General features: G+C 71.4%; 99 protein-coding genes and 2 pseudogenes (2 of these 101 only partly in view). 53 read left to right on the plus strand and 48 right to left on the minus strand.

Annotated features, from left to right (window positions below; translation table 11 throughout):
- Positions 1–372, minus strand: partial view of a Gfo/Idh/MocA family protein gene (locus tag CW359_RS09725; RefSeq protein ID WP_232838325.1) — the 5' portion only. 714 nt of this gene lie to the left of the window's left edge; the window shows 372 of its 1,086 coding nt (coding positions 1–372); it begins with the start codon at positions 370–372; its stop codon lies off the left edge, out of view.
- 50 nt (positions 373–422) lie between these two features.
- On the minus strand, positions 423–1,859 hold the full coding sequence (locus CW359_RS09730; RefSeq protein ID WP_105969415.1) for a sugar transferase: 1,437 nt from the start codon (positions 1,857–1,859) through the stop codon (positions 423–425).
- 290 nt (positions 1,860–2,149) lie between these two features.
- On the opposite strand from CW359_RS09730, the gene CW359_RS09735 reads away from it, so the two are divergent.
- The 3 genes from CW359_RS09735 to CW359_RS09745 are packed head-to-tail and all read left to right on the plus strand — an operon-like array spanning position 2,150 to position 5,429.
- The gene (locus CW359_RS09735; RefSeq protein ID WP_105969416.1) at positions 2,150–2,998 is read left to right on the plus strand and encodes a glycosyltransferase family 2 protein; all 849 of its coding nucleotides are present in this window, start codon (positions 2,150–2,152) and stop codon (positions 2,996–2,998) included.
- Positions 2,999–3,024: 26 nt separating this feature from the next.
- Positions 3,025–4,410, plus strand: a complete 1,386-nt coding sequence (locus tag CW359_RS09740) for an MFS transporter (RefSeq protein WP_105969417.1) — start codon at positions 3,025–3,027, stop codon at positions 4,408–4,410.
- The gene (locus CW359_RS09745) at positions 4,407–5,429 is read left to right on the plus strand and encodes a TolB family protein (RefSeq protein ID WP_105969418.1); all 1,023 of its coding nucleotides are present in this window, start codon (positions 4,407–4,409) and stop codon (positions 5,427–5,429) included. The genes CW359_RS09740 and CW359_RS09745 overlap by 4 nt, the downstream gene beginning before the upstream one ends.
- A 16-nt stretch (positions 5,430–5,445) precedes the next feature.
- Here CW359_RS09745 and CW359_RS09750 read toward each other — a convergent pair whose 3' ends face one another.
- The 14 genes from CW359_RS09750 to CW359_RS09815 all read right to left on the minus strand — a co-directional run bounded on the left by CW359_RS09750 (position 5,446) and on the right by CW359_RS09815 (position 21,452).
- Positions 5,446–6,708, minus strand: coding sequence for an SGNH/GDSL hydrolase family protein (locus CW359_RS09750; protein WP_105969419.1), 1,263 nt, complete (start codon positions 6,706–6,708; stop codon positions 5,446–5,448).
- 3 nt (positions 6,709–6,711) lie between these two features.
- A complete protein-coding gene (locus tag CW359_RS09755) occupies positions 6,712–9,132 on the minus strand; it encodes a glycosyl hydrolase family 95 catalytic domain-containing protein (RefSeq protein WP_105969420.1) in 2,421 nt (806 codons plus the stop codon).
- A gap of 73 nt (positions 9,133–9,205) precedes the next feature.
- A complete protein-coding gene (locus CW359_RS09760; RefSeq protein ID WP_105969421.1) occupies positions 9,206–11,017 on the minus strand; it encodes an alpha-galactosidase D in 1,812 nt (603 codons plus the stop codon).
- A 72-nt stretch (positions 11,018–11,089) separates the two neighbouring features.
- Positions 11,090–12,301: an ROK family transcriptional regulator gene (locus CW359_RS09765; RefSeq protein ID WP_105969422.1), complete on the minus strand. Its 1,212-nt coding sequence runs from the start codon at positions 12,299–12,301 to the stop codon at positions 11,090–11,092.
- A gap of 94 nt (positions 12,302–12,395) precedes the next feature.
- Positions 12,396–12,896, minus strand: a complete 501-nt coding sequence (locus tag CW359_RS09770) for a flavin reductase family protein (RefSeq protein WP_105969423.1) — start codon at positions 12,894–12,896, stop codon at positions 12,396–12,398.
- The gene (locus CW359_RS09775) at positions 12,893–13,393 is read right to left on the minus strand and encodes an NAD(P)H-dependent oxidoreductase (RefSeq protein WP_105969424.1); all 501 of its coding nucleotides are present in this window, start codon (positions 13,391–13,393) and stop codon (positions 12,893–12,895) included. Before CW359_RS09775 ends, CW359_RS09770 begins: the two co-directional genes overlap by 4 nt.
- Positions 13,393–14,808 carry an MFS transporter gene (locus CW359_RS09780; protein ID WP_105969425.1) on the minus strand — a complete coding sequence of 472 codons (1,416 nt, stop codon included), beginning with the start codon at positions 14,806–14,808 and terminating at the stop codon, positions 13,393–13,395. The genes CW359_RS09775 and CW359_RS09780 overlap by 1 nt, the downstream gene beginning before the upstream one ends.
- A 1-nt stretch (position 14,809) precedes the next feature.
- Positions 14,810–16,144 carry an NtaA/DmoA family FMN-dependent monooxygenase gene (locus CW359_RS09785; RefSeq protein WP_105969426.1) on the minus strand — a complete coding sequence of 445 codons (1,335 nt, stop codon included), beginning with the start codon at positions 16,142–16,144 and terminating at the stop codon, positions 14,810–14,812.
- A complete protein-coding gene (locus CW359_RS09790) occupies positions 16,141–16,806 on the minus strand; it encodes a cysteine hydrolase family protein (protein ID WP_105969427.1) in 666 nt (221 codons plus the stop codon). Before CW359_RS09790 ends, CW359_RS09785 begins: the two co-directional genes overlap by 4 nt.
- The gene (locus CW359_RS09795; protein ID WP_105969428.1) at positions 16,806–17,867 is read right to left on the minus strand and encodes an LLM class flavin-dependent oxidoreductase; all 1,062 of its coding nucleotides are present in this window, start codon (positions 17,865–17,867) and stop codon (positions 16,806–16,808) included. Before CW359_RS09795 ends, CW359_RS09790 begins: the two co-directional genes overlap by 1 nt.
- A gap of 37 nt (positions 17,868–17,904) precedes the next feature.
- The gene (locus tag CW359_RS09800; RefSeq protein WP_105969429.1) at positions 17,905–19,029 is read right to left on the minus strand and encodes an ABC transporter substrate-binding protein; all 1,125 of its coding nucleotides are present in this window, start codon (positions 19,027–19,029) and stop codon (positions 17,905–17,907) included.
- 125 nt (positions 19,030–19,154) lie between these two features.
- Positions 19,155–20,009, minus strand: coding sequence for an ABC transporter permease (locus tag CW359_RS09805; protein WP_105969596.1), 855 nt, complete (start codon positions 20,007–20,009; stop codon positions 19,155–19,157).
- A 32-nt stretch (positions 20,010–20,041) separates the two neighbouring features.
- Positions 20,042–20,866, minus strand: a complete 825-nt coding sequence (locus CW359_RS09810) for an ABC transporter ATP-binding protein (protein WP_232838326.1) — start codon at positions 20,864–20,866, stop codon at positions 20,042–20,044.
- Between the two features lie 160 nt (positions 20,867–21,026).
- Positions 21,027–21,452 (minus strand): hypothetical protein, encoded by a 426-nt coding sequence (locus CW359_RS09815; RefSeq protein WP_105969431.1) that lies wholly within the window; start codon positions 21,450–21,452, stop codon positions 21,027–21,029.
- Between the two features lie 176 nt (positions 21,453–21,628).
- Here CW359_RS09815 and CW359_RS09820 point away from each other — a divergent pair, with 176 nt between their 5' ends.
- From CW359_RS09820 to solA, 12 genes are all read left to right on the plus strand, one after another.
- Positions 21,629–22,429, plus strand: a complete 801-nt coding sequence (locus CW359_RS09820) for an N-acyl homoserine lactonase family protein (protein WP_105969432.1) — start codon at positions 21,629–21,631, stop codon at positions 22,427–22,429.
- Between the two features lie 105 nt (positions 22,430–22,534).
- A complete protein-coding gene (locus tag CW359_RS09825) occupies positions 22,535–24,193 on the plus strand; it encodes an ABC transporter substrate-binding protein (RefSeq protein WP_105969433.1) in 1,659 nt (552 codons plus the stop codon).
- Complete coding sequence (locus tag CW359_RS09830; RefSeq protein ID WP_232838327.1) at positions 24,186–25,064, plus strand: ABC transporter permease; 879 nt, start codon at positions 24,186–24,188, stop codon at positions 25,062–25,064. The genes CW359_RS09825 and CW359_RS09830 overlap by 8 nt, the downstream gene beginning before the upstream one ends.
- Positions 25,061–26,143, plus strand: coding sequence for an ABC transporter permease (locus CW359_RS09835; RefSeq protein WP_232838328.1), 1,083 nt, complete (start codon positions 25,061–25,063; stop codon positions 26,141–26,143). Before CW359_RS09830 ends, CW359_RS09835 begins: the two co-directional genes overlap by 4 nt.
- A gap of 5 nt (positions 26,144–26,148) precedes the next feature.
- Positions 26,149–26,838 (plus strand): alpha/beta hydrolase, encoded by a 690-nt coding sequence (locus CW359_RS09840; protein ID WP_105969435.1) that lies wholly within the window; start codon positions 26,149–26,151, stop codon positions 26,836–26,838.
- Positions 26,835–27,881, plus strand: a complete 1,047-nt coding sequence (locus tag CW359_RS09845; protein WP_105969436.1) for an ABC transporter ATP-binding protein — start codon at positions 26,835–26,837, stop codon at positions 27,879–27,881. Before CW359_RS09840 ends, CW359_RS09845 begins: the two co-directional genes overlap by 4 nt.
- Complete coding sequence (locus CW359_RS09850; RefSeq protein ID WP_232838329.1) at positions 27,878–28,933, plus strand: ABC transporter ATP-binding protein; 1,056 nt, start codon at positions 27,878–27,880, stop codon at positions 28,931–28,933. The genes CW359_RS09845 and CW359_RS09850 overlap by 4 nt, the downstream gene beginning before the upstream one ends.
- Positions 28,930–29,694 (plus strand): amidohydrolase family protein, encoded by a 765-nt coding sequence (locus CW359_RS09855; protein ID WP_105969437.1) that lies wholly within the window; start codon positions 28,930–28,932, stop codon positions 29,692–29,694. The genes CW359_RS09850 and CW359_RS09855 overlap by 4 nt, the downstream gene beginning before the upstream one ends.
- The gene (locus CW359_RS09860) at positions 29,691–30,149 is read left to right on the plus strand and encodes a cytidine/deoxycytidylate deaminase family protein (protein WP_105969438.1); all 459 of its coding nucleotides are present in this window, start codon (positions 29,691–29,693) and stop codon (positions 30,147–30,149) included. Before CW359_RS09855 ends, CW359_RS09860 begins: the two co-directional genes overlap by 4 nt.
- Positions 30,150–30,199: 50 nt before the next feature.
- The gene (locus tag CW359_RS09865; protein WP_105969439.1) at positions 30,200–31,048 is read left to right on the plus strand and encodes a creatininase family protein; all 849 of its coding nucleotides are present in this window, start codon (positions 30,200–30,202) and stop codon (positions 31,046–31,048) included.
- A gap of 68 nt (positions 31,049–31,116) precedes the next feature.
- Positions 31,117–32,574 carry an aldehyde dehydrogenase family protein gene (locus CW359_RS09870; protein WP_232838330.1) on the plus strand — a complete coding sequence of 486 codons (1,458 nt, stop codon included), beginning with the start codon at positions 31,117–31,119 and terminating at the stop codon, positions 32,572–32,574.
- The gene (gene solA, locus CW359_RS09875; RefSeq protein WP_105969441.1) at positions 32,571–35,102 is read left to right on the plus strand and encodes an N-methyl-L-tryptophan oxidase; all 2,532 of its coding nucleotides are present in this window, start codon (positions 32,571–32,573) and stop codon (positions 35,100–35,102) included. Before CW359_RS09870 ends, solA begins: the two co-directional genes overlap by 4 nt.
- 65 nt (positions 35,103–35,167) lie before the next feature.
- On the opposite strand, the gene CW359_RS09880 is transcribed toward solA, so the two are convergent.
- The gene (locus CW359_RS09880; RefSeq protein ID WP_105969442.1) at positions 35,168–35,857 is read right to left on the minus strand and encodes a GntR family transcriptional regulator; all 690 of its coding nucleotides are present in this window, start codon (positions 35,855–35,857) and stop codon (positions 35,168–35,170) included.
- 136 nt (positions 35,858–35,993) lie between these two features.
- On the opposite strand from CW359_RS09880, the gene CW359_RS09885 reads away from it, so the two are divergent.
- The 8 genes from CW359_RS09885 to CW359_RS09920 all read left to right on the plus strand — a co-directional run bounded on the left by CW359_RS09885 (position 35,994) and on the right by CW359_RS09920 (position 45,859).
- Entirely contained in the window at positions 35,994–36,653 is a 660-nt protein-coding gene (locus tag CW359_RS09885) for a cyclase family protein (protein WP_232838331.1), read from the plus strand.
- On the plus strand, positions 36,650–38,278 hold the full coding sequence (locus CW359_RS09890; RefSeq protein ID WP_232838332.1) for a gamma-glutamyltransferase family protein: 1,629 nt from the start codon (positions 36,650–36,652) through the stop codon (positions 38,276–38,278). Before CW359_RS09885 ends, CW359_RS09890 begins: the two co-directional genes overlap by 4 nt.
- Positions 38,275–40,224 (plus strand): primary-amine oxidase, encoded by a 1,950-nt coding sequence (locus tag CW359_RS09895; protein WP_105969443.1) that lies wholly within the window; start codon positions 38,275–38,277, stop codon positions 40,222–40,224. The genes CW359_RS09890 and CW359_RS09895 overlap by 4 nt, the downstream gene beginning before the upstream one ends.
- 29 nt (positions 40,225–40,253) lie before the next feature.
- Positions 40,254–41,606, plus strand: coding sequence for an aromatic ring-hydroxylating dioxygenase subunit alpha (locus tag CW359_RS09900; protein ID WP_105969444.1), 1,353 nt, complete (start codon positions 40,254–40,256; stop codon positions 41,604–41,606).
- A 5-nt stretch (positions 41,607–41,611) separates the two neighbouring features.
- Entirely contained in the window at positions 41,612–43,048 is a 1,437-nt protein-coding gene (locus tag CW359_RS09905) for a glutamine synthetase family protein (RefSeq protein ID WP_105969445.1), read from the plus strand.
- Positions 43,038–43,991, plus strand: coding sequence for a PDR/VanB family oxidoreductase (locus CW359_RS09910; RefSeq protein WP_105969446.1), 954 nt, complete (start codon positions 43,038–43,040; stop codon positions 43,989–43,991). The genes CW359_RS09905 and CW359_RS09910 overlap by 11 nt, the downstream gene beginning before the upstream one ends.
- 150 nt (positions 43,992–44,141) lie before the next feature.
- Complete coding sequence (locus CW359_RS09915) at positions 44,142–45,362, plus strand: hypothetical protein (protein ID WP_105969447.1); 1,221 nt, start codon at positions 44,142–44,144, stop codon at positions 45,360–45,362.
- Positions 45,359–45,859, plus strand: a complete 501-nt coding sequence (locus tag CW359_RS09920) for a hypothetical protein (protein ID WP_105969448.1) — start codon at positions 45,359–45,361, stop codon at positions 45,857–45,859. The genes CW359_RS09915 and CW359_RS09920 overlap by 4 nt, the downstream gene beginning before the upstream one ends.
- 72 nt (positions 45,860–45,931) lie before the next feature.
- Here CW359_RS09920 and CW359_RS09925 read toward each other — a convergent pair whose 3' ends face one another.
- On the minus strand, positions 45,932–48,046 hold the full coding sequence (locus tag CW359_RS09925) for a tetratricopeptide repeat protein (RefSeq protein ID WP_107503109.1): 2,115 nt from the start codon (positions 48,044–48,046) through the stop codon (positions 45,932–45,934).
- Between the two features lie 234 nt (positions 48,047–48,280).
- On the opposite strand from CW359_RS09925, the gene CW359_RS09930 reads away from it, so the two are divergent.
- A complete protein-coding gene (locus tag CW359_RS09930) occupies positions 48,281–51,502 on the plus strand; it encodes an AfsR/SARP family transcriptional regulator (protein ID WP_198655161.1) in 3,222 nt (1,073 codons plus the stop codon).
- A 429-nt stretch (positions 51,503–51,931) separates the two neighbouring features.
- On the opposite strand, the gene CW359_RS09935 is transcribed toward CW359_RS09930, so the two are convergent.
- Positions 51,932–52,354 (minus strand): YjbQ family protein, encoded by a 423-nt coding sequence (locus CW359_RS09935; RefSeq protein ID WP_105969449.1) that lies wholly within the window; start codon positions 52,352–52,354, stop codon positions 51,932–51,934.
- A gap of 149 nt (positions 52,355–52,503) precedes the next feature.
- On the opposite strand from CW359_RS09935, the gene CW359_RS47545 reads away from it, so the two are divergent.
- The 6 genes from CW359_RS47545 (at position 52,504) to CW359_RS09960 (ending at position 57,758) form a co-directional block, all read left to right on the plus strand.
- A complete protein-coding gene (locus tag CW359_RS47545) occupies positions 52,504–52,572 on the plus strand; it encodes a putative leader peptide (RefSeq protein WP_351286961.1) in 69 nt (22 codons plus the stop codon).
- A 139-nt stretch (positions 52,573–52,711) separates the two neighbouring features.
- Positions 52,712–53,620, plus strand: coding sequence for an ABC transporter permease (locus CW359_RS09940; RefSeq protein WP_105969450.1), 909 nt, complete (start codon positions 52,712–52,714; stop codon positions 53,618–53,620).
- A complete protein-coding gene (locus CW359_RS09945; RefSeq protein ID WP_105969451.1) occupies positions 53,593–54,330 on the plus strand; it encodes an ABC transporter ATP-binding protein in 738 nt (245 codons plus the stop codon). The genes CW359_RS09940 and CW359_RS09945 overlap by 28 nt, the downstream gene beginning before the upstream one ends.
- 61 nt (positions 54,331–54,391) lie before the next feature.
- A complete protein-coding gene (locus tag CW359_RS09950) occupies positions 54,392–55,429 on the plus strand; it encodes an ABC transporter substrate-binding protein (RefSeq protein WP_105969452.1) in 1,038 nt (345 codons plus the stop codon).
- A gap of 7 nt (positions 55,430–55,436) precedes the next feature.
- The gene (locus CW359_RS09955; protein ID WP_105969453.1) at positions 55,437–56,597 is read left to right on the plus strand and encodes an LLM class flavin-dependent oxidoreductase; all 1,161 of its coding nucleotides are present in this window, start codon (positions 55,437–55,439) and stop codon (positions 56,595–56,597) included.
- 60 nt (positions 56,598–56,657) lie between these two features.
- Complete coding sequence (locus tag CW359_RS09960) at positions 56,658–57,758, plus strand: NAD(P)-binding domain-containing protein (RefSeq protein ID WP_198655162.1); 1,101 nt, start codon at positions 56,658–56,660, stop codon at positions 57,756–57,758.
- Between the two features lie 30 nt (positions 57,759–57,788).
- On the opposite strand, the gene mltG is transcribed toward CW359_RS09960, so the two are convergent.
- Together mltG and CW359_RS09970 are read right to left on the minus strand one after the other, a co-directional pair.
- Entirely contained in the window at positions 57,789–58,664 is an 876-nt protein-coding gene (gene mltG, locus CW359_RS09965; protein ID WP_105969455.1) for an endolytic transglycosylase MltG, read from the minus strand.
- 65 nt (positions 58,665–58,729) lie between these two features.
- Positions 58,730–60,541 (minus strand): ABC transporter ATP-binding protein, encoded by a 1,812-nt coding sequence (locus CW359_RS09970; RefSeq protein ID WP_105969456.1) that lies wholly within the window; start codon positions 60,539–60,541, stop codon positions 58,730–58,732.
- A gap of 94 nt (positions 60,542–60,635) precedes the next feature.
- On the opposite strand from CW359_RS09970, the gene CW359_RS09975 reads away from it, so the two are divergent.
- The gene (locus tag CW359_RS09975; protein WP_105969457.1) at positions 60,636–61,106 is read left to right on the plus strand and encodes a MarR family winged helix-turn-helix transcriptional regulator; all 471 of its coding nucleotides are present in this window, start codon (positions 60,636–60,638) and stop codon (positions 61,104–61,106) included.
- Between the two features lie 86 nt (positions 61,107–61,192).
- On the opposite strand, the gene CW359_RS09980 is transcribed toward CW359_RS09975, so the two are convergent.
- A complete protein-coding gene (locus tag CW359_RS09980) occupies positions 61,193–62,578 on the minus strand; it encodes a cation:dicarboxylate symporter family transporter (RefSeq protein ID WP_105969602.1) in 1,386 nt (461 codons plus the stop codon).
- A gap of 141 nt (positions 62,579–62,719) precedes the next feature.
- A complete protein-coding gene (locus CW359_RS09985) occupies positions 62,720–64,351 on the minus strand; it encodes a peptide-N4-asparagine amidase (protein WP_105969458.1) in 1,632 nt (543 codons plus the stop codon).
- A 231-nt stretch (positions 64,352–64,582) separates the two neighbouring features.
- Here CW359_RS09985 and CW359_RS09990 point away from each other — a divergent pair, with 231 nt between their 5' ends.
- The 4 genes from CW359_RS09990 (at position 64,583) to CW359_RS10005 (ending at position 69,102) form a co-directional block, all read left to right on the plus strand.
- Positions 64,583–66,370, plus strand: coding sequence for an ABC transporter transmembrane domain-containing protein (locus CW359_RS09990; protein WP_105969459.1), 1,788 nt, complete (start codon positions 64,583–64,585; stop codon positions 66,368–66,370).
- Positions 66,367–68,148 carry an ABC transporter ATP-binding protein gene (locus CW359_RS09995; RefSeq protein WP_105969460.1) on the plus strand — a complete coding sequence of 594 codons (1,782 nt, stop codon included), beginning with the start codon at positions 66,367–66,369 and terminating at the stop codon, positions 68,146–68,148. The genes CW359_RS09990 and CW359_RS09995 overlap by 4 nt, the downstream gene beginning before the upstream one ends.
- Before the next feature lie 141 nt (positions 68,149–68,289).
- Entirely contained in the window at positions 68,290–68,760 is a 471-nt protein-coding gene (locus tag CW359_RS10000; RefSeq protein WP_105969603.1) for a DUF5709 domain-containing protein, read from the plus strand.
- Between the two features lie 84 nt (positions 68,761–68,844).
- Complete coding sequence (locus CW359_RS10005; protein ID WP_105969461.1) at positions 68,845–69,102, plus strand: type B 50S ribosomal protein L31; 258 nt, start codon at positions 68,845–68,847, stop codon at positions 69,100–69,102.
- A 32-nt stretch (positions 69,103–69,134) separates the two neighbouring features.
- On the opposite strand, the gene CW359_RS10010 is transcribed toward CW359_RS10005, so the two are convergent.
- Positions 69,135–69,929, minus strand: coding sequence for a metal-dependent hydrolase (locus CW359_RS10010; RefSeq protein ID WP_105969462.1), 795 nt, complete (start codon positions 69,927–69,929; stop codon positions 69,135–69,137).
- Positions 69,930–70,074: 145 nt separating this feature from the next.
- Here CW359_RS10010 and CW359_RS10015 point away from each other — a divergent pair, with 145 nt between their 5' ends.
- Positions 70,075–72,588, plus strand: coding sequence for a DEAD/DEAH box helicase (locus CW359_RS10015; protein ID WP_105969463.1), 2,514 nt, complete (start codon positions 70,075–70,077; stop codon positions 72,586–72,588).
- A gap of 19 nt (positions 72,589–72,607) precedes the next feature.
- The gene (locus tag CW359_RS10020; RefSeq protein WP_105969464.1) at positions 72,608–73,477 is read left to right on the plus strand and encodes an acyl-CoA thioesterase; all 870 of its coding nucleotides are present in this window, start codon (positions 72,608–72,610) and stop codon (positions 73,475–73,477) included.
- Positions 73,478–73,492: 15 nt separating this feature from the next.
- Here CW359_RS10020 and CW359_RS10025 read toward each other — a convergent pair whose 3' ends face one another.
- Both CW359_RS10025 and CW359_RS10030 read right to left on the minus strand, forming a co-directional pair.
- Positions 73,493–74,503 carry a DUF6397 family protein gene (locus CW359_RS10025; RefSeq protein ID WP_105969465.1) on the minus strand — a complete coding sequence of 337 codons (1,011 nt, stop codon included), beginning with the start codon at positions 74,501–74,503 and terminating at the stop codon, positions 73,493–73,495.
- A 127-nt stretch (positions 74,504–74,630) separates the two neighbouring features.
- Positions 74,631–75,044: a roadblock/LC7 domain-containing protein gene (locus CW359_RS10030; RefSeq protein WP_105969604.1), complete on the minus strand. Its 414-nt coding sequence runs from the start codon at positions 75,042–75,044 to the stop codon at positions 74,631–74,633.
- A gap of 95 nt (positions 75,045–75,139) precedes the next feature.
- Here CW359_RS10030 and CW359_RS10035 point away from each other — a divergent pair, with 95 nt between their 5' ends.
- Positions 75,140–75,568, plus strand: a complete 429-nt coding sequence (locus tag CW359_RS10035; RefSeq protein ID WP_105969466.1) for a PPOX class F420-dependent oxidoreductase — start codon at positions 75,140–75,142, stop codon at positions 75,566–75,568.
- Positions 75,569–75,603: 35 nt separating this feature from the next.
- Here CW359_RS10035 and CW359_RS10040 read toward each other — a convergent pair whose 3' ends face one another.
- The 5 genes from CW359_RS10040 to CW359_RS10060 form a co-directional block, all read right to left on the minus strand.
- Positions 75,604–76,209, minus strand: coding sequence for a GTP-binding protein (locus CW359_RS10040; RefSeq protein ID WP_105969467.1), 606 nt, complete (start codon positions 76,207–76,209; stop codon positions 75,604–75,606).
- A 177-nt stretch (positions 76,210–76,386) separates the two neighbouring features.
- Positions 76,387–76,800, minus strand: a complete 414-nt coding sequence (locus CW359_RS10045; RefSeq protein WP_105969468.1) for a DUF742 domain-containing protein — start codon at positions 76,798–76,800, stop codon at positions 76,387–76,389.
- A gap of 22 nt (positions 76,801–76,822) precedes the next feature.
- Positions 76,823–77,260 carry a roadblock/LC7 domain-containing protein gene (locus CW359_RS10050; RefSeq protein WP_105969469.1) on the minus strand — a complete coding sequence of 146 codons (438 nt, stop codon included), beginning with the start codon at positions 77,258–77,260 and terminating at the stop codon, positions 76,823–76,825.
- Entirely contained in the window at positions 77,257–79,785 is a 2,529-nt protein-coding gene (locus CW359_RS10055) for a sensor histidine kinase (RefSeq protein ID WP_105969470.1), read from the minus strand. Before CW359_RS10055 ends, CW359_RS10050 begins: the two co-directional genes overlap by 4 nt.
- Positions 79,786–79,833: 48 nt before the next feature.
- A complete protein-coding gene (locus CW359_RS10060; RefSeq protein WP_105969471.1) occupies positions 79,834–80,610 on the minus strand; it encodes an MHYT domain-containing protein in 777 nt (258 codons plus the stop codon).
- Positions 80,611–80,762: 152 nt separating this feature from the next.
- Here CW359_RS10060 and CW359_RS10065 point away from each other — a divergent pair, with 152 nt between their 5' ends.
- The 3 genes from CW359_RS10065 to CW359_RS10075 all read left to right on the plus strand — a co-directional run bounded on the left by CW359_RS10065 (position 80,763) and on the right by CW359_RS10075 (position 82,842).
- Positions 80,763–81,443 carry a class I SAM-dependent methyltransferase gene (locus CW359_RS10065; protein WP_232838333.1) on the plus strand — a complete coding sequence of 227 codons (681 nt, stop codon included), beginning with the start codon at positions 80,763–80,765 and terminating at the stop codon, positions 81,441–81,443.
- 51 nt (positions 81,444–81,494) lie between these two features.
- Positions 81,495–81,791 (plus strand): hypothetical protein, encoded by a 297-nt coding sequence (locus CW359_RS10070; protein ID WP_105969472.1) that lies wholly within the window; start codon positions 81,495–81,497, stop codon positions 81,789–81,791.
- A gap of 136 nt (positions 81,792–81,927) precedes the next feature.
- Entirely contained in the window at positions 81,928–82,842 is a 915-nt protein-coding gene (locus tag CW359_RS10075; protein WP_105969473.1) for a flagellar biosynthesis protein FlhF, read from the plus strand.
- Positions 82,843–82,944: 102 nt separating this feature from the next.
- On the opposite strand, the gene CW359_RS10080 is transcribed toward CW359_RS10075, so the two are convergent.
- Positions 82,945–83,127, minus strand: coding sequence for a hypothetical protein (locus CW359_RS10080; RefSeq protein WP_105969474.1), 183 nt, complete (start codon positions 83,125–83,127; stop codon positions 82,945–82,947).
- A 302-nt stretch (positions 83,128–83,429) separates the two neighbouring features.
- Between CW359_RS10080 and CW359_RS10085 the strand changes: the two genes are divergently transcribed.
- Both CW359_RS10085 and CW359_RS10090 read left to right on the plus strand, forming a co-directional pair.
- The gene (locus CW359_RS10085) at positions 83,430–86,294 is read left to right on the plus strand and encodes a DEAD/DEAH box helicase (protein ID WP_105969475.1); all 2,865 of its coding nucleotides are present in this window, start codon (positions 83,430–83,432) and stop codon (positions 86,292–86,294) included.
- Positions 86,291–87,619: an SWIM zinc finger family protein gene (locus CW359_RS10090; RefSeq protein ID WP_232838334.1), complete on the plus strand. Its 1,329-nt coding sequence runs from the start codon at positions 86,291–86,293 to the stop codon at positions 87,617–87,619. Before CW359_RS10085 ends, CW359_RS10090 begins: the two co-directional genes overlap by 4 nt.
- 60 nt (positions 87,620–87,679) lie before the next feature.
- Here CW359_RS10090 and CW359_RS10095 read toward each other — a convergent pair whose 3' ends face one another.
- Both CW359_RS10095 and xylA read right to left on the minus strand, forming a co-directional pair.
- On the minus strand, positions 87,680–88,393 hold the full coding sequence (locus tag CW359_RS10095) for a hypothetical protein (RefSeq protein ID WP_232838335.1): 714 nt from the start codon (positions 88,391–88,393) through the stop codon (positions 87,680–87,682).
- 410 nt (positions 88,394–88,803) lie between these two features.
- Positions 88,804–89,970, minus strand: coding sequence for a xylose isomerase (xylA, locus tag CW359_RS10100; protein ID WP_105969477.1), 1,167 nt, complete (start codon positions 89,968–89,970; stop codon positions 88,804–88,806).
- Positions 89,971–90,171: 201 nt separating this feature from the next.
- Here xylA and xylB point away from each other — a divergent pair, with 201 nt between their 5' ends.
- The 6 genes from xylB to exaC all read left to right on the plus strand — a co-directional run bounded on the left by xylB (position 90,172) and on the right by exaC (position 98,256).
- Positions 90,172–91,617, plus strand: a complete 1,446-nt coding sequence (gene xylB / locus CW359_RS10105; RefSeq protein ID WP_105969478.1) for a xylulokinase — start codon at positions 90,172–90,174, stop codon at positions 91,615–91,617.
- 64 nt (positions 91,618–91,681) lie between these two features.
- Entirely contained in the window at positions 91,682–92,890 is a 1,209-nt protein-coding gene (locus CW359_RS10110) for an ROK family transcriptional regulator (RefSeq protein ID WP_105969479.1), read from the plus strand.
- A 277-nt stretch (positions 92,891–93,167) separates the two neighbouring features.
- Positions 93,168–94,181: an acetamidase/formamidase family protein gene (locus tag CW359_RS10115; RefSeq protein ID WP_105969480.1), complete on the plus strand. Its 1,014-nt coding sequence runs from the start codon at positions 93,168–93,170 to the stop codon at positions 94,179–94,181.
- Between the two features lie 109 nt (positions 94,182–94,290).
- Positions 94,291–94,899 (plus strand): N-acetylmuramoyl-L-alanine amidase, encoded by a 609-nt coding sequence (locus CW359_RS10120; RefSeq protein WP_105969481.1) that lies wholly within the window; start codon positions 94,291–94,293, stop codon positions 94,897–94,899.
- A gap of 70 nt (positions 94,900–94,969) precedes the next feature.
- Positions 94,970–96,292, plus strand: a complete 1,323-nt coding sequence (locus CW359_RS10125) for a GAF domain-containing protein (RefSeq protein ID WP_105969482.1) — start codon at positions 94,970–94,972, stop codon at positions 96,290–96,292.
- Positions 96,293–96,732: 440 nt separating this feature from the next.
- On the plus strand, positions 96,733–98,256 hold the full coding sequence (gene exaC / locus CW359_RS10130) for an acetaldehyde dehydrogenase ExaC (protein ID WP_105969483.1): 1,524 nt from the start codon (positions 96,733–96,735) through the stop codon (positions 98,254–98,256).
- Positions 98,257–98,293: 37 nt separating this feature from the next.
- On the opposite strand, the gene CW359_RS10135 is transcribed toward exaC, so the two are convergent.
- Complete coding sequence (locus CW359_RS10135; protein WP_105969484.1) at positions 98,294–98,605, minus strand: hypothetical protein; 312 nt, start codon at positions 98,603–98,605, stop codon at positions 98,294–98,296.
- A gap of 118 nt (positions 98,606–98,723) precedes the next feature.
- On the opposite strand from CW359_RS10135, the pseudogene CW359_RS10140 reads away from it, so the two are divergent.
- Positions 98,724–98,966: pseudogene (locus CW359_RS10140) on the plus strand (TetR/AcrR family transcriptional regulator); the annotation flags it as partial.
- A gap of 81 nt (positions 98,967–99,047) precedes the next feature.
- Here CW359_RS10140 and CW359_RS10145 read toward each other — a convergent pair.
- The 7 genes and pseudogenes from CW359_RS10145 to CW359_RS10175 all read right to left on the minus strand — a co-directional run bounded on the left by CW359_RS10145 (position 99,048) and on the right by CW359_RS10175 (position 103,651).
- Positions 99,048–99,482 carry a cupin domain-containing protein gene (locus CW359_RS10145; RefSeq protein ID WP_105969485.1) on the minus strand — a complete coding sequence of 145 codons (435 nt, stop codon included), beginning with the start codon at positions 99,480–99,482 and terminating at the stop codon, positions 99,048–99,050.
- A 20-nt stretch (positions 99,483–99,502) separates the two neighbouring features.
- Positions 99,503–99,805, minus strand: a complete 303-nt coding sequence (locus CW359_RS10150) for a putative quinol monooxygenase (protein WP_105969486.1) — start codon at positions 99,803–99,805, stop codon at positions 99,503–99,505.
- Positions 99,802–100,875: an Ldh family oxidoreductase gene (locus CW359_RS10155; RefSeq protein ID WP_105969487.1), complete on the minus strand. Its 1,074-nt coding sequence runs from the start codon at positions 100,873–100,875 to the stop codon at positions 99,802–99,804. Before CW359_RS10155 ends, CW359_RS10150 begins: the two co-directional genes overlap by 4 nt.
- A gap of 149 nt (positions 100,876–101,024) precedes the next feature.
- Positions 101,025–101,750, minus strand: a complete 726-nt coding sequence (locus CW359_RS10160; RefSeq protein WP_105969488.1) for a GntR family transcriptional regulator — start codon at positions 101,748–101,750, stop codon at positions 101,025–101,027.
- 156 nt (positions 101,751–101,906) lie between these two features.
- Positions 101,907–102,017: pseudogene (locus CW359_RS46370) on the minus strand (VOC family protein); the annotation flags it as partial.
- Positions 102,018–102,150: 133 nt separating this feature from the next.
- Positions 102,151–103,074 carry an RNA polymerase sigma-70 factor gene (locus CW359_RS10170; RefSeq protein WP_105969489.1) on the minus strand — a complete coding sequence of 308 codons (924 nt, stop codon included), beginning with the start codon at positions 103,072–103,074 and terminating at the stop codon, positions 102,151–102,153.
- A 103-nt stretch (positions 103,075–103,177) separates the two neighbouring features.
- A complete protein-coding gene (locus CW359_RS10175) occupies positions 103,178–103,651 on the minus strand; it encodes a carboxymuconolactone decarboxylase family protein (protein ID WP_105969490.1) in 474 nt (157 codons plus the stop codon).
- 302 nt (positions 103,652–103,953) lie between these two features.
- Here CW359_RS10175 and CW359_RS10180 point away from each other — a divergent pair, with 302 nt between their 5' ends.
- The gene (locus CW359_RS10180; RefSeq protein WP_232838336.1) at positions 103,954–105,273 is read left to right on the plus strand and encodes a sialidase family protein; all 1,320 of its coding nucleotides are present in this window, start codon (positions 103,954–103,956) and stop codon (positions 105,271–105,273) included.
- A 59-nt stretch (positions 105,274–105,332) separates the two neighbouring features.
- Here CW359_RS10180 and CW359_RS10185 read toward each other — a convergent pair whose 3' ends face one another.
- The 6 genes from CW359_RS10185 to CW359_RS10210 form a co-directional block, all read right to left on the minus strand.
- Positions 105,333–106,013 carry a response regulator transcription factor gene (locus CW359_RS10185; protein WP_105969491.1) on the minus strand — a complete coding sequence of 227 codons (681 nt, stop codon included), beginning with the start codon at positions 106,011–106,013 and terminating at the stop codon, positions 105,333–105,335.
- Entirely contained in the window at positions 106,010–107,233 is a 1,224-nt protein-coding gene (locus CW359_RS10190) for a sensor histidine kinase (protein WP_105969492.1), read from the minus strand. The genes CW359_RS10185 and CW359_RS10190 overlap by 4 nt, the downstream gene beginning before the upstream one ends.
- A 62-nt stretch (positions 107,234–107,295) precedes the next feature.
- Positions 107,296–109,560, minus strand: a complete 2,265-nt coding sequence (locus tag CW359_RS10195; RefSeq protein ID WP_232838337.1) for an MMPL family transporter — start codon at positions 109,558–109,560, stop codon at positions 107,296–107,298.
- Positions 109,561–109,716: 156 nt separating this feature from the next.
- Positions 109,717–110,733 carry a TAXI family TRAP transporter solute-binding subunit gene (locus CW359_RS10200; protein ID WP_105969493.1) on the minus strand — a complete coding sequence of 339 codons (1,017 nt, stop codon included), beginning with the start codon at positions 110,731–110,733 and terminating at the stop codon, positions 109,717–109,719.
- Positions 110,734–110,893: 160 nt separating this feature from the next.
- Positions 110,894–112,333 (minus strand): sensor histidine kinase, encoded by a 1,440-nt coding sequence (locus tag CW359_RS10205; protein ID WP_105969494.1) that lies wholly within the window; start codon positions 112,331–112,333, stop codon positions 110,894–110,896.
- A gap of 10 nt (positions 112,334–112,343) precedes the next feature.
- Complete coding sequence (locus CW359_RS10210; protein WP_105969607.1) at positions 112,344–113,018, minus strand: response regulator transcription factor; 675 nt, start codon at positions 113,016–113,018, stop codon at positions 112,344–112,346.
- Positions 113,019–113,186: 168 nt separating this feature from the next.
- Between CW359_RS10210 and CW359_RS10215 the strand changes: the two genes are divergently transcribed.
- Complete coding sequence (locus CW359_RS10215; protein ID WP_105969495.1) at positions 113,187–114,212, plus strand: amidohydrolase family protein; 1,026 nt, start codon at positions 113,187–113,189, stop codon at positions 114,210–114,212.
- 5 nt (positions 114,213–114,217) lie between these two features.
- Positions 114,218–114,854 carry the 5' portion of an amidohydrolase family protein gene (locus CW359_RS10220; protein ID WP_105969608.1) on the plus strand. The gene runs 284 nt beyond the window's last position, so the window shows 637 of its 921 coding nt (coding positions 1–637); its start codon is at positions 114,218–114,220; its stop codon lies beyond the right edge, outside the window.

The raw sequence follows: 114,854 nt of genomic DNA on the forward strand, positions 1-114,854 counted from the left end.
GGTGACCAGGCGCAGTCCGTCGGCGTAGGTCGCCGCGAGGGGCTTCTCCACGAGGACGTGCTTTCCGGCGCGCAGGGCGGCGAGCGCGATGTCGAGGTGCGTACCGGCGGGCGTGGCCACGGCGATGGCGTCGACGGTGGGGTCGGCGAGGACGGCCGCGTAGTCCGCGGTGGCCTGGACCGTCGAGTAGCCGCCGAGGACGCGCTGGGCGCGGTCCACGTCGAGGTCGCACAGCCAGCGCAGCCGGAACCGGTCGCTGGCCTGGAAGTTGCGGACAAGGTTGGGGCCCCAGTAGCCCGCCCCGACGACCGCGACCCCCAGCGGCTCCGTACCCGACGGCTTCGTGCCCGACGGCCCCGTACCCTGCGTCACTTGATTCTTCTTCCGTCGGTCCGGGTGGTCCAGTTGGTCAGGTCGGTCCATCAGTAGGCCCCCGTTCCGCGCACCACCGCGGATCCGGTGCGCGCCAGGATCGTCAGGTCGAGACCCAGCGACCAGTTGTCGACGTATCCGAGGTCGAGCCGGACCGCCTCGTCCCAGGGCAGGTCGGAGCGTCCGCTGACCTGCCAGAGCCCGGTGAGACCGGGCTTGACCAACAGCCGGCGCTTGACCTCCGGGGTGTACTCCTCGACCTCCTCGGGCAGCGGGGGCCGGGGGCCGACGAGCGACATGTGGCCCTTGACCACGTTGAGCAGCTGCGGCAGTTCGTCGAGCGAGCTGCGCCGCAGGAAGGAGCCGAAGCGGGTGATCCGCGGGTCCTCCTTCACCTTGAACAGCAGCCCGTCGCTGTTCTCGTTGAGGTGCTCCAGCTCGGCCCGCAGGTTCTCCGAGTCGGGCCGCATGGTGCGGAACTTCAGCATGGTGAAGTGGTCGCCGTAGCGGCCCACGCGCTGCTGCCGGAACAGGGTCGGTCCGGAGCTGTCCAGCCGCACGATCAGGGCGATCGCCATCATCGGCAGCGCGAGGAACGCGAGGAGCAGGGCCGCGAGGGAGCGGTCCAGGAGTTCCTTGGGCAGCCGTGCGGCCGGGGCGAGGTTCGGTGCCTGGATACGTACGAGCGGGACCCCGTTGGTGGGCCGGATCGCGAGCCGTGAGGCGGTCACGTCGGTCAGTACGGGGGCGAGCAGGAACTCGACGCCCTGTACGGCGGCCGTCCAGGACATCCGGCGCAGCACGGAGGCGTCGCTCTCGGGGACCGGGAGGGCGACGACGGTTCCGATGCCCAGGGCCCGGACGACGTTCTCCATGTCGCCGACGCCACCGAGGACGGGGAGCCCCAGCTTGCGGATCTCGGAACGGTTGCGCGGATCGCTCAGGCAGACACCCGCGATGTCCAGCTCCTGTTCACCGCCGCGGCGCAGTACGGCGACCAGTTCCTGGATGCCGTGCGACGGTCCGACCAGCAGCGTCGTGCTCTGGTCGCGGCCCCGGGCCCATCTTCGGTGCAGGCGGCGACGGAGCGCGTAGCGGCCCGGTACGGCGAGCGCGGCGACCGGAATTGTGGCCATGAGCATGTCATGGAGGAGTCCCGGGTCGTGCGCGACCAAGTAGTACCCGGCGGCCAGCGCCGGCAGCGCCACGGCCCCGCGGAGCACCCGTCGGTACTCCTCGGCGCCCACGCCCAGGGCTTTGCGGTCGTAGGAACGATGGACGAGCATGGTCACGATCCACGTCGGGGGCAGCACCAGGGCCACCGCCCAGCGGTCGAAGGCCGCGTGGATCAGGAAGGCCGCGAGAACGGCCGCCAGGCCGTCGGTGACCAACAGGGAGAACCGATACTTCTGCTCCCAATGTCTTCGGCGTGCCGCCGGATTCCGGCGTTCCACAACGAGTTGCTCAGGCGTGACCTCAATGGTCATGCTCCCCCCACCACATGCGCGGCTACCCCCCGACCGAAGTGCCCATCACGCAGCGGCACTGGAAAGCGAGGGAGCGTGACAGCGGTTCCCCAACCGCCTCATGCCCCCCAGCATGCTTGTACTGCAAATGCTCAAAACAATGCACAAAGCCGTACCGTGACACGCAGTCAAGGACAAGTTCCCCACCCAAACCGGTCCGGCGGCACTCAATCTAGACCACGGGACGCAGTCACGGGAACGGTTGAACGAAACACACATCGCATTAGTGACACTGGCGGCATACTGCCCACGTGACGAGCATCGTGATCCCGGCCCACAACGAGGCCCAAGTCATCGGACGACTCCTGGATTCGCTGCTGGCCGACTCCACCGAGGACGAGACCGACGTCGTTGTCGTGTGCAACGGCTGCACGGACGACACGGCACGGATCGCGGCCACGCGGGGCCCACGCGTACGGGTGGTCGAAATACCGACCCCCTCCAAGCATGCGGCCCTACGGGCGGGCGACGACCACGCACGCGGCTTCCCCCGGGTCTACGTGGACGCCGACGTGGTGATCTCGGGCGCCGACATACGGGCATTGATCGAACCCCTGAACGACGACACCTCGGATGTCCTCGCCACCGCACCGGAGCGAGAGATTCCACTGCAGGGGTGCTCGTGGCGGGTGCGCGCCTACTACCGGGTCTGGCAACGTTTGCCTGCCGTTTGCGAAGGGTTGTTCGGGCGGGGCGTGATCGCCGTGTCCAAAACCGGTCATAACCGAATCGCCGCGCTGCCTCCGCTGATGGCGGACGACCTGGCCGCGTCCCTGGCGTTCGCCCCGGGTGAGCGGCTCGTGGTCGGCGGGGCGAGTGTCGTGGTGCATCCGCCGCGCACCTGGTCCGACCTGATGAAACGGCGCATCCGGGCCGCTGTCTCCACGGCCCAGGTCGAGCAGCACCAGGGCCCGGAGGACGCCTCGGCCCGCACGAGCGTCGCGGACCTGAAAAGCATGCTCCGCCGGGAGCCGCGGCTCGTGACCAGTGTCGTAGTCTTCCTCGCGGCGGCGGTCGCCGCCCGGCGGGGGGCCAGGAAGGCCGTCCGCGCACAGGACTTCGGGACCTGGCTGCGGGACGAGAGCAGCCGGCAGAACTGATCGCACCGCACCTGGAGTTCTCGATCATGTATCTCACCGACCGCTCCGCACCCGCAGCGCAGACGGACACCGAACCGGCCCGAAGACGCGGCGCGGGGCGCAGGGTCGCCCCGGTGGTGTTCGTCCTGGGGACGGTCAGCCTGATAACCGACATCTCCTCGGAGATGGTCACCGCGGTCCTGCCGCTCTACCTCGTCACCACCCTCGGCTTCACCCCGCTGGCGTTCGGCACCCTCGACGGCGTCTACAACGGCGTCAGCGCGCTGGTCCAGCTCACCGGCGGTCATCTCGCCGACCGAGTGCGCAACCACAAGCTCATGGCCGGGCTCGGCTACGCCCTTTCCGCCGCGTGCAAACCTTTGCTTCTGCTAGCCGGAAGCATCGCCACACTCGGTACGGTCCTCGCCCTGGACCGCACCGGGAAGGGCCTGCGCACCGCCCCGCGCGACGCGATGATCTCCCTCTCCACCCCGGCCGAGAAGCAGGGCCGCGCCTTCGGTGTGCACCGGGCGATGGACACCACCGGCGCCATGCTCGGCCCCCTGGCCGCCTTCCTCATCCTGAGCGTGGCGGTCGACGGCTACGACGCCGTGTTCGGGGTCAGCGCGTGCGTCGCCGTGCTCGGCGTGCTCGTACTCGTCCTGTTCGTCCCCAGCCGCCGGCAACAGGCCGAGCAGGCACGCGAGACACACGCGGAAACGGGTGCGGAAGCAAGCAAGGAAACAAGTGCCGAGGCAAATGGCGAAGTGGACGCCGAGGCGGGTACGGCCGCCGGTCGGCCGCCGGTGCGGGTGCGGGACGCGCTGGCTCTGCTGCGGCTTCCGCGCCTGCGGGCGCTGGCGGGCTGTGCCGCGCTGCTCGGGCTGACCACGGTCAGCGACGCGTTCGTCTATCTGCTGCTGCAACGGCGCGCGGGCATCGCCGACGCGTGGTTCCCGCTGCTGCCGCTGGGCACCGCCGTCGTGTTCCTGCTGCTTGCCGTGCCCGTCGGCGCGCTGGCCGACCGGATCGGGCGCCGGACGGTGTTCCTCACCGGACACCTGGGGCTGCTGATCGCCTACGCCCTCCTCCTCTGGGCCCCGGACACGCCCGCCCTGCCCTTCCTCGTCCTCGCCCTGCACGGCATGTTCTACGCGGCCACCGACGGCGTGCTCCCGGCCGCGCTGGCCGACATCGTGCCCGAGCAGCTGCGCGCGACCGGTCTCGCCATCGTCGGCACCAGCCAGGCGCTGGCCCGCTTCTGCTGCTCACTGTCCTTCGGCGCCGCCTGGACGCTGTGGGGCGACAGCGCGGCCCTGGCCGGATCGGCGGTCGGGCTGCTGTGCTGCGCGGCCGTCGCGGCCTTCGTACTGCGGCCGAGGGACCCGATCACCACCACAGTCACAGAACCAGAACCACAGGGATCCAGATGACATCGCTGCGCCGCCGCCTGCTCATACTCGTCACGGGCGTGCTGCTCCTCGCGGGCCTGGGAACCGGCGTCGTCCTGCACGCCGCCGACCGCGCGGAGCAGGCCAACAAGCCGCAGAAGGGCGGCCCCGCGGTCAGCTCGGGCCGGCTGACCCTCGACCAGAAGAGCCGGCTGACCTTCGTCAACTCGGCCGCCGGACCGCACCGCACAGCGGTCGCCTCGGTCCCCTCGGCCGACCCGGGCGCCGGCCGGACCGCCTCGGACCTGAAGTGCGTACGCTTCTACGCCGCGGCCGGCACCGGCGTCTGCCTCCAGTCCGTCCCCGGCGTCCTCAAGCAGAGCAACCGCGCCCTCCTCCTGGACGCCGACCTGCGCACGGTGCACACCTACGCGCTCGCGGGCACCCCCAGCCGGGCCCGGGTCTCCCCCAGTGGCCGCTTCGCCGCCTGGACGGTCTTCGTCTCCGGGGAGTCCTACGCGTCGGCCTTCTTCTCGACCCGCACGTCGATCCTGGACACCCGGACGATGAAGCTGATCCCCAGCCTGGAGACGTTCGCGATCACCCTGGACGGCAAGTCGTACCGCGCCTCGGACGTCAACTTCTGGGGCGTCACCTTCGCCGCCGACGACGACACCTTCTACGCCACCCTCAACACCGCCAACAAGACCTACCTGGTGAAGGGTTCGATCTCCCGCCGCTCGGTCACCACGATCATCGAGAACGTGGAGTGCCCGTCCCTCTCCCCCGACGGCACCCGCGTCGCCTTCAAGAAGCGGGTCCTGTCCCGGACGGCCCTCTGGCACGAGTACGTACTCGACCTGAAGACCCTCAAGGAGACGGCCCTCGCGGAACGCCACAGCGTCGACGACCAGGCCACCTGGCTGGACGACGACACCATCGCGTACGCCCTCCCGACCGACGGCAAGGTGGGCAGCAGCGACCTGTGGAGCGTGCCGGCGAACGGGACGGGCAGCCCCCGCCTGCTGATCGCGGGGGCTTCGTCACCGGCTCCGCTGTAGCCGTCCGTCGGGTTGTTCAGCGGGCGGTGCGCTCGCAGTCGAGGTCGTTGATCGGCACCGCGTCTGCCATCGCCTGCATCCCGGTGTCGTTGGGGTGCAGGTGGTCGCCGTTGTCGAAGAACGGCAGGATGCGTTCGTGGTCGTAGGGGCTGCGCAGCACGCGGTCGAAGTCCACGACGGCGTCGAACTCGCCGCCGGTACGAATGAATTCGTTGACCTCCTGCCGTACGGCCTCGGCGGGCGCGTCCCACTCGTACCAGCCCTTGAAGGGCCCGACCGTCGCCCCGACGACACACAGCCCGGCCGTGTGCGCACGGTCGATGATCCGGCGGTAGCCGTCGATCAACTCCCGTGCGGTGACACCGGTGTGGGCCTTGATGTCGTTGACGCCCTCGAAGAGGAGGACCGTTCGGACGCCGGGGTGGGAAAGCACGTCCCGGTGCAGCCTGTTGAGGGCACTCTGCCCGGCTCCGTCGGCGAGGACCTTGTTGCCTGAGATCCCTTCGTTCGCCACGCCCTTGAGGCGGGTGCCGGAGTCGGCCTGGAGACGGCGGGCCAGATAGTCGGGCCAGCGCCGGTTCTTGTCGGTGGTGGACTGCCAGCCGTCGGTGATGGAGTCGCCCAGGGCGACGACCGCGCCGACGGCCGGGTCCGTCCGTACGGTGACGGCGTCCAGGTACGGCCAGGAGCCGGTGGTTCCGGTCCAGTTGGCCAGGCCCTCCTCCGCCGTGTGGTCGCCGGTGCTGGTGTACGACGTCTGCATGGCCATGGCGTGCCCGGTGGCGGGACCGCCGCCCTCGGCCACATACAGGCTGACTACCAGTGCGGTCGCGGCGGGCACCCGTCCGGGCAGCGGATCGCTGAGCACGGTCTCTCCGGCGGGTACGGTCACGGATCGCGCGCCGCCGAACGTCAGTTGCCGGTTGCTGCCCCGGACCAGGGCGGCACCCTGCTGCTGGACGCCCGCGAACGCCTGGCCGAAGGTGAGGGGCCGGTCGCCGAAGGCGTTGGAGAGGCGGACGCGGAGGTGGGTGCCGCCGGCGCTGGTCCGTACGACGAGGCGGTAACCGCGATCCGGTGCCGCGTCGCCGATACGGTCGGCGCTCGCGCCCCAGGTGACGATCTCGTGCGTGGTCGTGGTCGCGGCGACGTTCTTGTGCGTGGTCGTGCCGGGGGCCGCTGTCGCGGAAGCGGTCAGCGACTGCGCGACGACGGCCAACGTGACGGCTGGCAGGGCGAGTCGGCGAAGTACCCGTCGGATTCCCCTGTGTTGGCGCATCGCTCACCGCCCCAGATCGCGCAGGGTCACGGACCGGCCGGGCGCCAGGGTCACCGTCCGGGACCGCTCCCCGTACGCCACCGTGGTCGCCGTACGACCGCCGACGCTCGTCACCGTGACCTCGGTGGGCCTGCCGTCCTGCCACCGGAGATCGACGGTGAAGCCGCCGCGTACGCCCACTCCGCTGATCGATCCGGAAGCGGCCCAGGCGTCGGGCAGCGCGGGCAGCAGCTCGACGTGGCCCGGGCGGGAGTACACGAGCATCTCGATCATCGCGGCGGGCGTACCGAAGTTGCCGTCGATCTGGAAGATGCCCCGGCCTTGTTCGACCTGGTAGATGTCGAACAGGTTGGGCGCGGTGCCGTTGGCGCCGCCGGTGGAGGGTCGCAGGTTGTTCACGACGAGGCGGTAGGCGTTGTCGGGGTTCTTGAGGCGGGCCCAGCACAGAGCGCGCCAGGCGTTGGCCCAGCCGAAGCTGTCCATGCCGCGTGCGGTGAGCAGGGCGGTCGCGCCCTCGACGATCGCCTCGGGGGTGGAGCCGTCGGGGCGGATGCGGTCGCCGGGGAACAGCTGGACGAGCGGCGAGAGATGCCGGTGGGTGGTCTCCCCGAGGTTGTCGGGTGACATCCACTCCTCCAGCCAGCCGGTCTTCGCACTCACCCCCGGCAGATGGAGCCGCCGTTGGAGATCGGCGACGGTCCGGGCGTACGCACGGTCCCTGCCCAACACCTCGCACGCCGTGCGGTAGTTGGCGAACAGGGACCGGACCAGCTCCTGGGCGTAGGTGATGCCCTTCGCGTCGAGCGGCCCGTGCTCGGGCGACCAGTCGCTGTCGGCGACGAGAACTTCGCGCCGCTCACCCGTGACGGGGTCGGTGACCGTCGTCGTGAGCAGCCGGGCCTCCCAGAACTCGCAAGCTCCCTTGAGCATCGGGTGGATGCGGGCGAGATGGGCACGGTCCTGGGTGAACTCGTAGAGGGAGTTGCACAGCCAGGCGTTGCCCGCCGGGTGCCACCACCAGCCCATGCCGCCGTGGACGTTGGTGGAGATGGCGACGGTCCAACCCGCCAGTTTCCCGGTGGAGTTGCGGTAGCGGTTGCGGGGGTCGTCGAAGTGGGCGCGGGTGAGTTCGGTCCAGGAGGGCAGCTGGGCCAGGCAGTAGTCGGTGAAGGCGTCGAAGCAGTCGGAGAGGGCGGCGCGGTCGGCGAGCCAGTAGTTCATCTGGAGGTTGATGTCGGTGTGGTAATCCCCCATCCAGTCCGGGTCGTTGCCGTCGAGCCACAGCCCCTGGAGGTTCAGCGGCAGACTCCCGCGCGACCCGGCGATCATGAGGTAGCGCCCGAACTGAAGGTAGGCCGCTTCGAGTTCGGGATCCGGTGTGTCGTCGGTGAACCGGGCGCGGACCCGCTCCCAGGTGTCCATGCCGCGCTGGAGCGGGGTGGAGGTACCGAGCGTGACGTCCATGCGCTCGAACAGCCCACGGTGGTCGGCGACATGGGTGTGCAGGAGGGTGGTCGCGGAGTGTCCGGCGGCGTCGAGGACTTTCGTGCGGGCGAGTCTGCGCGGGTCGAGCGAGGGGGCACGGTAGCCGGTGGCGGGGTCGGGCGCGTAGTCGGTGCCGCCCGTGACGATCACCGTCAGGGTCGCGCAGTTCCGGAAGGCGATCCGCGCCCCGTCGACGGCGACGGTCCCGCCGCTGCCGTACGCCGTGACTGCGGCCCCGTACCGCAGCCGGTTCGCGAACTCCCCGCCGAAGGAGGCGTGTTGGCCGCCCGTACGGGTGCCGGTGGTGGTCTCGCCGTGGGTGCCGTCCAGGCTGACGGCGCCGGTGTAGTGGCCGCCGCCGTCCTGGGTGAAGTGCAGGACGAGGACGTCGTCGGGGGCGCTGGCGAAGATCTGGCGGCGGTAGGTCACTCCGGAGCGGACGTAGGAGGCGGTGACCAGGCCCTGGCGGAGGTCGAGGGCGCGGCGGTAGCCGGAAACGGTCGAGAGGTCGTGGTCGGGGAGGTCGACGGTCAGTTCGGCCAGGAGGGTGAAGGACCCGAAGTTCTCGCGGGAGTAGGGGAATTGGCCGTCGGCGTCGAGGGTGGAGTTGAGGGTTCCCGTCCACATGGTGGCGTCGGTGAGGAAGAGCCGCTCCCGGCCGGGGTCGTTGCCCACGAGCGCGCCGAGGCGGCCGTTGCCGACCGGGAGGCCCTGGGTGATCATCGAGCGGTCGTCGGCGGGGGCCTGCCACCACAGTCGGGTGCCGGCGCTCTCGGCTGCGGTCAGCAGCGGGGAGCCGACAGGTCGTCGGGGCGCGGCGGAGGCGGTGAAGGCGGGCAGTCCGCCGAGGGCGGCCAGGGCTCCGCCGGCGGCGGCGACGGAGAGGAAACCCCGTCTGCTGGCGGCGAGTTCGGGCGAATCGGGGCGTGCGGTGTCCATGGACGCGCTCCAGAGAAGGTCGGCCGTCAGGAGTAGCCATCAGGAGTTGCCGTAACGAGTTGCCTTCAGGAGTTCAGGCCAGGTTCGGTACGTCGATCCGGTCGATGTCCGGGGCGTAGCCGTCGCCGCTGTCGAAGGTGACGGTGTTGGTGCCCGCCTTCAGATCGAGCGGCACGCTGACCGTCTCGACGGTTCCCCAGTCGCCCGTGGAAGGGAACTTGTGGCCGACGGCCCCGCCGCCGTTGGCGGAGACCCGCACGGACCGCGCGTCACCGCTGACGTAGGCGATGTCGACGACGTACCGTCCGGCCTTCGCGACCTTGACGCCGTTCACGGTGAGCTTGCCGCCGAGGTAGAGGTTGCCGACCTTCCGGGCTCCGGAGCAGGCACCGCAGTCGGCCACCGAGGCGTTGCCGACAAGGGTGTTGGCCGGCGCCTCGGCCTCGTAGGCGGTCCTGGTCAGGACCGGGCCACCTTGCGGCGTGACGGTGAACAGCCGTGAGCCGTGGGCGGGCAGCGCCTGCGCGATCCTGTCCCGGTAGGCGCCGAGGTTCTCGCGGTTCCAGAGGTCGCGGACCTTCGCCTTGCCGGTGAAGCCGAGGACGGACCAGTCGGCGGTGACGGACGCGGGTGCCTCGCCGAGGTTGAACAGGGCGACGGTGAAGCTGCCGTCGGGGTTCCTGGCCGCCCAGACCTGCTGGTCGTCGGAGGGGGTGACGGGCCGGGCGGGCGGGGTGGCGCCCTGGTTGACCGCGATGACCTCCCTGTTGGTGAGCAGGGAGAGCCCGTAGGGGTCGAGGCGGGTCAGGTCGTCGCCGGTGTAGAGGGGGGTCTTGGCGATGGCCCAGAGGGTGGCGTAGCTCTGCCGTTCGGCTTTGGTGAGGCCGTCCATCTCGCCGTTGCCGACGTTGAGGGAGTCCAGGTCGTTCCAGCCGCCGGGGCCCACGTGCCGGGTCCAGGCCGGGGTGTCGTCCCAGCGGTCCTCGACCGAGTTCTCCCAGGTGACGAGGGTGTTGCAGTAGCACTCGACGTCGGTGTCGATGCGCCAGCCGTTGGAGTACCGCTGCCAGTCGGCGGCGTGGCCGATGTCGAGGGACCAGGACAGTTCGAGGTGGATCGGGCGTCCGGCGGCGGCGATCGCCCGCTGCCAGGCGGCGACGTCGGCGACGTTGTCGTAGTTCTCCCCGCTCTTGAAGGAGCCGGGTCCGACACCGTCGAGCTTGAGGAAGTCGTAGCCCCAGTCGGCGAACAACTGGGCTTGTGAGTCGATGTACTTCTGGGCGCAGGGCCGCGAGAAGTCAATCTTGTACGCGCTGTCCCACCCGTTGGTGGTGCGCAGGTCGCCGTAGACGATGTCGGCGGTCGTGCAGCCGTCACCGTTCCAGACGGGCACCCCTCCCCCGCCGTACGCCTCCTTCTCCAGCCCGACGGGCAGGTAGATCCCGGCCTTGAGCCCCTTGGCGTGCAGGTCGTCGGCGACGGCCTTCATCCCGCGCGGGAAGCGCCCGGGGTCGGCGGCCTGTCTGCCGTAGGCGTCGAAGCGGGGCTTCCAGTCCAGGTCCCGCCACCAGCCGGCGTCGATGTTGACGTACTCGTAGCCGTACGGCTTGAGCTTGGCGGCAAGGGCGTCGGCCTGCTTGAGGACGTTCTTCTCGGTGAGATAGCTGTAGTCGCCGTCGGGGTTGAGCCCCGGGTACTTGGAGGACTGCATGCTCCAACTCGTCCAGCCCATGTACGGCTTGGCGGCGAGCGGCGCCGAAACGCCCTGCACGGCCGGGGAGTCGGTAGCCGTGGCGGCCGGGGTGAGGGCGGCGAGGCCCGCGGTGAGGGCGAGGACGAGCAGAGTACTGGCGGTGCGGCGGGCGGGGTGGGGGGACAACCGCATGGGAACTGCCTCCGGATCACTGAACGTTGGCCGTTATGGCGTGCGCATGACATTCCAGAAGTGCGGCCGGGCTCACCCCCGCCCGTCGCGGGAGTCCGCCCGGATGAAGGACTGGATGGCGGTGGCCGCCGCCCCACGCGCCCACTCCTCGAAAGGCAGCGGACACGTCGTGACGTCGCAGCGGGCGGCGGCACCGAAGGCGGACGCGGCGAAGGCGCCCTTGATCTCGGCGGCGAACAGGTCGTAGGCGGCGAGGCCTTCACCGGAGATGATCACCCTCTCCGGGCCGAGCAGGTTGACCACGGCCCCGATGGCCCGCCCGATGACGGCACCCGCACGGGCGTACACCGCCCGGGCTCCGGGGTCGCCGCGGTGGGCGAGTTCCAGGGCCTGGGCCGCGTCCGCCACGTCGATCCCGGTCTCGGCCCGGACGTCGCGCACGATCGCCGACTCCGAGGCGACGGCCTCCACACAGCCCCGGTTGCCGCAGTGGCACCGGGGACCGGCCGGGTCGAAGGAGAGATGCCCGATCTCACCGGCCACGCCGTGCGCCCCGGAGACCACCCGGCCGCCCACGACGAGCCCGCACCCGATCCCGGCGCCCACGGTCACCAGCGCGAAGTCGGCCAGCCCCACCCCGGCGCCGAACCACTGCTCGGCGACGGTGAGCGCCCGGACGTCGTTGTCGACGGTGACCGGCAGCCCGACGGTCATGGCGGCGAGGTTCGCGAGCGGCACGTCCCGCCACTCCAGGAAGGGCGAGTACCGCACCAGCCCCTCCGCCCGGTCCACATCACCGGAGACGGCGATCCCCACGCCCTTCACCGGCGCCCCCAACTCCTCGGCCTCGGCGAGCAGTTCGAGGACGAGACCGGAGAGGGTGGCGAGCACGCCCTCGGCCCGCCGGTCACCGAGCGGAACACGCCGGGCGACCCTGATACGGCAGCACAGATCCGCCAGTACGGCGATGATCTCGTCGCCGGTCACCTTGACCCCGAGGAACAGCGCACGCCCACCGTCGACCCGCACGAGGTTGGCGGGCCGGCCGAGCGCCCGCCGGTGCTCGTCGTCGGCGTCCTCCAGCAGATACCCCAGCTCGATCAGCGGCCGAACGGCCTTGGTCACGGCGGCCGGTGACAGGGCGGCCCGCCGGGCGATCTCGGCGCGGGTGAGGGGGCCGTGGGAGAGGACGATGGTGAAGATCTGGGCGGCGGCGGGGGTGTGGGCGGGAAACGCCTCGGCGGGCCGGGACGCCTCGGAGGGGGTGAGCGGGGGCGGACGCATGGCCGGGAACTTAGGCCGCATTCTTTTCTGTTGTCAATAAAAGAAGCACGATTCCTGTGAACTCGCTGTCCCCTCAACGGGAGTTGGAGTGCCGTCAGCCGGTCAGCGTCTTGAGCCGCCGGTGGTGCCAGACGACCGGGCTGCGGTCGTCGTCGGCCCGCATGGCGAGCACCCGCAGCACGATGATGTCGTGGTCGCCCGCCGGATAGGTGTGCTCGATCGCGCACTCCAGCCAGATCGGCGCCCCCTCCAGGAAGATCGCGCCGGACGCCGCCTCCTGGGTGCCGAGGCCGGCGAAGCGGTCCTCCTTGCTCCGGGAGGCCAGTTGGCGGGTCTTGGCGCTGTGCTCCTCGCCCAGCACGGAGACTCCGAGCGTCTCGGCGCCGGCCAGCAACGGCCAGGTGGTGGAGGTGTGTTGGACGGCGAGGGAGACCATGGGCGGCTGGTAGGAGACGCCGACGGTGAACGACGAGACGATCATGACGGTCGGCTCGCCGTCGACCCGGGCGGCGACGGCGGCGACCCCCGATGGGAACCCGCCGAACGCCTCACGCACCTCTTCGGGGTCCGAGGTGAACCCTTCGAGCGTGGTCATCGTGCCGCCCCCGCCTTCGCCGCGTCGAGCACGGTCCGGCCCCAGCGGCCGGTCCAGCGGACCAGTGAGTCGTCCGTCGTGTAGGTGGAGTCGAGCTGGTAGAGGCCCTGGGCGGGGCAGATCGCGCCGAGTTCCACCAGGACGGGTTTGAGGGTGAGTTCGGGGGCGAGCGCGTGTGCGGGTCCCGCGCCGAGCATCAGGGGCAGCGCCACCTGGCCCGCGAGTCCGGTGTCCGTGGGGAACCGGTCGAGGAACAGTTTGAGCAGCCCGGTGTAGGTGCCCTTGTACGTGGGCGACGCGGCGATGACCACATCGGCGGCGCGTACTCGCTCCACGGCCGCGCTGACCTCGGGGTCGTCCCAGGCGAGCAACCCCGCCCCCAGCTCGGTGACTTCGAGGACCGCGCAGTCCAACCCGAGGGCGGCGGCGAGGCGTTCGGCGGCATCGCGGGTGCGCGAGGCGGCCTTGGGGTTTCCGACGACGGCTATGGCCTTCATCAGGCGACTCCTGTGGGTAGTTCGGACGCGGCGGTCGTCGCCGTGTCCGGTGCGGGTGGTGCCCCCTTGGGCGGGTCGACGCGCAGCAGCAGGGCGGAGAGCAGGCTGAGCAGCCCGACGGCGGCGAGCGAGCAGAGGGCGGCGGCATAGCCGTACGCGGTCAGGAGCACGGCGCAGACAGCGCTGCCCAGTACGGCGCCGAGTTGCTTCATGGCGTTGAAGGCGCCCGAGGCCGCGCCCACCTCGTCCGGGGCGACGGTGGTCACCGCCGCGATGGACAGGGGCGACCAGACGAACGCGTTGGCGACCCCGTACAACGCGAAGGCCGAGGTCAGGGCGGCGACCGGGGCATCGGCGGCGACGAGCGCGGCGGACGCACCGACGGACAGGACCAGCGCGCACGCGCCGACGACCGCGACGGCACGGGTTCCGACGCCGTTGTTGAGCCGGGCCGAGACGGGAGCGCCGAGCACGCACACCAGGCCCATCGGGATCAGGGTGAGCGCCGCCTCGCCGGGAGACAGCCCGCGCTCCCGCTGGAGGTACAGCATCACCGGGATCATGGCGGACCCGGAGCAGAAGGCCGCTGCGGCTGCGCCCCAGGTCGCGGTGACGAAACCCCGGGTGCGGAGAAGAGAGACCGGCACCAGGGCGCGGGCCCCGTGGCCGCGTTGCAGCCAGACGACGGCGGCGACGGTCAGCGCTCCCGCGCCGGCCAGCAGCCAGCGCGGCACCCCCCACACGTCCGCGCCGGTCGCGTCGGTGCCCTGGACGCCGAGGACGAGTGCTGCGGCTCCGGCCGCGTTGGCGCAGATCGCCCAGACCGGGATGGCCGCCGCCTGGCGCGGCAGGGCGGGCACGAACACCGTCACGGCGGCCATCGCGGCGACGCCGACGGGGACGTTCACCCAGAACACCGCGGGCCAGCCGCCGACGGCGACGAGGAACCCGCCGACCAGCGGCCCGGCGGCCACGGCGGCCCCGCCGACCGCGCCCCAGACGCCGAGGGCGACGGCCAGGCGCGGCGGCCGGAACAGGGCCTTGATGAGGGTGAGGCACTGCGGGGTCATCAGCGCGGCGCCGACGCCCTGCGCGACCCGCCACACGATGAGCGCCTCGATGCTCGTGGCGAGGGCGCACAGCAGCGACCCGGCGGTGAAGACGGCCAGTCCGACGAGATGGACGCGCCGATGCCCGTAACGGTCGCCCAACCGCCCCGCGATGACCAGGGGAACGGCGTAGGCGATGAGATAACCGCTGTTGACCCACATCGCGCGGGCCTCGCCGGTGTGCAGCCCGTCGATCAGCGCGGGCAGGGCGACCGAGGTGACGGTGCTGTCGAGCAGCAGCATGAAGAAGCCCGTGCACAGGCTGGCGAGGGCGAGCCAGTCCCGTCGCTCGCTCCCTGCGGTCATGTCACACCGCCAGGTTCTCGCGCAACGTGGCACCGGCGACAGGGGCGGCGAGGGCACCTCGGCGGCGCAGTTCCGGCAGGAGCAGCTCGCTGATGTCGGCGAGACCGGAGGGCATGGCGAGCGGGCTGGAGAGCATGTAGCCGCCGCGCGACCCGGTCGCCGCGAAGTTCTCCTGCAGCGCGTCGGCGACCGACTCGGCGTCCCCGACGATGCTGTGGTCGAGCCCGGTCGCCCGGCCCCTGCCGTGGTCGAAGAACTCGTCGCGGCTCATCGTCGACTCCTCCCCGAACTCCGCGACGAGCGAACCGACTAGCCCGGCGGGGGACGCGTTGGCCGCGAGGAGTTCGTCGCGCAGCTCACCCAGCCGGAAGGACTCCGGGAGCGTGGAGAGGTCGTAACCCATGTTGTGCGAGAGGTGGATGGCGACGGTCTCCTCGTTCCAGAAGGCGTGCACCTCGTCGCGGCGCGCCCGTGCCTCGGCGGCCGTGCGGCCGACGATGACCTGGGTGGCCCAGAGGATGCCCGTGTCGGCCGGGTCCCGTCGCTCGGCGAGGAGTGCCTCGTCGAGGAGTCGGCGATGCCGCTGCTGGGAGGCGAGGTTGCCGCCGAAGCCGAAGATCAGGTCGGCGAAACGGGCCGAAGCGGCAATGCCACGGGGCGAGTTGCCTGCCTGGACGATGAGCGGATGGATCTGCGGACCCGGTACGGAGGCGAGCGGCCCCTTCACGTCGAAGAAGCGGCCCTTGTGGTCGATCGGGTGCACCTTGGCCGGATCGGCGAACCGGCCCGTCTCCCGGTCGCGCACGATCGCGTCGGGTGCCACGGAGTCCCACAGCGCACGGCAGACCTCGACGAACTCCTCCATGCGCTCGTAGCGCAGATCGTGGTCCATCAGCTCGCCGAAGCCGTAGTTCGCCGCGTCCGCGCCCCTGGTCGAGGCGACCACGTTGAACGCGATGCGCCCGCCGGTGACATGGTCGAGGGAGTTCAGCAGCCGGGCGACGTAGAACGGGTGCATGAAGGTCGACGAGTACGTCAGCCCGAAGCCGATCCGTTCCGTCACCGTGGCCATCGCCGCGATGACGGGTGCCATGTCGTGGCGCGGCCACTGGATGCCCCACTCCACGGCAGGCTCGATTCCGCCGCGCCAGGTGCTGGGGATGCCGCTGCCGTCGCCGAAGAACAGCAGGCCCACACCGGCGCGTTCGGCCGTCCGCGCCAGTTCCATGAACATGCGTACGTCGGGGAAGTCCAGCCCCACCCAGGAGCCCGGGCGGGCCCAGGCTCCCTCGGTGTGGGTGAAGGAGAGGTCGAAACCTATGTGCATGCCGCTCATCGCGAGTTCCTCTCCCACAGCGCGGTGACCTCGTCGGCGTCGGCGAGCACGGCGACGTTCAGCGCGAGTTGCTGAAGTGCCGCCGCGTTGACGTCGAGGTCGTAGGCGGCCGTGGCGTCGCCGGGCACCACGACCGGCCAGTCCAGCTGTACGGCGTCCTGGGCGGTGGCGTACACACAGCACTCGCTGGTCAGCCCCACCACGGTCAGCCAGCCGCAGCCGGCGGCGCGCAGCCGGGCGTCGAGATCGGTGCCGAGGAACCCGCTGTAGCCCCTCTTCACGACGCGCTCCTCACCCTCGGCGGGCCGCATCCGGAACCACTCGGCGCCGTCCGTACCGACGCGGCAGGGCTCGTCGGGGCTCATGGGGGCGTCGTAGTCGCCACCGCGCAGCCAGTTGCTCGCCCGCCAGGGCCGGGCCGGATCACTCCCCAACTCCACCCAGATTACGGGTACTTGGGCGGCGCGGGCGGCGTCCACGAGGTGTCCGATGCGGGTGACGGCCCGGTCGAGAGCGGTCAGGGCGGAGTCCGTGAGGCCGTAATCCGTCAGCCGGTCCGGATCGGCGAAGTCGCGCTGTACGTCGACCACGAGCAGGGCGGGCGCGCTGCCGGGGCGGGAGAGGTGGGCGAGCTGTCGGGCCCGCAGGTCGGTGCCGGGCATCAGGCCGTCACCCCGTCGCGGGCGCGCAGTTCGGGCAGTACGGTCTTGCCGAACAGCACCATGTCCTCGTCGTACTCGGGGAAGATCAGCATCAGCCCGTCGAGGTCGGCCTCGCGCACGATGTACTCGATGTGGTCGGTGACCGTGCGCGCCGATCCGGCGACGTACGGGGTCTGGAACGCGGCCTCGCCGTCCGCCCCGTCGGCCCAGGCACGGGCCTGCTCCTCGGGAATCCCCCAGGCCCGCCGCATGTGGACCAGCGCCTCCCGGTCCAGGCCCGCGCCCCACTCCCGCACCTTCTGAGCCGCGAGTTCGTCGGTGTCGTCCTGTACGACGGTGAGCATCGAGTAGGTCTTGCAGACCCGCCCGGCCGCCCGCGCCCGCTCGTGGACGTCGGTCGACAGTTCGCGCATCTCGTCCAGGCTCTCGGCGGCCAGGAACGCGCCGTCGGCGTACTTGGCCTGGAAGCGGCGGGCGTCCTCGGAGCGGCCGGCGCTGATGACGGTGGGGCGGACCTGGGGGCGCGGCCGGGACTCGCAGTCGACGAGGTCGAAGTACGGGGTGCGCAGGGTGACGGAGTCCTCGGTCCACAGGCGGGTGACCGCCTCCGTCCAGAGTTCCGTCATCCGGTAGCGGTCGGCGTGGGTGAGCTTCGGGTCCCACTCGCCGAACTGCTCGAACTCCTCCGCGTAGGAGCCGTTGACGATGTTCAGTCCGGCCCGGCCGCCGGAGATGTCCTGGAGGGTGGCGAACATCTTCGCGGCGACGGCCGGGTTGTGGACGTTGGCGTGCAGGGTCGCCCAGATCTTGACCCGGCTGGTCGCCTCGGCGATCGCCGCCATCATCGTCATCGACTCCAGGGAGCGCCCCCAGTGGTCGGTACTGCCACCGAAGCCGCGCCACTTCGCCATCGACATGACGAAGTCGAGGCCGATGTTCTCGGCGTGCACCGCGGCACGCCGGTTCCAGGCGTAGTTCGCCTCGGGGTGGGGCGCGGTCGTGGACAGCATCCAGCCGCCGTTCCCGATGGGGAGGAAGATTCCGTACTCTTTCGTGGGCACGTTGCGGGCCTTTCGTGGGCGGTGCGGGGGAAGACGGTCACGGGGCGGGCCAGACCAGCTTGTCCCCGTCGTGGACGTTCTTGACGAAGGACCCGTCGAACCACTTCTCGGCGCCGGCGGGAGTCACCGCACCCGTCACGATGTCGAACTGGCGCAGCATCTCCACGATCCCCTTGACGTTGGCGGTGTCGATGCCGCCACGCGGCTGCCCGGGCGTCGGGCTGCTCTTCACGATCTGGGTCTCGGTGTTCCAGATGGTGGTGTTCAGCTTCTTGTCGTACGTCGGCCCGGACAGGTCGGCCGCGTAGCCGACGCACTCGGCGGTCTTGGTGGCGTCGGCCGTGCAGTAGTCGTAGGCGTGCAGCGCGGCGCGCAGGATGTCCTCGACGGCGTGCGGGTGCTTCGCGGCGAACGCCGGGTTGACGGCCATCGCGCCGAGCGAGCCGGGGACCCCGAAGTCGGACGGCTGCCACACGGTGACCGGCTTGCCGGCCGCCTTGAGCTGGTTGGGCTCGTTGGAGACGAACCCGGTGAGCGCGGCGAGGCCGCCCTGTCGGCGGGGCAGTACGGAAGGGTCGTAACCCTGCTTGACGAGCTTCAGCGAGTCGTACTTCACCCCGGCCTTGACCAGCATCGCCCGGACGGTGGCGGGCATGTAGCCCTTGTGGCCGACGACCTTGCCGTCGAGCTGGGGCAGCTCGGTGATGTCCTTGTTGGTCATCAGGATGTCCAGGCCGGAGTTCGAGTACGAGGAGATGCCGGTGATGTCGATCCCGTTGGCGCGGGCCTGGATCACGTCCTGCTCGGAGACGGGGCTGACCGTCGCCTGGCCGCTGGCGAGGAGTTTGGTGCTCTGCGCGGTGTCGCCGGTGCCGGGCTTGAGGGTGACGTCGAGGCAGAGGTCCTTGAAGTAGCCGAGCTTGGCGGCGGCGATGTATTCGAGGATCGATACGGACGACTGGTACTGGTAACCGGACAGGTACGTGATCTTTCCGGCGGCCTTGTTCTCGGCGCAGCGGCCGGCGGAGATCGCGGAACCCTGGGTGCCCTTCGAGGAGCCGCTGTCGGAGCCGGAGTCGGAACCGCATCCCGCGACTCCGGCTGTCATGGCGAGGGCGGCGGCACAGGCGAGGGAGGCTCTGATGCTGAGGCGGGAAGGCATGGGTGACTCCAGACTGGCGGTGGCCGCCGGGCGAGGGTGTGGTGGGACTCGGCTGTGGGCGTCAGCCGTATGTGTGTGCGGTGAGCCGTAGGTACGGTGAGCAGTGGGCGCGGTGAGCGGGCCGGTCAGTCGTGCGCGCTGTCGTGCCAGTGCAGGACGCGGCGTTCGACCAGCGTCACGGCGAGCAGGAGCAGTACGCCCATGACCGCCAGGACGGCGATCGAGGCGTACACGACCGGTAGTTGGTTCATCGAGGACGCCACGCTGATCGCGGTGCCCAGGCCGCGCGCCGACCCTGCGGCGGACATCTCGGCCACCACCGCGCCGACGATGGACAGCGGGAAGACGATCCGCAGCGCCGCAAAGAGATAGGGCAGCGCGTTGGGGACGCGGACGTGCCAGAGCAGTTCCGCGCGGCTCGCGTCGATCGTCCGGTACACCTGGAGTACCTGCTGCGGGACGGAGCGCAGTCCGGCCGAGACGTTGATGAAGATCGGGAAGAAGCAGATCAGCGCCGCGATGACCAGCTTGGGCGTCGGGCCGAAGCCGAAGGCGACGACGAGCGCGGGCGCGATGGCCACCAGCGGGGTCACGTTGAGTACGACCGCGATCGGCATGACGGCCCGCCGCAGCGGCGGGAGTTCGCTGGTCAGGACGGCGAGGACGAACGCGGCGGCGAAGCCCGTCGCCAGACCGGCCGTCGCCTCCCCGAGGGTGACCATGGCGTTTCCGGTGTAGTAGCCGAGGTCGGAGCTGAGCGAGTGGCCGATGTCGGACAACGGCGGCAGCAGATACGGCAGTTTCTCCGCGCCCCAGTGCCACAGCAGCGCGAGCACGGCCACCATCAGCACGAACGGCGCCCATATGGCGGGCCGGACCCATGCGATACGGGACCGGGGGTGGCGGAGGCTGTAGCGGGACGGTTCCACGGGCGGTCGGCCGACGGTGGCGTGCTCCGTGCGAGCGTCGACCACAGTCATCTCACTCACCTCGCCGACCTCCCTCACCCCGCTCACGCCGCTTCCCGGTGCCACGCGCTGTGCAGGCGGTCGCGGACCAGGTCCTCGTACTCGTGGAAGCGGCGTTCCGCGAAGAGCCGGTCGTTGCGTGGCCGGGGGAGGTCGATCTCGATCGTGTCGACGATCCGGCCGGGCCTCGGGGCCATCACGACCACGGTGTCGGACAGCCGTACGGCCTCGGACACGGAGTGGGTGACGAACAGCACGGTCGTCTTCAACTCGTCCCAGAGGTCGAGGAGTTGGTCCTGGAGGCTCTCGCGGGTGAACTCGTCCAGCGCCGAGAAGGGCTCGTCCATGACGAGTACGTCGGGTCGCAGGCCGAAGGCCCGGACGATCGCGGCCCGCTGCCGCATTCCGCCGGACAGCTCGGCGGGAAGCTTGTCCATGGCCTCCCCGAGGCCCGCCTTGACGAGGAGTTGGCGCATGTCGGGCGCGTTCGTCGTCCGCTCGCCGGAGCCGGTGATCCGCTCGCGCCGGCGGGCCGCCCGCTTGTTGATCCGGTGCGGCAGGGTGACGTTCTTCAGCACCGACAGCCAGGGCAGCAGGGCCGGGCTCTGCGGTACCAGCCCGATCATCTTCGCCGCGCAGGCCCGGGCCGGTGGAACGCCGTGCAACCGGATCTCGCCGTGGTCCGGTTCCTCAAGGCCGGCGGCGATCCTGAGCAGGGTCGACTTGCCGCAGCCGCTGGGCCCGATGAGGCTCACGAAGCGGCCTGCGGGCACGGTCAGTCCGACGTCGTCGAGGGCGATCGTCGCCGAGGGCCCGAACCCGTAGGTCCGGTGCACCGACCGCAGTTCGAGGGCTGGCGTACCAGTCACCTTCACGCTCCCATCCATGTTGCGAGCACGAAGGCCCGGTCCTGGAAGTCGGAGAGCGTGCGTGGCGAGTGCGAGAACTGCCACGCGGAAATCCGCTTAGGTGTTCCCGACGTTAGAAGCCCTGTGTTTCGTCAGGAGCCACCACTCTGTTTCGCTCAGGTCACACCGCGCCGAGCGGTCTGACGACCCCGTCGCCGCCGAACACATGGACTTCGATGCCCAGATCGGCGGCGGCGCGCGCCACCCAGCCGCCGAGGGCCTGCACGATGACCTCGGTGACGAGGAGCACGGTCCGCTCGGTGGTCGGCAGCGAGGCGCGCAGCCAGAGCAGCTTGAACATGTCCGCCATGACCTTGTTGCGGAAGGCGGGCTTGTAGGCGCCCTGGTTGCCGACGAGCTGGACGAGCACCCGCCCGTCCACGTCGATCCCCTCGACCTCGACCCGGCTGCCGTCGGGCAGCATGAGCGGCTTCGGGCGCAGCACGATGCCGAGCCGGGCTTCGAGGGCGAGCAGCATCCGGCGCTCGATGGACCCGTCGGTGAACCGGCTCCACTCGGTGGGGGCGTCAATAACTGTCAGAGGCACGTACAGAAGCTTAGGAAAGGTCCGTTTCGCTGGTGTTTCACGCGCCACAGGTTGCCTCCGTCACCTTGTTTACTTCACCGCAACCCATCATTGGATCCAAATATCTATGGTGTGGATCCTTGAAAGCAGTCTTGATGGGTCGCCTTGCAGGCTGACGGAAAGGCCGGGACCGGAGCATGACACGACACGGTGTACGGCGGATCGTGCCGCTGCTGCTCGGCTGGGAGGAACTCCCCAAGTCGGTCTCGGTGTACGGCGCCCCGTACGAGGAGCGGCTGCGCGAGCCCGTACCGGCGGTGCTGCTGGAGTGCGACGGCGGCTGGCTGCTGCTCGACACCGGCTTCAACACGGCCCTGATCCGGGACCCCGCGCTGCGCCGCCGCTTCTACGGCTCCCCCAACTACCGTCCGATCCTGCCGGGCCCCGGCGAGCCGCTGGAGGAGGCCCTGGACGCGGCCGGTATCCCGATGGACGCGATCCACGCGGTGGCGGTCAGCCATCTGCACGCCGATCACGCGGGCGGGCTGAAGCACTTCGCGGGGCGGGTGCCGGTGCACGTGCAACGGGCCGAGCTGGCCTACGGGTTGTCGGGGCGGCCGGAGGTGGAGCGCAACGCGATCTTCCGGGTCGACTTCGACGATCCCCGTATCGACTGGCGGCAGGCCGACGGCGACGTGGAGATCGCCCCCGGTGTGACGGCCGTACTGACCGCCGGGCACACCCCCGGACACCAGAGTTTCGTGGTCGACCTCGCGGACGGCGGCGGGCTGGTGTTCGCCTTCGACGCCGCCGACCTCACCGAGAACATCGAGCACGAGCGGCCGATCGGTGCCTCCATCGGGGTCGATCCGGAGCAGACGCTGGAACCGATCCGCCGGCTCAAGCGGATCGCCGCCGAACGCGGCTACGAACTCGTCCCCGGCCATGACCCCGTGGTCTGGCCGGAGTTGATGCGGCGCCGGTTCACACGGCTTTAACTCCCGGGACACGAGGAGGATTTCGTGACCCCCGAAGCTCATATTGGATCCAATCCAGCACACATTAGATCCAGTTTCCGAGGATCGGTGCCCAAGGAGGCCCACATGCCGGACCGTTCACATGGATCGCTCTCGCCCGGTTCCACCACGCCGGAGGTCTCGCGTCGCACCATGCTCAGGGGTGCCGGACTCCTCGGCGTGGGAGTCGGGTTCGGGCTCCCCGCCCTGCTGAGCGCCTGCGGTGCGGCGGCCGACGACGCGGAGGGCAGCGGGAAAGGCGGCGGCACGCTGACGCTCGCCATCGACGCCACGAGCGCCGTCAACGACCCGGCCTTCTACACCTCGTTGGGCGACTGGATGGCAGTCGACTGCATCTGTCGCGGGCTGACCTTCATCTCCTTCGAGACCAACGAGCCCACGCCCGACCTGGCCAAGAGCTGGAAGATCTCCGACGACCAGCTGACGTACACCTTCGCCCTGCGCGAGGGCGTCAAGTTCCACGACGGCACCACGCTGACCTCGGCCGACGTACTGGCCAGCCTCGGGCGGCAGTTCGACGAGAACGACAAGACGCTTCCCAAGGGCGGAACCCGGCCGCTGGCGAGCCTGGGCACCAACGTCGCCTCGCTGACCGCCGAGGACGACCTCACCGTGAAGATGGTCCTCAAGCAGGCCGACCGGACGGTGCTCGGCCGGCTGTCCGACATCGGCGGCCGGATCATCTCCAAGGCCGCCCTGGAGAAGTACGGCGCCGACATCGGCAAGCATCTCGTCGGCACCGGCCCCTTCGCCTTCTCCTCCGCCACCTCCGGTCAGGCGATCACCCTGGAGGCCTTCGACGGCTTCCGGCTCGGCAGACCGCCCATCGACCGCCTGGTGCTGCGCCAGGTCCAGGACCCGTCGGCCATCGTCAGCTCGCTGCTCAGCGGCGATGTGTCGGCGACCCAGTTCACCCCGTACTCGGCCGCCGACCAGCTGCGCGGCGACGACTCGGTCACCGTCTACGACACCCCGCACAGCGCCGACGCGATCATGATGATCGACGCCCGCCGCATCCCCGAGATCAAGGTGCGCAAGGCGATCAACCTCGCCGTCGACCGCAAGGCCATCCTCAGCCAGGCCTTCTTCGGCATGGGCAGCGAGCCGAAGGGCTACACGATCCCGCCCGCCCAGAACGGCTACGACACCGCCCTCGCCGACCTGAGCACACAGAACGTCGCCCAGGCGAAGCGGCTCGTCACCGAGGCCGGTGCCGGGGGCCGCACGATCCGGATCATGGCGGCCAGCGACTCCTGGCATCCGAAGGCCGCCCAGATCATCGCCCAGAACCTCACCGACGTCGGGTTCAAGGTCGAGACCACCTCCGTCGACCCGGCCACCTACTTCGGCCGTCTCCTCGACCCGGACGACAAATTCCACGACCTGATGATCTGGGAACGCAACACCTACGTCCCCGACGCCAACGACATGGTCGGCGCCATGGCCAGCCCCACCGGCATCTACGGATCGGCCATCACCGGCATGGACACCCTCGACGGCGTCGACTCCCTCGCCGACGACCTGTTCGCCGCCAAGAACCTCCCGGACGGCAAGCAGCGCACCGCCGCCTACACGAAGATCCAGCGGCGCTGGGCGGAGGAGTACATGGTCCTGTCGATGCTGGCCTGCTTCACCAACCTCGTCGTCAGCGGCTCGAAGGTGAAGGACATGAACACCAGCGCCCTCTCCAACCACCGGTGTTACATGGAGAAAGCGAGTGTCTGACGCGGCCGTGGCCACCGTTGTGCGCAGGCCGTCCGTCGTGGCCGCCCTGCGCAGACGTCGCCTTGCCCGGACCTGGCCGGCCGTCCTGTCCTGGCTGGTCCTGGCCGCCGTACTCCTCGTGGCCGCCGTCGGCCCGCTCCTCGTCCAGGCCGACCCGCTGCGCCAAACCCCGTCCGCACTCCTGCCGTTCGGCTCCCCGGGCCATCCGCTCGGCACCGACGACCTGGGCCGCGACGAGCTGGCCCGACTGGTGCACGGCGCGCGCCCACTGCTGCTCGTCTCCTTCGCGGCGACGGCGCTGGCCGCCCTGGCGGGCACGGCGATCGGGCTCGTCGCCGGGTACGCGGGCGGTGTGGTCGAACAGGCCCTGATGCGCCTGGTGGACCTCGCCCTCGCCTTCCCCTCGATCCTTCTCGTCATCCTGCTGGTGGCGGCGGCCGGACCGGGCACGGTGAGCCTGATCGTCGGCATCGGCGTCTCGCTGGCGCCCGGGCTGGCCCGGCTGGCAAGGGCGTTGACGGCCCGCGAGGCCGCCCGCGACTACGTCGTCGCCTGCCGCCTCGGCGGCACAAGCACCCCGCGCATCCTCGTACGGGAGCTGCTGCCGAACATCGCGGGCCCGATGCTCGCCCAGGTCGTCATGACACTGTCGATCGCGGCGGGCTTCGCCGCCGGCCTGTCGTACATCGGCCTGGGCATCCAACCTCCGCAGCCCGACTGGGGATACATGGTCCAGGCGGGACAGGAGTTCCTGTACTCCGCGCCCCGACTGGTCGTCCTCCCCGCCACGCTCACCCTGCTGTTCGTCGTCGCCTGCAACTTCGTGGGCGACGACCTGCGCGACGCCCTCGATCCCCGGGGGACGGCATGAGCGCGTCCACGCCTTCCCTCGCCCTTCGCACGCACCTGCCCAAATGGGCTTCCGGGACAGCCTTGTTGGTCGTACGACGGCTGGCGGCCATCCCCGTCGTCCTGTTCGCGTTGGCCACCCTCGTGTTCCTCGCGATCCGCCTGCTGCCCGGCTCGCCCGCGACCTCGCTCTCGGCGGGCCGGGGCGACATGTCCGCGGTCGAGGTGTCGGCGAACGAGGAGCGAGTCACCAAGGCTCTCGGCCTCGACGAGCCGCTGCTCACTCAATACGGCCACTTCCTCGACGACTTGGTGCATCTGCGCCTGGGCACTTCCTTCTTCGGGTCCAACAGCGTCCTCGGCCTGCTCGGAGACGCCCTCCCGGCGACGATCGAGCTGACCCTGGCCGCGATGACGATCGCGGTCGTCCTCGGTGTCGTCACCGGGGTGATCGCCGCGCTGCGCAGGGGAAGTTGGGTCGACACCTCGACTCGGGTCGTGGCCACGGTGAGCTTCTCGCTGCCCTGGTTCGCGCTCGGGGTGCTCGGCATCGTCGTGTTCGGCGTGTGGCTGCGCTGGCTGCCGGTCCTGGGCCGTATGCCCAGCTCGCTCGACTACAACCCGACGACCAACTTCGTCCTCCTGGACGCGATCCTCCAGAACCGCCCCGAGCTGGTGTGGCCCTGGTTCCAGCATCTGATCCTGCCCGCCGTGACGCTGGCCCTGTCGATGGCCGGTTTCATCACCCGCATCGTGCGCGCGTCCGTCCTGGAGGTGCTCGGCGACGACTTCGTGCGCACGGCCCGGATGAAGGGCCTCGGCGAGGGCGCGGTCGTCCGCCGCCATGTGCTGCGCAACGCCTGGCTGCCCATCGTGACGGTCCTGGGGCTCCAGTTCGGTTCGCTGCTGGGCGGTTCGGTGATCACCGAGACGGTCTTCTCGTACGCCGGTGTCGGCCGCCTCCTCGTCCAGGGCGTCCTGCAACGCGACTACCCCGTCGTGCAGGGCGCCGCCCTCGCCATCGCCCTCCTCTTCACCCTCGTCAACCACGCGGTGGACCTGCTCTACACGGTCCTCGATCCCCGCATACGGAAAGGATGAGCCGCATGGACATCGTGCTGGTCCACGGCGCCGGCGGACGGCCCACGACCTGGTCGGCGGTGGAGCCCCTGCTCACCGCACTCGGCCACCGGCTGTTCACCGTCACCAATCCGATGACCTCGCTGGGGGACGACGTCGCCCACACCTCCGCCGTGCTGTCGGAGACCTGGGGTCCCGTGCTGCTCGTCGGGCACTCCTACGGCGGCGCGGTCATCAGCAACGTCGGCCGCGATCCACGGGTCAAGGGCCTGGTGTACATCTGCGCGTTCGGCCCGGACGAGGGCGAGACCGTCAACGAGATCGTCGAGCGGTACGAGGACGCCGAGATCTCCAAGTACATGCGGCGCGGCCCGAACGGCGAGTGGAAGTCCGAGACGAGCCCCGAGTTCTGGGCCGAGATCGGCCCCGACCTCTCCCCCGAACAGCGGGTCATCGTCGAGGCGGAGGGCCGCAAGGCGGAGAACCTCATCTTCACGCAGCCGACCGGCGTCCCCGCCTGGCGGACCCTGCCCAGCTGGTACATGGTCGCCGACGACGACCGCACCCTGCGCCCCGAGATCCAGCGGGACATGGCCGAGCGGATGAAGGCGACGGTCGAGCACGTGCCCGGCAGCCACTACACAACTCTCGTGTGGCCGCAGCGAGTTGCCGACCTGATCCACACGGCCGCACTGGCAGTCGGCACCGCCTCATGACGGCCGCGCTCGAACACCCCCCGGTCCAGGCCGTGTCGGAGCCCGTACTCGAAATCCGTGACCTGCGTGTGCAGTTCGACGTCCCGGCCGGGCGGCTCCCTGCGGTGGACGGCGTCGACCTGACCCTCCGGCAGGGTGAAGTCCTGGCCCTGGTGGGCGAGTCGGGGTCCGGCAAGTCCGCCCTGTCGATGAGCCTGGTCGGCCTCAACCGCGGCCCGCGCACCCACATCACCGGCGAGGTGTCCTTCGGCGGCCGTGACCTGGTCGCCGCCTCGGAACGTGAACTGCGCGCGGTCCGGGGCAAGGAGATCGCGGTCGTCTTCCAGGACGCCCTGGCCGCGCTCAACCCGCTGCACCGCGCGGGCGCCCAGGTCTCCGAGATGATCCGCGCCCACCGAGACGTGCCACGCGCTCAGGCGAGGGACCGCGCTGTGGAGCTGCTGGGTGAGGTCGGGATCGCGAGCCCGGACCGCGCGGCCCGCTCCTACCCGCACCAGCTCTCCGGTGGTATGCGGCAGCGCGTGATGATCGCCATGGGCCTCGCGAACGACCCGGCCGTGCTGATCGCCGACGAGCCGACGACCGCGCTGGACGTCACCATCCAGGCCCAGGTCCTGGCGGTCCTCAAGCGGGTGCAGCGCGACCATGGCACCTCGGTGCTGCTGATCACCCACGACCTGGGTGTGGTGTCCGAGGTCGCCCACCGGGTGGCCGTCATGTACGCGGGCCGGATCGTGGAGCAGGGCCTGCGGGACGAGGTGCTGTTCAACCCGCAACACCCTTACACCATGGGCTTGTTGGGCTCCGTTCCGCCGATCGACGGTCCGGTGCTACGACGGCTGCCCGCGATCTCCGGGAGCCCGCTGACCGGGGTGGAGCGGCCGTCCGGCTGCGCCTTCGCACCCCGGTGCCCGTTCGTGCACGACGCCTGTGCCGAGCGGCCGGAGCTGCGACGGCGGCATGGTGGGGACGGGCATGTGGATGCCTGCGTACTGCCCGGCGCCGAGCGCACCGAGGCCCGTACCAAGGGGGGCACCGAATGAGCGCCCCGCTCGTCTCGGCCCGCCGACTGCGGGTCGAGTATCCGGGGCGGGCCGGGGGCAGGGTCAGGGCGCTGCGGGACGTCGACCTCGACATCCTCCAGGGCGAGACGCTCGGTCTGGTCGGTGAGTCGGGGTGCGGCAAGTCGACGCTCGGGCGGGCGCTGCTGCGGGTGATCGAGCCCTCGGCGGGCCGGATCGAGTTCGCCGGCGCCGACCTCACCCGGCTGCGGGGGCGTCAACTGCGGCGCACCCGGGCCGAGTTGCAGATGGTCTTCCAGGACCCGTTCGGTTCGCTCAACCCGCGCCGCCGGGTCGCCGACATCGTCGCCGAGCCACTGCTGCGGGCGCGCGGCACCACCCGTACCGAGGCAGCGCGGACGGTGGCCGAACTCCTCGACCTGGTCGGGCTGGGCGCGGAGGCCGGGGCGCGCAGACCGCACGAGTTCTCCGGCGGCCAGCGTCAACGTATCGGCATCGCGAGGGCGTTGGCCTCCTCGCCGCAGTTCGTGGTGGCCGACGAGGCGGTGTCGGCGCTGGACGTGTCGATCCAGGCACAGGTGCTGAACCTGCTGTCGGACCTGGTACGCGACCGGGGTCTGACGATGCTGTTCATCTCGCACGACCTGGGCGTCGTACGGCACATCGCCGACCGGATCGCCGTCATGTACCTGGGCCAGATCATCGAGATCGCCTCCCGGGACGCCTTCTTCACCGGCCCCGCGCACCCCTACAGCCGGGCCCTGCTGTCCTCCGTACCGGCGCTGCGGCGGCCCGGCGGTGATCCGGCGCGCGAACGGGAGGTGCTGGAGGGCGAGTTGCCCGACCCGGCGAATCCTCCGGAGGGGTGTCTGTTCCGGACGCGGTGCCCCAAAGCCACGGCTGAGTGCCGTACGCGGATGCCCGAGCTGCGGGAGGTCGCGCCGGGGAGAAGCGTCCGGTGTCATCTGCCCCTGGTCTCCGGCGGCTTCGAAGCAGAGGGCTCCAGCGACGCCGGCAACTCCAGCGACTGCGGCGGCTCGGCGAGCCCAGCGATTAAGGACGTGACGCTTTGATCATCGACGCCTACAACACCACGCAGGACGTCCGGGGCCGCTCGGACTACCTCACCGGCGCGCGCAAGGGCCAGGCCCCGCCGCCGTACACGCCCTTCGATCCCCGGCGCATCCTCGACCGGATGGACGCCGCCGGGGTGGACATGGCGATGGTGTGCTCGCTGGCCCAGCGCATCGAGAACGACTTCATCGCCTCCCTGGTCGCCGCGCACCCCGACCGCTTCTTCGGCTTCGGGCAGGTGCTGCCGCAGGCCGACGACGCGATCGAGGAGATCGACCGGATGGCCGACGCGGGTCTGGTCGGGCTGAAGCTGCATCCGAGCCTGCACGGTTACCACGTGGCCGACCACGGTCTGCTGGACCCGGTGTTCGAGGCGTGCGCGCGGCGCGGGCTGATGGTGATCATCAACGCGCTCGACGACGCGTTCTGCGCGCCCTTCGCGATCGAGGAGATCGCCCGCGATCACCCCCAAGTGGCCACGATCATCGCCCACATGGGCGCCGTCTGGAACGTGCCGGAGGCCATCATCGTGGCCGAGCGGCAGCCGCACGTGTACCTGGAGACCTCCGCGACCCTGCTGAGCGACGTCCGGCGGGCGTACGCACGTCTGGGCCCGGAGAAGATCCTGATGGGCAGCGAGTGGCCCGGTTCCGACTTCGACCTGGAACGGATGAAGATCGCGAAGGCGATCGAGGACGAGAAGGACCGGGCGCTCGTCGAGGGCGGGAACATGGCCCGGCTGCTGGGTCTGCCGGCATGAGCGCGACCGGTGTCGCCCTCGTCTCCGTTCCGCCCTCGATGGGTGTCGAGGACGCCGAACTCCTCTCCACCGCACAGGAGTTGCTGGCGCGGGTGTGGCAGCACGGGCGGCATGAAGTGGCGACCGCGCTGCGGACGGCGGACGGTCGTATCCATACCGGCGTGCACATGGAGGGTTCCTGTCGGCGCAGTTCGGTATGCGCCGAGGGCATCGCCATGGGGACCGCGCGGGGCGCGCTGCCGGGCGGGGCTCCGCTGGGCATCACGGCCGTGGTGTCGGTGCAGATCAAACCGGCGGGCCGGTTCCGGATCATCGCGCCGTGCGGGGTGTGCCGGGAGCTGATCAGCGACTACTGCCCGGACGCCACCGTGTGGGTCACGACGGTCGACGGGGACGAGCCCGTCCCGCTGCGCGCGCTGGACCTGCTGCCCGAGAAGAGCCGACGCCAGTGGTGAGCGACACGACCGCGACGACCTTGACGGCCCCGACGACCTTGAGGAATGACATGTCTACCTTCATCACCGGTCCGTCCGGACGAACCGTCCCCACGGAGCTGGACGTCCCGGACCTCGCCGGCCAACTCGGCGGCACCGGCGCCCCCGTCCTCTGGGAGGAGCTGACCTGGCCGGAGGCCGGGACCGCGGCCACCGCGCAGGACGCCGTCATCATCCCCGTGGGCGCCACCGAGCAGCACGGCCCGCACCTCCCCCTCGCCGTGGACACCCGGATCTGCGAGGCCGTCGCCCTCGGGGTGTCCGCCCTGACGGGGGTCCCCGTCCTGCCGCCGCTCAGCTTCGGAGTGTCCGCGTCCCACGGCGACTTCGCCGGGACGGTGGCCCTGCGCCCCGAGACCATGATCGCCGTCATCGAGGACGTCATCGACTCGCTGTACGCCTCCGGAGTACGGCAGTTCGTCCTGCTGAACGGGCACATCTGGAACAACGGGGCCCTCGACGTCTCGGCCGAGAAACTGAGGGTCCGTCACCGGGACGCGCGGGTGCGGGCGTTGGGGTACGTGACGATGTACCCCGGGCCGGAAGTCGACGGGCACGTCACCTACGGCCGGGCGCTGATGCACGCCAACTTCTTCGAGACCTCGGTCATGTTGCATCTGGCCCCGGAGCTGGTGCGGATGGACCGGGCGACCTCCCATGTCGACGTCGACTCCTTCTGGGACTACCGCATGGACCAGGTCAGCGAGACCGGCGTATGGGGCAGGGACGTGGCCGACGCCGACGCCAAGCACGGGGCCGCCGAGTTCGACCGCTGCGTCCTGACCACCGCACGGGCCGTGTCGGCGGCGGTGGGTGAGCCGTGGCCCGACCCGACCCATCGGCCCGGCGGACGTACGTGAGCCGCAGGTGACTCCGGCCTGGCCCGTACGTGCCCCTGCGTGACCCCTTGCCCCAGAAGGAGCACACCTTGGACCCCAGCACCACCCTCCCCCACCTGCCGGACTGCGAACCCATGCTCATCGGCGGCGACTGGACCACGGGGACCTCGCCGCAGCGGATCCCGGTGCTCGACCCCGCCACCCGCGAGCAGCTCACCACCATCGCCCAGGCGGGCCCGGACGAGGTGTCCGCAGCAGTCGCCGCGGCGTCCGCCGCACACCGCGACCGGCGCTGGCGCGGCCTGCCGCCCCGGCAGCGCCGTGACGTACTTCTGCGCCTCGCTGACCTGGTGGAGCGGGACGCCGAGCAGCTGGCGGTCCTGGACACGCTGGACAACGGCAAGGCCATCGAGCGTGCCCGTGGCGACGTGGACCTCGGTCTGCAGGCCATCCGGCACTTCGCGGGCGCCCCGGCCCGGCTGACCGGAACCGTGCACGCGGCCGGGCCCGACCGGCACGTCTACAGCGTGCGCGAACCGGTCGGTGTGGTCGCCGCCGTACTGCCGTGGAACTTCCCCTTCATGATCGCCGCCTGGAAGATCGCCCCGGCGCTGGCGGCAGGCTGCACGATCGTGGTCAAACCGGCCGAGCAGACCCCGCTGACCGCGCTACGGCTGGCCGCGCTCTGTCTGGAGGCGGGCGTCCCCGAGGGGGTCGTCAACGTGGTGACGGGCGACGGTCGTACGGGGGCGGAGCTGGTCGCCCACCCGGATGTCGCCAAGGTGTCCTTCACCGGGTCCACCGAGGTCGGGCGGCTGATCATGGCCGCCGCCGCGCCGACGGTGAAGCGGCTCACCCTGGAACTCGGCGGCAAGTCGCCCAACATCGTCTTCGCGGACGCCGACCTGGAGGCCGCCGTACCGGCCGCCGTGCGTGCGGTGTTCGGGCACTCCGGGCAGATGTGCACCGCCGGGAGCCGACTTCTGGTCGAGCGGACAGTCGTCAAGGAGTTCCTCGACCTGCTGGTGCCCGCCGTGGAGGCCCTGCGGATCGGTCCGGGCCTGGACGGCGGTGTCAACATCGGTCCCCTGGTCTCGCAGGAGCAGTTCGACCGCGTCACGGCCTATGTCGAGCTGGGCCGGTCCGAGGGCGCCGAGGTGGCCGTGGGCGGCGAACCACTGCCCGGTCCCGGCTGGTTCGTCCGGCCGACCGTGTTCACAGGGGTCTCGCCCGAGATGCGGATCGCCCGCGAGGAGATCTTCGGGCCGGTCGCCGCGATCATCCCGTTCGACACGGAGGACGAGGCGATCGCCCTGGCCAACGACAGCGAGTACGGGCTCGCCGCCGGGGTGTGGACGAGCAGCCTGGCCCGCGCCCACCGCACCGCCGCCGCGCTGGAGGCGGGCACCGTGTGGGTCAACACCTACAACGAGTTCGACCCCGCCGTGGCCTTCGGCGGGATGAAGCAGTCCGGCCTCGGCAGGGACCTCGGCGACGCCGCCGTCGACGGGTTCACCGAGCTCAAGAGCATCACGATCGCCCTGTGAGCGCCCCCGTGACGACCGGCACCACGGCCGCGCCCGCGTCCCCGACCACCCGTACACCGGACGTCGCCGCCGAACGCGCCCGGACCCCCGGCTGCGCCACCGGCCACCACTTCAACGCGGCCGGCGCGGCCCTCCTGGCCGACGCCACCGTCGACGCGGTCATCGACCACCTCCGCGCCGAGAGCCTGTCCGGCGGCTACGAGGCCGCCAAGCACGCGGCCCCCGCCCTGGACGCCGTCTACGCACGCACCGCCCGCCTCCTCGGCGTCGGCCCGGACGAGGTGGCCCTCGTCGAGAGCGCGACGGCGGGCTGGCAGCGCGCGGTGTCGGCACTGCGACTGCGCCCCGGCGACCGCGTCCTCGCCGCCCGCTCCAGCTACGTCAGCTGCGCCCTGCACCTGTTGGCGGCCGAGCGCGACCTCGGCGTCCGGGTGGAGCTGCTGCCCAACGCCCCTGATGGAGCGGTGGACTTGGCGGCGCTGGAGGCGGCACTGCGCGCGAGTCCCACAGCGCTGGTCACGGCGGCCCAGGTGCCGACCTCCTCGGGCCTGGTCGAACCCGCCGCCGAAATCGGCGCGTTGGCGAGGGCCCATGGCGTGCCCTTCCTCCTCGACGCCACGCAGTCGCTCGGCCAACTGCCCGTCGACATGGGCGCCATCGGCTGCGACCTCCTCATCGGAACCGGCCGCAAGTTCCTGCGCGCCCCGCGCGGCACCGGCCTGCTCGCGGTCCGCCGCCCGCTCCTCGAACGACTCGCCCCCGAGGCCCCCGACGTCCGGGGTGCGCTCTGGACCGCCGAGCGCAGCTGGGAACTGGTGCCGGACGCCAAGAGGTTCGAGCTGTGGGAGGCCGCGCACGCCCTGCGCCTCGGCCTGGGCGCCGCCCTGGCCGCCCTCGACTCCCTGGGCGTGGACATGGTCGCCGGTCACCTGGCGAGACTCGCCGCAGGCCTGCGGGAGCGCCTCGCGGAACTGCCCGGCGTACACATCACCGACCCCCCGGCCGCCGGCGGCGCCATCGTCACCTTCGTGCTCGACGGCCTGGACGCCTCCGACGTACAGCGCGAACTCGCCGAACGCCGGGTGCACTTGATCGCGGTACCGGCCGGACACGGGCGCTGGGACATGGATCCCCGGGGACTGACCAAGGTGGTCCGGGCCTCGGTGCACGTCTACAACGACCAGTCGGACCTGGACGCGCTGGTGGAGGCGGTGCGGGAGATCGTGCGGGCGCACGGGACCGACGTACGGGCTGCCGGGCGGAGGACAGTTTCCGAGGCGCCGACGCCGAAGGCGGACGTACGGGACGGACCAAGGGCGGTTACGGAGATGCCGACGCCCCATGTCGCCACCTCGCCCGCACCCCGCGTGACGCCCCATGTCAGCGCCTCGCCCGCACCCCGTGCGACGCCCCGTCCGACCTCCCGCTGCCACGACGCGATCGTCGTCGGTCTCGGTGTCCACGGCAGCGCCGCCCTGCACCGGCTGGCCGCACGCGGACTCGACGTCCTGGGCCTGGAGCAGTACGCGTCGGTCCACGAGCTGGGCTCCTCGCACGGTGCGACCCGGATGATCCGGCGCGCGTATCCCCACCCCGACTGGGACGGCCTGGTGGACACCGCGTACCGGGCCTGGGCGGAGCTGGAGGAGGCCTCGAAGATCCAACTCCTCGACATCACCGGGGGTTTGTACGCGGCGCCGCTGGACCGGCCCGATCCGCTACGCGGCCCCGGCTGTCGACAGGTGGACCCCGAGGAGGCGGCGCGGATCTTCCCGGGGCTGCGACTGCCCGCCGGATTCGGCGCGGTGCACGACCCGGGGGCCGGGATCATCGACGCGCGGGAGACGCTACGGGCCCAACTCGCCCTGGCCGAACGGTCGGGCGCGAGGGTGCTGGACCGTACGCCGGTCCTCGACTGGCAGCCGGACGGCGACGAGGTCGTCGTACGCACCGCCGACAACCGCGAACTGCGCACGCGCCGCCTGGTGCTGTGCACGGGCCCGTGGACGGCGACCCAAGTACCTTCCCTGGCTCAGCATCTGACGGTCACTCGGATCGTGAACGCCTACTTCGCGGCCGACCCCGAGGGCCCGCTGGGCAGGTCCGGTCTGGGCAGCTTCTCGGTGGATCTGCCGCAGGGCCTGCTGTACGGGTTCCCGGCGGCCGACGGTCGCGGCCTGAAGGCGGGGCTGGACAGCGGCCCGGCCTGGGATCCCGACGCACCCCGTCCCCCGGCGAGCGCGGACGAACTCGCCCTGCTCGCCGAGGCGGTGGCGCAGGTGCTGCCCGGGGCCGGACCGGTGACCGAGAGTCTGACGTGCCTGTACACGATGACGGCGGACCGTCGCTTCATCGTCGGCGAAGTACCGGGCGTGCCGCAGGTGTTGGTGGCGTCGGCCTGCTCGGGGCACGGGTTCAAGTTCGGCCCGGCGATCGGTGAGGCGCTGGCCGATCTGGTGTGCGGGACGGCCCGCCCGGACCTTGAATTCCTCTCCCCGGCACGGCTGTTGACGGGTAGGGACCGATGACGAACCCCACGACGGTCACCGCAGCAGAGTCACCCGTCCCACTCACCCCACCCGCCTCAGCCGCCTCAGCCGTGGAAAACGGTCTGGGAACGGCGCTCGTACCAGGCCGTCAGATGCTCGCCCGAGCTGATGACGTGGTCGCGCATGGCGTCGTCGGCGCGGTCGGGGTCGCGGGCGGTCAGGGCTTCGATGATCGCCTCGTGCTGGCGGATGTTCTCCAGCCGGTGGCGTTCGTCGCCGGCGAGGGCGAGCGAGGAGACGTTGCGCGGGAAGCTCTCGTTTATGCGGTCGATCATCCGGCTCAGCCAGGGGTTGTCGGCCGCCACGCAGACCACGGTGTGGAAGCAGTCGTTGGCGGCGGTGGTGGCGGGGCTGCCCCCGGCCTCGCGCTCGGCGGCCTCGTGCAGGACCGCGTTGTGCTCGCGGAGTTCGGCGAGTTGGCGCTCGGTGATGCGGGTGGCGGCACGCCGGGCGGCCAGGCCCTCCAGTTCGGCGCGCACCTCGTACGCCTGGCGCACCTCCCAGGGCGCGGGCACCCGGACGACCGCGCCGCGATGGGGCTGCATCTCGATCAGGCCGCCGTTCTGCAGCTGACGCAGCGCCTCGCGCACGGGAGTGCGGCTGACCCCGAACTCGGCGGCCAGGGCCGCCTGGCGCAGCGGTTTGCCGATCGCCAGTTCGCCGTTCATGATCCGCGCGCGGATGCGGGCCGCGATGTCGTCGACGAGGGGGCCCTCGTCTGTGTGGGGCGTCATCGGAGTCGGTCAAGCCCTTCTCGGGGTCGGTCGGAGGTGCGCGGTGGTGGAGCAGTTTCCCATGCACCCGAGGGCATCCACAGCCATCACTTATTGGATCCACTTCCATGATATCCGCATCCAATAGGAGCACAGCATGAACATGATCCTGGATTTCGCCAAGGCCATCGATGTGTCCGTCCCGATCCACCCCGGAATGCTGCACTGGGGCCGCCGTCCCGAGCTGGAGATCGTGGAGTCCCGCACCGCCGGTGACCCGTCCAACGTGAGCCGCTGGCGCATCGGTGCCCACACCGGCACCCACATCGACGCGCCCGCCCACTTCATCGACGGCGGAAAGACCGTCGACCAGCTCGACCTGTCCGCGCTCAACGGCACCGCGAGGGTCCTCGACCTGACCCATGTGAAGGAGCAGATCACCGCCGCCGACCTGGACGCGGCCGGGCTCGGCGACGAGGAACGAGTACTGCTGCGCACCAGCAACTCGGAGGGCGTACTGCGCAGCCCCTGGAAGGCAAGGGAGTGGGTCGGCCTGGCCCCCGACGGCGCTGAGCGCCTCATAGAAGCCGGGGTGCGCACGGCGGGCATCGACTACCTGAGCATCGAGGCCGTCGCCTACACCACCCACTGGGAGACCCATCAACTCCTGTGCGCCGCCGACGTGTTGATCCTCGAAGTGGTCGACCTGCTGCACACCCCGCCGGGCGTCTACGACATGCTCTCGCTCCCCCTGCCCTTGCAGGGCGCCGAGGCCGCCCCCTCCCGGACGGTGCTCCTGCCGAGGGACGACGCGTGAGCACCGGCTCCCGGCTGATCCTCGCCGCACCGCACCCGGCGGCGCTCGCTGCCGCCGGCCGAGCGGCCGAGCGCGGCGGCAACGCGGTGGACACGGCGCTGGCCGCAGCCGCCGCCCTGACTGTCGTCTACCCCCACCAGTGTTCCCTGGGCGGCGACTTGATCGCCCTCGTCCACTCCCCCGACGGCACCGTGCACGCGATCGTGTCGGCCGGGGCAGCCGCGCAGAACGTGGACGTCGAGGCGCTTCGGGCGGCGGACGGACGGATGCCCGCGCAGGGGCCGCAGACCGTGACCGTACCCGGCGTGGTGGCCGGCTGGGCGGCCCTCGCCGAGTCCTACGGCACCCCGGGCGCCCTCGCCTCCGCCCTGCGGGACGCGGCCGACCTGGCGGAGAACGGCGCCACGGTCTCGCCGGGCCTGGCCCGCGCCGTGACCGAACGCGCCGAACAGATAGCAGCAGACCCCGGCCTCACGACCCTGCTGACCGCCCCCGACGGGTCCCCCCTCACCGAGGGCGCCCCACTCCCCCAGCCACAACTGGCCGCTGTACTAAGCGACTTGGCCGACGATCCATGGTCCTTCTACCGGGGCGAGGTGGCCGAGGCCCTCGCGGAGGGCCTACGCCGGGCTGGCAGCCCCCTGACGGCCGCCGACCTGGCGGCGCACCGACCGGAGACAGTCGAGCCGTTGACGCTGGACACGGCCGGGACGCGCTGGTGGGCGGCACCTCCACCGAGCCAGGGGGCAACGCTGCTGGCGGTGCTGGGAACTGGTGAACTCCGGTGCGATGAAGCGCCCCGAAAGGGGCGCGGGGAACTGCGCGCCCAGCCCCCACCGCCCCGCAGCCAACAACGCACCCACGCAGCCGCACACTTGGCCCAACTCTCCCAAGATGCCTCGGCAGCCCGCGACCGCCTCCTGGGCGACCCACGCGGTACCCAACTGGACCTGGACGGACTACTACACCCCGCCCCACTCGCCGGAGCCGACCCCCCGAAACCCCCCTCCCGCCCGTCCGGCGACACCGTAGCCATCACGGCAGTGGACGCCTCCGGCCTGGCGATCTCCCTCATCCAGAGCGTCTACCAGACCTTCGGCTCCGGCATCTGCGACCCCACTACCGGCATCGTCCTGCACAACCGAGGCTCGGCCTTCAGCCTGGACCCCGGCCACCCCGCACTCATCGGCCCCGGCCTACGCCCCCCGCACACCCTGTGCCCGATACTCGGCCGCTCCGCCGACCTCCTCCTCGCCGCCGGGTGCCAGGGCGGCCGGGCCCAGCCGCAGATCCTCGCCCAGACCGTGCCCGCCCTGATGGACCCGGACGCCGATCCGGCCACCATCCTGGACCGCCCGCGCTGGGTGGTCGGCGCCCGCGACATCGGCCACGAGACCCAGACCCTGCTGGCCGAGCCCGGGTCGGTCCCCACCGCCACGACCACCCTCCCGTCCGGCCTGCCGGTCGTCGTCACCCCCGGCCGCACCGACCTGGCCGGCCACACCCAGGCCGTACGACTGACCGCCGACGGCCGCCTCGACGGCGCCGCCGATCCACGCGCCGACGGCGGCACCGTGCTGTGCGGCGGCCCGGCCATCCCCGTCCCGGAAGGACACCCCGCATGAGCACCCTCGCCCCCGAACCCGTACCGGCGACCGACGCACCACACCCGCTGGACCCACTGACGGTCACCGAACTCACCGCCGCCGTAACGGTGTTGAAGGCGGACACCCGGGTCACCGAGGACGCGCGCTTCTGGGGCGTGGCCCTGGACGAGGACCACGCCCGCCACGCCGCCCCCGGCGAGCCGAGACGAGCCCGCGCGGTCGTGATCTGCCCCTCCGCACACCTCGCCTACGAGGTCGCCCTGGAACTCGGCGACAAGCCCCAGACCACCGCCTGGCGGGAGTTGGACGTACGCAGCCCGGGCTGCTCCTCCGAGGAGGCCCGCCAGGCCGCCGCCATGTGCCGGGCCGACCCCCGCTTCAAGGAGGCCCTCGCCCTGCGCGGCATCCACGACGTGTCGCTGGTCATGGTCGACCCGGAGTCGATCGGCGGCTTCGAACCGCCCGAGTACCCGGGTCGCAGGCTGACCTGGGGCAGCGTCTGGCACCGCACGTCCGAGGACGACAACGGCTACGCACGCCCGGTGCAGGGCGTCGTACCGATCATCGACATGGAGTCGATGGAGATCCTGCACATCGAGGACCACGGGATCGTCCCCCTGTCGGAGGAGTCGGGCGTGTTCAGCGCGGGCGTCGTGCCGGAGCGAACGGGCCTCAAACCACTGGAAGTTGTCCAGCCGGACGGCCCCAGCTTCACCGTCACCGGGCAACGGCTCGACTGGCAGGGCTGGTCGGTCCGGGTCGGCTTCAGCCACCGCGAGGGCCTGGTGCTGCACGACCTGACCTTCGACGCGGCCGGGAAGGGCCCGCGCCAGGTGATCCGCCGTGCGGCGGTGAACGAGATGTACGTCCCCTACTTCGACACCGCCTCCACCCAGTACCGCAAGAACTTCTTCGACTGGGGCGAGTACGGCGCGGGCCCGCTCACCAACTCCCTTGCCCTGGGCTGCGACTGCCTCGGCGTGATCCAGTACTTCGACGCGGCGGTGCTCGGCGGCGACGGCGTCCCCCGGCTCATCCCCAACGCCGTCTGTGTGCACGAGGAGGACGACGGCATCCTCTGGAAGCACCACGACGGCCGCACCGGCCGCACCGAGGTCCGCCGCTCCCGCCGGCTGATCATCTCGGCGTTCGCCACGGTCGCCAACTACGACTACGGCTTCTACTGGTCGCTGTACCAGGACGGTTCGGTGATGCTGGAGATCAAGATGACCGGCATCCTCTCCGCGACCGGTGTCACGGAGGACGAGGAGACCCCGTACGCGCGCCGGGTCGCCCCGAACGTCGCGGTCACCAACCACCAGCACTTCTTCGCCGTACGCCTGGACATGGCGGTGGACGGCACCGCCAACCGTCTGGTCGAGGTGACGGCGGAGCCGGAGACGGACCCGGACCTCAACCCGTACGGCAACGCGGCCCGCACCGTCCTGCGTCCGATCCTCAGCGAGGCGGAGGGCGCCCGGAGCACGGACCCCTCGCGCGCGCTGCACTGGCGGGTGGAGAGCACCGAGGCCCGCAACCGGATGGGCGAACCGACCGCGTACCGCGTGCACTTGGAGAACACGGCGGTGCTCCCGGTGCGCGAGGACAGTGTGTGTGCCCGCCGAGCCCCGTTCGTGGGGCGGCAGTTGTGGGCGACGGCCTACGACCCGGACCGACGTTTCGTCGCCGGCGAGTATCCCAACCAGGCCGAGCCGGGAGCCGACGGTGTGCACAAGTGGCAGGAGGAGAACCGCTCGTTGGACGGCACCGACCTGGTGCTGTGGGCCACGATCGGCTCCCACCACTTCCCGCGCCCCGAGGAGTGGCCGGTGATGCCGGTGGCCAAGGCCCGGCTACGACTGGAACCGGACGGCTTCTTCGACCGGAACCCGGCCCTGGACGTGCCCGCGCCGGTCTCCTGCCACACACCGAGCCCCTCGGCCCCGGACCACTGCTGCGGCTGACCGCGCCCCCTCCGTCAGAAAGGCGTCCCATGCGTGAGGAAGAGAACCGACGGCTCACCCGAACCGGCCCGGGCACCCCGGCCGGCGAGTGGATGCGCCGCTACTGGCAGCCCATCGCCCTGAGCGAGGAACTCGACGGCGCACGGCCCCTGGTGGCGCCGAAGGTGATGGGCCAGGACCTCGTCCTGTTCCGGGGCGACGACGGCGGACTCGGCCTGGTCGACCGCGGCTGTCCGCACCGTGGCGCCGACCTGGCGCTCGGCCGACTGGAGGACGGCGGCCTGCGCTGCTGCTTCCACGGCTGGCTGTTCGGCCGCGACGGCACCTGCCTGGACACGCCCGCCGAGCCCGCCGACAGCCCGCTCAAATCCCGGGTACGCCTGGGCAGTTACCCGGTCCGCGAGATCAACGGCATCGTCTGGGGCTACCTCGGCCCCGGCGACCCGCCCGAACTCCCCGCCCTGGACTGCTTCCAGGCACCCGCCGACCACGCCTTCGCCTGGAAGGGCCTGTTGGAGTGCAACTGGCTCCAGGCCCTGGAGGTCGGCATCGACCCCGCCCACGCCTCCTACCTCCACCGCTTCTTCCAGGACGAGGACCCCGAGGACAGCTACGGCAAACAGTTCCGGGCCGCCTCCCGGGGCACCGACCTGCCGATGACGAAGATCCTGCGCGAGTACGGCCGCCCCGACATCGACGCCGTACGCACCCCGTACGGCATCCGCATCACCGCCCTGCGCACCCTGGACGGCACCGACACCCAGGGCAACCCGATGGACGGCAGCCGCACGCATGTCCGCGTCACGCACCAGGTGTTCCCGCACGCCTTCCACATCCCGCTCGACGCGGAGACGGCGATCACGCAGTGGCACGTGCCGATCGACGACAACTCCTCCTACTGGTATGCCTTGTTCACCAGCGTCGGCGCCCCGGTGGACGCGGCGGAGATGCGTCGGCAACGGGTGGGCGCGGTAACCCTGCCCGACTACCGCCCGCGCTTCGGCCGTACGAACAACTACGGCTACGACCCGGCAGAGCAGAGGACGACGACGTACACCGGTCTCGGGACCGACATCAACGTGCACGACCAGTGGGCGGTGGAGGGGCAGGGTGCCGTCCAGGACCGTACGCGCGAGCATCTGGGCCGCTCGGACAAGGCGATCGTGATGTACCGGCGGATGCTCGGCGAGGCCGTCTCCGCAGTGGAGCGCGGGGAGAACCCCCCGCTGGTACTGCCGCCCGAGGAGGCCGCGCGGATCCAGGGTCCGGTCACGCTGGACGGCATCGGCCCCACCGAGGGCTGGCAGGAGCACTGGGCTGCCGCCACCGCCAAGCAGCGCGCCGACAGCAGCTGGGCGCGGCCCGTCGGAACGGACGGCTGAGCGGAGTGGGATTCATCGAGCGCCACGGCCTGTGGAACCCCGAACAGGCCGCCGCCGCCCAGGAGATACCCGAGCGCGCCGAGAGCGGCGGCATGAAGGTCGTACGCCTGGTCTTCGCTGACCAGCACGGCCTGCTGCGCGGCAAGACCGTCACCGTAGGGGAGCTGCCGAACGTCCTGCGCGAGGGCACCGGCATCGCCTCGTCACTGCTCGCGAAGGACACCTCGGGACGGACGGTCTTCCCCCTCTTCACCAAGGAGACGCCGCTCGGACTGCCCGAACTCCGGGGCGCCGCCGACATGGTGATGGTCCCCGACCCGCTCACCTTCCGGATGCTGCCCTGGTCGCCGGGCACGGGCTGGCTGCTGTGCGACCTGCGCTTCACCACGGGAACACCGGTGCCGTTGTGCACGCGCGGACTGCTGCGCTCGGTGCTGGAACAGACGGGCGGCCTGACCTACCGCACGGGCCTGGAGGTGGAGTTCCACCTCTTCCGGCTCACCGATCCGCGCCTGGGCACCGGCGATCTGGGTCAGCCGGGTGCCGCTCCCGAGGTGGGCATGCTCAACCACGGCTACCAGTACCTCAGCGAGCTGCGCTACGACGAACTGGACCCGATCCTCGACGTCCTGCGCTCGAACATCGAGCAGCTCGGGCTGCCGCTGCGCAGCCTGGAGGTCGAATTCGGGCCCAGCCAGGTCGAGTTGACCCTCCAGCCCGCCGACGGCCTCGGCACGGCCGACGCGATGGTGCTGCTGCGCGGCGCCGTCAAACAGGTCGCCGCCCGCCACGGCCACCACGCCACCTTCATGTGCCGCCCCCACCTGCCCGGAGTGTTCTCCAGCGGCTGGCATCTGCACCAGAGCGTGCTGCGGGACGGCGTCGGCGTCTTCGCGCCCGAGGGAGCAGAGGGTGACGAAGTCCGGCCACCTCTGTCGCCGTACGGCACCGCCTTTCTCGGCGGGCTGCTGCGGCACGCACGAGCTACTAGTGCGTTCTCCACGCCGACTCTCAACGGTTTCAAGCGTTTCCGCTCGCTGTCGCTCGCCCCCGACCGCGCGGTGTGGGGACGCGACAACCGAGGGGCGATGGTGCGGGTGCTGGGTGACGGCCCGTCATCGACCAGGCTGGAGAACCGAATCGGTGAACCGGCGGCCAATCCCTACCTCTACCTGGCCTCCCAACTGGCCGCCGGGCTGGACGGAGTTGCGGGCGGTCTCGACCCCGGCCCGGCGGCGGACGAGCCGTACGCCACCCGCGCCGAGCCACTGCCGCGCTCACTCGGCGAGGCGCTGACCGCCCTGGAAGCGGACGAGGGTCTGGCGGCCCGCCTGGGCAAGGACTTCGTGTCCTACTACGCCGGGATCAAGCGCGCGGAGATCGCCCGCTTCGAGCAGGAGGTCACCGACTGGGAACAACGGGAGTACTTCCGTGTCTTCTGACCCCTCGCCGCGTACGGAACGTCTACTGGTCAGGCAGGCCCGCTGGGTCGCCCACGAGGTACTGGAACTCCGGCTGACCCGATCCGACGGCGGCGAACTGCCCCCGTGGGAACCGGGAGCCCACATCGAACTCACCCTGCCCTCGGGACTGCGACGCCCCTACTCCCTCTGCGGGAACCCGGCAGACACCCGCGCATGGACGATCGCCGTGCACCGGGTACCCGACGGACGCGGCGGCTCACGCGAGATCCACGAAACCGCGCTGGTGGGAAGGGAGTTGGAGGTAGCAGGCCCGGTCAACCGCTTCCCCCTGCTCCCCGCCGAGGGCTACCTCCTGCTGGCCGGCGGCATCGGCATCACCCCTCTCCTCCCGATGGCCCGCGAACTCACCATGCGCGGCCTGCCCTGGCGCCTCCTCCTGGGCGCCCGCGACCGCTCCCGCCTCGCGTACGCCGACGACCTCGTCGAACTGGGCGGAGACCGCGTACTGCTCGTACCGCAGGACGAGTCGGGCCTCCCGGACCTGGCCGCCGAGATCGCCGCCGCTCCGCCCGGTCACGCGGTCTACGCCTGCGGACCGACACCGATGCTCGACGCGGTGACGTCCCTGTGCCCCACGGCGTACACGGAGCGTTTCGCCCCGGGCGACGGCAACACACAAGTCGCAGGCGCGGAGGGCGAGTTCGACGTCGTACTGAGTCGCTCCGGACTGCGTGCGACCGTGCCCGCCGGCCGTTCCGTACTGGACGTCGTGCGGGAGCTGCTGCCGACCGTGCCGTACTCCTGCGAGGAGGGCTACTGCGGCAGCTGCGAGACACCGGTCACGGCCGGGGTGCCGGACCACCGCGACACGGTGATCGACCCGTCCGAACGCGCCACCGCCACCACGATGATGATCTGCGTGAGCCGCTCCGCGTCGGCGGTGCTGGAGCTGGACCTCTAGGCCGGGACCGGCACGTCGGACGAGGGATCTCGACCTGCCTCAGGAGCCCGCAAGGTTTCCGCAAGGCCGACGCAAGCCTTCCGCCCGTCGCCCAGGGCAGGACGCCCGTACGAGGGCCTGTCCGGGCCCGTACGGACAACGGGGGACGCCATGTCGGCGTTGAGCACGAGCACGGATCCATCGGTCGCCGGACGCGAGTGGCTGACCCTGGTCGAACGCAAGACGGTACTGGTCGTCGTCCACACCCTGGCCTACGGAAAGCGGCTGCTCGGCGTTCTGCCGCTGCTGGAGGCCGACTTCAGGATCCAGGTGGTGTTCACCGCGCCGCCGCACGTCTTCGGCGACGAAGTCCCGGCCTTTCTGCGGACCTTGGGGGGAGCGGTGCTGCCGTGGGACGAGGCGATCCGCATGACGTTCGACCTCGCGCTGGCGGCGGGACCCCGGGGCGTGGAGAAGATCTCCGCGCCGCTGCTGACGCTGCCGCACGGGGCCGGTTACCTGAAGCGGGTGAGCACGGGGTCGGCGGGTGTGGCCGGGCTGCGCAGACAGGACCTCGCGCCGGGCGGCAGACTGCCCGCCGCCGTGGTCGTGCCCCATCACGCGGAACTGGCCGTCCTGGCCCGGCACTGCCCGGAGGCGGTGCCCTTCACCCATGTGGTCGGCGATCCCGTGCACGACCGGATCGTGGCGAGCCGCCCCCTGCGTACCGTGTACCGCAGGGCGCTGGGTCTCGCCGACGAGGAGCGACTGGTGGTCGTCGCCTCGACGTGGGGAGCGCGCTCGTCGTTCGGGCGATTAGAGGGGTTGCTGCCCCGGCTCATGGCCGAACTGCCCGCCGGGCGCTTCCGTTCGGCGATCCTCGTGCATCCCAACGTGTGGTCGGGACACGGCTCGTGGCAGGTGCGGGCCTGGCTGGCGAGCTGCACCCGCGCGGGCATCGCGGTCCTGGCACCCGAGGCGGACTGGCGTCCCGTGCTCCTCGCCGCCGACCACATCATCGGCGACCACGGCTCCGTCACGCTGTACGGAACCCTCACCAACGCGCCCATCCTGCTGGCCAGTTCACCGCACCAGGAGATCAACGCCTGCTCCCCCGCCGCCGCCCTCGCCCTGACCGCGCCCGCCCTCTCCCCCGCACATCCGCTGGTCGCCCAACTCGACTACGCCTCCGCCGAGTACCGGCCCGAGGAGTACGCGGCCATCGCCGCGCGCATCACCTCCGAGCCCGGGCGGTTCAACCGGAACATGCGCCGACTGATGTACCGGCTGCTGGGGTTGGGGCAACCTGCGCACGCGCCGGAGACCCTCCCGCTGCCGGTACCGCCCGCCCTGGACACCTGGGCGCACGGGCGACGGGAGATCCCGGCATGAGACGCCTCGTCACGGTCTCGGTCACGGCACGCCGACCCGCACCTCCCCCGGCCCCGTGCCCCGACCCGCCCCGCGCGCTGCTCCTCCGAGGCATCTCGGCCGGGCGTGTCCACGAGTTCACCGTCTGGGCGGGCGGCGCGGACAGCACCCGGGCGACCGGCGCCGACGAGCACCTCGCGGCCGACGCCGACACCTGCCGGGAGCACCGCTGGCTGAGCTGCTCCGACGTCCTGTACGCGAGCCGTGCACGGCCCTCGCCGGCCGCGCTGCGCTGGCTGACGGACGTCACAGCCGCGTACCCGGGCTGTCGGCTCGCGGCGGCGCCCTTGGCCGAAGGCGGCTGGGCCATACTCGACGGCACGGGACGAAGCCCGGTTCTGCTGGCCCCCCGGGTTCCCCCGGACCAGCCACTGCTGGCGTCCTGTCTGCACGCCTGGCTGGTGACGGGACACGAGGTACGGGACCTCCGGGACATCCACATGCCGCGCGGGGAATGAGGCTTCGCACCGCCCTGGCATACGAGGTCCTCGCGCGCGTCGCCTGCCAGCGCGGCCGACGCGCGCCGGCCGTCAGCGCAGGCGACGCGCGTCGGCCGGGCTCGTCACCTCGTACAGGGCGAGGGCCCGGGCGCGAAGTTCGTCGGCCATCGCGTCGTCGCCGCGCTCCCGGGCGCTGTCGCCGAGCATCTCCAGGGTCCGCGCCTGCCAGTGGGCGGCGCCCGAAGCGGTGAACGTCGCCAGGGCCTCGCGCATCTCTGCCGCGCCCCGGGGGTGGTCTCCGGCCCGGGCGTGGGCCCGGCCCAGGAAGGCGAGGGCCCGGGCCGCGTCGTGCGGGTCGGACACGGCCAGGAGGCCCTCTCGCGCGAGGGTGAAACTGGTGACGGCCCGGTCGAGGTCCTGCTCGGCGAGTGCGATCTCGCCGAGCAGGATCCTCGCGAGAGCGACCCCGCGTGGGTATCCGCACTCCGCCCAGGTCTCCACCGCGCGGTCGAGGTCGGCCACGGCCTCGGCCGGCCGTTCCTGCGTGAAGTAGCAGCCGCCGAGGCCCAGCAGCGCCTGCCCCTCGTCGCGCCGGTCGCCCGCCTCACGAGCCGCCCGGAGGGAAGCCGAGTACCACTGCACGGCCTCCGCGGTTCGGTGCGCCGCGCCCAGGCCGATGGCCCCGGAGTTGAGCATCTGCCGTTCGGCTTCGCGGTGTCCGTCGCTCCGGGCGGCGTCCAGCCCGATCCGGTGCGCCTCGATCCACAGGTCGTGGTGGCGCAGACGCAGGAACAACGGCCACATCGCGTCGACGAGTTGCCAGGCCGTGGCGTACCAGCCGCGCTCGGCGGCCAGGCGCAGCACGGCCATCAGATGGAGGCGCCGGGCGTCCAGCCAGCCCAGGGCGGCTGCGTCGTCGGCGAAGGGGGCGGGCAGCTCGGTCGGGTGCGCGTAGGTGCGGGGCAGTGTCAACTGGATGGGGGTGATGAGCCGTTGGGCCTCGGTGGCGGTCGTCAGGTACCAGTCGGCGACCCGGCGCGGGATCCGCTCACGGTCCGCGACCGTCTCCGTCGCCGTGGCACGGTCGTGGGCATGCACTCGTACCAGATCGTGGAAGCGGTAGGTGTCCGGGCCGATGTCCTCCAGCACGTTGGCCTCGACGAGTTCGTCCAGCCGTCGCTGCGCCCAGGCCGGCGACTGCGCGCAGGCCGCGGCTGCCGTGCGTACGTCGAAGGTGGGCACCGGCAGGAGGCCCAGGGCCCGGTACAGCTGGGCGGGCTGCGGACCGAGTACCGCGTACGACGCGTCCAGGGCGTTGCGCACCGTCTCTTCTCCCTCGACTTCCAGTACGGCGAGGCGGCCCTCGTCCGGGGTGAGTGCCTCGGCCAGCGCGGCGACCGGCTGCCCCGGGCGGGCGGCGAGCCGCGCGGAGGCGAGACACACCGCGAGCGGCAGACCCGCGCAGAGGGCGACGACCTCACGGACCGCCTGGAGTTCACCGGCCACGCGGTCCGCACCGGCGCCGCGGATGAACAACTCCGCCCCGGCGGCGGCGCCGAGCGCGCGGAGACGGTGGAACTCGGCCCCGTCCATGCCGAGCCCGGTCAGCCGGTGCCGACTCGTCACGACGACCAGTCCGCCGGGCCCGCCCGGTAACAACGGCCGGATCTGTGCCGCGGTGAACGCGTTGTCCAGCATCACGGCGATCCGCAGCTCCGCCGTCACGGACCGCCACAGCGAGGCCTGCTCCGCCAACTCCCCCGGCACCACGGGAGTGCCGAACGCCCTCAGGAACTGACCGAGGATCTCGCCCGGGCCCGCCGGGCCGGTCGCGAGGTGTCCGCGCAGATCGGCGTAGAGCTGCCCGTCGGGAAAGGCCGCCGAGTGCGCACGCAGCCAGCGCGAGGCGAACGTCGTCTTGCCGATGCCCGCGGGCCCGTTGATCACGATCAGCGGAGCTGGGGCACCGCCGTCCGCACGTGCCCTGAACAGCCCGTCGAGCGCGGCCTGTTCCTCCACCCGGTCGGTGAAGTGCGCCGGCACCGGCAGCAGTTGGCGGGGCTTGGGAAGCCGAGGCGATGACGCGACCTGGAAATGAACGCCGCCATGGACATCACGCGCCTGGACGGTCGGACCGTACAAGTGGGCCGCGCCGCCTATGGTGTTGCCGCCGTTGCCCAGGCACTCCTCTCGCGCCGCAGACATGCGCCCGCCCTCCCCGACCGTTGTCCCCCTGTGGCGATCAGGGCGGTCCTACCCCTGTCCCCGGCCGGAAAATGCGGGAAACCATGGATGCACAGCCTGGAGAGAAACGATTCAGCCAGCACGCATTCACATCTGGCACCACCCTCCCCTTCCTGTCATGCTCATTCCCCCATTACCAAGTCTTTTATCTCGCCGCCGTGTTCGTCGAATGGCCCAGACCCGCGGAAGGCACGGATGGAAATCCAGCTACTGGGCCCGGTGGGCCTCCGGCTTGACGGCCGGCGCGCGGAACTCGGTTCGGACCGGGAGAGAGTTCTCCTGGCCTCGCTGGCTCTTGAGGCGGGCCGTCCGGTCGCGCTCGACACCATCGTCGACCGGCTGTGGGACGGCGATCCGCCGCCGCACGCCCGCGAGAACGTGCACACCTATGTGTCGAGGACCCGCCGGCAACTGCGCCTCGCCGACCCCTCGTCCCGGCAGGCGCACCGCATCACCAACCACGCCCACACCTACACGCTGGAGACCGATCCCGGATCCGTCGACTGGCACCGCTTCCAGCACCTCGTGACGGAATCGGGCGGCATCGCGCCCACCGGGGACGACGAGCGGACGGCCGCCCTCCTCGACCGGGCCGAACAGCTGTGGCAGGGCGAGGCGTTGGCGGGGCTGCCCGGCCTGTGGGCCGAGACCGTGCGCCGGACGCTGACGGAGCGACGGCTCAGAGCCACCGTCTCCCGGTTCGCCGCCGCCCTGCGGCTGGGCCGTTTCGCGGAACTCACCGCCGAGTTGTCGGCCCTCGTCGAGCGGCACCCCGGCGACGAGACACTCGGCGGCCAGCTGATGCTGGCGTACTACGGCACCGACCGCTACACCGAGGCCCTCCGCGTCCACCAGGAGATCCGCCAGTTCCTGATGACGCAGTTCGGATCCCGGCCCGGCGTCGAACTGAACCGTATCCACAGCGGGATCCTCGACCGGCTGCCGGCCGCCGACATCGTCCGGAGCAGCGGACCACCGGTCCGTACGGCTTCGGCTTCCCGCCCGGCAGCCGACCGAACGTCGCCCGCGGTCCCCCGCCCGCCCCGGAACCTTCCGCACCAGCCCCCGCTCGTGGGCCGCCGGACGGAGCTGCGGGCCTTGGGCGCGGTGGTCGAGACGGCGACGCGGGACGCCACGGTGATCAGCCTGGAGTCCGTGAGCACGCTCAGCGGCATGGCCGGGGTGGGCAAGACCGCCGTAGCCGTGCACGGGGCGCACCGGCTCGCCGAGAGGTACCCGGACGCGCAGCTCTACCTGGACCTTCGCGGCCACTCGCCGGTCGAGGAGCCTCTGGACCCCGACACCGCCCTGGCCACCCTGCTCCGGCTGCTCGGCGCTCCCGCCGAGACCATTCCCCTCGAACTGGAGAACCGCACCGCACTGTGGCGGACCATGCTGGCCGACCGCCGGGCCGTCATCGTCCTGGACGACGCCGTGAGTGCCCGCCAGATCCGGCCCCTGCTGCCGGGCGGTTCCCGCTCCCTGACCATCATCACCAGCCGACGCCATCTCACCGGCCTGCCGCACGCCCGGCACATCCCGCTCGACGTGTTGCCCGACGACGACGCCGTGGCACTGTTCCAGGTGTTCGCAGGTTCGGAACGCACGCACGACGTCGAGGAGATCACGCGAATCGTGCGGCGATGCGGGTGCCTGCCGCTCGCGATAGAGCTGGTCGCGAGCCGTTTCCGCGCCCACCCGTCCTGGACACTCACCACGCTGGCCGACCGCCTCGCCCGTCCCGAGGGCCGACTGGACGAGATCCGGGACGCGGACCACGAGGTGAAGCACGTCTTCGACCTCATGTACCAGACGCTCTGTGCCGAGGACCGCACGGCGTTCCGCCGCCTCAGCCTGCACCCCGGCCAGGACTTCACGACAGAGGTGGCAGCCGCCGCGCTGGACCTGCCGACGGCTGTCGTGGAACGCACCCTGGAATCACTGCTGGCCTCGCATCTCATCCGCGAGCCGGCCCCGGACCGCTATCGGTACCACGACCTGCTGCGCGAGTACGGCCGCTCCAGGACCGTCATCGACGACACCACGCAGGAGCGGTCCGACGTCCTGAGCCGCCTGATCGACTTCTACGCGGCGGCGGCCGACCGCGCCGACCGGCTCGCCTACCCCCGTCGTACGCGGTCCACCCCGCCGTCCGACCTTTCGCGGTACGGGATTGCGCACCGGCCCGACGCCGATGCCGCGCGATCCTGGTTCGCCGCCGAACGAACCAACCTGCTGGCCGTGGAGGCGTACGCCCGCGGCCACGACCGACCGGGCACCGCCGCACGGCTCGCCTACGCCATGGCCGGATTCCTCAACGCCGAGTGCCACTGGCAGGACGCGCACACCGTCCTCCACCCCGCCGTGGAGTACTGGTCCCACGCCGACGACCCCGCCGCCCTGTGCCGCGCCCTGTCGCATCTGAGCGCCGCGCACGCGCACACCGGTCGCTACCCGGAGGCCGCCGAAGCCGGGGAGCGCGCCCTGGACCTCGCCCGCGCGACCACGGACGTGGAGGCGGAGGCCGAGGCACTGCGAACGCTCGGCACCCTCCACTGGCACCTGGGCGAACACCGCAGTGCGCTCGTCCTCTTCCAGAAGTCGTTCGGCCTGACAGCCTTGTCCGGCGATCCATGGGACAGAGCCCGCGGCTACAACAACATCGCGGTGACACTGCTGTTCCTGGGAGAGCACGACCGAGCCCGGGAACACTTCGAGAAAGCGCTTACGGGATTCACGGAGGCCGGCGACCACACAGCACTCGGGAAAACCCTCAACAACCTTGGCGACTTGGCCATGCGCGTCGGGAACCTGGAGTCCGCCCGCCGCTCTTTCGAGAGGTCGCTTCTCTACCTGGAGCGGTCGGGAAACCGATACGACCGAGCGACCGTACGCGGGAGTCTGGCCGATGCCCTCATCGAGTTGGGCGAGACGGACACGGCTGCGGCGGTCTATCAGGAGACCTTAGTCGAATTCCGGGCCCTCGGGGACCAGAAGAGCCAGGCCGACACGCTCATCGGACTGGGCGAAGCGCATCGCAGAGCGGGTGACATGCCAGAGGCGGAACGGCATCTCACGGACGCGCTCGACATCGCCCGCCGCATCGGCGCGACCCACCAGGAGGCGCAGGCCCAACGGCGCCTGGGCCAGACCCACTTCACCGCAGGTCGGCACGCCTTCGCGATCCATCACCTGGACGCGGCGGCCTCCCTGGCCGAGCGCATGCACGACGCCGACGAGACGGTGCAGGCGCGGCGAGCCCTGGCCGAGGCGCAATTGGCGTCGGGCGCTCCGGCCGCCGCACGGGCTTCACTTAAACAGGCGTTCGAAATTGCGCAAATTCACCAACAGGGAGAGGCAAACGCGATCCGCACCCGCCTCGCGGACATCGACGGGGAGTCAGAGGCAATACAGTAGGCATCGACCTTCAGTTCGATACTCGAACTCATGAATATCGTTCAACGAATTCGAACTAACCGTCAAGGAATGATAGGTTCCCTCCTCGTAAGTCGATCTTGGAACGACGAAAGGGAACTCGCACGTGCGTAAACCGCGCCTTCGGGCAGCCGGAGTGATGTCCGTCCTCATCCTGGGTGTTCTCGCTCTCGCGGCCACGAACGCCGCAGCCGCTTCGACCGCAGCCGCCACCGTGAATCGGTGCATCATCATCTAGATTTCCGAACGGACGGGCACACGCCGCCGACCGCTTCTCTCCGCGGGTCACATCCCCGACTCACGCCGAACTCCCTATCCGGGAAGCCACACCGGGACGACCCCACAGGCCACCCCTGGCGATACCCGCGTTGACGCGGGTATCGCCTGGCCCGCCGCGCACGCAGCCGGCCCTCACCCAAGAAACGACAACCGCACCTTCCGGTCCGGATTGTCGACGTTCGTATCCACCAGGCAGACCGACTGCCAAGTCCCCAACTCCAGCCGCCCGCCCACCACCGGCAGCGTCGCATGCGGCGGTACGAGGGCAGGGAGTACATGGTCGCGACCGTGGCCGGGCGTGCCGTGGCGGTGGCGCCAGCGGTCGTCGGCCGGGAGCAGGGTGTGGAGGGCAGCGAGGAGGTCGTCGTCGCTGCCGGCGCCCGTTTCGATGACGGCGATTCCGGCCGTGGCGTGCGGGACGAAGATGTTGAGGAGGCCGTCCCGGTCTCCCGCCACCTCCCTCAGGAAGGTCCCGCAGTCGCGGGTGAGGTCGACGACCGTCTCCTCGGTGCCGGAGGCGATGTACAGGACGCGCGTGGTGAAGGCATCGGACATACGCCCATTCTCGCCCCGCCGACGGGAGCCACGCCCGACCCGACCCCCACCCCAGCTCCCGCCCCTTGATACGACTGGTCCACTCCGCGAGACGCCATTGACCGTGGTCACGTCACCTGGCTACGTTCGGCCGCATGTTGCGTTCAGCCATGCTCACCACGCGCGGTCACATCGACCTGCTGCGGGTGGCCTCCGCCGCGTGTCGCCGCGGCTGCTGACGCCCTTTTCCCCTCCCCCCGCACCCTCCTGGGCGCCGTCCGACCCGCACGTCCGTGGTCCGTCCTGAGCGGATCCGCCCGGACGCGGCGACGCAGAGGCACACCCCCACCCGGTCGCTCTCCCCCTCGCGGAGCACTCATGAGCATCAGCCATGCCCCACCTGGCTCCTCCGAGCCCGACATATCGGCTAAATCCGGTCCTGTTACGTCCGACTCCGCCACCGGTGACGCCGAACGCGCCGCCCCCGACCTCGAACCCATCGTCCCCAGCTCCACCCGCCGCACCCGTGTCCCCCGCTGGGTGCGCCGCACCTCGGGCCCCCTGCTGCTCCTCGCGCTCTGGCAACTCCTCAGCGCTACGGGCGTACTGACCGCCGACATCCTCGCCTCGCCCGGGCGGATCGCCGACGTCGGCACCGATCTGATCGCCGACGGTTCGCTGGGCGACGCGATGGCCACCTCGCTGCAGCGGGTCGCGCTCGGGCTGCTCTTCGGCACCGTCATCGGCACCGGACTCGCCCTGGTCTCGGGCCTGTTCAGGGTCGGCGAGGATCTCGTGGACGCGCCCGTGCAGATGCTGCGGACGGTGCCGTTCGTCGGGCTGATCCCGCTCTTCATCATCTGGTTCGGCATCGGCGAGGCCCCGAAGGTCGCCATCATCACCCTCGGCGTGACCTTCCCGCTCTACCTCAACGTCTACGCCGGAATCCGGGGCGTGGACGCCCAGTTGATCGAGGCCGGGGAGTCGCTCGGGCTGTCCCGCTGGGGACTCGTCCGGCATGTCGTGCTGCCGGGCGCGCTGCCCGGGGCGATGACCGGGCTGCGCTACTCGCTCGGCATCGCCTGGCTGGCGCTGGTCTTCGCCGAGCAGATCAACGCGGACTCCGGTATCGGCTTCCTCATGGTGCAGGCGCGGGACTTCCTGCGGACCGACGTGATCGTGGTCTGCCTCATCGTCTACGCGTTCCTCGGTCTGCTGGCCGACTTCGTCGTCCGTACCCTCGAAAGGCTGCTGCTGCAATGGCGACCGACGTTCACCGGACGGTGACCTCACCGGCCGTACGGGTCGAGGGGCTGACCCGGTCCTTCGATGGCCGTGCCGTCATCGACAACCTCCAACTGGACGTCCGGCCCGGCGAGTTCGTGGCCCTGCTCGGCCGCAGCGGCTGCGGCAAGTCCACGCTGCTGCGCATCCTCGCCGGGCTCGACCGGGACATCGCGGGCACCGTCCTCGTACCGCGCCGCAAGGCCGTCGCCTTCCAGGCACCCCGGCTCATGCCGTGGAAGAAGGTGTGGCGCAACGTCCTGCTGGGACTGCCCGGCAAGCCGGGGCGCGAGGTCGCCGAGCAGGCACTCACCGAGGTCGGACTCAGTCACCGCTCCGACGCCTGGCCCAAGACCCTCTCCGGCGGCGAGGCCCAACGCGCCTCGCTGGCCCGGGCGTTGGTCCGCGAGCCCGATCTCCTGCTGCTGGACGAGCCGTTCGGCGCGCTGGACGCGCTCACTCGCATCAAGGCCCAACGCCTTGTCGGCGAACTCTGGCAACGCCGGGGCTGCGCCGTGCTGTTGGTGACGCACGACGTCGAGGAGGCCGTGCTGCTCGCCGACCGGGTCCTCGTGATGGACGAGGGCGTCATCGCGTACGAGACGACGGTCGATCTGGACCGCCCGCGCGACATCACCGACCCGCGCTTCGCCGAACTGCGCGCCGAACTCCTGGCCCGGCTGGGCGTCGACACCGCTGCCGAAGCCGCCTGACCCCCACACAACCCCCTCCCCCTCCCCCACAGTTGCACCGACCCGATCGGAACGAACCGCCATGCGACGACGCCTCGTCCCCGCCGCTCTGCTCCTCCCCCTCACACTCCTGGCCACCGCCTGCGGCGGGAACTCGGCCGCCGACTCCTCCATCGGCTCCGGCAGCGGGACCGACGGCAAGGGGTCCCTCACGCTCAACGTCGGCGACCAGAAGGGCGGCGCCGAGGCCGTGCTGCGGGCCGCCGGGGAACTCAAGAACCTTGACTACAAGGTCAAATGGTCCACCTTCACCTCCGGCCCGCCGCTCCTCGAAGCCGTCAACGCCAAGGCCGTCGACATCGGCAGCGTCGGCAACACCCCGCCGGTCTTCGCGGCCGGCGCCGGTTCCAAGATCACGGTGGTGGGGGCGCTACGCGGCGGTTCCCAGGGCGAGGCGATCCTCGTGCCCAAGGATTCGAAGCTGAGGAAGGCGACCGACCTCAAGGGCAAGTCCGTTGCCGTGGCGCAGGGTTCGTCCGCGCACTACCAGCTGATCGCCTCACTCAAGGAGGCCGGGCTCACTCTGAACGACATCAAGGTCAAGTACCTCCAGCCAGCCGACGCGCTGGCCGCTTACACCAGCGGCAGCGTCGACGCGTGGGCGGTGTGGGACCCGTACACCTCGCAGGTACTCAAGGCCGGTCAGGGGCGCGTCCTGGCCGACGGCGAGGGTGTCGTCAACGGGCTCAACTTCCAGGTGGCTTCGCCCTCGGCGCTCAAGGACGCCAAGAAGACGGCGGCCATCAAGGACTTCGTGGAGCGGCTGCGGCGCGCGCAGGACTGGGTCTACGCGCACCCGGAGGAGTGGGCCAAGGTGTGGGCGAAGGACACCGGGCTGCCGTACGACGTGGCGCTCGCGTCGGTGAACCGGACCAACGCGACCCGGATCCCGGTGGCGATCGACGACGCGCTCGTCGCCTCCGAGCAGGAGATCGCGGACACCTTCACCAGCCTCCGACTCATCCCGAACAAGGTGGACTTCGCGAAGTACGTGGACCGGCGTTTCAACGACGACCTGCCTCCGTCGACCACCACACCCCGCCCCGGCAAGGAGTCGTGAACGCGCGATGACCGTCCATCTCCACTGGTTCCTGCCCACGGGCGGCGACGGCCGCACCCTCGTGGACCGGCACGCGTACGCGCCCAACACCGGCGGCGCGAACCGCACGGTCAAGGGCGTACGCCCGCCGGACATCGAGTACCTCGCCCAAATAGCCAAGGCAGCCGAGCAGTTGGGCTTCGAGGGGGTGCTGACGCCGACCGGCACCTGGTGCGAGGACGCCTGGCTGACGACCATGGCCCTCGCCCAGCACACCGAACGGCTCAAGTTCCTGGTGGCGTTCCGGCCCGGGGTGATCTCACCGGCGCTCGCCGCGCAGATGGCGGCGACCTACCAGCGCGTCACGCGCGGGCGGCTGCTGCTCAACGTCGTCACCGGCGGCGACTCCTCCGAGCAGCGGCGCTTCGGTGACCACCTCGACCACGACCGGCGGTACGCGCGCACCGACGAGTTCCTGTCCGTCGTACGACAGGCGTGGACGGGTCGGCCGTACGACTTCGACGGTGAGCACTACCAGATCGAGGACGGGCTGACCGCGCTGCCGCCGGACCCGGTGCCGCCGCTCTTCTTCGGCGGGTCCTCGGCCGCCGCCGGGCCGGTCGCGGCGCGGCACGCCGATGTGTATCTGACCTGGGGCGAGCCGCCGGCGCAGGTGAAGGAGAGGATCGACTGGATCCGGTCGCTGGCCGAGCGCGAGGGGCGGACCGTCCGGTTCGGCATCCGGCTGCACACGATCTCGCGGGACTCGTCGGCCGAGGCCTGGTCGACCGCGTACCGGCTGCTCGACGATCTCGACACGGAGACGATCGCGGCGGCGCAGGCGGCGCTCGGGCGCAGTGAGTCGGTCGGGCAGCAGCGGATGGTTGCCCTGCACGGCGGTTCGCGCGACAAGCTGGAGATCTGTCCGAACCTGTGGGCGGGCGTCGGTCTCGTCCGTGGCGGAGCGGGCACCGCGCTCGTCGGCAGCCACTCCGAGGTCGCCGAGCGGATCGAGGAGTACCACGCGCTGGGCGTCGAGCACTTCGTGCTCTCCGGGTATCCGCATCTGGAGGAGGCGTACTGGTTCGGCGAGGGCGTGATCCCCGAGCTGGCGGCGCGTGGACTGCTGGAGCGTGCGCCGGGGGCGGGGGCCGGGGGTTCGCCGATCCTGGTGGCGAGCGGACGCTGACCGTTCCGACCCGGCGGCATGGTCGGGAAGATCCTCGCCCCTCCCCCGGTTAGTAGAAGCGTGAACGAAACCGGGGTGCGCGAGGGCCTACGAGAAGTCGATGTCGTCGTCATAGGCGCCGGGCAGGCAGGCCTGTCCAGCGCCTATCACCTGCAGCGCACCGGCTTCGTGCCGGAGCGTGACTTCGTCGTGCTCGACCACGCCCCGCACCCCGGCGGCGCCTGGCAGTTCCGCTGGCCGTCGCTCACGTACGGCAAGGTGCACGGGATGCACGCCCTGCCCGGCATGGAACTGACCGACGCCGATCCTGCGCGGCCGTCGGCCCAGGTCATCGGTGAGTACTTCGCCGCGTACGAACGCGCCTTCGACCTGAAGGTGCACCGGCCGGTGGACGTACGTGCGGTGCGCGAGGGCGACGGAGAAGACGGGCGGCTGCTCGTCGAGACGTCGGACGGCGACTGGTCCACGCGGGCGCTGATCAATGCGACCGGCACCTGGGACCGGCCGTTCTGGCCTCGCTACCCGGGCCAGGAGACTTTCCGCGGGCGGCAGTTGCACACCGCGCAGTACCCCGGGCCCGAGGAGTTCGCCGGGCTGCGGGTGATCGTGGTGGGCGGCGGCGCCTCCGGCACCCAGCATCTGATGGAGATCGCTCCGTACGCGGCCGAGACGACGTGGGTGACCCGGCGTCCGCCGGTCTTCCGCGAGGGCCCGTTCACCGAGGAGTTCGGCCGGGAGGCCGTCGCCCTCGTCGAGGAGCGGGTACGGCAGGGGCTGCCACCGAAGAGCGTCGTGTCCGTCACCGGACTCCCCCTCAACGACGCGATCCGGCAGGCGCTCGCCGACGGCGTCCTCGACCGACGGCCCATGTTCGACCGGATCACCCCGGACGGGGTCGAGTGGGCGGACGGGCAGCGCGTCGACGCCGATGTGATCCTCTGGGCGACCGGCTTCCGGGCCGCGATCGACCACCTGGCCCCGCTGCGACTGCGCGAGCCCGGCGGCGGCATCCGCGTCGAGGGCACTCGGGCGGTCGCCGATCCACGCGTCCATCTGGTCGGCTACGGCCCCTCGGCGAGCACGATCGGCGCCAACCGGGCCGGACGGTCGGCCGTACGGGACATCAGGCGGCTGCTCGACCAGGAGCCGGCCGCCGTCTGACGTCCCGAAAGGCCTCGTGGGGCTGCCGGGTCACTTGGCGGGCTGCCCGCTCCCCTGCTTCTCCTGACCCTTCTGGTTCCGCTGGTTCTTCTGGTTCTGGTTGAACTCGGCGACATTGCGCTGGTGTTCGGCGTAGTCCGCCGTGAAGCGGGTGTCGCCGGGCTTGACGGTGACGAAGTACAGCCAGTCGCCCTGGGTCGGGTTGATGGCGGCGCGCATCGCCTCCTCGCCGGGGTTGGCGATCGGCGTGGGCGGCAGACCCATGCGCTGGTAGGAGTTGTAGGGACTGTTCAACCGGGTGTCGGCGGTCGTCGTCCGGAGCGTGGACCTGTTGAGCGCGTAGTTGATGGTCGAGTCCATCTGGAGCGGCATCCCGCGCTCCAGCCGGTTGAAGACAACCCGCGCCACCTTCCCCATGTCCTGCTTGGTGGCGGCCTCGGCCTGGACGATGCTCGCGATGGTGACGGCCTGGTAGACGTTCATGGCGTTGCGCTGTGCCCCGGCGGTGACCGGCGCACCGCCGAACTTCCGGTTCGCGGTGTCGACCATGAACGACAGCAGGGTCTCCGGGGTGGCCTTCTCCTTCAGCGGATAGGTCGCCGGGAAGAGATAGCCCTCGGGGTTGCCCTCGGCGTCGGTCGGGAGTTTCAGCCGGGCCTTGGCGATCGACTTCTTCGTGCTCCCGGCCGGCAGCGCGAGCGCCTTGTCGACCGCCTCGTACACCTGGATCGAGCGCCAGCCCTCCGGGATGAGGAGGGAGGTCGGCCGGGTGTCCCCTTCGCTGTCGACGCTCAGCAGCGGCACCGCCACGGCGGTGGCCGCGACGACGGCCCCGGTCGCGATGAGGACGGCCCGGCCACGGCGCGTCAGTCGAATCGTGCTCCGTGACGGAGTGTTCATCTGCATGCGGGCACGGTAACCCGCAAAGCATCATAATTCCGGCATATCTTCTGCTTGTATGACGTCGCATGTCACCCGGCCGGCTCCAGCTGGGCGTCCCTGCGCACGAGGGCCGCGTACCGCCCGTCCCGGCGCAGCAGTTCCTCGTGCGTACCCCGTTCGACCGCGTGCCCCGCGTCCAGGACCACGATCTGGTCGGCGCCCCGGACGGTGGAGAGGCGGTGCGCGATGGTGAGCGTCGTGCGGTTGGCCGACAGGGCGTCGATGGCCTCCTGGACGGCGTGTTCGGTGCGGGTGTCCAGGGCGCTGGTCGCCTCGTCCAGGATGAGGACGGGCGGGTCGCGCAGGATCGTACGGGCGATGGCGAGGCGCTGTTTCTCGCCGCCGGAGAAGCGGTGGCCGCGTTCGCCGACGACCGTGTCGTAACCGTCGGGCAGGCCTGCGATGTGGTCGTGGATCTGGGCTGCGCGGGCCGCCGCGTGCAGTTCCTCGTCGGTGGCGTCGGGCTTGGCGAAGCGCAGGTTGTCGGCGACGGTGGCGTGGAAGAGGTACGTCTCCTGGGAGACGACGCCGACCGCGCGGGCGAGCGTGTCGAAGTCGAGGTCACGGACGTCGACGCCGTCGATGGTGACCCGGCCGCCCGTCACGTCGTACAGCCGGGGCACGAGGTGGCCCAGCGTGGACTTGCCCGCGCCGGTCGGGCCGACGACGGCCAGGCTGCCACCCGCCGGGACGGTGATGTCGATGCCGTCGAGGATGGGGCGGCTCTTGTCGTCGTAGCGGAACTCGACGTCCTCCAGGCGGACTTCACCCTTGATCGTGTCGAGGTGGACCGGGTTCTCCGGCTCGGTGATGTCTATGGGCAGGTCGAGGTACTCGAAGATGCGCTGGAAGAGCGCGAGCGAGGCCTGGATCTGGACGCCGGTGCCGAGCAGGCTCACGGCCGGGCGGAACAGGCCCTGCTGGAGCGAGACGAAGGCGACGAGGGTGCCGATCGAGACGGACGGGCCGCCGAACTGGAGGGCGAGGCCCGCGGCCCAGTAGATGACGGCGGGCATGGCGGACATGACGATGCCGATGACGGCCATCCGCCAGCGGCCGGCCATGTTGGCCCGCACTTCGAGGTCGACCAGGCCCTCGGACTCGTCGGCGAAGGAGCGGGTGAGCGAGTCGGAGCGCCCCATCGTGCGGCCGAGGAGGATGCCGCTGACCGACAGCGACTCGGTGACGGTGGCGGCCATCGCGGCCATCTGTTTCTGGCGCTGGGTGGTGATCCGCTTGCGTTCGTTGCCCACGCGGCGGCTGATCCAGACGAACACCGGCAGCAGGAGCAGCGAGACGGCGGTCAGGCGCCAGTCGAGGGCGACCATCGCGACGATCGTGGCGACGACGCTGGTGAAGTTGGAGACCAGGGAGGTCGCGGTGGAGGTGACGGTGGCCTGCATACCGCCGATGTCGTTGGCGATGCGGGACTGGACCTCGCCCGTGCGGGTGCGGGTGAAGAAGGCGAGTGACATGTTCTGCAGGCGGCCGTAGACAGCCGTGCGCAGGTCGTGCATGACGCGCTGGCCGACGGTCGTGGAGATCAGGGTCTGCAGCACGCCGAGGACACCGCCGAGGACAGCGCTGACGATCATGCCCAGGGCGAGCAGGCTGAGCAGACCGGTGCGGCCCTCGGGAATCGCTACGTCGAGGATCTCCTTCAGAAGGAAGGGGGTGGCGACGGAGACGAGGGACGCGGCGCCGACGAGCAGACCGACGACGGCGAGCCGGCCTCGGTAGGGGCGGAAGAGCTTCAGGATGCGGCGGACCTGGCGCGGTTGGCCGGCCGAATCGGCGGCGTCGGCCGACGGGGTCCAGTCGGATTGACGGTCGGGTTTCATGGGCTCCTTCGGGAGGCAGGATGATGACGACTCGTGGAGCATAGCTCATTGTTACCTATACTCACAATGAACCGCATCCTGATATTGTTCCCGCATGAGTTCCCCCGACGCCGACGGTCCGCTCGCCGACCAGCTGCTGAGCCTGACCCGCCGTCTGCACCGCAGTCACAAACACCAGCTGGAACAGCGCGGCGTCGGCATCACCCCCGCCCAGTCCCGGCTGCTGCGCACCCTCTCGCACCACCTCCAGCACCACGGTTCCCCGCCCCGGATGGCCGATCTGGCGGAGCGTCTGGAGGTCGTGCCCCGGGCGGTGACGACGCTGGTGGACGCCCTGGAGGCGAGCGGGAAGGTGCGCCGGGTGCCCGATCCCGACAACCGCCGGGTCATCCGGATCGAAATCACGGACGAGGGGCGCACGGCACTGAGCGAGCTGCGCGGAGCGCGCAGGGCGGCGGCGGAGGAGATTCTCGCACCGCTGACGGACGTGGAGCGCAGCGTGCTGGGCGAACTGCTCAACACGCTGATGGGCGACACCGGCTCGCCGCCCGAGCGACGCTGCTGAGCCCTGCGCCGTTCGTACGTGAACGGGCTGTGGCCCCCTCCCATGGTTCGGGAGGGGGCCACAGCCCGTTCACGTACCGCCACAGATCAGCTCGCGGGTTCCTTGGCGTCGGACACCTGAGCCGGCACTGCCGCCTTCGCAGGCTCCTGCACCTCGGTCTCGTCGTCCTCTTCGGAGATCACGATCTCCCGGTCGAGCACCTTCTTGGCGCGGTCCAGGTCCAGCGCGCCCTCCCAGCGGGAGACCGCGAAGACGGCGACACAGTTGCCGAGCAGGTTGGTGACGACGCGCATCGAGTCCATGATGCGGTCGACGCCGAGCAGCAGGGCGACGGCGCCGGCCGGGATCGCCCCGAGCGAGGAGGCCGTCGCGGACAGGGCGAGGAAGGCCGAACCGGGGATGCCGGCCATGCCCTTGCTGGTCAGCATGAGCACCAGGATCACGGTGATCTGCTGGCCGAGGGTGAGGTCGACGCCGACGGCCTGCGCGATGAACAGGGTGCCGATGGACAGGTAGAGCGAGGCGCCGTCCAGGTTGAAGGAGTACCCCGTGGGCAGCACCAGGCCCACGGCGTCGTCGCGGGCGCCGGCCTTGCGCAGCTTGAGCATCACGCGCGGCATGACGGACTCGGTGGAGGCGGTGCCGAGCGCCAGGAGCATCTCCTCACGGATGTAGCGCAGGAACTTCCAGAGGCTGAGCCCGGTGACCATCTTCAGCGCGACGGCGAGCAGCCCGATGAAGAGCGCGGCGGCGGCATAACAAAGGACGATCAGCTTGGCGTACGTCTCGATCACGCCGAGTCCGTACTGGCCGATCAGGACGGCCATCGCGCCGAACACCGCGATCGGGGCGAGCCGCATGATGAAGCCGACGACCGCGAAGATGATCTCCTGGGCCTGCTCGATGGCGGGCAGCACCTTCGGCACCTTGGTGTGGCCGAGGTGCAGCAGCGCGGCGCCCACCAGGCAGGCCAGGATCAGCACCTGGAGCAGCTCGTTCTCGGCGAAGGCGCCGATGAAACTGGTGGGGATCGCGTTGACGATGAACTCGGTCGTCGTCGGCAGCGAGCCGCCGCCGGTCTTCGCGTCGACCGCCGAGGTGTCGAGCGTGGCCGGGTCGACGTTCATGCCCGAGCCGGGCTGGACGAGGTTGGCGGCGAGCAGCCCGATGATCAGGGCGAGCGTGCTCGCCACCTCGAACCAGATCAGGGCCTTGAGCCCGATGCGGCCGAACGCCTTCAGGTCACCGGCCTTGGCGATGCCGACGACGACCACGCAGAACACGAGCGGCGAGATGATCGTCTTGATGAGCCTGGTGAAACCGTCGCCGAGCGGCTGGAGATCCGACGCGAAATCGGGCCACAGCTTTCCGACGACGATTCCCAGCACGAGCGCGCAGGCAACCTGCGCGAACAGTGAGGTACGCACTATGCGTGCGACGCGTCGCGGCAGGGACGGTACGGACTGCGGCACGAGCACTCCTCCAAGGGTTTCTGGGATGCGGAAAAGTCCTTCCGCGCCGATCACTATCGGGGAGTCGTGGATCCCGTCTGCAACCTGCGTATTTCGGCCGCGTAAATCATCGGCCGCGCCCACAGTGCGCGCACAGCGCTCTCAGCAGCGGTCGCGGTCCTCGGTGAGCACCCCCTGCACGGTCACCAGCGAACGATCGTGGCATCCGGCCGAGCCGTACAGCCGGTAGCGCTCGCTCGTCGTCCCGACGGCGTGCCGCTGGTCGCGGGGCACGTTCGCCGTATACGTCGCGTCGCCCGCGTACGCGTCGTCGAGCCACGACCACGCGATGCGCCGACCGCCGGACGTCGCGGTGACGGTCTCCCGGTCACCCAAGGTCAGCACGGTCCGCAGCCGGTCGCCCGCGCCGAGGGTGGTGGTGCCGTCCATGGTGTACGTCCGTCCCGTGCGCGTCACCCCGGCCGGTCCGCGCCCGTCGACGGTGACGGTCTCGGTGTCCGTCCAGGTGGCGGTGAGTCCGTCGGTGTTCTCACCGTCGGTCCAGCGGTGCACGGAGGTGTTCGCGAGGCTGCGGGCGACCGTGGTGGTGACCCGGCCGTGCGAGGTGTCGACGTATCCGGAGACGGTCAGCCGGTGCGCGCCGTCGGTGTCGAGGCGATGCTGCTCGTCGGCCGAACCGGGGGTGTACGTGGAGGTGTTGGTGAGGCCGCCCTCACGGTGGGCGGTGAGCCCGCCGGTGACATGTGCGCGCTTCGCGTCCTGCCAGACGAGGACGTTGACGGGGGTGCTCCAGCCCGACTGGCCCTCCGGGACGCCGACGACGGAGACCTCCACGTCATGCGGGCGGCCGTCGTTGAGGAGTCCGGCGAAAGGGGTCAGATCGTATTCGATCGGCTTGATGTCGAAGGCACGCGGTCCCGGGATCACGTACCAGAGGAAGGGGTTGGACCAGCCGCCGGTCCACACGGTCGGGAACGGGGCGGCGATTCCGGCCAGTCGGCCGTCGACCTTGATCTGCACCTCGCGGTACGGGCCGTCCGTGGCCTTGCAGGAGTAGGGGGCGGCGTCGGGCACGGTCAGGTACCAGTACTCCTCGCAGCCGCCGCCGGAACCGGTCGCGTACACCTCGGCGACGATGCGCTCGCTGTTGCGCGGGGTGGTGAGGGTGCCGTCGTGGAGGGTGAGGACGCGGTCGGGGATGTCCTTCGCTGCGGGTGCCCCCGCGGTGGTGGCCTTCCCCGCGTAGAACGTCAACGTGACCTTGACGTCGAGGATGCCGGTGTAGGTGTCGTTGACAACGTTTCCGATGAGCATCTCGACGGGCTGCGCCGCCCTCAGGGTGTCGCTGTAGCGCGTGACGTCCTTCTCGACCGACCATTCGATGCCGTCGGGCGAGGGCTGCGGCGTGGAGGTACGGAGGACTTCGACGCCGCCGATGTGGAGGTACCCCAGGCGGTCGTACTGCCGGCCCTTGACCTTGCCGTCCAGCCGCAGCACGACCTTGCTCCAGCCCGCGCCGCAGCCGCTCGGCGGTGTGTACGTGCCCTCGTAGGGCGTGAAGTCCTTGAACTGGGCCTCGGCGACGGTGACTTCGCAGGACCGGCCGCCAGGTCCGGTGACGGGCGGGGCAGCGGTGACCGGGTCGTGCCAGTCGGTGCCGAACTCGGCGGGGACGTCGGCGGGCCGGGCGGCCTGCGCGGGGCCCGCCCCGAGGAGGGTGCTCGCCAGGAGGATCGCTCCGGCGAGCATGGACATGATGATCCGGCTTCTCATGGCCGGTGTTCTACGGGCAGTCGGCCCCTCGCTGCAATGAGGCGAACAAAGGCCAATCGGGCCGAATCCACGCCTCTTGCCGGAAAACCGTTTGCCTCCGGCCACGCGGTGACGCGAACCTTTCACGGCCCGTTGTCGGCGTTTCCGGCCCCCTTCCACCCCCACACGCACCCCGGACCACCCCCTGTTCACGTTCACCCCCCGATGCGAGATGCGAGCCACTGGGACGTCATGAAGATCCAAGACCTTCCGTACCCCGACCCCGGTGTGGCGGACGCGCGCTCGGGCCCCAGATTCCTGTGGTGGCTCTTCCGGAACCAGCTCGGCGGCCAGCTCACCGCCCTCGCCTGGGGACTGCTCCACTTCGTGGCCGTCTCCACGCTGCCGTTCGGCGTCGGCTTCGCCGTCCAGGCCGTCGTCGACCGCTCGGGCCGGCAACTGGCCCTCGCGGGCGGGCTGATGGTGCTGTGCGGCGTCGCCATCGCCCTCGGCGACAGCATGCTGCACCGCGCGGCGGTCACCAACTGGATCACGGCCGCCGCCCGCGTCCAGCAGCTGCTGGCCCGCAAGACCGCCCAGCTGGGCTCGGCGCTGACGCGGCGGGTCGCAGCCGGTGAGGTCGTCGCGGTCTCCACGGGCGACGTGGAGAAGATCGGCTGGTTCGTGGAGGCCCTCTCCCGGTTCACCGCAGCCGCGCTGACCGTCGTCCTGGTCTGCGTGGGCCTGTACGTCTACCAGCCCGCGCTCGGCATCGTCGTCGCCGTCGGTGTCCCGGTCCTCGCCCTCGCCGTGCTGCCGCTGCTGCCCAGGGCGACCCGGCGGGCCGACTTCCAGCGCGAGAAGGCGGGCCGGGCGACCGAACTTGCCTCGGACACCGTCGCCGGGCTGCGGGTGCTGCGCGGCATCGGCGGCGAGGAACTCTTCCTCGACCGCTACCGCCGGGCCTCCCAGGAGGTACGGCACGCGGCCGTGCGCAGCGCCCGTATGTGGGCCCTGATCTCGGCGATCCAGGTGCTGCTGCCGGGTCTGCTGATGATCGCGGTCGTCTGGCACGGTGTGCACCTGGCCAGGCAGGGACGGATCACCGTCGGCGAACTGGTCACCGTGTACAGCGCGGTCATGCTCCTGACGTACCCGCTGCGGCACTTCGAGGAGATCGCCATGGCGTACTCCTTCTCCCGGCCCTCCGCGAAACGGGCCGCGCGGGTGCTGTCCCTGGAGCGCGCCACGGACACGGCCGGCTCCCGCGAGGCCGTCGTACCGGCCGGGGACCTGTACGACCCCTCGACCGGGCTGCTCGCCCCCACCGGCTGTCTGACCGCCGTGGTGTGCGGCGACCCGGACACGGCGGGGCTGCTGGCGGAGCGCCTCGGCGGACACCCGTCCGAGGAGGGCACGTCGGCGCTCCTGGGCGGCGTACCGCTCGACGAGCTGCCGCTGGCCAGCACCCGCACGGCCGTCCTCGTCCAGGACAAGGACCCGGTGCTGCTCTCCGGTTCGCTGCGCGAGCTGCTCGACGTGCCCGCCTCGGGTGCGGTGAGCGCAGCCGAGGCGCTGGCCGCCGCGCAGTGCGGGGACGTGCTGGAGGCGCTCGTGCAGGGGTCGCTGGACGTCGAGGACCCGCTGGACGCGCGGATCACCGAGCGCGGGCGGTCGTTGTCGGGCGGGCAGCGCCAGCGGCTGGCCCTGGCCCGGTCGCTGATCACGGACCCCGAGGTGCTCGTGCTCGACGAACCGACCTCGGCCGTCGACTCGCACACCGAGGCCCGGATCGCGGACGGGATCAGGAAGCTGCGGGCCGGCCGCACGACCGTCGTCTTCACCTCCTCGCCGCTGCTCCTGGACCACGCGGACCGGGTCGTCCTGGTCCACGAGGGCGAGGTCGCGGCGGTCGGTGTGCACCGCGAACTGGTGCACAAGGAACCGCGGTACCGGGCCGTGGTGACCCGGGAGACCGACGAAGAGGCGGCCCTCGGCCGCGAACTGGACCAACTGGAAGAGATCGAGGAGACGGCATGATCGGCGTGGCGCCACCGGCGTACGACCCGGCGGCCCCGACGACGGCGAGTACCCTGCCGGTCGGCGCCCCCGCGACCGTACGCGCCTACGTGGCCGAACTGTTCCGCAGGCACCGCCGTGCCTTCCTGCTGCTGGTCACCGTCAACACGGTGTCCGTGGTGGCCTCCATGGTCGGCCCGTACCTGCTGGGCGACCTCGTCGAGCGGGTCTCGGACAACGCCCGCGAACTCCATCTGGAGCTGACCGTCGGCCTGTTCGCCGTCGCACTGGTCGTACAGGCCGTGTTCGTACGGCAGGTGCGGCTGCGCGGGGCGATGCTCGGCGAGCGAATGCTGGCCGATCTGCGCGAGGACTTCCTCGTGCGGTCGGTCGGACTGCCGCCGGGTGTCCTGGAGCGGGCGGGCACGGGCGACCTGCTGTCCCGCATCACGACCGACATCGACCGGCTCGCCAACGCGATGCGCGAGGCCGTGCCGCAACTCGCCATCGGCGTGGTGTGGGCGGCGCTGCTGCTCGGCGGCCTGGTGATCACGGCGCCGCCGCTCGCGCCCGCCGTGCTCCTCGCGGTGCCGGTGCTGGTCGTGGGCTGCCGCTGGTACTTCCGGCGCGCACCCTCCGCCTACCGCTCGGAGGCCGCCGGGTACGCCGCCGTCGCCGCCGTGCTCGCGGAGACCGTGGACGCCGGGCGGACCGTCGAGGCCCACCGCCTGGGCGACCGCCGGATCGACCTGTCCGACCGGCGCGTCCGCGAATGGACCGCCTGGGAGCGCTACACCCTGTGGCTGCGGTGCGTGCTGTTCCCGGTCATCAACGCCACCCATGTGACGGTGCTGTGCTCGGTGCTGATGGTCGGCGGGGTCTTCGTGCTCCAGGGCTGGATCGACGTGGGCCAGCTGACCACGAGCGCGCTGCTCGCCCAGATGCTCGTCGACCCGGTGGGGATCATCCTGCGCTGGTACGACGAGCTGCAGGTCGCGCAGGTTTCGCTGGCCCGGCTGGTCGGGGTCCGGGACATCGAACCGGACGCCGGTGACCCCACGCTGTCCCCGGACGGCCGGGACGTGCACGCGGACCGGGTGCACTTCGGCTACCGGGAGGGCGTCGACGTGCTGCGCAAGGTGTCCCTGGAGGTCGCGCCGGGCACCCGGCTGGCCCTGGTGGGCCCCTCGGGCGCCGGCAAGTCCACCCTGGGCAGGCTGCTCGCCGGGATCTACGCGCCCCGGACCGGCCGGATCACCCTGGGCGGCGCCGAACTGTCGAGGATGCCCGCCGAGGAGGTCCGCTCGCACGTCGCGCTCGTCAACCAGGAGCACCACGTCTTCGTCGGCTCGCTGCGCGACAACCTGCTCCTGGCCAGCACGGACGCCGGGGACGCCGAGTTGTGGGCGGCGCTGGGGGCGGTCGACGCGGACGGCTGGGCCCGGGCGCTGGAGGAGGGCCTGGACACCGAGGTCGGCTCGGGCGGGTTCTCGCTCACTCCGGCGCAGGCCCAGCAGATCGCGCTGGCCCGGCTGGTCCTGGCCGACCCGCACACCCTGGTCCTGGACGAGGCGACCTCGCTCCTCGACCCGCGTGCGGCCCGCCATCTGGAACGGTCCCTGGCCCGGGTCCTGGACGGCCGTACGGTCGTCGCCATCGCCCACCGGCTGCACACCGCCCATGACGCGGACGTCATCGCCGTCGTGGAGAACGGCCGGATCACCGAGCTGGGCAGCCACGACGAGCTGGTCGCGGCGGACGGCGCGTACGCGGCGCTGTGGCGGTCGTGGCACGGGTGACACACCGGTGACCGGGCGACGGGGCGGGTCCGGATCGGCTTCGTCCCGTTGCGCGGTCCCGAGGCGGGGTGGAACGCTGGAAGCGGCTGCCCGCCCCCGCGGGTGGTTCCGGGGCCGGTCGCCACGCACCTGGAGGTACCCGTGGACAGTGACGAGGGATGGGGAGACGACGTCTACCAGCCCGACGGATCCGAGGTACAGGACGACGCGGGCCTGCTGGACGGCGAGGACACCCTGGTCACCGACGGGGTCGACGACCCCCTCGACCGCGGCTGGTCCCCTCCGGACCGGCCCTGGGCGGTGGAGCGCACCGGTGTGACGGCGGCGGAGCGGCAGCGGGGCGAGAGCCTGGACCAGCGCCTCGCCGAGGAGCTGCCGGACGTCACGGCGGCGGACGGCGACGGCATCGGCGACTGCGCGGGCACGGACGGCGAGCCGCTGGACAACGAGGTGGGCGCCGCCCGCTCCGGCCGTCTGGTGGCCCCCAACGAGGGGGCGCACGAGGACGGGGAGAGCGGGCTGATCGCCACGGACGTCGGCATCGACGGCGCCGCGGCCTCGGCCGAGGAGGCCGCGATGCACATCGTCGACGAGGACGCCCTGTCCGGCTGACCGCCGGGCCAGCCCAAGGGCCCCGCGAGGCCGGCCGCCGGACCGGTCCGAGCGAACCACGCGAATCCAGCTAGGAGAACACCCATGCAGCAGGACAAGCAGCCCGCCTACCACCCGGTCGTCTTCCGTGACCGGACCGCCGGATACGCCTTCCTGACCCGGTCCACCGCGACGAGCGAGCAGACCATCGACTGGGACGACGGCGAGACCTACCCGGTGGTGGACGTGGAGATCTCCTCGGAGAGCCATCCCTTCTACACCGGCAAGGCCCGCACGGTGGACACCGAGGGCCGCGTCGCCGCCTTCGAACGGCGCTACGGCGGCGGGGACGCCCAGGGCTGAGACGGCGGTCCCCGCAACCTGCGCCCGACGGGTCAGATGAAGTTCAGCGCCGCCGCGCAGCCCACTCCGCCGAGCAGCATGAACGCCGGCATGAGCACCTTCAGCTCGACCCAGCTGCCCGCCCGGAACCGCATCGCCTTCGGCGGGCCGATCGGGTACCAGCGCTTGCGGCCGATCGGGATGGGCCACAGCACCGGGCAGCCGGACACCGTCAGCGCGTCCCCGATGTCGTGCACCAGCGCGCCGAGCACGACCGGCAGCCCCAGCCACAGATACGCCTGCCCCGGGTCCGTGAACAGCCAGTCCGCGCCGTTGCCCGGCTTGTCCAGGACTCCGGCCAGGATCCAGGCGCTGGTCGCCGCCAGCAGCCAGACGAGGATGTCGGCACTGGAACCGCGGGTCGCCCGCCACAGCAGACCTTCGATGGCGAGCACGATGTGCACGAAGAGGATGGCCAGCACCGCCCAGCGGCCCCCGGTGATCGCCACCGCGGAGGCGCCCCCACCGGTCAGGACCGCCCACAGCCAGGTGTGCGTCAGCGTCCGGTGCCCGCCCGAGCGGCGCGGGTCGCCCTGCTTCTTGGTCGCCTTGTAGACGGCGTAGGAGAGCTTGTCGACGATCTCGCACAGGCCACGCGAGATCGGGCCGAAGGCATTCGAAATGGTCGCCGCCTTGTGGTCGAGGTCCGGGGCGAGTGCGGCACCGGCGCAGATCAGGGCACCGACCAGGAGCACCGGCCAGGGCATCGGCTTGCCGGCCGCTGCTGCGGCGGCCCCGACCCCGAGCCACGCTGCGGCCCCCGAGAGTGAGTGTGCTGGTCCCATCATGGCCGTTTCCCGCCCTATTCCTCGTACGCCGCTGTCCAGTTGACCGGGTGCGCTGACGCTCCGTCGGCGACACAGCGTAGCGGCCGTGATCTTCGGACGAGCATCCGATTCCCCCATCACCTGGGATCACAGGCAAGATGGGGGCGTGACCCTCATCGATCAGCTGCCGCAGACCGCAGACCCCGACGCCCTCTACGAAGCCTTCGAGTCGTGGGCCCAGGAGCGCGGTCTCACGCTCTATCCGCACCAGGAGGAGGCGCTGATCGAGGTGGTCTCGGGTGCGAACGTGATCGTGTCGACGCCCACCGGGTCCGGCAAGAGCATGATCGCGGCGGGCGCGCACTTCGCGGCGCTGGCCCGGGACGAGGTCACCTTCTACACCGCTCCGATCAAGGCCCTGGTGTCGGAGAAGTTCTTCGAGCTGTGCAAGATCTTCGGCACGGAGAACGTCGGCATGCTGACCGGCGACGCCTCCGTCAACTCCGACGCCCCCGTCATCTGCTGCACGGCCGAGGTCCTTGCGTCCATCGCACTGCGCGACGGCAAGCAGGCCGACGTCGGCCAGGTCGTGATGGACGAGTTCCACTTCTACGCCGAGGGCGACCGCGGCTGGGCCTGGCAGATCCCGATCCTGGAGCTGCCGCAGGCGCAGTTCATCCTGATGTCGGCGACGCTGGGCGACGTCTCGATGTTCGAGAAGGACCTCACCCGCCGCACCGGCCGCCCGACCTCCGTGGTCCGTTCGGCGAACCGCCCGGTCCCGCTGTCGTACGAGTACAAGCTGACCCCGATGACCGAGACGCTGACGGAGCTGCTGGAGACCAGGCAGGCGCCCGTCTACATCGTGCACTTCACCCAGGCGCAGGCGGTGGAGCGGGCGCAGGCGCTGATGAGCATCAACATGTGCACGCGCGAGGAGAAGGACAAGATCGCCGACCTGATCGGCGGCTTCCGCTTCACCACCAAGTTCGGCCAGAACCTCTCCCGTTACGTCCGGCACGGCATCGGTGTCCACCACGCCGGGATGCTCCCCAAGTACCGCCGCCTGGTCGAGAAGCTGGCCCAGGCGGGCCTGTTGAAGGTCATCTGCGGCACCGACACCCTCGGCGTCGGCGTCAACGTGCCCATCCGTACGGTGCTGTTCACCGCGCTGACGAAGTACGACGGCAATCGCGTCCGGACCCTGCGCGCGCGAGAGTTCCACCAGATCGCCGGCCGGGCGGGCCGCGCGGGCTTCGACACGGCGGGCTTCGTCGTCGCGCAGGCGCCCGAGCATGTCATCGAGAACGAGAAGTCGCTGGCCAAGGCGGGCGACGACCCGAAGAAGCGCCGCAAGGTGGTCCGCAAGAAGGCGCCGGAGGGGTTTGTCGGCTGGACGGAGAGCACCTTCGACAAGCTGATCACCTCCGACCCGGAGCCGCTGACCTCCCGCTTCCGGGTCACGCACACGATGCTCCTTTCGGTGATCGCCCGCCCCGGCAACGCCTTCGACGCGATGCGGCACCTCCTGGAGGACAACCACGAGCCGCGCAAGCAGCAGTTGCGGCACATCCGGCGCGCGATCGCCATCTACCGCTCGCTGCTGGACGGCGGCGTCGTCGAGAAGCTGGACGAGCCGGACGCGACCGGCCGCATCGTGCGCCTGACCGTGGACCTCCAGCAGGACTTCGCGCTCAACCAGCCGCTGTCCACCTTCGCGCTGGCCTCGTTCGAACTCCTGGACCCGGAGTCGCCGTCGTACGCCCTGGACATGGTGTCCGTGGTCGAGTCCACGCTGGACGATCCGCGCCAGATCCTGGCGGCCCAGCAGAACAAGGCGCGCGGTGAGGCCGTCGGGGCGATGAAGGCGGACGGCGTCGAGTACGAGGAGCGCATGGAGCGCCTCCAGGACGTCTCGTACCCGAAGCCGCTGGAAGAGCTGCTCTTCCACGCCTACGACACCTACCGCAAGAGCCACCCGTGGGTCGGTGACCATCCCCTCTCCCCCAAGTCCGTCATCCGCGACATGTACGAACGCGCCATGTCCTTCACCGAGTTGGTCTCCTACTACGACCTGGCCCGCACCGAGGGCATCGTGCTGCGCTACCTCGCGGGTGCCTTCAAGGCCCTCGACCACACCGTCCCGGACGACCTCAAGTCCGAGGACCTCCAGGATCTGATCGCCTGGCTGGGCGAGATGGTGCGCCAGGTCGACTCCAGCCTCCTGGACGAGTGGGAGCAGCTCGCCAACCCGGAGGTGATGACCGCCGAGGAGGCCCAGGAGAGGGCCGACCAGGTCAAGCCGGTCACCGCCAACGCGCGGGCCTTCCGGGTCCTCGTCCGCAACGCGATGTTCCGCCGCGTCGAGCTGGCCGCGCTCGACCAGGTCGGGGCGCTGGGCGAGTTGGACGCGGAGGCCGGCTGGGACGCCGACGCGTGGGGCGAGGCGATGGACAAGTACTGGGACGAGTACGAGGACCTCGGCACCGGCCCCGACGCCCGCGGCCCCCGGCTGCTGATGATCGAGGAGGAGCCGCATAACAGGCTGTGGCGCGTCCGGCAGACCTTCGCCGACCCGAACGGCGACCATGACTGGGGCATCAGCGCGGAGGTCGACCTCGTGGCCTCCGACGCGGAGGGCCGTGCCGTCGTCAAGGTCACCGCCGTCGGTCAGCTGTGAGCACAGGAGAATCGCACCCATGACGAACGCCGCCGAGAGACTCGTCGACCTGCTGGACCTGGAGCAGATCGAGGTCAACATCTTCCGTGGCCGCAGCCCCGACGAGTCCCTCCAGCGGGTCTTCGGCGGCCAGGTGGCGGGCCAGGCACTGGTCGCCGCCGGACGCACCACGGACGGCGAGCGTCCGGTGCACTCGCTGCACGCGTACTTCCTGCGCCCGGGCAGGCCGGGCGTGCCGATCGTGTACCAGGTCGAACGGGTCCGTGACGGCCGGTCGTTCACGACCCGTCGGGTCACGGCCGTGCAGCAGGGCCGCACGATCTTCAATCTCACCGCCTCCTTTCACAAGCCCGAGGAAGGCAGCTTCGAACATCAGCTGCCGCCGGCCCGGAAGGTCCCGGACCCGGAGTCCCTGCCGAATGTGACTCAGGAGATCAAGGAGCATCTCGGCGCGCTGCCCGAGCAGTTCGAGCGTATGGCGCGTCGTCAGCCCTTCGACATCCGCTATGTGGACCGATTGCTCTGGGCCGCCGAGGAGGTCCAGCAGCTGGAGCCGCGCAGCGCGGTGTGGATGCGCGCGGTCGGCCCGCTGGGGGACGACCCGCTCGTGCACACGTGCGCTCTGACGTACGCCAGCGACATGACGCTGCTGGACGCCGTACGCCTTCCGGTGGAGCCCCTGTTCGGTCCGCGGACCTTCGACATGGCCTCGCTTGACCACGCCATGTGGTTCCACCGGCCGTTCCGCGCGGACGAGTGGTTCCTGTACGACCAGGAGTCCCCCATCGCCACGGGCGGGCGTGGGCTGGCCCGTGGCCGGATCTACGACGTCGAGGGCAGGCTGCTCGTCTCCGTCGTCCAGGAGGGGCTGTTCCGGAAGCTGGGCTGAGGCGCCCGCTTCTCCTCAGACACGCGCGGGGCGCTTGCGTCGGTCCTGCGCGGGCCGCGGGTTTCTGCCGCGCAGGACGCCCAGAAGTCCGCGCGTTCGCTCGGGTGTCTGAGGTGTCTGAGGTGTCTGAGGTGCGGGCGAATCGGTTTGCTCGGGCGCCTCGGGTGACCTGGGCGGCAGCGGGAGCGGCGCCTGCTCCACCCTCGGGCGTGGTGCGGGACGGTGATCGCGGGCCTCGGCCAGGGTTCCGGTCAGGTCGGCGCGGAGCCAGCCGATCTCGTCCGGGTCGTCGGCCGTCATGATCCGCTCGGCGAGCCGGGCGGCGGTCGAACCCGGTGCGCCGTGGGCCGGCTGATCCGGCCGGAAGCGGTTCAAGTGAGCCCGTTCGTACGGGTCGCTGACGATCTCCGCGACCTGGGCGGGGTCGAGGAAGGACGCCACGACCGCCGCCCTGGCCCAGGGATCGTCGGCCGTCCGGAGCAGGAAGCCCAGTTGTCGTCCACGCCAGTTGCGGGGCCGCAGGTCGAGGCCCTCCGCGAGTCGGTCGCGCTGGTCCTGGGAGGTGCGGCCGGTCAGCAGCGGTGCGGTGTCCTTGCCTGCGGCGAACTGCCTTAGCTCGTCGGCGAGATACAGCCAGACCACGGCCCGGTAGCGGTTGAGGTAGAAGTTCACGGGCGTCACCAGGCCCAGCCGCGCGAGGCGGGTGAACCGGGTGGGGGTCACGTCCATGAGTTCGGCGCCGTCCGCCGTGCCCACCGCCCGGACGCGTTCGCGCAGCGTCTCGGGGAAGTGCGCGTCGTTGCGGAGCCGCTCGATCTCGTCGTGGCCGACTCGCCGGCCGCCGCCCCCTTCGTCGGGAACGGTCCGGACACAGCCGAGATGGACCGCGAGGTCGAACTCGCGTCGTTTCAGCCCCAGTTCCCGTGCGGCCCGGCTCGGCGCGAAGGACGTGCCGGAGGTCAGGAATGTGTCGGTGGCCGGTGCGACGGCGGTGTGGTCGGGTTTCGTGATGCTGACGCCGGACATGGTCGGTCTCCCCCGTGAAGTGGCTGGTCGGCGCCGTGTGCGCCGGCCTCGGGAAAAACCGTAGCCCGTTCCACCGACGGCCGTGCGAGCCTGTGGATAACTCTCGCCGGAACGTCGTATCCGCAGGTCAGGAGTCCGATAAGGGAAATTGCTCGGGTTGCCTGGCGTCCACGTCGAGGTGTTCGCCGACCCGGTTGACGAGCAACGTCATCTCATAGGCGATCTGACCGATGTCGGCCTCCGCCGCGCTGAGCACGCACAGACAGCTGCCGGTGCCGGCCGCCGTCACGAACAGCACGGCGTCGTCGAACTCGATCATCGTCTGGCGTACCTGGCCCGCGCCGAAGTGGCGTCCCGAGCCCTTCGCCAGACTGTTCAGACCCGAGGAGACTGCGGCGAGATGCTCGGCGTCCTCACGGCGGAGTCCTGTGCTCGCGCCTGTCACCAGCCCGTCGTTCGACAGGACCAGCACATGTCGGATGTGTTCGACACGCCCGGTCAGATCGTCCAGCAGCCAGCCAAGTCCTTGGTTCTGTGCCATGTTTCTGATCTCCCCGTGCGGCAGGTCCTCCAAGCCGAAGGATCCGGTCAGTCAGCCTTCCCCACGGTCGCCCTCCGAGCAAGCAGGATGGGTGCATGGCACAGAAGATGACAGACGACGAATGGCGAGCCTTTGTCTCGCACGGCACCCGCACCGGAAAGCTGTCGACCGTCCGGGCCGACGGGAGCCCGCACGTGGCCCCGATCTGGTTCCTGCTCGACGGTGAGGATCTGGTCTTCAACACCGGGAAGGACACGGTGAAGGGGCGCAATCTGGCCCGGGACGGCCGGGTCGCCCTGTGTGTGGACGACGACCGGCCGCCGTTCGACTTCGTCGTGCTGCAGGGCCGCGCCACGCTGTCGGAGGATCTGGACGACCTCCGGCACTGGGCCGCGCGGATCGGCGCACGCTACATGGGTGAGGAGCGGGCCGAGGAGTTCGGTGCCCGCAACGGCGTACCGGGCGAACTGCTCGTCCGCGTGCGCATCGACAAGGTGCTGGCCCAGGCCGCCGTCGCCCACTGAGGAGCGACACGGCCCGGCAACACGTGGACCCAGTCTCAGCTCACCGAGTCGAGCAGCCGGGCGGTGTGCATCCGCCCGGCGTACTCGACCAGCCTGATCAGCACCTCCTTGCCCGAGTCGCGGTCGCGGGCGTCGCAGAGCACGACGGGCGTGCCCTGGTCGAGGTCGAGGGCGCGCGAGACGTCCTGGGCGCCGTAGGAACGGGCGCCTGTGAAGCAGTTGACGGCCACCACGAACGGGATGTGCCGGTGCTCGAAGTAGTCCACCGCGGGGAAGCAGTCCTCCAGCCGGCGGGTGTCAGCGAGGACGACGGCGCCCAGGGCGCCCTGCGACAGTTCGTCCCACAGGAACCAGAAGCGGTCCTGGCCGGGCGTACCGAACAGGTACAGGGACAGGCCCGAACGGATGGTGATGCGGCCGAAGTCCATGGCGACGGTCGTGGTGACCTTCTGGTCCACGCCGTCGGTGTCGTCCACCGACCGGCCCGCCTCGCTCAGCAGTTCCTCGGTGCGCAGCGGCCTGATCTCGCTTACCGCGCCCACCAGGGTGGTCTTGCCCACGCCGAATCCGCCGGCGACCAGTATCTTCAGCGCCAGGGCGGACGTCTCGTCGTCCGCGGCGTCGGAGTGCTCGGAGACCATCGATCACTTCTCTCGGGAGTGCCGGCAACGGTCGACGTCCATGGTTCTCATCATGACAACTGCCGTTCCCCTACGGGTGGTTGGACCGCTATTAGTCCGATGTGACCGGCTCGCACCTGTTCGGTGCCCGGAAGGGTGCGCAACTCGGCCTGGTCCGAATGGATCCGCGTCGTGCATCTACAGCGCCCTCAGTCCTTCGATCACCTCGCGCAGGATGCGTTCGTCGGGCAGTTGGGCGGGCGGCACCGGGCGGCTGACCGTGACACGGCCCAGCTCCAGGAGGTCGCCGAGCAGCACCCGCACCACCCCTACGAGGAGGTCGGCGCCCGCGGCGAGTTCGGCGACGGACTGTGTCTCCGTACGGCACAGGTCGACGAGGGCCCGGTGTTCGGGGCCGAGCGCGGTGTCGTCGTCCGGGTCGGGTGCGCCCGGGTCGAGTGTGACGAGCGCGATCAGGTCGAAGCGCACTCCTGTGGGGCCGGCCTTGGTGCGTCCGCCCGTCATGGCGTACGGGCGGACAAGGGGGCCGGCCTCGTTGTCGTACCACTGGCTGCCCGGCTCCCGCGGGGTGCCTGTCGTGTCCTCGGTCATCCGCGTGGACCGCCCTCCTGCCTCATCCGGCGGCGGGCGGGCGCGCTGCGGCGCGCGGCGCCGTGTGGAGGTGCTCGCCCACACGTTTGACCAGTCGGGCCATCTCGTAGGCCACCAGGCCTATGTCGGCGGTCACCGCGGTGAGGACCGCGAGGCAGGAGCCGTCGCCCGCGGCGGCGACGAACAGGAAGCCGTCGTCCATCTCCACCATGGTCTGGCGTACGCCCCCGGCGCCGAAGTGGCGGCCGGCGCCCTTGGCGAGGCTGTGGAAGCCGGAGGCGACCGCGGCGAGGTGTTCCGCGTCCTCGCGCCGGAGATCGCTGGATGCGCCGACGGCGAGGCCGTCGTTGGACAGCACTACCGCGTGCCGGACCTCGGTGACGCGCAGGACCATGTCGTCCAGCAGCCAGTCGAGTTCGCCGGACCGCCGGTCTGCCCTCGTGCTCGGGTCCTTGATCATGCGCGGTCTCCTTCGCTGCTGTCTCTGCCCGTGTCGGTGCCCGGGGCGGCTCCGTGGCCGGGTGTCCGGCCGCCGCCGCGCGCCCAGCCGTCGCGGTAGGCCGCCATACGGTCGCGTACGGCTTCGGGGGTGCGCTTGTCCTCGCTCCGGGAGTCCGCCGTCCGGGCGGGGTCCTCGGGGCGCTGGTCGCGCAGTTGGGGGGCGAGGTTCGCCTGCCTGACGCGTCGCGGGAGGTCGTCGGACTCCTCCGCGTCGCCGGGGTCCTCGGGCGGTCGGTGCAGCCGCAAGGCGGTGACTCCTGGCGGTGGGGGTTCGGGGGCGGTCCTGGCCGGGGCGGGCGCGGGAGCCACCAGTGCGGGACGGTCCGCGGAGGCCCGGACGGGTTCCTGTGGCGGCGCGGCGGGCACGCGCGCGTACTCGCGTTCCACGGCTCGTTCCCGGTCCATCGCGGCGCGCGGGGCGCGTTCGGCCGCGCCGCTGTGCAGGAGTGCCGTGGGCAGCAGGACGACCGCGGTGGTGCCGCCGTAGGGCGAGGTGCGCAGATGGACCTTGATGTCGTGCCGTGCGGCGAGCCTGCTGACCACGAAGAGGCCGAGCCGGTCGCTGTCGAACAGGTCGAGCGCCTCGGACTGTTCGATGCGCCGGTTGGCCTCGGCGAGGGTCTCCTTGCCCATCCCGAGTCCCCGGTCCTCGACCTCCACGGCGTAGCCGTTGCCGACCGGTTCGCCGGTGATGCGCACCCTGGTGTGCGGGGGTGAGAACTGGGCGGCGTTCTCGACGATCTCGGCCAGGAGGTGCGTGAGGTCGGCGACGGCGGCGCCGGAGACGGACGCCTCGGGGAACTGGCGCACCTCCACGCGCGCGTAGTCCTCGACCTCGGAGACGGCGGCGCGGACGACGTTCGTCAGGGAGACCGGCATGCGCCAGGCCCGGCCGGGTGCGGCTCCGGAGAGGATGATCAGGCTCTCGGCGTGGCGCCGCATACGGGTGGTGAGGTGGTCGAGCCGGAACAGGTCGCTGAGTTCGTTCGGGTCGTCGGACCTGCGCTCCATGCTGTCGAGGAGGTTCAGCTGGCGGTGCACGAGGATCTGGCTGCGGCGGGCGAGGTTGACGAAGACGCCCGAGATGCCGCTGGCGAGTTCCGCGCGTTCCACGGCGGCGCGCAGGGCGGCACGGTGCACGGTGCCGAGGGCTTCGGCGACCTGCTCGGTCTCGTCCTCGGCGGGCGGACCTGGGGGCGCTTCCGCGCGGATGTCGATCTCTTCGCCCGCGCGCAGCTTCAGCATGGCCTGCGGGAGTTTGTGGCGGGCGATCTCCAGGGCGCTGTTGCGCAGGCTCACCAGCTCGACGACGAGTCCGCGTCCGATGCGTACGGAGATCACCAGGGACGCGGCGACGGCGGCGAGACCGAACAGCACCGCCGCTCCGGCGGGGCTGAGCAGGCCCCGGGTGAACGGGTCGGCCCGGTCGGCGACGTCACGGCCCGCGGCCACCTCGATGGCCCGCATACCGCCTTGCACGCGTGCGTGTGCCTTGGTCCAGGTGTCCTCGGGTGCGGCGGCCATCGCCTTGGCGCCGGGGCGGGCGCCGAGCACCTTGTCCTCGACGGTGGCCAGGGCCGCGTACGCGCCGCCTGCCGCGACCTCCTGCCAGGTGGCCCGTTCGGGGCCGCGCAGGTCCGGGGCGGTGGCTTCGACGAGGCTGCGGCGGGTGTCGACGGCTCCGGTGAACAGCCGCAGCCGCTGCCCGTCGAGGCGCCCGGCGAGCCGCGCCCCGGCGAGTACGGCGTCCTCCTGGGCCAGCGACTCTCCCGCGCGGGCGAATTCGAGCAGTACGCGCGCGTCGGAGCCGAGTTCGGCGTCCTGGATGCCGGTGAGCGCGCCGCCCACGGCGAAGGCCGCGGAGATCGTCCTGGTGTACCGCGTATACGTCTCGGCCCATCCGGTACGGCGGTCGAGCACCGAGGTGCGCAGCGTGCGCAGTTGTTCGACGTCGGCGACGAAGGTCTCCAGACGGTCCGCGACCCCGGCGGGCAGTTCCTCGCCGTCGGCGACGGTGTTGTGGTCGCCGAGGCGCAGCTTCGCCACGGCCCGGTCGGTGCGCTCGCCGAGCGTCCTGAGGTCGATGCCGGGGCCGGCGGCCGGATCGGTGGCGAGGCGTACGGCGGCCACGCGCTCGGCCTGGAGCGCGGCGACGGCGGCGGCGACCGGGGCCCGCACCTGGGAGTCGACGCGCTGCAACTGGCGCAGCCGGGCGACGTCCTGGGCCGTGGTGACGGTGGCGTACGCCCACAGTGCGAGCAGGGAGACGACCGGCACCATCAGCAGGCAGACGATCTTGGCGCGGACGGTTCCGGGCCGTATGCGCCGTCGCCCCACGCGCGCGGGTGCCTCGTCGGACGGGTCGCCGAAGGGGTCTTCGGAGCCCTCGTCGGCCGGCGGACCGGCGTGTGCGCGGCGTCCGCGCACCGGGGGCGGGGGCGCCGTCCCGGCGTCGGTTGTCGGGGTTCTACGGGGTGTACGCATGGCCTCCTCGCTCATGTGGTTCTGGCCCGCCGCGGCGGGTGCGCGCCCCTAGTGGGCGGCGACGCTCTCGGCCGGTCGCTGGGCGGACGCGGATGCCTCGCGTTCCCCAGCCGTCGGCGACAGGGCGACGAACGCCGAGGTCAGGAAGAGATAGGACCCGAGGCCGACGGCGAGGGGGAAGATGAACTGCATCGCCGTGGCCCCGGGCAGCACCTCGCCGGAGGGCGTGACGTGCACGCGCACCGCGAGCATCCCGGTGTAGTGCATGCTGCTGACCGCCGCGCCCATGACGAGCGAGGCGACGGTGACCGCGAGCGGCGACTTGATGTTCAGCGCCGCCCAGAGCGCCGCGGTGGCCGCGACGACGGCGATCACCACGGAGAGCGCGACGAGCGCGGGGTCGTAGGTCACGTCGCCGTGCAGCCGTACCGCGGCCATGCCGAGGTAGTGCATGCTCGCCACGCCCAGTCCCGTGGTGAGTCCGCCGACGAACAGCGCGCGGGCGCGGTCCTGCCCGTAGCCGACGGCAAAGACCCCGGCGGAGACGACGGCGACGGCGACGAGGAGGCTGAGGATGGTGAGCGGCACGTTGTAGCGGATGTCGGTGCCGCCGACGCTGAAACCCAGCATCGCCACGAAGTGCATGGTCCAGATGCCGGTGCCGATCGCGGAGGCCGCGGTGACGAGCCAGTTGCGGCGCGAGCGCCCGGTCGCGGCGAGCGCCCGCACGGTGCAGCGCAGCCCGAGGGCGGCGCCTATGCAGGCCATGACGTATGACAGTGCGGGGGTCAGCCAGCCGAAGGCCGCGTGGTCCAAGTGTCCCATGACCACGGGACGCTAGTGGGGGCACGGGAGCACGAAGGGGGCGCATTTCGAAAGGTAGTGAAATATGACAGGTAACTGGGTCTGAACGATCGCGTCCCGCTCGAACCTGTGCGCCATGGGATGGTTCGCGCCCGTGCGGGATCATGCGGAACATGAGCGACGACCACACGCGTGTCCAGGAGTTCTTCACCACCCGCGCGGCCGACTGGGACCGCAGGTTCCCCGACGACGGGCCCGCCTACGCCGCCGCGGTCGCCGAACTGAGGCTGGGCGAGGGCGCCCGGGTGCTCGACGCGGGCTGCGGCACCGGGCGGGCCCTGACGCCGCTGCGGGCCGCCGTGGGGCCCTCGGGAGTGGTCCTGGGCGCGGACCTGACTCCGGCCATGCTGGAGGCCGCCGCAGCAGCCGGACGTGGCCTGGACGGGCAGTTGCTGCTCGCCGACGTGGCCGCCCTTCCACTGCGTTCGGAGTCGCTCGACGCCGTGTTCGCGGCGGGCCTGGTCGCGCATCTGCCGCACCCCGCCGAGAACCTGCGGGAACTCGCGCGCGTGGTGCTCCCCGGCGGCACCCTCGCGCTGTTCCACCCGATCGGCAGAGCCGCGCTGGCCGCCCGGCAGGGCCGGCGGATCACCCCGGAGGATCTGCGCGCGGAGGCCAACCTCGGTCCGCTGCTGGCCCGTTCCGGGTGGCGCATGACGTCGTACGTGGACGAGGACGCCCGGTTCCTGGCACTGGCCGTCCGGCCGGTCCGACCCGGGCCGTCAACGGCGGACGGGGCGCTTCACCGTCACACGCCCTCTTCTGCCACCGGAACTCCGACCCTACGTTGGTAGGAGCAGATGAATGATCAACCATGGCAACCACACCGGGGGAGGGTGGTCCGCATGTTCGGCGGAATCCATAAGTCGTTCACCAGACTTCTTCATTCGTGGCGCTCCGAGGCGAGCACGGGGCAACAGAAGCGCACGCACAACCTGTTCGAGGCCGCTGCCGTGTATGTGTCGGCGTGCGCGGAGGACGACCAGGACCAGATGGACGAGGCCGTGGCCTGGGTGTCCCCGGAGGCGTTGTCCTTCGGGGTGAACGAGCTGGCTTGCCGTGCCGTCATCGCGCTGGCCAGGGAGCGCGACGAGTCGCCGCGGACGGTGGCCCGGGACCTCCTGGGACTGCCCGCCGCCTGACCGAAGCGGGTACATCCGGTCGATACCTCCCCCTCCGGTGGGAAAGCAGCAGCTCCGGGTGGGGTGGGAGTCGTGACAACGGCCTTCCGCTCCGATTAGGGTGCGCGCCGATGGACGAACCGATGGGGAGGCTGGGATGGCAGAGACGGACGAGGAGACCGTCGCCGCCGAGGACGACGCGCTCTATGTGCTCACGGCGGTTCTGCTGACGCCCGCGCAGTTCCCGAGCGTGCTGGGCGACGACTATCCGGAGGCCTGTGCGGCGCTGGGCCTCGCGCCTCTCGCCGACGGGTACGGGCTGGTGCTCGGCCAGGACGGCGACGGCGCGCGGTGGACGGTGGTCATCGACGACGTCTCCCTGGTCGCGGTCGCCGTCGCGTCGTGGGACTGCGGCATGGAGTACGACCTGTCGCCGGAGGAGCGCACGGTCGTCGCCGCCCTGCCCGGCTGGCCTCTCGCGGTGGCCGTCGCGGCTCCCGATGTGCCCGCCCCGCACGACCCGGGCCCCGAACTCACGGACCGGCCGCCGCTCGCGCCGCCGGACACCACCTCGTGGGGCCCGGCCCAGCGACGTCTCGGCGCCGACGAGATCGCCCTCCAGTGGGCGACCTGGCGGGAGCAGCTCAGCGAGGACGACTTCGCTCCTCCGGGCGGCAGGGTGACGGCGCCCGAGGCATCCGAGGGCGAGCCGGACCGGGCCGGGGCGGAACCGGACGGGACCGCGGACGCGGCCGGCTCCGCCCAGGGCGCCGCCGACCCGGCCGAGGCCATCGTGTCCCGGCCCCGTGCCGGGATCCGGCGGGTCCTCGCGGAGGCACGCGCGTATGTGGAGACGCCGCCGCCCCTCGGCCGGGTCCGCTCGTCCTTCGCTCCGGGCGACGCGCGGACACTGCGCGCCGACGGTCCGGGCTGGTCAATGGTGGCCAGGACCGATGACATCGCCTTCGTGCTGCTCGACGACGAGCCCGGAGAGGTGCTGCCGGTGGGCCGGGGCCCGGAGCTGCCCGGTCTCCTCGAAGCGCTCGACAAGATGGCCGTACGCCCCAGCTGAGCCCGCCGCCGATCGCCGCCCGGACACCTTGTGGTGCCGGGCGGCGTTCAGCTGATCAGGGCGTCAGGCGGTGCGGTGTGCGCGACTCCCGGTCGCGGCGCCTCAGCGGCCGATCTCCTTGCGGCTGAGGCGGCGCAGCCTGCGCCGCTGTGCGGGGTCCAGGGCGAGATAGGCGGCTGCCGGGACTCCCAGCACTATCAGCAGCGCGGCCCACCACGGCAGCCAGATCAACAGGATGAGCCCCGCTGCCACGCCCCCTGCGGCGATCTTCGCGTTCCTCGACATGAGTGTCGCCTCCTTCGCGGCCAGTGCCGCTCTCTGTTCTGAAAACGGGTCCGCGCTTCCCACGGTTCCGGACCGCGACCCTGAGACGTCCCTGAGACGCGACCCCTACTCACCCCTGAGGGGCGGCTCCTCACTCATACATGTGCCGCAGATGAGGGCCGGGCATGCCCGGCAGGAGATGAGACCCGGGCTGAGCCCCTGCCCTCCGACGGCCCGCGGGAGAAGCGGACCCGGCGCCGGAGTGCTGTACCCTCGGCGATCCGGACCCCCAGTAGTCAAGTTTGAGGAATGCGGCCATCGCTGTGCAGAGGATTCCCGCGGCAACACCCTCCGAGATCGCCGAACTGGCCCGCTGCTGTGCCGTGTTCGTGACCGCCGATCCGGCCCGCTCCGGCACGGTCGCGTTCTGGCGGCCCGACGGCGACACCCCGCCCGCCGTCGCCGCCGGAAGCATCGACGAACTGACCGTGATCCTGCCCGGCGACCACGGTGTCGAGCGGACGCAGGTCACCGCCGTCCTGCTCCCGGTGCGTGCGGCGCTGCCGGTCCTCACGCGTGCGCGTGCCGCCCCGCAGGCCCACCGGGCGACGGCGTTCTGGGGCACGGCCGCCGTGCTCGCCCTCCAACTGGCCGCGCGCGGGCTGCTGTTGCCCGGCCTCTCCGCGACGGATCACGACGCCTGGCGGGCCGGACCGCTGGGTGCACCGGACGTGGAGCGCGTCCGCGAACTCGCCGCCTCGATGCCCCCGGAGGCGCACTCCGTGCCGTTGGAGGGCACTCAGCCGCCCCGGCTGCCCGAGCCGGAGCGGCTGCTGCGGGCCTTCCTGGACGCGGTGGCCGACGCGCTGCCCCGCTCCCCCGCCGCCGCTCTCGCCACCGGCGGGGCCGCGTACGCGGTGCGGGAACCGCAGCACGTGCCGGAGCAGCGCCCGTGGGCCGCCGAGGTCGCCGCCGGTCACGACGCGGGCGTACGGATCTCGCTGCGGATCGAGGTACCGGGGCTGGCGTCGGCCGGGCCGGACGAGACGGCGTTGCGGTTCCGGGCCGTGCTCCAGGTGCACAGTGTGAGCGAGCCGGGGCTGGTCGCCGACGCGGCGGACGTATGGGCCGGGACCGGTGCCCCTGGCCGCGCCTTCGGCCCGCGCGCGCGGATGGACGCCCTGCTAGCGCTGCGCCGCGCGGCCCGGAGCTGGTCGCCGCTGACGCCCCTGCTCTCGGCGGCGGTGCCGGACGCCGTCGAGTTGGCGGACGACGAGGTCACCGAGCTGCTGGGGAATGGTGCCCGCGCCCTCTCCGCCGCCGGGGTCGAGGTGCACTGGCCCAAGGAGCTGGCCCGCAAGCTGACGGCCCGTGCGGTCGTCGGCCCGCCCGACGACGACGCGAACCCCGGGAAGGTCCCGTCGGACACGCCGTCCTTCCTGTCCGCCGACGCGCTGCTCGCCTTCAACTGGTGGTTCGCGCTGGGCGACCGGCAGCTCACGCGCGAGGAGCTGGACCGGCTCGCCGAGGCGAACCGTCCCGTGGTGCGGCTGCGAGACCAGTGGGTCCTCGTCGACCCCGCTGAGGTCCGCCGCGCCCACGCGCAGCAGGACCGCAAGGTCACACCGGTCGACGCGCTCAGCGCCGCGCTGACGGGCTCGACGGAGGTCGACGGGCGCCAGGTGGAGGTGCGGCCCAGCGGGTGGCTGGCGGCCCTGCGGGACCGCCTCTCGGACCCGGAGGCGCAGGACCCGGTCGGTCAGCCGACGGCTCTCGACGCGACCTTGCGCGACTACCAGTTGCGGGGCCTGAACTGGCTCGCCCGGATGACGTCCCTGGGGCTCGGCTGCTGCCTGGCCGACGACATGGGCCTCGGCAAGACGATCACACTGATCGCGCTGCATCTGCACCGGCAGACCGACGCGTCGGCGGCGGGGCCCACGCTCGTCGTCTGTCCGACGTCCCTGATGGGCAACTGGCAGCGCGAGATCGAGCGGTTCGCGCCAGGTGTGCCCGTACGCCGCTTCCACGGGTCGCGGCGCAGCCTGGAGGGCCTGGCCGACGGCGAGTTCGTGCTCACCACGTACGGCACGATGCGGCTGGACGCGGGGCGGCTGGCCGAGGCTCCGTGGGGCATGGTCGTGGCGGACGAGGCGCAGCACGTCAAGAACCCCTACTCGGAGACGGCCCGCGAGCTGCGCACCATCGGCGCACGCGCACGCGTGGCGCTCACCGGTACCCCGGTGGAGAACAACCTGTCGGAGCTGTGGGCGATCCTCGACTGGACGACCCCAGGGCTGCTGGGCCGGCTCGGGACCTTCCGCTCCCGGTACGCGAAGTCCGTCGAGGGCGGCCAGGACCCGGCCGCCGCGGAGCGTCTGGCCCGGCTCGTACGCCCGTTCCTGCTGCGGCGGCGCAAGTCGGACCCCGGCATCGCTCCCGAACTGCCGCCGAAGACCGAGACCGACCGTGCCGTGTCGCTCACCAAGGAGCAGACCGGGCTGTACGAGGCGGTGGTGCGGGAGACGCTCGCGGAGATCTCCGGCGCAGATTCCATGGCCCGGCGCGGGCTGATCGTGAAGCTGCTGACGGGCCTCAAGCAGATCTGCAACCATCCGGCACAGTTCCTCAAGGAGGACCGGCCGAGGATCGTGGGCCGCTCCGGAAAGCTGGAGCTGCTGGACGAACTGCTCGACACGATCCTCTCCGAGGGGGCGAGCGTTCTGGTCTTCACCCAGTACGTGCAGATGGCAAGGCTCCTGGAGCGGCATCTGGCGGCCCGCGGAGTGTCCACGCAGTTCCTCCACGGCGGCACGCCCGTCGCGGAACGCGAGGCGATGGTGGAGCGTTTCCAGGAGGGTGAGGTGCCGGTCTTCCTGCTGTCGTTGAAAGCCGCCGGTACGGGCCTGAACCTGACCAGGGCCGAGCACGTCGTGCACTACGACCGCTGGTGGAACCCCGCCGTCGAGGCCCAGGCCACGGACCGCGCGTACCGCATCGGCCAGAGCCGTCCCGTGCAGGTGCACCGGCTGATCGCCGAGGGCACGATCGAGGACCGTATCGCCGAGATGCTGGAGCGCAAGCGCGCCCTGGCCGACTCGGTGCTCGGCGCCGGGGAGGCCGCGCTCACGGAACTGACGGACACCGAACTGGCGGACCTGGTGCGACTGCGAGGGGGCGCGCGATGAACCGGCACGACACCGACGAGTACGACGCCGACGACCAGGACGGCGCTGCGCACGGCAGTGGCGTGTCCGGCGCCGCTCAGGAGCGCACGTTCGCGCCGCTGCCTCCTCCCCAGGGACGCGGTTTCGCGGAGACGTGGTGGGGGCGGGCCTGGCTGAAGTCGCTGGAGGACGCGGCGCTGGACTCCGAGCAGGTGCGGTCGGGGCGTCGGCTCGCGCGCGCGGGAGCCGTGGGCGCCGTGTCGGTGCGCCCGGGGCGTATCACCGCCGTCGTCCAGGACCCCGACCGCACGACGCACCGCTCCGACGTCCTGCTGCAGGAGCTGTCCGCCGACCAGTGGGACCGTTTTCTGGACATGGCCGCAGAGCGGGCCGGCCATATCGCGGCCCTGCTCGACCGGGAGATGCCCCCGCACCTGGTGGAGGACTCGGCCGCCGCAGGAGTCGAGCTGCTGCCCGGGATGGGCGATCTGGAGCCGGAGTGCGACTGCGGCGCCTGGGACCACTGCGGTCATACGGCGGCTCTCTGCTACCAGGTGGCGCGACTGCTGGACCAGGACCCGTTCGTCCTGCTGCTGATGCGTGGCCGTGGCGAACGCGCTCTGCTGGAGGACCTCCAGAGCCTCGGCGTCGATCCCGCCGACGGTTCCGCCGAGCCGGTGGGCGTGGACGCCGCCGTGGCGTACGCGGCCGGGGACATCCTTCCCGCGCTGCCCGCCCTGCCCCGGCTGCCCGACGCGCCCGGGATACCGCCGTCCCTGGACACCGAGACTCCGCCCGCGCCCGGGGTGGACGCGGGCGCGCTGGGGTTCCTGGCCGCGCGGACCGCCGTAGAGGCGCATCGGCTGCTTGCCGAGGCGCTGAGGGATCGGCACGAACAGCATCCGGTCAATGGGGAGTTGACGGTGTCCCAGGATGCCGTCCGCTTGGCCGTGGGCCGACCTTCGGGAGCTGTGTTGGACCGGCTCGCGGAGGGGTCCGGGCGCAGTCGGGAGCAGTTGGCCTCGGCCGTCCGGGCCTGGCTGTCGGGCGGTACGGCGGCGTTGACCGTCCTGGAGGAGGAGTGGAGGGTCGAGGGCGAGCAGCTCGCACGCGCGCGTGCCGCGCTCGACTCGGCCTGGGACGAGGGTGAGCGGCCGGCGCTGCGGGCGGCGCACAACCGCTGGACGGTGGTCGGCACGGGCAGCCAGCTGCGGCTGGGGCGGGACGGCCGCTGGTGGCCGTACCGGAAGGAGAGCGGCCGTTGGGTGCCCGCCGGGCGGGCGGCCCTGGACCCGGCGACCGCGCTGGCCTCGCTGGAGCACCTGGCCGCGGAGGAGGTTCTCTGACAGCCCGCGAAGGAGGCCGGTCGAGCGGCACGCACGCGTGGAGCGCGATCCGCCGGGATCTCAGGTCAGCGGTGTGGTGAGTTTCCGGGTGTCGGAGCCCAGGCCGGCGGCCAGGCTGCACGCGACCTTGTCCATGCCCAACCGGTAGCCCGCGGTGTCCGGATACTGCACCAGGCTGCCCTGGACGGTCCCCGCGGGCTGCTCGGCCGCCGCGCGCTCCAGGGGCGGCCGGCACAGGGCGGTGGCTGCCTTCTTCAAGGCGGCGTCCGTCGGGTAACCGCCCTCCAGTTCGGTCACTTTCACGACCTCCGCGTCGTGCGGACCCGCGCACGCGCGCTTCGCCGCCTGTCCGGGGTGGGCGGCGTCGGTGTCGAAGCAGTCGCCCGTGCGCAGCATGTAGTACGGCACCTCGTCGCCGGACAGTGGGATGAGTGACTCCAGGTCGCTCGGGAACTCGCTCGGCAGGTCCGTGGGGAACTCGGTCGGAACCTCGGTGGGGAAGCCGGACGGCAGCGTGGGCAACCTGGTGGGGAGTTTGGTGGGCAGTTCGGTCGGGAGGCTGAACGACGGCTCGGGTGTGTCGCTCGAACTCCGGCTGCTCTCCGGTGTGTTCTTCTTCGGGTCGCCGTCGCCTCCGGAGGCCAGGAGCACCACGGCGACGACGGCTCCGAGCACGAGGATCGCGGCGATCAGGATCAGGAGCAGGCTCGGCCCCCTGCCCGGGCGCCGGTGCCCGCCCGGATCGCCGGGCTGCCCGGGCGGCTCCGGCGGCACCCAGCCACCACCGCCCTGCGAGGGCGGTCCGCCGCCTCCCGGGGGAGGTCCATGGCCGGCGCTGCCGTTGCCCCCGTAGCGAGGGCCGTAGCCCCCGTTTCCGTAGCCTCCCCCGGAGGGCGGGCCGTAGCCATCGGGAGGTGGTCCGAAGCCACCGCCCGGAGGCGGGGTGCCCCCCGGCGGCCCGGGTGGCTGAGGCGGTACGGGCGGCATGGCCATACCGTCAAGAGTCGCCGCGAACCGGTCAGCACGCGAGCCCCGCGCGGAAGTTGATACGGGCTCATGCCATGGACCGCACGATTCCGGAGCAATCCGCGCGAGGATCGGTCACAGGGGATCACCCGGAGCACAGTCGTATGCAGCGGTGACCGGGGACGCCCGTCGGAGACGGGCGCCCACGCGCGCGTGCGTCAGCCGCGCGCGCCCAGGAGGTGGTCCATGGCCAGCTGGTCGAGCTGCTCGAAGGCCATCCCGCGCGCGGCGGTCGCCTCCACGTCGAACTCCTCGAAGGCAGAGCGGTCCGCGAGCAGGCCCGCCAGGCCGTCCGCCGCCGTCTGCTGCGCCAGCTCGTCCAGCCGCGAGGCACGCAGGGCCGCCTGGACCTCCGGGTCCGCGCGGAAGGCCGCCGCACGCTCCTTGAGGATGAGGTAGTTGCGCATGCAGCCGGCCGCCGAGGCCCACACACCGTCGAGGTCCTCGGTCCTCGGGGGCTTGAAGTCGAAGTGCTTCGGGCCCGCGTAACCGGCGCTCTCCAGGAGGTCGACCAGCCAGAAGGCGGCACGCAGGTCACCGGCGCCGAAGCGCAGGTCCTGGTCGTACTTGATGCCGGACTGGCCGTTGAGGTCGATGTGGAAGAGCTTGCCCGCCCACAGGGCCTGCGCGATGCCGTGCGGGAAGTTCAGCCCGGCCATCTGCTCGTGCCCGACCTCGGGGTTGACGCCGTACAGTTCCGGACGCTCCAGGCGCTCGATGAAGGCGAGGGCGTGGCCGACCGTCGGCAGCAGGATGTCGCCGCGGGGCTCGTTCGGCTTGGGCTCGATCGCGAACTTCAGGTCGTAGCCCTGGGAGACCACGTACTCGCCGAGGAGGTCGAAGGCCTCCTTCATGCGGTCCAGGGCCACGCGTACGTCCTTGGCGGCGCCGGACTCGGCGCCTTCCCGGCCACCCCAGGCGACGTAGGTCTCCGCGCCGAGTTCGACCGCGAGGTCGATGTTGCGGATCGTCTTGCGCAGCGCGTAGCGGCGCACTTCACGGTCGTTCGCGGTGAACGCGCCGTCCTTGAAGACGGGGTGCGTGAAGAGGTTGGTGGTGGCCATCGGCACCTTCATGCCGGTCGCGTCGAGGGCCTGGCGGAAGCGCTTGATGTGCGACTCGCGCTCGGCGTCCGAGGACCCGAAGGGGATCAGGTCGTCGTCGTGGAAGGTCACTCCGTGGGCGCCCAGCTCGGACAGGCGCTGCACCGTCTCGACCGGGTCGAGCGCACGGCGGGTGGCGTCGCCGAACGGGTCCCGTCCCTGCCAGCCGACGGTCCACAGGCCGAAGGTGAACCTGTCCTCGGGGGTGGGCTGGTAGTTCATGCCGCGGCTCCTTGCTTGCTCCGACTATTTCGTCATGGCGGTTTACAAATTAGTATGCGGAAGCATCTCTGGGAAGGGACAACGTGTCCTTGAAACGTTTCCCTGAGCAGAGACTGAGGGTGGGGACGGGTCGCCGCGACCCGGACGCGCACGGAAAACACCAGGCCAGATCCCGCGGAGCCGCGGAAGAGGGAGAGCCCGATGTCAGCAGCCGAGGGTCCGCTCGTCGTCGGCGTGGACACGTCGACCCAGTCCACGAAGGCGTTGGTCGTCGACGCGGCCACCGGACAGGTCGTGGCGAGCGGCCAGGCCCCGCACACGGTCACCACGGGGGCGGGCCGCGAGAGCGACCCGGCGCAGTGGTGGAACGCCCTGAGCGAGGCGCTGAGCCAATGCGGTGACGCGGCCCGCGAGGCCGCCGCCGTGTCGATCGGCGGCCAGCAGCACGGGCTCGTCACCCTGGACGCCCGGGGCGAGCCCGTCCGTCCGGCGCTGCTCTGGAACGACGTGCGCTCGGCGCAACAGGCCCGCCGCCTGGTCGAGGAGCTGGGCGGCGCGAAGGCCTGGGCCGAGCGCACCGGGAGCGTGCCGGGTGCCTCCTTCACGGTCACGAAGTGGGCCTGGCTGGCCGAGCACGAGCCCGAGGCGGTGCGCGCCACCAAGGCCGTCCGTCTCCCCCACGACTACCTCACCGAGCGTCTGACGGGCGAGGGCACCACCGATCGCGGCGACGCCTCGGGCACCGGCTGGTGGGCGTCCGGGACGGAGGCGTACGACGCGGAGGTGCTCGCGCACGTCGGGCTCGACCCGGCTCTGCTGCCCCGGGTGGTCCGGCCCGGCGAGGTGGCCGGTACCGTCCGCGACAGCCACGACCTGCCGTTCTCCAAGGGCACCCTGGTCGCCGCGGGCACCGGTGACAACGCCGCCGCCGCGCTCGGCCTCGGGCTGCGCCCCGGCACTCCGGTACTGAGCCTCGGCACCTCGGGCACGGTGTACGCGGTGTCGACGCACCGGCCCGCCGACCCGACCGGCACCGTCGCGGGCTTCGCCGACGCGCGCGGGGACTGGCTTCCGCTGGCCTGCACCCTCAACTGCACGCTCGCCGTCGACCGCGTCGCGGCCCTGCTCGGCCTGGACCGCGAGGCCGTCGAACCCGGCACGGCCGTCACCCTCCTGCCCTACCTGGACGGCGAGCGCACCCCCAACCTGCCGGGCGCCTCGGGGCTGCTGCACGGGCTGCGCCACGACACGACCGGCGGACAGCTCCTCCAGGCCGCGTACGACGGAGCGGTGCACTCGCTGCTGGGCGCCCTCGATCTGGTGCTCGACGCGGACGCGGACCGCTCGGCGCCGCTGCTGCTGATCGGCGGCGGCGCGCGCGGCACGGCCTGGCAGCAGACCGTACGACGGCTGTCCGGGCGGCCCGTGCAGGTGCCCGAGGCCAAGGAACTGGTCGCGCTCGGCGCCGCGGCCCAGGCGGCGGGGCTGCTGACCGGCGAGGACCCGGCCGCGGTCGCCCGCCGCTGGGGCACCGCCCGGGGGCCGGTCCTGGACGCGGTGGAGCGGGACCAGGCGACGCTGGACAGGATCGCCGGGGTACTCTCCGACGCATCGCCGCTGCTGGAGCGGGGTACGGGTGCCGGCTGACGCGCCCGGACCGACGTGAGCGCAAGTCCACGGAGGCCGACACCCACTGAGGGCTGAGGGAGGCATGACCGCACCGCTGCACGAGGCCCGACCGCCCGGCGCCGGCGCTCAGCTGGCGGACACCCAGCAGGGCATGCGCCGCCGCAACCTCGCGCGCGTGATGCACACCGTCAGCGCCGAGGGACCGCTCTCCCGCGCCGCGGTCGCCTCACGCATCGGGCTGACCCGGGCGGCGGTGTCGACCCTCGTGGACGAGCTGATCCGCTCGGGGCTCCTCGAAGAGCTGGGCCCCGAGCGGCCCGGCCGAGTGGGGCGCCCCGGGTCTGCGCTCGCCGTGAGCGGACGTGGGCCGGCCGGGATCGGCGCGGAGGTCGGCGTAGACCATCTCGCGGTCTGCGCGGTCGACCTACGGGGCGAGGTGCGGGCGCGCGCCGTGCGCCACGGCGCCAATCGCGGGCGCTCCCCCGAACCGGTGATCGAGGAACTGACCGGTCTGGTACGGAAGGTGATCGCCGACGCGGAACACGAAGGCCTGTGGCCGGCCGGTCTCGCGGTCGCCGTGCCGGGTCTCGTGGCCCGCGACGGGCGTACGGTCGTCCGCGCCCCCAACCTCGACTGGCACGACACGGATCTCGGCGCCCTGCTGCCCGCCGGGTTCCCGCTGACCGTGGACAACGAGGCCAACCTGGGCGCGCTGGCGGAACTCTGGCTCGGCGAGGGCACTCCGCCCGACTTCCTGCACGTGTCGGCCGAGATCGGCATCGGCGCGGCGGTGGTCGTGGACGGGCGGCTGCTGCGTGGAACACGGGGTTTCGCGGGCGAGTTGGGGCATGTGCCGGTGTGGCCGGAGGGTCCGCAGTGCGTGTGCGGCGGTCGTGGGTGCCTGGAGCAGTACGCGGGTGAGGAGGCGCTGCTGCGGGCGGCGGGCGTCGAGCCGGGCGAGGACCGCGTCGGGCTGCTCGCGGAGCGTGCCGCCCAGGGCGACCCGGACGTACGGCGGGCGCTGGACGGGGCCGGTACGGCGCTCGGGATCGCGCTGACCGGGGCGGTCAATCTGCTGGACCCCGAGACGGTCGTGCTGGGCGGTGCGCTGTCCGGGCTCGCGCCGTGGCTGCTGCCGTCGCTGGAAGCGGAACTGGACCGGCGTACGGCGGGACCCGCCTGCACGGTGTCGGTGTCGCGGCTGGGGCCGGAGGGTCCGCTGCTGGGCGCCGCGCACTCGGTGGTGCGGGCGGTGCTGGACGATCCGGGGGCGGTGGCGGGCCGAGGCTGAGCGGCCTCGCCGCACGAGGTGGTGGCGGGCAGGGACTGAGCGGCCTCCGCCTCCCGACCTGCTGCGATCGGCCGTGCAACCCGCCGCCTTCACCCGTTCGGGTGGTCGGGTTATCCACAATCATGCGGTTGTCCACCGAAAATCATGGGCTCTTCCTGCCCGGCCGCAGATCGCCGTAGCGTGATCCACGTGAGCCCCCGGCCGCAGTCGTGACGGTCGGTGCGACCCCCTTCCCACCGGCCTCCCACCGGCCTTCCGCAGAACGGAGTTGGCAACGATGAGCGACCCCAGGATCCTGACCGTGCGTCCCGAACCGGGCGAGTACGCCTGGACGTTCGGCGGAGCGCCGCCCGTCGCGCGGATCGCGCCGGGTACGGTCCTCGACCTCTATACGGAGGACTGTTTCGCCGGGCGCGTGCGGTCCGAGAAGGATCTCGTGTCCGAGGTGTGCGAGTTCCCGTTCCTGAATCCGCAGACGGGTCCCTTCCATGTGGAGGGCGCGGAGCCTGGCGACACGGTCGCCGTGCACTTCGTGTCCATCGAGCCGGCCCGGGACTGGGCGGCGTCGACGACGGTCCCGCTGTTCGGGGCGCTCACCTCCACGCACACCACGGCCACCTTGCAGCCGCCGTTGCCGGAGACGGTCTGGATCTGGCAGCTCGACCGGACGCGGCGCACGGCCCTGTTCCGCGCGCGGGACAGCGACATGGAGATCGAGCTGCCCATGGACCCGATGCACGGCACGGTGGGTGTGGCGCCCGCCAACCTGGAGGTGCGGTCCGCGCTCGTGCCCGACGCGCACGGCGGGAACATGGACACGCCGGAGATGCGGGCCGGTGTCACCTGCTATCTCGGGGTGAACGTCGAGGGCGCACTGCTCAGCCTCGGTGACGGGCACGCCCGGCAGGGCGAGGGCGAGACCTGCGGGGTCGCGGTCGAGTGTGCGATGAACACCGTGGTGATCGTCGAACTGCTCAAGGGAGTCGCCACCCCCTGGCCGCGCATCGAGTCCGACACACACATCATCTCGACCGGTTCGGCACGGCCGCTGGAGGACGCGTTCCGGATATCCCAGCTCGACCTGGTGCGGTGGTTGGTGCGGGACTACGGGTTCAGTGAGCTGGACGCGTACCAGTTCGCGACGCAGGCCGTCGAGTCGCCGCTGGCGAACGTCTGCGACACCAACTACACGTGCGTGGCGAAGATCCGGAAGGAGTGGCTGCCCGACCGCGAGACGCATCGTGGGCTGCACGCACGGTTGCGCGAGACGGTCGCGGCACTCCGGCTCTGAGCCGGGAATCTCCCGAACGTCCGCAACCTCCTGGCACACCGGTGCGTCCCTCAACCAGTACTCCCCCACCCCTTGTCACTCGCCGCCCCTCGCGAAAGGCCCTTCACGGATGGAACGGACGGAGCGGACCAGGTCGTCCCCCAGCAGACGGCGGCTGCTGAAGAACGCCGCGCTCGCCGCCGGACCCTACGCCCTGCTGCCCGCTCCCCGGGTCGGCGCCCAGCCCCCCGCCCCCGACTACCCGCTCGGCACCTGGGAACCGGCGAGCCCCGCCAACTACACGGCGGGCGAACGCACCGAGGACCGGCCCCTCGACCTCGTCGTCATCCACGTCACCCAGACGTCCTACTCCAACGCCCTGGCCGTCTTCCAGCACCCGAGAAAGAAGGTGTCCGCCCACTACGTCGTGCGGTCCGGCGACGGACACGTGGCGCAGTGCGTACGAGAGCACGACATCGCCTGGCACGCGGGCGACTGGGACCACAACCTGCGCAGTATCGGCATCGAACACGAAGGGTGGGTGGACCGGCCCGGCTACTTCACCGACGTCATGTACGAGAGGTCCGCACAGCTCGCCTCGACCATCTGCACGCGCCACGGCATACCGAAGGACCGCGCGCACATCATCGGGCACTACGAGGTGCCCGGCACCGATCACACCGATCCCGGACCGAACTGGGACTGGTCCCGCTACATACGTCTCGTCAACGCAGCCTGAGCGAAACAGTGGTGCCGTCGTTCGGTCGACTCCGTCGAAACGGTTGTCCGCGCCCATCCCCGGAGTGACGATGTCACCAGCCGCATCGCCTGCCGGGGAGGCCGAGTTGACCGATCCATGGGTGGCACTGGAGCCGGGGGCCGACCCCGTCGAGCGGGTACGGGTACTGCGTCGGGCGCACGAGACGTTCACCGAGGCGGGGACGGTGACCCGGCCGGTGCGTTCCGTGGTGGCGGACTCCTGGCGGCGGTCCGCGCGGGCGGGCGTCGGGCCGGACGGCACGGCAAGCGTGGAACTGCTGGACGGTGACCTCGGCGTCTACCGCGCGGAGCATCCGCTCGCCCGGGTGATGCCCCTGATCCGTGAACTCATGGGCACCTTCGCCGCCGACGGCGAGCATCTGCTCGCGGTGTGCGACGCGCAGGGCAGGCTGCTGTGGGTCGAGGGTCATCCGGCGACCCGGCTGCAGGCGGGGCGGATCAACTTCGTGCCGGGTGCGCGCTGGGCGGAGTCGGCGGTCGGTACGAACGCGCCGGGGACGGCGGTCGCCGTGGACCGGCCGGTGCAGGTGTTCGCGGCCGAGCACTTCAGCCGGCGGGTGCAGCCGTGGACGTGCGCGGCGGCTCCGGTGCACGATCCACGTACGGGACGGGTGCTCGGTGCCGTGGACATCACCGGGCGGGACGGGCTCGCGCATCCGCACAGCCTCGGGTTCGTGCAGGCGGTCGCGCGGGCCGCTGAGTCCCAGCTGGCGCTGCTGATGCCGGCCCACCCCGCCGCGGACGTGGTCGAACTGACCGCGCTGGGCCGTGACGAGGCCCAGGTGCTCGTCGCCGGGCGGAAGTTGCGGCTCAGTCGGCGGCACAGCGAGCTGCTCGTGCTGCTGGCCCGCCATCCGGAGGGGCTGACCGGGGACGAGTTGCTGTGCGCGCTGTACGAGGACGAGTCGGTGACACCGGTGACGCTGCGCGCCGAACTGGCCCGGCTGCGCCGCCTGCTGGCCCCCGGGCTGCTGGCGTCGCGCCCGTACCGGCTGACGGTGCCGGTCGAGTCGGACCTCGCGATCGTGGAGCGTGCCCTGGAGAGCGGTGCGGTGACGACGGCGATGCGGGCGTACGCCGGTCCGCTGCTGCCCGGTTCGCGGGCGCCGGCTGTCGCTCGGCTGCGGCGCAGGCTGGCCGACGGTCTGCGCGGCGCGCTCGTGGCCCGCCGGGACCCGGACCTGCTGGCCGACTGGGCTCACGCGCCGTGGGGCGAGGACGACCTCGACGTGTGGCGCGCGCTCACGGCCGTACGACCGACGGCGGCTGTGCGGGCGCGATTGAGGGAGTTGGAGTCGGAGCAGGCGGCGCCACGGGGTTGGGTGGCGCAGCAGCAGGCATCCTGGCACTGACGCGGCCGGTCGGCGCTCATGTACCCGGCGGGATCGGGCGGTTGGGCGCCGTTGAGGAGGCGGTGCGGGGCGGTACGGTGCGGGCGCCCGAGGGGTCGGGGGCGGGGCCCACCTGGGCAGGAGGACCCGTAGATCGCGGGGCGCGGGTCCCGTGGCACGTGCGTCGGGGCGGGCAGGCGGGCGGCAAGTGTCGGCCCACGCTGCGGCACCCTCGTACGCAGGAGGCGTCTGTGCCCGAGCCCGGGCGTGGGTGCGCGGCACAGCCGGGGAGGTCGCGGGCGCGGCGCCACAGGCGATGCCGCGTGCAGGGCGCCACCAGGGAGGTCTCGTGCACGGCGCTGCCGGGGTTCGTGCGCAACCTGTCTGCAACCTCGGCGCTTCTAGCCTCGCGGCGAGAGCCGTCCAACGGCGGGCGGTTCTGCTCAGGGAGGCAGGCCAGCATGACCCGTTACGCGGCGCCCGGTACCGACGGCGCGATCGTCTCCTACCAGGCGCGCTACGACCACTTCATCGGCGGCGAGTACGTGCCGCCGGCCCGGGGGCAGTACTTCGAGAACCCGAGTCCGGTGAACGGGCAGCCGTTCACGGAGATCGCGCGGGGCACCGCCGAGGACGTGGAGCGCGCCCTCGACGCGGCGCACGCGGCGGCGCCGGCGTGGGGACGTATGTCGGTGACGCAGCGGTCCGACATCCTGCTGAAGATCGCCGACCGGATGGAGGCGAACCTCGAAGCGCTGGCGGTCGCCGAGAGCTGGGAGAACGGCAAGCCGGTACGGGAGACGCTCGCCGCCGACATCCCGCTCGCGATCGACCACTTCCGCTACTTCGCGGGGGCGATCCGGGCGCAGGAGGGTTCGCTGGGCGAACTCGACGACGACACGGTGGCGTACCACTTCCACGAGCCGCTCGGGGTGGTCGCGCAGATCATCCCGTGGAACTTCCCGATCCTGATGGCGGTGTGGAAGCTGGCGCCCGCGCTGGCGGCGGGCAACGCGGTCGTGATCAAGCCGGCCGAGCAGACGCCGGCGTCGATCCACTACTGGATGAGCCTGATCTCGGACCTGCTGCCGGCCGGTGTCGTGAACATCATCAACGGCTTCGGGGTGGAGGCGGGCAAGCCGCTCGCGTCGAGTGCGCGGGTGGCGAAGGTGGCGTTCACCGGTGAGACGACGACGGGGCGGCTGATCATGCAGTACGCCTCGGAGAACATCAAGCCGGTCACGCTGGAGCTGGGCGGCAAGTCGCCGAACATCTTCTTCGACGACGTGTGGGCGGCGGACGACGACTTCCGCGACAAGGCACTGGAGGGCTTCACCATGTTCGCCCTCAACCAGGGCGAGGTGTGCACCTGCCCGTCCCGGGCGCTGGTCCAGCGCGGCAACTACGCCGACTTCATCCAGGCGGCGGTCGCCCGCACCGAGTTGATCAAGCCGGGGCACCCGCTCGACACGGACACGATGATCGGCGCGCAGGCGTCCAACGACCAGTTGGAGAAGATCCTCTCCTATCTGGACATCGGCCGGCAGGAGGGCGCCAAGATCCTCACGGGCGGTGAACGCATCGAGTACGACGGCGAGTTGAAGGGCGGTTACTACGTCCAGCCGACCATCTTCGAGGGCGACAACCGGATGCGGATCTTCCAGGAGGAGATCTTCGGGCCGGTGGTGTCGGTGACGTCGTTCGGCGACTTCGACGACGCGATCAAGACCGCCAACGACACGCTGTACGGCCTCGGGGCGGGCGTGTGGACCCGGGACATGAACACCGCGTACCGCGCGGGCCGCGCGATCCAGGCCGGCCGGGTGTGGACGAACTGCTACCACGCGTATCCGGCGCATGCGGCGTTCGGTGGGTACAAGCAGTCGGGGATCGGGCGTGAGACGCACAAGATGATGCTGGAGCACTATCAGCAGACGAAAAACTTGCTCGTGAGCTACTCGCCGAAGAAGCTGGGCTTCTTCTAGACACCGGAAGTGGGCGCCTGAACAGGGACTATGCCCTTCAGGCGCCCTGCGGGACGTACAGCAGCAATTGGGCGCCGCCGATTCCGCCGTGGCTGACCGCGTGGAAGCAGAGCCACGGACAGGCGGCGTCGAACAGCCAGATGGGGACCGTGTACGGGCCGACCGCGAGGGCGTGACTCTTCCCGGGGGGGGGGGACGGGTGAGACGCGAGCGCGGAGGCTGCCGTGACGGTCACCGGCCGCAGCCATCGGGAAGGGCTGCGGCGGCGCTGTACCTCGTGTGCGGTGGAGGGGGCGGACCGCTGGTAGGTGGTGAGGCCGGCCTCCGGGGTGTCCACAGGCAGGACCATCGATTTCCATCAGGCAGGCGGGTGCGGCCCTGATCTCAGTCACCACGTCACCGCGCCATCCTCCCGTCGACCGTTGCTGCAGCATTCACTCCAATTGCGATCGGTACTGCGGCGATTTTGCGGGTTGCCCGCCAGTTCGATCTACTGGCACTTCAAGGACAAGGACGACCTGATCGCCGTGGTCGTCGAGCGCAGCTTCGAGACCTGGCTCGCGGCCGTCGTACTGCCGGAGAAGGAGACCGGTACGTCCCCCGAGCGGGTGACGGCCATGGCGGCGAACGTGGCCAGGTCCCTGGTCGACGCCCCCGACTTCCTGCGACTCGGCCTGATGCTCGCCCTGGACCTGACGAAGGCGGCGCCGCTGGTGATACGGCGGGCGAGGGCGACGCCCTGGCCCGGGTCGGCCGGCCGGTGGCGGGGTCGAGGGTCTGAATGGTGCCGGTCATGAGGTGGGTGCCCCGCCCTTGTCCCTCGCGGAGAGGTGTTCGAAGGTCTCGCCGGTGGCGGTGATGGTGCGGGTGACGTCCCGGCCGCCGTAGACCCAGTAGATCCGCATGACGCCCTCGCCCCGGTTGAAGAAGCGGTGCGGGACGCCGGCCGGGACCCAGGTGGCCTGGCCGGGCTCCAGGTCGAAGAACTCGCCGTCGATCTCCGCTGTCGCCTCGCCCTCCAGGATCAGGACCGACTCCTCGACGTTGTGGCTGTGCAGGGGCAGACCGGTACCGGGCTGGAAGACGGTCTGGCCGGTGGTGATGACGGCCTGCCCGGAGTTCCACTTGCCGACGTACGGGATGGTGGCGACACCGCCGCCACGGTCGAAGCGTTCGACCTTGTCGGGGTGGATGAGCAGGTTCGGCTCGGCGGGCGTGGGGCACATGTGCGGCTCCTCGGAGGCGTTCAGGAGTGGTGGAAGAGGCGGCGGGAGAGCGTGTTGACCTGGCTGCCGGGCACGACGTACTTGGCCGCCGCCTCGCGCCAGACCTTGAAGTGGGGCGCCGCGCGGTGGGCGTCGACGGCGGCCTCGTCGTCGTAGATCTCGTGGAAGACGAAGTGGTGGTCGTCGTCCAGGTCGCAGACGACGTCGAAGTAGCGGCAGCCGGGCTCGTCGGTGAAGGAGCGCTCGGCGTTCTCCTCGATGGCCTTGAGGAAGTCGGCACGGAGGCCGGGGACGACCTGGAGGGACACGGTCAGCGCGATCATGCGGGCATCTCCTGGGAAACGGCAACGGGAACGGGAAGGGGAACGGCGGTTTCGGCGGCGATGGCCGCGAGGGAGGCCCAGGTGTCGTCGACGACCGTGATGCCCTCGGTGCGCAGCCGCTCGGCCGTGCGGATCTCCGGCTCGCCGGGGACGAGGATCTCGGCGGTGCCGGAGGCGGCTGGGGTGGCCTTCGTCTCCTCGACCAGGGTCTCCATCCGCTGCTCGAACTCGGCCGGGTCGGCCATCGACTTGATGTCGACGCAGATCAGCAGGTGGCCGACGCCGCTGCGGCCGGTGGGCCGGTAGGGGCCGACGACCGCCGAGCCGAAGGCGCTGCCGGTCAGCACGCCCGCCAGCACGTCGAACATGAACGACATGGCGTAGCCCTTGTGCCCGGCCATCGGCAGGATCAGGCCCTCGATCGCGCGCCGCGGATCTGTCGTCGGCACTCCGTCCGCGTCGGCGGCCCAGCCCTCGGGGATCGGCTCGCCGCGCTCCTCGGCGTGGTAGATCTTGCCGCGCGCGACGGCCGTGTTGGCGATGTCCATCACGACCGTGCTGTACCGGCCGCCGGGCGCTGCGATCGACCACGGGTTGGTGCCGATCCGCTTCTCCCGGCCACCCCAAGGGGCCATCGCCGGACTGGCGTTGGTGGCCAGCAGCGCCACACAGCCCTGCTCGGCGGCCCGGCGGGTGAAGTACGCGGCCGTCCCGAAGTGACCTGAGTTGCGGACCGCGACAGCACTGATGCCGTGCGCCCTCGCCCGCTCCACACCCCACGTCACCGCGCGATCGGCGAGCACCTGGCCGAGACCGTCGTGTCCGTCCACGACCAGCACGGCGCCGTTGTCGCTCACCACCTCGGGGGCAGCGACCGCGGCGGTCGCGCCGCTCTCGACCCGGTTGAGGTACCACGGCAGCCGCAGCATCCCGTGCGACGGATGCCCCCACAACTCCGCGGTCACCAGTGTGTCCGCGAGCAGCCGGGCGTCGGCGGGCGGAACGCCGTGGGCTTCGGTGACTGCGGCAGCGAACCCCAGCAGGTCGGCGGCGCCGACGGTGTGCGGCATAAGGCGGTCCCCACATGTTGAGCAAGTCATGTTATTCAGGTCTATATTCATGCCTGTATTCATCCCTGTATACATGAAGAGACCTGAAGAAGCCACAGTCAAGAGAGCCCGCCGAGCACCCTCCCCGCGACGTCCGCGAGAGCCGGGGCTCAGCCCACGATGTCCACCTGCACGCTCGCTCCGAGCGTCAGGTCCTGGCTGGTCAGGCTGTCGATAAGGGCCTGGAGGGTCTGCGCGAGATGGTGCCGGCAGGCCGCTTCCGCCGCCTGGGCGTCCCCCTGCGCGATCGCCTTCAGCATCGCGCGGTGCTCCTCCAGCGAGGTCAGCATGCGGCGCGGCCCGCTGTGCGAGAGGTGACGCAGCCGTACGGTCTGGCTGCGCAGGTCGCGGATGGTGCGGGCGAGGTACGGATTGGGGCACACGGCGACGATCGCCTGGTCGAAGCCCTCCGTGACCTCGTAGAACTCGTGGTACGACCGGGACTGCGCGGCGACGTCCAGCGCGCGGAAGGACTCGTCGAACTCCTCCAGCCGCTCCAGCAGCCCACGGAACGGCACCAGCACCCGCGCGTCGCCCGCCCCCGCCGTCGCGACCGAGGCGGCAGCCCGTGGCTCCAGCAGCATCCGGAACTCGAAGAGCGCGCGGACGCCACCCAGGGAGATCGGGGCCACCCTGGCCACCTCACCGGGCACCAGGTCGACCAGCCCCTCCGCCGCGAGCCGCCGGATCGCCTCTCGCACAGGCGTCCGGGAAGCGCCCAGCTCCTCGCCCAACTGGACCTCGCCGAGCTTGGCCCCCGGCCGCAGCCGCAGCGACTCGATGTCGCCCTTCAGCCGCTCGTAGACCACTTCGCTCTTACCGGTTGCCCGAGCCATGGAACTCCTCGTCACCCCGCTGCATGCTTCGCTGTATACAGCGTAGCTGAGCACGAGGACGCAGGGGCGCGGCCCGGTCCGGTGGTGCGGAGACCGTCCCGGTCGGCGGGGGCGGGGAGGCCGTCAGCCGTCGGCGAGCCCCGTGCCGCTCAGGGCTCACACCGTGGCTTCGGGGCGGACCAGGGATCGGGCGCCGAGGCGGAACTGGTCAAACTTGTCGATGATGGTCCGGCCGACCGGCAGGTGGCCCCAGACGCTGATGCCCTGCCCCTGTCCCTGATATCACCCACCAGGCCACCTCGCTGTCCCGCATCGGTTCACTGCTAGAGCGTTCACTGCAATTGGAATGCTCACCACGCTAAACCGACCGACGGGGACGCTCAAGATCCGGCCCGAAAGGTCACCGTGTCCCCTTGCGGGTCTGCCTCACCTCCCGGTCCACCGCCCACGCGTCGGCGACCGGGCCGAGGTGGCCGAGCTTGTCGGGGTTGATGACCGAGCGGATGGTCTGGATCCGACCTTCGAGCACATCGAGGGCGAGGATGTGGAGGACCTTGCCCTCGCGGTCGCGGAAGAGTGCGCCCGGTTGGCCGTTGACCTCGTGCCGTTCGAAGGTGATGTCGGCCCGTGCCATCAGCGGGTAGACGGTGGCCAGCAGCCGGGCCACGTTCTCCGCGCCGGCGACGGCCCTGGCCAGCTGCGGGGCCTTGCCGCCGCCGTCTCCGACGAGCTGGACATCCGCCGACAGCAGACTCCGCAGTCCGTCCAGGTCTCCTCGCGACAGCGCCTCGAAGAACCGCCTCGCCAGCTCCTGCCGCTCCTGGCGGTCCGCCTCGAACCGGGGGCGCCCCTCGTTCATGTGGCGACGCGCCCGTACGAGCAGCTGTCGGCAGGCCGCCTCCGAGCGTCCCACCGCTGTGGCGATCTCGTCGAAGCCGAAGGCGAAGACCTCCCGCAGCACGAACACCGACCGCTCCAACGGGCTGAGCCGCTCCAGGAGGAGCAGCGCCGCCATCGACACCGAGTCGGCCAACTCGGCCGCGCGGGCCGGGTCCTCGTACGGATCGTCCAGCAGCGGCTCGGGCAGCCACGGTCCGGCGTACTCCTCCCGCCGCACCCGGGCGGACCGCAGCACGTCGATCGCGAGCCGGGTCACCGTGGCCGAGAGGAACGCCTTCACCGACACCGGCCGGGTGGCCGAGGCGTCGTACCGGAGCCAGGTCTCCTGCACCGCGTCCTCCGCCTCGCCCACGCTGCCCAGGATCCGGTACGCGATCGAGAACAGCAGCGGACGCAGCTCCTCGAACTCCTCGACCTTGCCCATGCCGACTCCCCGTCTCGGTGTGGATGCCTGGCCTGACCGGACCGGTGCCGGCGAGGCGCCTTCTGGTGATCTTCCGGTGTGCGGGCTGCCCGCCGCCGTCGGTTCAGTGGAACTGGCCGGCCTTGTAGTCGCCGGCCGGCTGCCGGGTGATGATGTTCAGCCGGTTCACCGAGTTCATGAACGAGACCAGCAGTACGAGGGACGCGAGTTGCTCCTCGTCGTAGTGCAGGGCGGCGTATGCCCACACCTCGTCGCTGACACCGGTGGCCGCGTCCGCGACCCTGGTCCCCTGCTCCGCCAGCGCGAGTGCGGCGCGCTCGGGCTCGGTGAAGACCGTCGCCTCCCGCCAGGCCGCGATCAGGTTCAGCCGTACCGAGGTCTCGCCTGCCGCCGCGGCCTCCTTGGTGTGCATGTCGATGCAGGCCGCGCAGCCGTTGATCTGGCTCACGCGCAGCGCCACCAGTTCCTGTGTCGTGGGCGGCAGCGGCGATTCCTTCAGCTCCCGGCCGGCCGACATGAAGTACTTGAGGGCTTTGCCTGCGGCCGGGCTGGCGAAGTAGTTCAGTCGCGCGTCCATCGTGGGCTCCTCCACGTTCGTCGGTGTTCGTAGGCGTAACTCGGTGCCTTCACTCCCGAGACGAGATGGCCCTCGCTCCTGTGACACGGCATGACGCCTTTGGGCACTGCAATCGCAGTAGTCCGCGACCTGCGTCCGTATGAGGCCGTCGGCGGGAGCCCGCTGGCACTGTCAGAGGGCCGCAGACGCCTCGCGTCTCGCGGAGCGCCAACCTCCAAGTCCCGTATCCACGCACGGAGATCAGAGAGAGGCCCACCACGATGACACTCCCCGCACTGCCCAGAACGAGCAGGTTGAACAGGGTGAACAGGGTGAGATGGACCGCGCTGCTGTCCGTGCTGCTCCTGCTGGCCGGTGTCCCCTCCGCCTTCGCCGGGACACGCCCCGCCGCCGCCGCGCAGCACGGAGGCCCCGGGGGCGAAAAGATCCTTGAACTGGACGTCACCGGTCTGCCCGACACCCGGGAGGGGCAGCCGGTCATCGCCGTCAACCCCCGGAATCCGAAGAACCTGGTCTACACGGCGACGATCTTCCCGAACCGTCCGGCGCTGGAGCCTGTCGGCGAGTGCTTCGTCGCCTTCTCCCAGGACCGGGGAGAGACCTGGCAGCGGTCGACCTGGCCGCTGGGCGACCGTCCGCAGTGCGGCGAGCCGATCGTGACCGTCGACGCCAAGGGCGTCTTCTACATCTCCAACAACCAGATCGGTCCCGACCGTTGGACCACCTACACCAATCACAACGTCGTCTCCCGGTCGGTCGACGGCGGGCGTACCTGGATCGGTCCGGTGAAGACGCCCCTGATGCTCGGCGGTGTGCCCAAACTCCGGGTGGACTCCGCCACCGGCAAGGTCTACGCGGTCGCCGGAGCCGAATGGGAGTACCCCAGCGCGGTCTCCGTCAGCGACGACAGCGGCGAGAGCTGGTCGGATCCGGCCGTGATCCCCGGTCCCATGCCGTGCATCGTGGTCTCGCCCGACGTTCCGCCGGCCTGTGGATACCCCGGGCGTGAATTCGCCGTGCACGACGGGATCCTGGCGTCCGCGAGCCAGGACGGCACGGTGTCCTTGCACGTCACCCGTGACGACGGAACGACCTGGCGGAACCTCCCGGTCACCGACAGCGCCGGCACCCCGGTACCCGCCGGCACCGGCGCTCTCGTACCCGTCCCCGCGCTGGGCGCAGCCGCCGACGCGGTGCCCTGGGTGTCGGCGGACCCGACGCGCAAGGGCCGCTTCGCGGTCATGGTGCCCCGGGACTCCGACCTCGAGGTGTACGTCACCGACGACGCCGGCCGCTCCTGGACCGGCCCGGCGGTGATCGCGGCCCCGAACGCGCAACGGCCGTGGATGGACTTCGGGCCGGGCGGGCAGCTGGGCGTCATGTGGCGCACCACCACGCTCGACGCCTTCTCCGTCGTCTCCTTCGACCACGGCCGTACGTTCGGCCGCACCCTCCAGGTCAACCGGACCACCGAGCCCGCCGGTTACCACGGGCCGCCCGGGGACCGCTGGTCGACCATCACGCTCGACAGGCGTTATGCGTACGTCGCCTGGTCCGACGGCCGGAACGGGGAGCTGGACGGCATCCTCGCCCGGGTCCCGCTGAGCGCCTACCGGAGGTGAGGGACGCCTGATCGGGTGGGGGCCGTCCGGCTGTGGCCGGGCGGCCCCCACCGCGTGGGTCAGGGCCTCGGCGGGTTCGGCTGGACCAGGCCGGTCTGGTAGGCGATGACGACGAGTTGGGCACGGTCGCGGGCGTGGAGCTTGGCCATGGCGTGGTGGATGTGCGTGCGTACGGTGAGGGGGCTGAGGTAGAGCCGCGCGGCGATGTCCGCGTTGGTGAGTCCGTCGGCGGCCAGCGCCATGACCTCGCGTTCGCGGTCGGTGAGGTCGGCCAGGTTCTTCTGGGCCGCCGGGTGGGTGCCGGGCTGGGGTGCGGTGAGGAAGCGGGTGATGAGGTTGCGGGTGGCCTGCGGGGAGAGCAGGGCGTCGCCCGCGGCGATCGTGCGGATGCCCGCGACCAGGCCCTCGGCGCCGACGTCCTTGCCCAGGAAGCCGCTGGCTCCGGCGTGCAGGGCCCTGGCGACGTGTTCCTCGGTCTCGAAGGTGGTGAGGATGAGGACGCGGGTGCCGGAGAGGGTCGGGTCGGCGCAGATCGTCGACGTGGCGGCGATGCCGTCCGTGCCGGGCATACGGATGTCCATGACGACGATGTCGGGGTGCTGGGCGCGGGTGAGTGCCACCGCCTCGTCGCCGTCGGCCGCCTCGCCGACCACCTCCATGTCGGGGCGGGAGTCGACGAGGATCCGGAAGGTCTCACGCAGCAGGGCCTGGTCGTCGGCGAGCAGGACGCGGATGGTCATGGGGTGCTGTCCTCGGCGGGCGCGTAGGGGTGGAGGGGCAGTTCGGTGCTGACTTCGAAGCCGCCGGTGGGGCGGTGTCCGGCGCGGAGATGTCCGCCGATGGAGAGCGCGCGTTCGCGCATGCCGATGAGGCCGTAGCCGCTGGTGCCGCCGTCGGGGGCAGTGGCAGTGCCAGTGACGGTGGCAGTGGCGGCGGTGGAACCGGGGCCCTGGTCGGTGACGGTGATGGACAGCCGGTCGTGGGTGTAGGTGAGGTCCACTTCCGCCGTGCTGGTGTGCGCGTGCTTGGCGACGTTGGACAGTGCCTCCTGCACGATACGGAACGCCGTGAGGTCGGCTCCGGGCGAGAGCGGCTGCGGCCGGCCGTGGGTGGTGAGGGTGACGGTGAGTCCGGCGGCCGTGTGCGTGGCGACCAGGGCGGGGAGCTGGGCGAGGCCCGGCGCGGGCTGCAGGGAGTCCTCGGCGGCGTCGCTGCGGCGCAGGAGTCCGACGGTGGCCTTCATCTCGCGCAGGGCCGCCGCGGTGGTGTCGCCGAGGGCGTTGACCATTTTCTCGGCCTGGGCAGGGTGACTGCGGATGAGGAGGGCGGCGGTGGTCGCCTGGGCGTTGGCCAGGGCGAGGTGGTGTGCGGTGACGTCGTGGAGTTCGCGGGCGATACGCATGCGTTCCTCGCCGACGCGATGCCTGGCCTCCTCCTCCCGGGTCCGTTCGGCGAATTCGGCGCGGGCGTGCACCGACTCCAGGTAGGCCCCGCGGAAACGGGCCGTGGTGCCCAGGGCGGCAGGCAGCAGCAGCCAGGCCACGGGGCCGATCACGTTGAGGGCCAGGGAGTCCGCCGCCGGCTCCGCGATCAGGGCGGAGCCGGCGACGAGGACCAGTGCGGCGAGGGTGACGTTGCGGGTCGTGACCCGTTCGGCGTGCGCCGCCAGCGAGTACAGGGCGACCATGAGGGGCGCCAGCAGCAGGGCGGTCATCACATAGCCGGCCAGGGCCATGCCCGTGGCGCACCCGATCGCCACGGCGGTGACCGGGAGGGGCCGCGTCCTGCGCCACGGCAGCGCGGCGCAGGACAGGCCCGCCAGCAGGACGCACGGCCACCAGTGCGTGGGGGCGGTCGGGTCGGAGCCGCCGTACATGCTGCCGGGGAAGGCGACGGCGAACAGCAGCAGGGCGATCGCTGTGTCGACCGTGCGGGGGTGGCGCTGCCAGGAGGCGGTCATCGTGCGTCGTGGTGCTTTCTATCGGGTGTGGTGACCATGGTGGCCGACTGTCGTTCGGAGCGCTAAACGCTCTGACTGATCTGTGGTTCGTCGGCCGCGGGCCGGTGGGAGCCGGTCGCGCGGTTCCCCGGGCCGCTTTCGGGGTGCTCCGCCTCGGCCCGGGTCAGAGCGTGGCCCTCCACGTCCACCTGGGGCACCAGACGATCCAGCCAGCGGGGCATCGTCCAGGCCCGTTCCCCCAGGAGCGCGAGGACCGCCGGGACGATCGTCATCCGTACGACGAACGCGTCGAACAGCACGGCGATGGCCATGCCGAAGCCGATCATCTTGATGAGTGTCTCGCCGACCCCGATGAACCCGGAGAACACCGAGATCATGATCACGGCGGCGGCGACCACCACGCGGGCGCTGTGCCGGAAGCCGGAGACGATCGCCTGGCCGGGGCGTTCGCCCTGGAGGTGGGCCTCCCGGATCCGGGTGACGAGGAAGACCTCGTAGTCCATGGCCAGGCCGAAGACGATGCCGACCATGACGATCGGCATGGTGTTCATGATCGGGCCGGTCTGGTCCACGCCCAGCAGTCCGGCCAGCCAGCCCCACTGGAAGACGGCGACGACCGCGCCCAGGGCCGCGAGCACCGACAGCAGGAAGCCCAGGGCCGCCTTCAGCGGAACGAGCACCGAGCGGAACACGATCAGGAGCAGCAAGAACGCCAGTCCCACCACGAGCCCGAGGTACGGCACCAGGGCGCCCTGCACCTTCTGGTCGCTGTCGATATTGCCCGCCGTACTCCCGCTGACCATGAACGTCGCGCCGGTGGCCTTCTCGATCGCCGGGCGGTCGTCGCGCAGGGTGTGGATCAGTTCGACGGTCCGCTCGTCGGTGGGGGCGGTGGCCGGGGTGGCGGAGAAGATCGCGGTGTCCCCCGCCTTGTTGAAGCTCGGCGTCGAGACGGACACGATCCCCGCCGTCCCGGCGATCTCCTTGGCGGTCGCGGTCACGGCGGCCTTGGGGTCCTCGGCCGTGGCGGCGTCCACGACGATGGTCAGCGGACCGTTGAAGCCGGGGCCGAAGCCCTTGGCCAGATCGTCGTACGCGCGGCGCTCGGTCGTCGAGGTCGGCTTGGACTCGTCCCCGGCCGTGCCCAGGTGCAGCCGCGCCGCGGGGAGGGCGATGACTCCCAGGGCCGCCACGGCGGCGAGCAGTACGGGCAGCGGTCGGCGGACGACCAGACGGGCCCACCGGCTGCCCGTGTTCGGCTTGGCCCCGTCATCATCACTGGGGTGCGAACCGGCCCGGCGTACCGAGCGGGCCAGGACCGCCCGGGGGAAGATCCCGAGCATGGCCGGGATCAGGGTGACCGCGACCAGTACCGACAGGGCCACGGTGCCGGCCGCCGCCAGGCCCATCTGGGTCAGCGTCGGGATGCCCACGACCGACAGCCCGGCCAGGCCGATCACCACGGTCAGGCCCGCGAACACCACCGACGACCCGGCCGTGCCCACGGCCACGCCCGCCGCGTCCTCCGGGGCGCGGCCACGGGCGCGTTCCTCGCGGTAGCGGGAGACGATGAACATCGCGTAGTCGATGCCGACCGCGAGGCCGAGCATCAGCGCGAGTGTGCTGGTGGCGCTGGACAGACCGAGCGCGCTGCTCAGGGCGAGGATGGTCGCGGTGCCGATGCCGACGCCGATCAGCGCGGTCAGCAGCGGCAGTCCGGCGGCGGCCAGTGACCCGAAGGTGACGAGCAGGACGACGGCCGCCACGACCACGCCGACCAGTTCGGTCGCGCCGCCCGAGGGCTGGGTCGCCAGGACGGAACCGCCGACCTCGACCGTCAGCCCCGCGTCCCGGCCCGCCTCGACGGCCTGCTCCAGGTCCTGCTTCGCGGCGTCGCTGACGTCCTTGGCCTTCACCTCGAACGTCACCGACGCGTACGCCGTCGAGCCGTCCTCGCTGACCGAGTCCGCCTCGAACGGATCGGCAGCCGCGACGACCTGGTCGACCTTGCCGACCCGGCCCACGACCTCGTCGACGACGGACCGGTTGCGCCGGTCGGTCACCTTCTGTCCGTCCGGCGCGACGAACACGATCTTCGCGCTCGCGCCCTCGGCGCTGCCGCCGACGTTCACGCCGGGGAAACGCTGCTCGATGAGGTCGAACGCGCGCTGCGACTCCGTACCCGGCATCGAGTAGGAGCCGTCCGGGACGGCGGGCGCCAGCGCCGACGCCGTTCCGGCGGCGACGAGCGCCACCACCCACATCAGCAGGACGCGCCAGCGGCGCCGGAAGGCCAGTCGGCCCAGTCGATCAAGAAAGACAGCCACAGGAAGGTTCTCCACATCCGAACTCGGGAACCCTTACAGGCTGTCCTCGCGGCCCTCGCCAGTCTTCGTGCGCCCGCCGGTACGCCCCTACTGCATGCGCAGTAGGGGCGGGACCGCAGGCGGAGTCGCCGGCCGGTGGGCGTCGCCGGGGCCGGTTCAGCCGTGCAGTGCGCGGTACGCCGCGACCGCACCGGGGTGCAGGGCGATGCCGCCCGTGCCGATCAGGCTGCCGACGTCGAGGAACTGGGTGCCGACCGCGTTGTCGGGGACGAGGGCGGTGGCGCGCAGGACCAGCAGGCGGGTCAGCGCGTCGGCGACGCCACGGGGCAGGTCGGGGCGGCACACCAGGAGGTTGGACACACCGATGGTGGCGACCCCGCCCGCCGTCCGGTACGCGCCCGGCGGCAGGGACACCTCCTCCAGTCCGGAACCGGCCAGGCCGTCCGGACCGCCGAGCCGGGGCAGCAGACCGGCCAGCGGCAGGAACCGCAGGCCCGGACCGGCGTCGAGGCCGGCGAGCGCGGGCAGCGGCACACCGCCCGCGACCAGCAGGGCGTCGACGGAACCCGCCCGCATCGCGTCGGCCGCGTCGGCCAGCGGCAGGTGGCGTACGGGGACGTCGGTGCCGGGGGAAAGGCCCGCGGCGTGCAGGATCCGTTCGCCGAGTTCGGCGGCGCCCGAGCCGACGGCGCCGAGCGAGACGGTGTGCCCGGCCAGGTCGGACACCGCGCGTACGGGCGAGTCGGCGCGGACGACGAACTGGAGGTAGGTCTCGTACACCCGGCCGATCGCCCGCAGCGGCACCGGGCGCGGGAAGAGGGTGGTGCCCTGGGCCGCCCGCGCGGTGTCGGTGAGGACGAGGGCGAGATCGGCGCGACGGTCGCGCAGCAGCTCGATGTTGGCGACACTGCCCGCGGTGGTGCGGACCCGGCAGTGCAGGCGGGGATGCGCGGCTTCGAGTTCCGCCGCGAGGAGACGGCCGAACGCCTCGTAGAACGCGGTGGGTTCACCGGTGGCGAAGCGCAGGACACCACTCGGTCCGGGGCGCTGGCGCGAGGTGTCGCCCATGAGCACACCGCCGAGCACGGCGACGGCCGCCGAGCCGAGGGCGGCGTGGAGGGCGGTACGGCGGGAGACTGGGTGCGGGTGAGGACGGGGAGTGGGACGGGTCATCGGGCACCACCGTGCGGGCTCCCCGGGACGGCGGTCCCGCCGGGACCGGAGCCGAAGCCGAAGCCGATGGCGAGATCGAAGCCGGGGCCTGTGCCGGAACCGGCGCAGACCCCAGCGGCGACCCGCCCCACCGCCGGCCCACGACCCCCGACGTGCCCCTTCACCACGCACCCCCGTCGCAGGCACCGCCACCGCCACCGCCGGAGTCCACCCCGCGCGGCACAACCACCCTCGCCCGCAGCCCCCGCGCCCCCGCCGCCGCCAGCTCCAGTCGGCCACCCCGCCCCGCCAGCAGTTGTTCGGCGATGGCCAGCCCCAGCCCCGTACCGGCCGTGCCGTCGTGGTGTTGGCGGCCCGAGCGCCAGAATCTCGTGGTCGCCAGGGCGAGTTCCTCCGTGCCGAGGCCGGGGCCGTCGTCCGTGACCGTGAGGACCGTGAAGGGGCCTTCCGCCGTGCAGGTCAGGGTGATCTCGGCGCCCGGGCCCGCGTACTTGATGGCGTTGTCCAACAGGATGTCCGTGATCTGGGCGAGTTCGCGGTCGGTGCAGGCGGCCGGGACCGGGGGCGGCGCGGTTCGCAGGAGCAGGCGGGCTCCGGCCTGTTGCGCCACCGGCTCCCACAGGCGGTGCTGGTCGGCCGCCACCGTCGCCGCGTCGCAGTGGGCGTCCGAGTCGTCGGTCACCGTGAGTTCGCCGGCCCGGTGTTCGGCGGTGGCGAGGGCGAGCATGTCGTCGAGGAGGGTCTCCAGGCGGTCGAGTTCGGTGGTGACCCCCCTGTACGTGCGGTCGGCGGACGCGGGGAGGTGGGTGTGCAGGGCGTCGACCCGCAGCCGTAGCGCCGCCATCGGGTTGCGCATCTGGTGGGACGTGTCGGCGACGAGCCTGCGCTGCTGCTCCAGGGCCGCCGTGACCGTACGGGCCATGCGGTTGAAGCCGGTCGCGAGCTGGCGGAGTTCTGGCGGGCCGCCGGCCCGGGTCTGTTCCGGCGGGAGACCGGCCGCGAGCTGCCCGACCGCCCGGTCGAGGCGGCGCAGTGGGCTGACCACCCAGCCGGTCGCCGCCCGGGCCAGGACCGTACAGGCGACGGCGACCAGGGCCGTACCGGCGAGGACGAGGGCCCAGCGGCGGGTGATGTCGTCGGCCGCGATGTCCACCGAGGCCCGCAGGACGACCGCTCCGGAGACCCGGGTGCCCGTGCCGGCCGGTTCGGCGAACATCCGGGACCCCCGTGACCAGGGACGCAGCGCGCCCCCGGGGCGCTCGGCCTGGTTGCGCAGCGCCGCGTCGAGCAGCCGGGCAACGGCCGGGTCGGCGGCGCGCATGCCGCCGGTCTGGACGACCGGGCTGCGGTGGGTGTCGATGACGACGAGGGGTTCGCCGTACAGCTGGGTGTAGCGCCGCGCCTCGGCGGCGACGGCCGAGGTGTCGCCGGTCGCCGCCGCCTGGTCCATGAGGGAGGCGAAGCGGTCGAGGTCGGCGCTGCGGGCGAGGACCAGCTGCTGGGTGCGGTCGGACGCGGTGAACAGCAGCAGCGGTACGGCGAACGCGGCCACCGCGATCACGACGAACAGCAGCAGAGCGGCCTGGACCCGGGTGCGCACGCCTCGCCTCTCAGCTTCCGTCGTCCCCGAAGCGGTAGCCGAAGCCCCGGATCGTGGTGAGCAGCTCGGGGCGGCGCAGCTTGGCGCGCATCTGGGTGAGGTGGACGTCGAGGGAGCGGGACACGGTGTGGGAGGCGTCGCCCCACACCTCGTCCAGGAGCTGCTCCCGGCTGACCGCCGTGCCCGCGCGTCCGGCCAGCACGGCGAGGATGGCGAACTCCTTCGCGGTCAGCTCGACCTCGGCCCCGCCGACCCGGACCCGGCGGGCGTCGAGGTCCACCTCGACGTCACCGGCGCGGACCGTCCGTACGACGGAGTCGGCGACGCTTCTGGCCGCCCGCCGCCGGGTGACGGCGTCGATCCGGGCGAGCAGCTCGGCGAGGCGTACCGGCTTGACGAGGTAGTCGTCGGCGCCGAGCCGCAGTCCGCGCACGACCGAGCGCTCGTCGCCGCGCGCGGTCAGGACCACCACCGACATGTCGCTCACCGCCCGCAGGGCGCGCAGCACGTCCAGACCGTCGGTGTCGGGCAGGCCCAGATCGAGAAGGAGCAGGTCCGAGCTGCGGTGATAGGTGAGTACGTCCCTGCCGTACCGGACCCGTCTGGTGACGTGACCGTGGTCGTACAGGACCTCGACGAGCGCGGCGGCCACGCCGTCGTCGTCCTCGGCCAGCAGTATCTGCACCTCGCCCACCTCCTCCTCGGTCGTGGTCCGCAGCCGAATGTAGACCACACCGGCCGCGGGCCCGCCGGAGTGTTAAGGGGAGGTTAGTTCTGTGTTCGCACCTCTCGCCCGCCGGTGCGGGCGGAGCCAGGCTGCACCGCAACCCGCAGCCTGAGAAGGAACGCCGTAATGATCATTGACTGTCACGGTCACTACACGACCGCCCCGCCGGCCCTGGCGGTCTGGCGGAACCGGCAGATCGCCTCCCTCACCGACCCGTCGGTCGCCCCCGCCCGCGCGGATCTGCGCATCGGCGACGACGAACTGCGCGAGACCGTCGAGCCGAACCAGCTGCGGCTGATGGACGAACGCGGCATCGACCTGACGGTCTTCTCGCCCCGCGCGTCGTTCATGGCCCATCACGTCGGCGACTTCGGCACGTCCGCCGCCTGGGCGGCGATCTGCAACGAACTCTGCTACCGCGTGAGCGAGTTGTACCCGACGCGCTTCGCCCCCGCCGCGATGCTTCCGCAGTCCCCCGGCGTCGACCCCGCCACCTGCGTCCCCGAACTCACGCGCTGCGTCGAGGAGTTCGGCGCCGTCGCGGTCAACCTCAACCCCGACCCCTCGGGCGGCCACTGGACCGCGCCGCCGCTCACCGACCGCTCGTGGTACCCCGTCTACGAGAAGATGGTGGAGTACGACGTCCCGGCGATGATCCACGTCAGTACGAGCGTCAACCCGGCCTTCCACACCACCGGCGCGCACTATCTCAACGCCGACACGACGGCGTTCATGCAGCTGGTCCAGGGCGATCTGTTCGCCGACTTCCCGACCCTGCGGTTCGTCATCCCGCACGGCGGCGGCGCGGTGCCGTACCACTGGGGCCGGTTCCGGGGCCTGGCCATGGCGCTCGGCAAGCCGCCGCTGGAGGAACACGTCCTGGGCAACGTCTACTTCGACACCTGCGTGTACCACCAGCCAGGCGCGGACCTGCTGTACGACGTGATCCCGGCCCGCAACATCCTCTTCGCCTCGGAGATGATCGGCGCCGTCCGCGACATCGACCCGTGCACCGGCCACCACTTCGACGACACGCGCCGCTACGCCGAGGCGGCGAAACTCCCCCCGGACGACCTCGCGGCGGTCCAGGAGCACAACGCCCGCGCGGTGTACCCGCGGCTGGACGCCCTGCTGAAGCGACAGGGCCGGTGAACCGCATGAGCGCCCTCTCCCCGAAGAGCCCCAACTGGCTGGACTGGTACGCGAACCCGTCCGAGCCCACCCTCCGACTCCCGCCCGGGACCGTCGACACGCACTGCCATGTCTTCGGCCCGCAGGCCGAGTTCCCCTTCGCGCCGGAGCGGAAGTACACGCCCTGCGACGGCGGCAAGGACGAACTGTTCGCCCTCCGCGACCACTTGGGCATCGCCCGCAACGTCATCGTGCAGGCCACCTGCCACGGCGCGGACAACAGCGCCATGGTCGACGCCGTCCGGGCGGCCGACGGCAGGGCGCGCGGTATCGCGACCGTCCGCCCGGACATCGGCGCGGCCGAGTTGCTCGAACTCGACGCGGCGGGTGTACGCGGGGTGCGGTTCAACTTCGTACGGCGGCTGGTCGACACGTCGCCCGAGGACGACCTGCGCACGATCGCGCGGAAGGTCGCCCCGCTGGGCTGGCACATCGTCCTCTACTTCGAGAGCGCCGACCTGCCCGAACTGGAGGACTTCTTCGCGGAGTTGCCCACTCCCCTGGTCGTGGACCACATGGGCCGACCGGACGTCACCCAGCCCGTGGACGGGCCCGAGTTCACCCGTTTCCTGCGCTTCGTCGACGCCAACGACGTCTGGGTGA

The sequence above is a fragment of the Streptomyces geranii genome, assembly GCF_002954775.1.
GTDB classification, from domain to species: domain Bacteria; phylum Actinomycetota; class Actinomycetes; order Streptomycetales; family Streptomycetaceae; genus Streptomyces; species Streptomyces geranii.

Excerpts from the sequence above, each read along its gene's own strand:
- mltG (WP_105969455.1), bottom strand. The coding sequence starts at position 58,664 with ATGCAGATGAACACTCCGTCACGGAGCACGATTCGACTGACGCGCCGT.
- CW359_RS09970 (WP_105969456.1), bottom strand. The coding sequence starts at position 60,541 with ATGAAACCCGACCGTCAATCCGACTGGACCCCGTCGGCCGACGCCGCC.
- CW359_RS10060 (WP_105969471.1), bottom strand. The coding sequence starts at position 80,610 with ATGGGACACTTGGACCACGCGGCCTTCGGCTGGCTGACCCCCGCACTG.
- CW359_RS10080 (WP_105969474.1), bottom strand. The coding sequence starts at position 83,127 with ATGTCGAGGAACGCGAAGATCGCCGCAGGGGGCGTGGCAGCGGGGCTC.
- CW359_RS09835 (WP_232838328.1), top strand. The coding sequence starts at position 25,061 with ATGAGCGCGTCCACGCCTTCCCTCGCCCTTCGCACGCACCTGCCCAAA.
- CW359_RS09945 (WP_105969451.1), top strand. The coding sequence starts at position 53,593 with ATGGCGACCGACGTTCACCGGACGGTGACCTCACCGGCCGTACGGGTC.
- CW359_RS10005 (WP_105969461.1), top strand. The coding sequence starts at position 68,845 with ATGCAGCAGGACAAGCAGCCCGCCTACCACCCGGTCGTCTTCCGTGAC.
- xylA (WP_105969477.1), bottom strand. The coding sequence starts at position 89,970 with ATGAACTACCAGCCCACCCCCGAGGACAGGTTCACCTTCGGCCTGTGG.
- CW359_RS09790 (WP_105969427.1), bottom strand. The coding sequence starts at position 16,806 with ATGCCCGGCACCGACCTGCGGGCCCGACAGCTCGCCCACCTCTCCCGC.
- CW359_RS09900 (WP_105969444.1), top strand. The coding sequence starts at position 40,254 with ATGCGTGAGGAAGAGAACCGACGGCTCACCCGAACCGGCCCGGGCACC.
- CW359_RS10055 (WP_105969470.1), bottom strand. The coding sequence starts at position 79,785 with ATGCGTACACCCCGTAGAACCCCGACAACCGACGCCGGGACGGCGCCC.
- CW359_RS09745 (WP_105969418.1), top strand. The coding sequence starts at position 4,407 with ATGACATCGCTGCGCCGCCGCCTGCTCATACTCGTCACGGGCGTGCTG.
- xylB (WP_105969478.1), top strand. The coding sequence starts at position 90,172 with ATGTCAGCAGCCGAGGGTCCGCTCGTCGTCGGCGTGGACACGTCGACC.
- CW359_RS09865 (WP_105969439.1), top strand. The coding sequence starts at position 30,200 with ATGTCTACCTTCATCACCGGTCCGTCCGGACGAACCGTCCCCACGGAG.
- CW359_RS10120 (WP_105969481.1), top strand. The coding sequence starts at position 94,291 with ATGGAACGGACGGAGCGGACCAGGTCGTCCCCCAGCAGACGGCGGCTG.
- CW359_RS09885 (WP_232838331.1), top strand. The coding sequence starts at position 35,994 with ATGAACATGATCCTGGATTTCGCCAAGGCCATCGATGTGTCCGTCCCG.
- CW359_RS09990 (WP_105969459.1), top strand. The coding sequence starts at position 64,583 with ATGAAGATCCAAGACCTTCCGTACCCCGACCCCGGTGTGGCGGACGCG.
- CW359_RS10025 (WP_105969465.1), bottom strand. The coding sequence starts at position 74,503 with ATGTCCGGCGTCAGCATCACGAAACCCGACCACACCGCCGTCGCACCG.
- CW359_RS09995 (WP_105969460.1), top strand. The coding sequence starts at position 66,367 with ATGATCGGCGTGGCGCCACCGGCGTACGACCCGGCGGCCCCGACGACG.
- CW359_RS10190 (WP_105969492.1), bottom strand. The coding sequence starts at position 107,233 with ATGACCGCCTCCTGGCAGCGCCACCCCCGCACGGTCGACACAGCGATC.
- CW359_RS09895 (WP_105969443.1), top strand. The coding sequence starts at position 38,275 with ATGAGCACCCTCGCCCCCGAACCCGTACCGGCGACCGACGCACCACAC.
- CW359_RS09755 (WP_105969420.1), bottom strand. The coding sequence starts at position 9,132 with ATGGACACCGCACGCCCCGATTCGCCCGAACTCGCCGCCAGCAGACGG.
- CW359_RS09860 (WP_105969438.1), top strand. The coding sequence starts at position 29,691 with ATGAGCGCGACCGGTGTCGCCCTCGTCTCCGTTCCGCCCTCGATGGGT.
- CW359_RS09840 (WP_105969435.1), top strand. The coding sequence starts at position 26,149 with ATGGACATCGTGCTGGTCCACGGCGCCGGCGGACGGCCCACGACCTGG.
- CW359_RS10020 (WP_105969464.1), top strand. The coding sequence starts at position 72,608 with ATGACGAACGCCGCCGAGAGACTCGTCGACCTGCTGGACCTGGAGCAG.
- CW359_RS10115 (WP_105969480.1), top strand. The coding sequence starts at position 93,168 with ATGAGCGACCCCAGGATCCTGACCGTGCGTCCCGAACCGGGCGAGTAC.
- CW359_RS10200 (WP_105969493.1), bottom strand. The coding sequence starts at position 110,733 with ATGACCCGTCCCACTCCCCGTCCTCACCCGCACCCAGTCTCCCGCCGT.
- CW359_RS09760 (WP_105969421.1), bottom strand. The coding sequence starts at position 11,017 with ATGCGGTTGTCCCCCCACCCCGCCCGCCGCACCGCCAGTACTCTGCTC.
- CW359_RS09750 (WP_105969419.1), bottom strand. The coding sequence starts at position 6,708 with ATGCGCCAACACAGGGGAATCCGACGGGTACTTCGCCGACTCGCCCTG.
- CW359_RS09785 (WP_105969426.1), bottom strand. The coding sequence starts at position 16,144 with ATGAGCGGCATGCACATAGGTTTCGACCTCTCCTTCACCCACACCGAG.
- CW359_RS09850 (WP_232838329.1), top strand. The coding sequence starts at position 27,878 with ATGAGCGCCCCGCTCGTCTCGGCCCGCCGACTGCGGGTCGAGTATCCG.
- CW359_RS09805 (WP_105969596.1), bottom strand. The coding sequence starts at position 20,009 with ATGACTGTGGTCGACGCTCGCACGGAGCACGCCACCGTCGGCCGACCG.
- CW359_RS10035 (WP_105969466.1), top strand. The coding sequence starts at position 75,140 with ATGGCACAGAAGATGACAGACGACGAATGGCGAGCCTTTGTCTCGCAC.
- CW359_RS10110 (WP_105969479.1), top strand. The coding sequence starts at position 91,682 with ATGACCGCACCGCTGCACGAGGCCCGACCGCCCGGCGCCGGCGCTCAG.
- CW359_RS10145 (WP_105969485.1), bottom strand. The coding sequence starts at position 99,482 with ATGTGCCCCACGCCCGCCGAGCCGAACCTGCTCATCCACCCCGACAAG.
- CW359_RS09955 (WP_105969453.1), top strand. The coding sequence starts at position 55,437 with ATGACCGTCCATCTCCACTGGTTCCTGCCCACGGGCGGCGACGGCCGC.
- CW359_RS10040 (WP_105969467.1), bottom strand. The coding sequence starts at position 76,209 with ATGGTCTCCGAGCACTCCGACGCCGCGGACGACGAGACGTCCGCCCTG.
- CW359_RS09770 (WP_105969423.1), bottom strand. The coding sequence starts at position 12,896 with ATGACCACGCTCGAAGGGTTCACCTCGGACCCCGAAGAGGTGCGTGAG.
- CW359_RS09780 (WP_105969425.1), bottom strand. The coding sequence starts at position 14,808 with ATGACCGCAGGGAGCGAGCGACGGGACTGGCTCGCCCTCGCCAGCCTG.
- CW359_RS10150 (WP_105969486.1), bottom strand. The coding sequence starts at position 99,805 with ATGATCGCGCTGACCGTGTCCCTCCAGGTCGTCCCCGGCCTCCGTGCC.
- CW359_RS10135 (WP_105969484.1), bottom strand. The coding sequence starts at position 98,605 with ATGGTCCTGCCTGTGGACACCCCGGAGGCCGGCCTCACCACCTACCAG.
- CW359_RS10185 (WP_105969491.1), bottom strand. The coding sequence starts at position 106,013 with ATGACCATCCGCGTCCTGCTCGCCGACGACCAGGCCCTGCTGCGTGAG.
- CW359_RS09920 (WP_105969448.1), top strand. The coding sequence starts at position 45,359 with ATGAGACGCCTCGTCACGGTCTCGGTCACGGCACGCCGACCCGCACCT.
- CW359_RS10065 (WP_232838333.1), top strand. The coding sequence starts at position 80,763 with ATGAGCGACGACCACACGCGTGTCCAGGAGTTCTTCACCACCCGCGCG.
- CW359_RS10175 (WP_105969490.1), bottom strand. The coding sequence starts at position 103,651 with ATGGACGCGCGACTGAACTACTTCGCCAGCCCGGCCGCAGGCAAAGCC.
- CW359_RS10215 (WP_105969495.1), top strand. The coding sequence starts at position 113,187 with ATGATCATTGACTGTCACGGTCACTACACGACCGCCCCGCCGGCCCTG.
- CW359_RS09765 (WP_105969422.1), bottom strand. The coding sequence starts at position 12,301 with ATGCGTCCGCCCCCGCTCACCCCCTCCGAGGCGTCCCGGCCCGCCGAG.
- CW359_RS09775 (WP_105969424.1), bottom strand. The coding sequence starts at position 13,393 with ATGAAGGCCATAGCCGTCGTCGGAAACCCCAAGGCCGCCTCGCGCACC.
- CW359_RS09935 (WP_105969449.1), bottom strand. The coding sequence starts at position 52,354 with ATGTCCGATGCCTTCACCACGCGCGTCCTGTACATCGCCTCCGGCACC.
- CW359_RS09915 (WP_105969447.1), top strand. The coding sequence starts at position 44,142 with ATGTCGGCGTTGAGCACGAGCACGGATCCATCGGTCGCCGGACGCGAG.
- CW359_RS10075 (WP_105969473.1), top strand. The coding sequence starts at position 81,928 with ATGGCAGAGACGGACGAGGAGACCGTCGCCGCCGAGGACGACGCGCTC.
- CW359_RS10030 (WP_105969604.1), bottom strand. The coding sequence starts at position 75,044 with ATGGCACAGAACCAAGGACTTGGCTGGCTGCTGGACGATCTGACCGGG.
- CW359_RS09940 (WP_105969450.1), top strand. The coding sequence starts at position 52,712 with ATGAGCATCAGCCATGCCCCACCTGGCTCCTCCGAGCCCGACATATCG.
- CW359_RS09880 (WP_105969442.1), bottom strand. The coding sequence starts at position 35,857 with ATGACGCCCCACACAGACGAGGGCCCCCTCGTCGACGACATCGCGGCC.
- CW359_RS09975 (WP_105969457.1), top strand. The coding sequence starts at position 60,636 with ATGAGTTCCCCCGACGCCGACGGTCCGCTCGCCGACCAGCTGCTGAGC.
- CW359_RS09800 (WP_105969429.1), bottom strand. The coding sequence starts at position 19,029 with ATGCCTTCCCGCCTCAGCATCAGAGCCTCCCTCGCCTGTGCCGCCGCC.
- CW359_RS09825 (WP_105969433.1), top strand. The coding sequence starts at position 22,535 with ATGCCGGACCGTTCACATGGATCGCTCTCGCCCGGTTCCACCACGCCG.
- CW359_RS09820 (WP_105969432.1), top strand. The coding sequence starts at position 21,629 with ATGACACGACACGGTGTACGGCGGATCGTGCCGCTGCTGCTCGGCTGG.
- CW359_RS09985 (WP_105969458.1), bottom strand. The coding sequence starts at position 64,351 with ATGAGAAGCCGGATCATCATGTCCATGCTCGCCGGAGCGATCCTCCTG.
- CW359_RS10170 (WP_105969489.1), bottom strand. The coding sequence starts at position 103,074 with ATGGGCAAGGTCGAGGAGTTCGAGGAGCTGCGTCCGCTGCTGTTCTCG.
- CW359_RS09925 (WP_107503109.1), bottom strand. The coding sequence starts at position 48,046 with ATGTCTGCGGCGCGAGAGGAGTGCCTGGGCAACGGCGGCAACACCATA.
- CW359_RS10160 (WP_105969488.1), bottom strand. The coding sequence starts at position 101,750 with ATGGCTCGGGCAACCGGTAAGAGCGAAGTGGTCTACGAGCGGCTGAAG.
- CW359_RS10070 (WP_105969472.1), top strand. The coding sequence starts at position 81,495 with ATGTTCGGCGGAATCCATAAGTCGTTCACCAGACTTCTTCATTCGTGG.
- CW359_RS10155 (WP_105969487.1), bottom strand. The coding sequence starts at position 100,875 with ATGCCGCACACCGTCGGCGCCGCCGACCTGCTGGGGTTCGCTGCCGCA.
- exaC (WP_105969483.1), top strand. The coding sequence starts at position 96,733 with ATGACCCGTTACGCGGCGCCCGGTACCGACGGCGCGATCGTCTCCTAC.
- CW359_RS10045 (WP_105969468.1), bottom strand. The coding sequence starts at position 76,800 with ATGACCGAGGACACGACAGGCACCCCGCGGGAGCCGGGCAGCCAGTGG.
- CW359_RS10050 (WP_105969469.1), bottom strand. The coding sequence starts at position 77,260 with ATGATCAAGGACCCGAGCACGAGGGCAGACCGGCGGTCCGGCGAACTC.
- CW359_RS10125 (WP_105969482.1), top strand. The coding sequence starts at position 94,970 with ATGTCACCAGCCGCATCGCCTGCCGGGGAGGCCGAGTTGACCGATCCA.
- CW359_RS10010 (WP_105969462.1), bottom strand. The coding sequence starts at position 69,929 with ATGATGGGACCAGCACACTCACTCTCGGGGGCCGCAGCGTGGCTCGGG.
- CW359_RS09950 (WP_105969452.1), top strand. The coding sequence starts at position 54,392 with ATGCGACGACGCCTCGTCCCCGCCGCTCTGCTCCTCCCCCTCACACTC.
- CW359_RS09740 (WP_105969417.1), top strand. The coding sequence starts at position 3,025 with ATGTATCTCACCGACCGCTCCGCACCCGCAGCGCAGACGGACACCGAA.
- CW359_RS09930 (WP_198655161.1), top strand. The coding sequence starts at position 48,281 with ATGGAAATCCAGCTACTGGGCCCGGTGGGCCTCCGGCTTGACGGCCGG.
- CW359_RS09730 (WP_105969415.1), bottom strand. The coding sequence starts at position 1,859 with ATGACCATTGAGGTCACGCCTGAGCAACTCGTTGTGGAACGCCGGAAT.
- CW359_RS09845 (WP_105969436.1), top strand. The coding sequence starts at position 26,835 with ATGACGGCCGCGCTCGAACACCCCCCGGTCCAGGCCGTGTCGGAGCCC.
- CW359_RS10090 (WP_232838334.1), top strand. The coding sequence starts at position 86,291 with ATGAACCGGCACGACACCGACGAGTACGACGCCGACGACCAGGACGGC.